Here is a 115,343-nt window from a genome sequence, read left to right on the forward strand (position 1 = left end):
GCCTCTCCTGAGCGGGAGAGGCATTCAGACGATTGAAAAACTCAAATCAGGGTGCATCGGACAGCGATGGATTAGCTCAACACGCAGGGAATACAGTCAGAGGAGGAAAGCGTCCCGCGCCATGGACAAAAACGCCGGGAGCGTTTTTGAACAACGCAAAGCTTTGGCCCATTTACGGGCGCACCTCAGGGATGAGGTGCGTAATCGCGCGGGCCGAGCGAGCCAGGGATTGGCGTAAGCGACTTTCCGATTTGACCGAATTTCCTGCGCTGGCTCGGTCTCACAGCTAACCGGGACAGACTTTTAAGTACATCTCTCCCGGGCGGGAAAGATATACTGAATTACTGATAATTCACGGTCAGCGAGGCGCTCGCCAGGGCGTGGAAATGCACATTAAAGCCGACCATTGCGCCACTGGCGCCTTCATCCACCTCAATCGTCTCCACATCCAGCGCATGCACGGTGAAAATGTAGCGATGGGTTTCGCCCTGTGGCGGTGCCGCGCCACCGTAGCCCGCCTGACCGAAATCGGTGCGGGTCTGGATTGCGCCTGCTGGCAGTGACGCTTTGCCGGAACCGGCACCCTGCGGCAGTGACGTGGTGCTGGCCGGAATATTCGCCACGACCCAGTGCCACCAGCCGGAACCCGTCGGCGCATCAGGATCGTAGCAGGTCACCACAAAACTTTTGGTGCCTTCCGGTGCCGCTTCCCAGGCAAGATGGGGAGAAATATTCTCGCCCTGATAACCCATGCCGTTGAAAACATGCTTTTCTGGCATCTTCTCGCCGTCATTAAAATCCTGACTAAAAACGCGCATCACATCTCCTTAACTGTCGATGAATAGCCTTTCATCATAACCAAAAGCGCCACCAGTGCCAGTGGTCAGCCCGCTTCAGGCGGCAAAATGTTGCAAATGTTCCAGCGCACTGCCAATCGCCTGCACCAGCTGACTCAGTGCCTGGGGCGTGATGATGTAGGGCGGCATCAGGTAGATCAGACGGCCAAAAGGCCGGATCCAGACGCCCTGTTCAACAAAGAACTGCTGCAGCGCCGCCATGTTAACTGGCTGATGGGTTTCCACCACGCCAATCGCCCCCAGCACGCGCACATCGGCCACCTGCGGTGAACGGCGCAGCGGCAGCAGCTCAGCCCGCAGCTGCTGTTCGATTGCGGCCACCTGACGCTGCCAGTGACCGTCCGCCAGCATGCACAGGCTCTCCGCCGCCACCGCGCAGGCCAGCGGGTTGCCCATAAAGGTCGGGCCATGCATAAAACAGCCTGCCGCGCTGCGGCTGATGGTGTCGGCGACGTCGCGGGTGGTCAGGGTCGCTGCCAGCGTCATCATGCCGCCGGTCAGTGCCTTGCCGACGCAGAGAATATCCGGGGTAATACCCGCATGTTCACAGGCAAAGAGCTTACCGGTGCGGCCAAATCCGGTGGCGATCTCATCCGCTATCAGCAGTACGCCATAACGGTCGCACGCTTCCCGCACCTGCTGCAGATAGCGCGGATGATAGAAACGCATGCCGCCCGCACCCTGCACAATCGGCTCAAGGATCACCGCTGCCAGCTGCCGGTGATGCTGTTCGATCAGCCGGGCAAAATCATCGAAATCGCGCGCGTCCCATTCATCATCAAAGCCGCAGGCCGGGGCCGCCGCAAAGTGGTGCTCAGGCAGATAACCGCGCCACAGGCTGTGCATCGAGTTCTCGGGATCGCACACCGACATCGCGGCAAAGGTATCGCCATGATAGCCGCGCTTCAGTGTCAGGAACTGCTGGCGCGTCTCACCGCGGCCCAGCCAGTACTGCAGCGCCATTTTCATCGACACTTCCACGGCCACCGAGCCGGAATCGGCCAGGAAGACGCACTCCAGCGCCTCGGGCGTCATCGCCACCAGCTGACGGCAGAGCGCCACTGCTGCCGGATGGGTAATGCCACCAAACATCACGTGCGACATCTGCGTGACCTGCTCCGTTAGCGCCCGGTTCAGTCGCGGGTGGTTGTAACCATGAATCGCCGCCCACCACGATGACATTCCATCCACCAGCTCACGGCCATCGGCCAGCTGCAGCTGAAAACCCTGCGCGGCGACGACCGGGTAGCAGGGCAGCGGATCCTGCATGGAAGTGTAGGGATGCCAGATATGCTGGCGATCAAAACGGGCATCATCGGAGGAGAAAACGGGGGTAGTCATCGGAGTTGTAAACCAAAATAAAAAAATATAGTTTACAAGTATACCCCTGCTTTCTGTCGGGATGACACCCTTTTCTGGAGTACGTAATGGCTCAACGCTGGACAATTGCACAGGCGCAAGCGCTGTTTGATCAACCTTTTCTTGAACTGATGTTTAAAGCGCAGCAGGTGCATCGTCAGCACTTCGACCCGCGCCAGGTGCAGGTCAGTACCCTGCTGTCGATCAAAACTGGCGCCTGCCCGGAAGATTGCAAATATTGCCCGCAGAGCGCGCGCTACAAGACCGGCCTGGAGTCGGAACGTCTGATGGAAGTGGAGGAGGTACTGACCTCCGCGCGTCAGGCCAAAGCCGCCGGTTCGACCCGTTTCTGCATGGGTGCCGCGTGGAAAAACCCGCACGAGCGCGATATGCCCTACCTGGAAAAGATGGTCGAAGGCGTGAAGGCGATGGGAATGGAAACCTGCATGACGCTCGGCACGCTCAGCGATCAACAGGCGCAGCGGCTGGCTGGCGCGGGTCTCGATTATTACAACCATAACCTCGACACCTCACCGGAATTCTATGGCTCCATCATCACCACCCGCAGCTATCAGGAACGTCTGGATACGCTCGGCAAAGTGCGCGACGCCGGAATCAAAGTCTGTTCGGGCGGCATCGTCGGCCTGGGCGAAACCGTGAACGATCGCGCCGGTCTGCTGGTGCAGTTAGCCAATCTGCCGACCCCGCCGGAGAGCGTGCCGATCAACATGCTGGTCAAAGTCAAAGGCACGCCGCTGGCGGACAACGATGACGTAGAGCCGTTCGATTTTATCCGTACCATCGCGGTGGCGCGCATCATGATGCCGACCTCGCATGTGCGTCTCTCCGCGGGTCGTGAGCAGATGAGCGAGCAGACTCAGGCTATGTGCTTTATGGCCGGGGCGAACTCGATTTTCTACGGCTGCAAACTGCTGACCACGCCGAATCCGGAAGAGGATAAAGACCGCGTGCTGTTCCGCAAACTGGGGCTGAACCCGGAGCATACCCACACCCAACACGGCGATCAGCAGCAGGAAGAACACCTTAGCGAGCAGCTGTTCCATGCCGATACAGAACAGTTCTACAACGCGGCGCTGTAATGAGCTGGCAGCAACGACTTCAGCAGGGGCTGGCGCAGCGCCGTGCGGCCGATGGCTGGCGACAGCGTCGAATCATCGATCAGCAAGCCACCCGCACGTTAGAGAGCGGTGGCCGCCGCTATCTGCACTTCTCCAGCAATGACTATCTCGGTTTAACCCGCCATCCGGCGGTGATTGCGGGCTGGCAGCAGGGCGCGGCGCTGGCGGGCGCGGGGGCGGGTGCCTCAGGTCACGTCACCGGTTATCACCGTCAGCACGCCGAACTTGAGGCGCAGTTGGCCGACTGGCTCGGCTATGACCATGCGCTGCTGTTTATCTCCGGGTTCGCGGCCAATCAGGCGGTGATTCATCTGCTGGGCGAGAAAAACGATCGCATCCTGGCCGACAAACTCAGCCATGCCTCGCTGCTCGACGCCGCCAGCCACAGCCCGGCGCAGCTGCGACGTTTCAGTCACAACGACCCGGAGAGCCTGACGGCACGGCTCGCGTCACCCTGCGAGGGGGAAACGCTGGTGGTGACCGAGGGGATTTTCAGCATGGATGGCGACAGCGCACCGCTGGCTTCGCTGGCGCAACAGACGCGTCAGGCACAGGGCTGGCTGCTGGTGGATGATGCGCACGGCATCGGCGTGGCAGGTGAGCAGGGGCGGGGCAGCTGCTGGCAGCAGGGCGTTAAGCCGGAACTGCTGGTGGTCACTTTTGGCAAAGCCTTTGGCGTCAGCGGTGCCGCGCTGCTGTGCGACGCCGATACCGCCGACTATTTCCTGCAGTTCAGCCGGCATCTGATCTACTCCACCGCCATGCCCGCTGCGCAGGCTGTGGCGCTGCAGGCGGCACTGCGCGAAATTCAGCAGGGTGATGCGCTGCGCCAGCAGTTGCAGCAGAACATTGCGCATTTCCGGCGTGGCGCGGCCTCGCTGCCGTGGCAACTAATGGACTCAGCCAGCGCGATCCAGCCGCTGCTGATCGGTGAAAATGGCGATGCGATGGCGCTCTCGGCGCGGCTGGCGGAGGCGGGCTGCTGGGTCAGTGCGATTAGGCCACCTACCGTGCCGCCGGGAACGGCCCGGCTGCGCATTACCCTGACGGCGGCACATCACCCGGAAGATATTGATCGGTTACTGGAGGCGCTGCATGACGCTGCGGGTTGATAAGCAGGCGGTGGCACGTGCCTTTGGCCGGGCGGCCAGCCATTACGATGCCCATGCGGCACTGCAACGACTCAGCGGCGATGCGCTGCTGGCACGCGCACCGGCTCACAGCGGGCTGCAGCTGCTGGATGCCGGGTGTGGCACCGGCTGGTACAGCAGGCTGTGGCGCGAACGCGGCAAACAGGTCACGGCGCTGGATCTCTCACCACAGATGCTGCAACAGGCGCGGGACAACGACGCGGCGCAGCACTATCTGGCGGGTGACATCGACGCGCTGCCGCTGGCGGATAACAGCATCGACATGGTGTGGAGCAACCTGGCGGTGCAGTGGAGTGAGGATCTGCCCGGCGCGCTGCGCCAGTTCCGGCGGGTGCTGCGGCCCGAGGGCACGCTGCTGTTTTCCACGCTTGGCGAAGGTTCGTTGCAGGAGGTGCATGAAGCCTGGTCCCATCTGGATGCGTTACCCCATGCTAACCGCTTTCTCAGCGAGGCGGAGATTGCGGCGGCCTGCCACGCAGAGCAACTGATTTGCAGCGCGGAAAGGGTGACGCTGCATTTTCCCGATGCGCTCAGTGCCATGCGTTCGCTGAAAGGGATTGGCGCGACCCATCTGCATCAGGGTCGCGACGGGCAGATACTCACCCGACAACGGCTCAACCAGTTAGAGGCACACTGGCCGCGCGATCGGCACGGCTATCGCCTGAGTTACCATTTAATCTATGGAGTCACGCTTTCATGAAACGGCTTTTTATCACCGGCACCGACACCGAAGTCGGTAAAACGGTCGCCAGCGGCGCACTGTTGCAGGCAGCCGCCGCAGCGGGCTACCGCTGTGCGGGCTACAAGCCGGTTGCGTCAGGCTGTGAGATGACGCCTGAAGGCATTCGCAACAGTGATGCGCTGGCGCTGCAGCGCTTCAGCAGCGTGCCGTTGAGCTATCAGCAGGTCAATCCGCTGGCGTTTATGGAGCCGACCTCGCCGCACATCGTCAGCGCTGAAGAGGGCAGGCCGATCACCCATCTGGCACTGTCAGCGGGTCTGGCGGCGCTGGAGCCACTGGCGGACTGGATTCTGGTCGAGGGTGCAGGAGGCTGGTACACCCCGCTGTCAGAGACGCACACCTATGCGGACTGGGTGGTCAGCGAACAGCTGCCCGTGATTCTGGTGGTGGGAATTAAGCTCGGCTGCATCAACCACGCCATGCTCACCGCCGAGGCGGTGCGTGCGTGCGGCCTGCCACTGGTGGGCTGGATCGCCAACACCGTCGAGCCGCCCGGCAAACGCTATCAGGAATATCTCACCAGCCTGAAGCAGCGACTGCCTGCGCCCTGTCTGGGCACCATTCCGTATCTCACCGATGCGCAGCAGCAGGCCTCCTGTGGACAGTATCTGACGCTGCCAGAGTAAAAAACTGGCCCCACCCGCTTTTGCTCAATCAGTATGAGCCTGTGCAGTGCTCACCAGCCTGAACGTCAGGTTGTTGCGCGCTGCCTGCAATCCTGACGCCTGCCGTGACAGGGACTCAGCGTCAGGCCACCGTCAGCCACTTATCCACGGTATGGTCATCGAGCTGCTCCATGCTGCCCTGCGCCACATTACGGCCACGGTGCAGCAGCAGGAAATAGTCCGCCACCCGCCGGATCAGCGACAGGCGCTGCTCCAGCAGCAGGATGGTCAGCCCGTAGTCGAGGTTAAGCCGGCGGATCAGGTTGCCCATCTCCTCTTCCAGCCACGGTGACATCCCATCAGTCGGCTCATCCAGAATCAGCAGTTTGGGCTGCAGCACCAGCGCGCGCGCCAGGGCCAGCTGTTGCTGCTGATCGATGGGCAGATCGCCGCTGCGTTGCTGGCGCAGGGAGTAGAGTGCCGGGAATAAATCAAAGACCATTTCGGGAATGGCGCGATGACGATCGCGCTGGCTGGCACCCGCCAGCAGGGCAATCAGCAGGTTATCTTCCACGCTCATCTGGGTAAAAATATGGCGGCCCTGCGGCACATAGCCGATGCCCATCTGCGCCCGCTGTTCAGCCGGTTGCAGCAGCAAATCTTCCGGCGGCGAGCCATCCTCTTTCCAGGAAATGGTGCCGCTGTTAATCGGCAGTCTGCCCATGATGCAGTTGACCAGCGTGGTCTTGCCCATGCCAGGACGGCCCAGAATGCCGGTGCAGGTGCCAGGCGACAGCTCCAGGTCCACATCCCACAGGATATGGTTCTGACCGTAAAATTGATTTACCGAACGTAGACTCAGCATCTGACACTCTCCTTCCCGATCATTAGCCTGATTGCTTCCGCTCTTTGTCGTCTGGCAAACAAGTCATCAGCAACGGCAGCCTCACCATTGCAGCACAGTGCGCGTAAAGCGCGGTGACGTTATTGACTCCTGCAATTCCCAGGCCAGATCTTAAAACGGCCCTGTTTCCTGCTGCAGTGCGCTGTATCAGTGAGGAAAGGTGAGAAAAACTTATCAATTACCCATGGTCATCACGCGCCTGCACTTTTACAGTGCCTGCGGGCGCTGTTTGTGGTGCAGACGTGCTGCGGTAACGCAGAATGTCTGATTAAGAATCTTAGTGGAACGATGAAAATTTGCGTGCCACGCCAGGCGACAGATTAAAAATGCAGAATAATCCGTTAGCAACCGACGCGAAATTTAACGCAAAAAAAATTATTTTCAACGAGGCGGGAGGGCAGGGAAAAATTATACACAGCTGATGGCGGCGGGGCTGCCATCACTTATCCACCATTCCTGTGGATAACCTTGTGCATTAGGTAATGAAAACCGGTTAGAAGCGAGGAAATACGCGGCCTGGTAACATAATGACGAGATTCTGGCCTTATTAGCTTAAACCAGTAAAATCAGCTGGTTATCAAAAAACAAGCCTGCGAATTTTCTGTCAGGTAACTGAACTGTAATTTTGTGACGTTCTATTGACAAATGTTAAATCCGATCCCGGTCTGGGGATAACATTGCGCATCAGGCTTTGCGATATCACGTATCTGAAGCAGGCGGGCTAAGTCTTACCCTGATTGCATTAACCTTGCACGATTACTGTTTTTATATCCAGTATTATTTTCTGGCAAAATCACCATAGCAGAGTAAAATAAGTGCCTGCCCGCCGACTTCTCCAGCAGGAACTGCATTCATGACCAAAGCTTTTAAACTCAATTCCGCCTTTAAACCTTCGGGCGACCAGCCTGAGGCGATCCGTCGCCTGGAAGAGGGGCTGGAGGATGGACTGGCTCACCAGACCTTATTAGGCGTGACCGGCTCCGGTAAAACCTTTACCGTCGCCAACGTCATTGCCGACCTCAATCGCCCGACGATGGTGCTGGCACCGAACAAAACGCTGGCGGCGCAGCTCTATGGCGAGATGAAAGAGTTTTTCCCGGATAACGCCGTCGAGTTTTTCGTCTCTTACTACGACTACTATCAGCCTGAAGCCTATGTGCCGAGTTCCGACACCTTTATCGAAAAGGATGCGTCGGTGAATGAACACATTGAACAGATGCGTCTGTCGGCGACCAAGGCGCTGCTGGAGCGGCGCGACGTTATCGTGGTGGCGTCGGTTTCGGCGATCTACGGTCTGGGCGATCCCGATCTCTATCTGAAAATGATGCTGCACCTGACCCGCGGCATGATTATCGATCAGCGCAGCATCCTGCGCCGTCTGTCAGAGCTGCAGTACACCCGCAACGACCAGGCGTTTCAGCGCGGCACCTTCCGCGTGCGTGGCGAAGTGATCGATATCTTCCCGGCGGAGTCGGACGATATTGCGCTGCGCGTCGAACTGTTTGACGAAGAGGTTGAGCGTCTGTCGCTGTTTGACCCGCTGACCGGGCAGATCGATTCAGTGGTGCCTCGCTTTACCATCTATCCCAAGACGCACTACGTCACGCCGCGTGAGCGCATTCTGCAGGCGATGGAAGATATCAAAGTCGAGCTGGCGGATCGCCGCCGGGTGCTGCTGGAGAACAATAAACTGCTGGAAGAGCAGCGTATTACTCAGCGTACCCAGTTTGATCTGGAGATGATGAGTGAGCTGGGTTACTGCTCCGGCATCGAGAACTACTCGCGCTACCTCTCCGCACGCGGACCGGGCGAAGCGCCACCGACGCTGTTTGACTATCTCCCTGCCGATGGCCTGCTGGTGGTGGATGAGTCCCACGTCACCATCCCGCAGATTGGCGGCATGTATAAAGGCGACCGGGCGCGCAAAGAGACGCTGGTGGAGTATGGCTTCCGCCTGCCGTCGGCGCTGGATAACCGTCCGATGAAGTTTGAAGAGTTTGAGGCGCTGGCCCCGCAGACTATCTATGTTTCAGCAACGCCGGGTAAATATGAGCTGGAAAAATCGGGCGACGAAGTGGTTGATCAGGTGGTACGTCCTACCGGCCTGCTGGATCCGATCATCGAAGTGCGTCCGGTCGGCACCCAGGTTGACGATCTGCTGTCGGAAATCCATCAGCGCGTGGCGATCAACGAACGTGTACTGGTGACGGTGCTGACCAAACGCATGGCGGAAGATCTCACTGAGTATCTGACTGAGCATGGCGAAAAAGTGCGCTATCTGCACTCCGACATCGACACCGTAGAGCGTATGGAGATTATCCGCGACTTACGTCTGGGTGAGTTTGATGTGCTGGTGGGCATCAACTTACTGCGTGAGGGGCTGGATATGCCGGAAGTGTCGCTGGTGGCGATTCTGGATGCGGATAAAGAGGGCTTCCTGCGTTCCGAACGATCGCTGATTCAGACCATTGGTCGTGCGGCGCGTAACATCAACGGCAAGGCGATTCTCTATGGCGATAAAATCACGCCGTCGATGGCGCGTGCCATTGAAGAGACGGAGCGCCGCCGCGAGAAACAGCAGCTGCACAACGAAAAGAATGGCATTGTGCCGCAGGGCCTGAACAAGAAGATCACGGATATTCTGGAGCTGGGCAAAAATGTGGTGAAAACCCGCGGCAAAGCGAAACCAGCACGTCCTGGCGAGGCTCAGGCACTGGCCGATTTCCAGCTGTTAACGCCGCAGGCGCTGCAGAAGAAAATCCACGAGCTGGAAGGGCAGATGCAGCAGCACGCGCAGAACCTGGAGTTCGAACAGGCGGCCAGCGTGCGCGATCAGCTGCATGAGCTGCGAACGCTGTTTATCGCGGCCTCGTAGCGCCGTCAAAGCTCTGAATGGCGTGTTCCAGCGCCACCCGTAACAGCTGGCGGTCGTGACGATATTTAATGTCGGCGGCCTCCAGCGGTTCACGGACAATCAGACGGTTTTCAATGCCCTCTGTGGCGACCGACGGTCCGACCACTACTGCATCGATCACCCGCTTGCCGATATAACGTTCCATCATCTGAAGCTTGTCAGCCACTGAAAGACTGGCCGCGGCGGGGCTAAGCTCACGGCCCAGATTGCCGATAAACACCATAGTGGCAGGCGTGCGACGCAGGGCCTGCGCCATCTCTTCCATCAGCAGAATGGGCATCAGGCTGGTGTAGAAACTGCCTGGACCAATCAGGATCAGATCCGCTTCTGCAATGGCCTGCAGCGCTTCCCGCGTCGGCTGAACGTTGGGGTGCAGCATCAGCTCCTGCGGCGGCTGCTTCATCTCATCGATGGCGGTTTCGCCGTAAACCATATTGCCTTCGGCATCCATCGCCACCAGATCCACCGGCTGCTCCGACATCGGGATTAAAAAGGCGTCGACCTTCAGCAGGTTACGGATGATGTTGATCGCTTCCAGCGGGCGAACGCTCAGATGATCCAGCGCCCGCAGCATCAGATTACCGAGGTTGTGACCGGCCAGTTCGCCGTTACCGGCAAAACGGTACTCGAACATCGCGGAGGCGACGCTGGGTTCTGCAATCAGCTGGTTCAGGCAGTTGCGCATGTCGCCCCAGGCGATACCGCCTTCGGAGCGACGAATGCGGCCGGTCGATCCGCCGTTGTCGGTGGTGGTGACGATGCCGGTGAGACGTGAGCCCAGCGGGGAAAGGGCCGACATCACGCGGCCTAAACCGTGTCCGCCGCCCAGTGCCACAACGCGATCAAGATCGGCCAGTGTGCGATTCATACTTCTCCTTAACATCTCGTCGCGTAGCGTGGCTCTAAACGCTAATCCCGCGCGGATGACTTGCGTCAAAATCTGGATCGCATTTTAACGTATCCTGTCGCGAAAATGCGGTGAAAATTCGATATGTATAAGAATATATAGCGAAAAGAGCAAATGGAAGAGTGAGGAAATTCACGCTACCATCATGTTTACCGCGCTGATCAACGGGTCAGCGTACACTCAAGCCTGAATGCCTAAGTCTGCGGATAGGGGATTCAGGCCGTAGCCACTGAGCTGCCAGGGTGCAGGAAGAAATGACTGCATCTCCCAATCTGGAAAGGTGTTCTGGTGTCACAATTTACTGATGCATACGCGCGTAAGTTCTATTATCTGCGCCTGTCGGTCACGGATGTCTGTAATTTCCGCTGTACCTATTGTCTTCCTGACGGCTACAAACCGCAGGGAATTCGTAACAAAAGCTTTCTCTCTCTGGATGAAATCCGCCGCGTCACGCGGGCTTTCGCCGCAGCCGGAACCGAAAAAGTGCGGCTGACCGGTGGTGAGCCGTCGCTGCGCCGTGATTTCACCGACATCATTGCGGCAGTGCGTGAAAACGCCTCTATCCGCCAGATCGCGGTCACCACCAATGGCTACCGGCTGGCGCGCGACGTGAAACAGTGGCGCGACGCGGGTCTGACCGCACTCAACGTCAGCGTCGACAGCCTGGACGCCCGTCAGTTTCACGCCATCACCGGCCAGGATAAATTCCATCAGGTGATGAGCGGCATCGACGCGGCGCTGGACGCCGGTTTTCGTCAGGTCAAAGTCAACAGCGTGCTGATGCGCGATCTCAACAGCCGTAATCTGGCCACGTTCCTCGACTGGATCCGCACCCGTCCGATTCAGCTGCGCTTTATCGAACTGATGGAGACCGGCGACGGCGGCACGCTGTTCCGCGATCAGCACGTTTCCGGCATGGTGATCCGCGAACAGCTCATTGCCCAGGGCTGGCAGCGGCGCGAAAGCGGACGCAGCGACGGCCCGGCGCAGGTCTTTTATCATCCCGACTATGTCGGCGAGATTGGCCTGATCATGCCTTATGCCAAAGATTTCTGTGCCAGCTGCAACCGTCTGCGCGTCTCGGCGCAGGGAAACCTTCACCTGTGCCTGTTTGGTGACGGCGGCATACCGCTGCGTGACCTGCTGGCGTCCGATGAGCAGCAGGCCGAACTGCAGGCGCGCATCGCCAGCAGCCTGGGACAGAAGAAGCAGACGCACTTCCTGCATCAGGGCAACACCGGTATCACACAGAATCTCTCTTACATTGGCGGCTAATTTCAGGAGGAAGTATGGGTAAACCAGCCAGCGAATTTCAGGCCGTGCAGATTGCGGTGATGACGGTGTCAGACCGTCGCGATGCCAGCAACGATACCTCCGGCGACTATCTGCGCGAGGCAGCGGCGGAAGCGGGCCATGAAGTGGTCGATCACGCCATCGTGCCGGATAACCTTTATCGCATTCGCGCCACCGTATCGCGCTGGATCGCCAGTGACGATGTCCAGGTGGTGATCATCAATGGCGGCACCGGCTTTAACCTGAAAAACAGCACGCCGGAAGCGCTGCTGCCGCTGTTTGACCGCGAGATTGACGGGTTTGGCGAACTGTTCCGGATGATCTCCTATGAGGAGATTGGCGGCTCGACGCTGCAGTCGCGCGCCATTGCCGGTCTGGCAAACGGGACGCTGATTCTGGCCGTGCCGGGTTCCACCAGCGCCTGCCGCACCGCCTGGGAGCGGATTATCGCTGACCAGCTTGATGCGCGCACTGCGCCCTGTAATTTTGTCTCACATCTGAAGAAACGGTAAGTATGTCTCAACTCACACACATTAATGCCGCGGGCGAAGCACACATGGTGGATGTTTCCGCCAAGGCTGAAACCGTGCGCGAAGCGCGCGCCGAAGTGCTGGTGCTGATGCAGCCGGAAACGCTGCAGATGATTATGGAAGGCAGCCATCACAAAGGGGATGTCTTCGCCACGGCGCGCATCGCCGGGATCCAGGCAGCAAAACGCACCTGGGAGCTCATCCCGCTCTGTCATCCGCTGATGCTGAGCAAAGTGGAAGTGAATCTGGAAGCGGAACCAGACCATAGCCGGGTTCGCATCACCACGCTCTGTCGCCTGACCGGCAAAACCGGCGTCGAGATGGAAGCGCTGACGGCAGCGTCAGTAGCCGCGCTGACCATCTACGACATGTGCAAAGCCGTGCAGAAGGATATCGTCATCGATCAGCTGCGCTTAATCAGCAAGAGCGGTGGCAAAAGCGGCGATTTCCAGGCGGTCACGCATGATTAAGGTGCTGTTTTTCGCCCAGGTGCGCGAGCTGATCGGCACCGCTTCCCTTGAGGTTAACGCTGACTATCCGGATGTGGCGGCGCTGCGCGCTGCGCTGGCCGAACGCGACGATCGCTGGGCGCTGGCGCTGGAGTCGGGCAAACTGCTGGCGGCGGTTAATCAGACGCTGGTGCCGATGAGTCACCCGCTGCATGCTGGTGATGAAGTGGCCTTTTTCCCGCCCGTAACCGGAGGCTAAGATGGAAACGCAGATTCGCGTCGGCCCCGAACCCTTTGATATGGCGGAAGCGTATCGCTGGCTGGCGGCCTGTGACGAAGATGGTGCCGTAGTGACTTTTACCGGCAAAGTGCGTAACCACAATCTGGGTGATAACGTGGCGGCGCTGACGCTGGAGCACTATCCCGGCATGACCGAAAAAGCGCTGCAGGAGATTGTTGATGCGGCGCGCGAACGCTGGCCACTGCAGCGCGTCACGGTAATCCACCGCGTCGGCGAGCTGTTTCCCGGCGATGAGATCGTGCTGGTGGGCGTGACGAGCGCCCATCGCGGCAGCGCCTTTTCTGCCGCGGAGTTCATCATGGATTACCTGAAAACTCGTGCGCCGTTCTGGAAGCGCGAAGCGACAGAGCAGGACGATCGCTGGGTGGATGCCCGCGACAGCGACCATCAGGCTGCCCAGCGCTGGGACTGAGGCATTAATGGCGCAAGCGGGCAGAGGTTTCTCCGCCCGCTGCGTTACCGCTGATCCCTCCCGCGTCACAGCCCGCTAACACGCATACACAACGCCTACGGCTGTTTCAGCTGCTCCGCCGGACCAAACCCGGTCTGACCGTGGCTGTGCTCACCACCACCGCTGGTGCGCTTAAGCTGAATAACCTGGCCCTTTTCCCAGGCGTTAGCACCCGGCGCCGCCGGATTGGCTACGATATCCGCCCGATCGGCCCGGATCTGCTTGCTGTCCACGTCAAAACGGCGATCGCGATCCGCCAGCAGCCGTGAATCCATCTGACCATCCTGGGTAAAGCCCATCATCAGCGCCGGAATGCCGATCGGCAGCGTTTTGTCGCGATCGGTATGCCAGGTGTGCCAGGTTTTGCCATAAGTATTCACGATGCGGGTCATCAGCGCGTGGTCGGCAACTTTCGGTAAGCCTGGCGCAATCAGCGTGCCCGATTTCACCTCATACTGATGGCTGTGCCATAGCTTTTTCTCTTCGGGCGGCAGGGTCTTAAACAGCCGTTCGCTGATGATGTACTCCACGCCCATCAGCCGCGCGTCGCGCGTGTTGCCATCGTAAATCACCGCCTGCATCACATCGTCGTTCAGCACGGTGACATAGTGGTGCGCCTCCATCTGACCGTTTTTATCGCCGTTATAAAAATGGAAGCCATCGAGATAAGTATTGATGGCGTCGATAGGCGGACGGGACTGCATCACGCTGGCGCCGGTCTCCAGCACCTTAAGCGAGGAGGAGGTCGGCGCGCCCGGTGACTGCACCTGAGCAGGGGTATTACTGGCGCCGCAGCCGGTTAATAACAGGCTGAACGCCGCAACAGGCCAGAGTTTAAACATCGTAAGTTCCTTTAACGTTAAAAAAGGTAACCTTAGTTCAGTTCTCTCCTGCCTGTGAAACTCTGGCAATGGTAGAGTAGGGCTTTGGTTCATTCTGAGGACAGGCATGTCATCTACCCCGATTCTGCAACGTCTGACACTGGTCGCCGCCCTGGTGCTGGCGGGTTGTAGCAGCAAGAAAACGCCGGAGGCGCCGGTACGGCAGCCTGAAGATGTCAAAGCGCAAATCCAGCGGCTGCTGCCGTCGCACGTTAGCAATAAAGCGGCCTGGAGCGACGATATCTACACCACCTTCCGCACGCAGCAGATCGACCCAAGCGCCAGTAACCTGTGCGCGGTGATCGCCGTGGCGGATCAGGAGAGTAACTTCAGCGCCGAGGCCGCGGTGCCAGGCCTGCCGAAAATCGCCTGGGGCGAGATCAACCGCCGTGCAGCGCAGGTGCACGTCCCGGCCTTCCTGGTGCGCACCGCGCTGCTGATCAAATCGCCGACCGGAGAAAGCTACGCCGCCCGGCTGGACAAGGTGCGCAGTGAAAAAGACCTTAGCGCCATCTTCGATGATCTGATCGATATGGTGCCGATGGGCCAGACGCTGTTCGGCAATCTCAACCCAATTCACACCGGTGGGCCGATGCAGGTCAGCATCGCGTTTGCCGAAGCGCACGCCAAAGGCTATCCGTGGCCGATCGATGGCACCATCCGGCGTGAAGTCTTTACCCGTCACGGCGGTATCTACTTTGGGACGATGCACCTGCTCGGCTATCCGGCTGACTACAGCCAGCCGCTCTATCGCTTTGCCGACTACAATGCAGGCTGGTACGCCAGCCGCAATGCGGCGTTCCAGGCGGCAGTGTCAAAAGCCACCGGCATGAAGCTGGCGCTGGATGGCGATCTGATCCTCTATGGCTCAGACGCGGCGGGCGGCACCGAACTGGCGGTACGGACGCTCTCAAAGCAGATCAACATGAGCAACAGCGCCATTCGCCGCGATCTGGAGAAAGGGGAGAAAGAATCATTCAGCGACAGCGAACTCTGGAAACAGGTCTTTGCCCTGGCGGATAAAATGGCAGGCCGTAAGCTGCCGCGTGAAATGCTGCCGGGCATTAAGCTGGAAAGTCCGAAAATTACCCGTAATCTGACGACGGCGTGGTTTGCGCAGCGCGTCGACAGTCGTTATCAGCAGTGTCTGTCGCGGCGTTAACCGGCATGTTGTGGCACAGTTGAGCTGAGCTGTGCCACACTTAACTCTGGCATGGCTCCCGGCAGGGAGCTGTTCATCCGTTCAACAAGAGGTGCATCATGGACCGATATCCACGCAATGATTCCATCGTTCAACCCGCATCTCGCGGTTTACAAGCCTATATGGCGCAGGTCTATGGCTGGATGACCTGCGGTCTGTTACTGACCGCATTTGTCTCCTGGTTCGCGGCGCGTACGCCCGCAGTGATGGAGCTGGTGTTTGCCAATCGCATTACCTTCTTCGGGCTGATTATCGCGCAGCTGGCGCTGGTGTTCTTCCTGTCAGGCATGGTGCATCGTCTGAGCGGAGCCGTAGCCACCGGGCTGTTTATGCTCTATTCGGCGCTGACCGGCATTACCATGGCGAGTATCTTCCTGGTCTACACCTACTCTTCCATCGCCAGCACCTTCTTTGTCACGGCGGGGATGTTTGGTGCAATGAGCTTTTACGGCTATACCACCAAACGCGACTTGAGCCGTTTTGGCAGCCTGCTGTTTATGGCGCTGATTGGCATTGTGCTGGCGTCGCTGGTGAACTTCTGGCTGAAAAGCCCGGCGCTGATGTGGGCGATTACCTACATCGGTGTGGTGGTGTTTGTGGGATTAACCGCTTATGACACGCAGAAGCTGAAAAACATCGGTGAGCAGATTGATGCCCGCGACACGGAAAACCTGCGTCGCTATTCGATCATGGGCGCGCTGACGCTCTATCTCGACTTCATTAACCTGTTCCTGATGCTGCTGCGGATCCTCGGTAACCGCCGCTGATTTTCAGTGTAAAAGGGGAGGCGCGAAGGTTGCGCCTCCCTTTTTTATTACGATTTCTGTAACTTCTGCTCGTTCTTCTGACGCAGATGCTTCGCCCGACTCTCCAGGCCCAGATAGAGCACCAGCGCTAACAGCAGCGGCAGGATAAAGTAGAGCACACGATAGGCCAGCAGCGCCGCGATGATGGTGCCATGCGAAGCGTGCTGACCGCTGAGCAGCGCCAGGAAAACCGCTTCCAGAACGCCAATGCCCGCCGGAATGTGAATGATTACTCCGGCAATACTGCTGATCAGCAGGACGCCCAGCACCATCGGATAGCCCACGTCGCGTCCCAGCAGCAGCCAGATAATCGCGCCCATCACCATCCAGTTGGCACAGGAAACCGCAAACTGCAGCAGCGCCATGCGCAGTGAAGGCAGCTGCAGCGTCTGGCCTTTAATCGTCCAGCGACGCTGTTTTGAGAAGGCACAGGCCCAGAGGTAAATCGCCACCAGCACCAGCAGAACCACGCCAATCAGCCGCAGCGTAGTCTCACCAATAAACCAGCCGCCGGGGATCGAGACCATGCCCGCACTGAACACCACGCCCGCCAGCAGAATATAGCCCAGCCAGTTAGTCGCGATGCTCAGGGAGAAGATGCGGGTGATGGTGCCGCTGTCGAGGCCCAGCCGGGAATAGAGCCGGTATCGCATGGCGACGCCGCCCACCCAGGTACTCAGCGTCAGGTTAAAGGCGTAACAGATAAACGACACCAGCATGACCTGCCGCTTCGCCAGCTTATGGCCGCAGTAGGCGCGGCCAATCAGGTCATAGCAGCCATAGACCAGGTAACTCAGCACCACCAGTCCGGCGGCGGTCAGGACCACAAAGCGGTTGTAGTTAACGATGACCTCATAAACATCTTCCCAGTTCACTTTGCGGGCATAAACCACCAGCAGAACCACCACCGCGACGAAAAACAGCACGGTGAGGATTTTTTTTGCCAGCTGCCAGCGTGGATGTTTTTTTGCCATCAGGATTTTGCTCCCGGGTTGTCTGCTTCTACACGATCCTGCGTTTCCATTTCAGGCTGTACTGGCGCACTGACCTGAGCCAGTTGCGGCGTGTGTGCCGGAAGCCAGCCCGCGATGGCCGGGAAATGACGCAGGAAATGGAATACCACCACGCTTTTGCTCAGTTGCCACCAGTTGCGCGGCGGCAGGCGATCCTCCTGCACGCGCTGGCAGTCGTTGGCCAGCAGCGCTTCGAGGTTGTCACGCAGCGTCTGGTTGAACGGCCGGTCATGGATGATCAGGTTAGCTTCCAGGTTCAGAGAGAGGCTCAGCGGATCGAGGTTGCTGGAGCCGACGGTCGCCCAGTAATCATCTTTTACGGCGATCTTGCCGTGCAGCGGACGACGGATATATTCGTAGACTTCAACGCCACCATCGACCAGATAGTTGTAGAGCAGCTCTGCGCCCACTTTCACAATCGGCATATCCGGCTCGCCCTGCACAATCAGCCGCACCCGGACGCCACGCTGCGCGGCATTGCGCATCTCACGCAGCAGCCGGTAGCCCGGGAAGAAGTAGGCGTTGGCAATAATCACATCCTTTTTGGCCTCGCGCAGCATCTCCAGATAGTGCACTTCGATGTCGTCGCGGTGCTCGTCATTATCACGATAGACATAGAGCACCTGGGCATCGCCGGGTTTAGCATTCACCGCCGGACGATGAGAACGCGATCCCCACCAGCGGCGGGTATGCTGTTCGCTGCCAATCGCCTGTTGCAGATAGCGGGCGATGTCAGCCACGACCGGGCCTTTGACCTGTACCGCGTAATCCTGTTTCGCCTCCGGGCCATAATCGGTGTTATGTTCAGCCGAGAAGTTGATGCCGCCGACAAAGGCGACCACGTCATCCACCACCACCGTTTTACGGTGCAGGCGACGGAAGACGTTGGTGCGCATCCCCATCACCAGCGGGCGCGGATCGTAGTAGATGAAACGCACACCCGCGCTGGTCAGGCTGTTCACAAATTTGTCGGAGAGTTCAGCGGAGCCGTAGCCATCGACCATCACTTCGACCCGCACGCCGCGCTGGGCCGCTGCCAGCAATTCGCGGTGCAGGGCGTTGCCGACGTCATCCTCAAACAGAATAAAGGTTTCGATCAAAACTGAGCGTTCTGCCCGCTGAATCGCGCCAAAGACGCGCGGGAAAAACGCTTCACCATTTTCCAGCAACAGTAGCCGGTTGCCTTCCTGCCAGTTAAAATTCATAGATGAATCTCCACCGCCAGCGGCGCGTGATCGGAAAGATGGGACCAGGGCTTACGCGGCAGCGCCCACGGATGACTGACGGTGGCGTTGCGCACATAGATGCGGTCAAGCCGCAATAGCGGGAAGCGCGCCGGGAAGGTGCGCGCCGGGCGTCCGGTCTTCATACTGAATACCTCTTTCAGGCCTGCGCCCTGTTTTAATATGGCGTTAGCGCGTCGCTGCCAGTCGTTAAAATCGCCTGCTACGACGACCGGCGCGTCGGGCGGCAGCGAGTTGACCATTTCACAGATCTTCTTCATCTGCGCGTGACGATGTGTCTCTTTCAGACCCAGGTGAACACAGATGACATGCAGCGTGCCGTGCGACTCGGGCAGGGCGATCTGACAGTGCAGCATGCCGCGGTTTTCACTGCCTGCCACCGAGATATCCCGGTTCTCATAGTCAGTTATCGGGAAGCGTGAAAGCACGGCATTGCCGTGATGTCCCTCCGGATAGACCGCATTGCGGCCGTAGGCGAAATCGTTCCACATGGTGTCAGCCAGAAACTCATAATGAGGCGATTCAGGCCACTCTTCATGGTTAAGGGCGTGGATGGCATGGGTGCCCATTACCTCCTGGAGAAAGACCACATCCGCCGAGGTTGCGCGAACGGCTTCGCGCAATTCCGGCAGGATGAAGCGGCGATTAAACGGGGCAAACCCCTTGTGTGTATTGATCGTCAGGACTTTTATTGAAAATCCTTGCGCATTTTGTGGCATACTCGCGACGCACTCCTTTTCATCATCAATAGAATCAAAGTGTAGTCTTTGTCACAAATGGGTGGTGAGAGAGCGCGATATTTAGGGCGTTATCCGAAAATTGTTTTACATTGAGGAAACCGTTTCCGGCTTGTGCCGGTAGCACTTGGGCGACCTGTTGGGTCTGCCAGGAGAATTGAATGAAATGGTCTAATCGTATTCAAATCATCACGGGTCAGACGTTGTTGCATATCGCTATGCATCTGCTGGTGATCGCTGCGCTGATCTGGGGCTGGAAACACAAGGCGCTGGTTGATGTCTGCAGCACGCTGGTGGCGATGTACGCACTGGTTTTTGTTGCCATGCTGGTGACACAGCGCATCGCCCGTTTACGTACGCTCGGCGATTATCTTGAAGAAGCGACCACCACTTACTACTTTGGCGCCGCCATGATGACACTGTTCCTGGTGTCGCGGATTTACCACAACAATCTGCTGCTGGCCTGTCTCGGCGTAGTGATGTTGCTGGGTCCGGCGCTGGTTTCGCTACTGGCGAAAGAGCCACCGCGGCGCATCGAAAATAAACGTAGTTAAGTTGAAGGCCACCGCGAGGTGGCCTTCCTGTTTCTGCGCAGTTAAGTTATGTCAGTAAATGTGAGCTATCTCGCACACTTCATTTAAAGCTGCTACACTCGCCCGCTTACGCATCGTAGTTTGTGCCCTTTTCACGCGTCAGCCCCAGCTGCCGTCACTATCCCTCTGAAAACTACACCGTGAATCACGGCCAGAGCGGACCGGAGTAAACCACGTAATGTCATTTGACTCTCTCGGCCTGAGTGCCGATATTTTGCGCGCGGTTGCCGAACAAGGCTACAGCGAACCTACACCTATCCAGCGCCAGGCGATTCCTGTGGTGCTGGCAGGCCGCGATCTGCTGGCGAGTGCCCAGACCGGCACCGGCAAAACGGCCGGCTTTACCTTACCGTTGTTACAGAAACTCTCTGCCACCGCGACGCCCGTACGCGGTCGTCGCCCGGTGCGCGCCCTGATCCTGACCCCAACCCGTGAACTCGCGGCGCAGGTCGGCGAAAACGTCAGCGACTACAGCAAATATCTCTCGCTGCGTTCGCTGGTCGTGTTTGGTGGCGTCAGCATCAATCCACAGATGGTTAAGCTGCGTGGCGGCGTCGATGTGCTGGTGGCCACGCCAGGTCGCCTGCTGGATCTGGCGCAGCAGAATGCCGTTGACCTGTCTCAGGTCGAAATTCTGGTGCTGGATGAAGCGGACCGTATGCTGGATATGGGCTTTATCCACGACATTCGTCGCGTACTGGCACGTCTGCCGGCCAAACGTCAGAACCTGCTGTTCTCAGCCACCTTCTCGGATGAGATCAAAGGCCTGGCGGAAAAACTGCTGACCAACCCGGAAATGATTGAAGTGGCTCGCCGCAACACCGCTTCTGAGCAGGTGGCACAGCAGGTGCATTTCGTTGATAAGAAGCGTAAGCGGGAACTGCTGTCGCAGCTGATCGGCGAAGGTAACTGGCAGCAGGTGCTGGTCTTTACCCGTACCAAACACGGCGCTAACCACCTTGCCGAGCAGCTGGGCAAAGATGGCATCACCGCTGCCGCAATCCACGGCAACAAGAGCCAGGGTGCCCGTACCCGTGCGCTGGCCGACTTTAAGTCAGGCGGCATTCGCGTGCTGGTTGCGACCGATATCGCGGCCCGTGGCCTGGATATCGAAGAGCTGCCACACGTCGTGAACTACGAGCTGCCCAACGTCGCCGAAGATTACGTTCACCGTATTGGCCGTACCGGCCGTGCGGCTGCAACCGGTGTCGCACTGTCGCTGGTCTGCGTCGATGAGCACAAACTGCTGCGTGATATCGAACGTCTGCTGAAGCGTGAAATCCCGCGTCTGGCGATTGAAGGCTATGAGCCGGATCCAAGCATCAAGGCCGAGCCGATCATCAACGGTCGTCAGCAGCAGTCTCGTGGCGGTGCAGGTGGTGGCGGTCGTGGGCGTGGTCAGGGCGGACAGGGTGCAGGCGCATCGCGTTCATCTTCATCCGGCGACAAACGTCCTCAGGCGCGTCGTCAGAGCCAGGCGGCACCTCAGGGCGATAAGCCCGCAGCCCGTCCACGTCGTCCGGCTCCGAAGCGCACCGGAAACGTCTGAGTATGAGGGTTTTACTGGCTCCGATGGAAGGCGTGCTGGACTCACTGGTGCGCCAGCTGCTATCGGAAGTGAACGACTACGATCTCTGCATCACTGAGTTTTTGCGCGTAGTCGATCAACTGCTGCCGGTAAAATCCTTCACCCGTCTCTGCCCCGAACTGCATCACGCCAGCCGTACGCCATCCGGCACGCGGGTGCGGATGCAGCTGCTGGGGCAGCATCCCGAATGGTTAGCCGAGAACGCCGCACGCGCGGTGGAGCTGGGTTCCTGGGGTGTTGATCTCAACTGTGGTTGTCCCTCTAAACTGGTCAACGGCAGCGGAGGCGGCGCAACCCTTCTGAAAGATCCCGATCTGATTTATCGCGGCGCGAAAGCGATGCGTGAAGCGGTGCCTGCCGATTTGCCGGTAACGGTAAAAGTGCGGCTCGGCTGGGATTCCAGTGCCCGCAGCCTGGAGATTGCCGACGCGGTCCAGCAGGCCGGTGCCAGCGAACTAACAGTGCATGGACGGACCAAAGAAGAGGGCTATCGCGCAGAAGCGATCAACTGGCAGGCGATTGGCGACATTCGTCAGCGGCTGCGCATTCCGGTGATTGCTAATGGCGAGATATGGGACTGGCAAAGCGCGCAAAACTGTATGGCGGTCACCGGCTGCGATGCGGTAATGATTGGCCGTGGTGCACTGAACATCCCCAACCTGAGCCGGGTGGTGAAATACAACGAACCGCCGATGGCCTGGCCCGATGTGGTGCGGTTATTGCAGAAATACAGCCGGCTGGAAAAGCAGGGCGATACCGGCCTCTATCACGTGGCGCGGATCAAACAGTGGCTCGGTTATCTGCGCAAAGCGTATGGCGAAGCCGATGGCTTATTCAGTGAAATCCGTGCGTTAAAAAACTCGGGCGACATCGCGCAGGCGATTGACCGTCATGCACATGTTCATGGTTTGTGATAAAAAATCAGGCGACCCCTTAACCGCCTGACGGTATAGTGGGCAAAATTTCCCACACCACAAGCCTGCTATGTCTGACACCGCTGTGTTGAGCAACAGTCAGCTCAACAAACGAATCCTCTCGGTTATCATTTTCACTTTCTTCTGCTATCTCTCCGTCGGACTGCCGCTGGCCGTGCTGCCGGGCTTCGTCAAAAATCAGCTTGGCTTCAGCTCCTTTATTGCCGGTCTGATTATCAGCATCCAGTATTTTGCGACGCTGCTCAGCCGTCCGCAGTCGGGCCGTCTCGCCGATCGCCTGGGGCCGAAACGGGTGGTGATGCTGGGACTGCTCTGCTGCGGCATGAGCGGAGTGCTGACTATTGTGGCGGCTCTGCTGAGCAGCTGGCCGTGGCTGAGTCTGGCGCTGCTGGCTATCGGGCGACTGTTTCTTGGCGTGGGCGAAAGCTTCAGCAGCACCGGTTCCACGCTGTGGGGCATGAATATCGTCGGGCCGTTGCAGACCGCGCGCGTCATCTCCTGGAACGGTGTCGCCACCTATCTGGCGATGGCTGTTGGTGCGCCGCTGGGCGTGCTGCTGAACAGTCAATTTGGTATGAGCGGATTTGCCGGACTGATTGCGCTGATGGGCGTCGTTGGGTATCTGATGGCCAGCCGCAAACCGGCGGTCACCGTCAGCGTTGGCGAGCGCATTCCGTTTCATCGCGTCTTCTCCCGCGTCTGGCTTTATGGCCTGGCGCTGGGCTTCGGCACCATCGGCTTTGGCGTCATCGCCACCTTTATCACCCTCTATTTTGCCAGCCGCGACTGGCAGGGCGCGGCCTATGCACTGACGCTGTTCAGCCTGGGGTTTGTGCTGGTGCGGCTGGGTTTTGGTCGCTTTATTACCCGCTTTGGCGGACTGCGTGTGTCGCTGTTCTCTTTCCTGCTGGAGTGTCTGGGACTGCTGATTATCTGGCAGGCGGACAGCGCCTGGCTGGTGGGCGCGGGCGCGTTCCTCACCGGCAGCGGTTTCTCGCTGGTCTTCCCGGCGCTGGGCGTTGAGGCGGTAAAAAGGGTTGAGCGCCAGGATCAGGGCTCGGCGCTGGGCACCTATTCCGCCTTTCTCGATCTGGGACTCGGTTTAACCGGCCCGGTGGCGGGCTTGTTTATCGGGCACTGGGGGATGCAGTCGGTCTATCTGGCTGCCGCCGTGATGGTGCTGGGCGCGCTGCTGATTACGCTGCGGCTCTATACGCAGCAACGGCTCACCACCTGACCGGTGGTGAGCACTGACTATCAGAAATGGGTAAACACCCAGTAGAGCAGGGCAGAAAGCAGAATGGAGACTGGCAGCGTCAATACCCAGGCGACAGCCAGATTTCGCAGAGTCGAAAACTGCAGACCAGAGCGGTTGGCCGCCATGGTGCCCGCCACGCCGGATGATAGCACATGGGTGGTCGACACCGGCAGGCCAAAGCCATCGGCTGCGCCAATAGTCATCATCGCCACCAGCTCGGCGCTGGCACCCTGGGCATAGCTCAGATGGGTTTTGCCGATTCGTTCTCCCACCGTTACCACAATTCTGCGCCAGCCGACCATGGTGCCAAGCCCCAGCGCTATCGCCACCACCACTTTCACCCACATCGGAATAAAGCGGGTGGCGCTGTCGAGTTCGGTTTTCACCGCCTTAAGATTGCGTTCGGTCTCCTGCGGCAGCGTCACCTTCGCGGTCTGCAGATGCTTGATCGACTCCGAAGCCAGATACATCTGGTTGCGGGTATTGGTCACCGCCTGGACAGGGATATTATCCATCGAGCCGTAACGGCGAATCTGATCGCCCACTTCGTTAAGCGTCCGCGCCAGCGCCGGTAACACCTCGGCGTTCATCTGGTTGCTGCCGACAAAGCCGGTCAGCACGTCGCGGGCCGCCGGGGGATGCGCCGTCGCCGGTTGCAGTTGCAGTAGCTGATGGGCGGTCACTTCAGTCAGTGCGGCCACACGTGGGATCTGATCGGCCGGCAGCGATCGGTTCAGGGCGTAGGCGATCGGCATGGTGCCCACCAGGATCAGCATAATCAGCCCCATTCCTTTCTGGCCGTCGTTGGAGCCGTGCGCAAAGGAGACGCCGGTACAGGTCAGGATCAGCAGACCACGGATCCAGACCGGCGGTGGCTGGTCACTTTTCGGGGCCTGATAAAGCTGGCGATTACGGATAAACATCTTCATCACCCAGAGCAGCAGCCCGGCGCAGACAAAACCCACCACCGGCGACAGCAGCAGGGCATAGCCGACCTTGAGTGCCTGATCCCAGTCCACGCCGCTCAGTCCGCTGCGCCCATGCAGCATGGCGTTAGCCACCCCGACGCCGATAATCGAACCAATCAGCGTATGCGACGACGATGAGGGCAGGCCGAAATACCAGGTGCCGAGATTCCAGATAATGGCGGAGAAGAGCAGCGCATAGACCATGGCGAAGCCGTTGCCGCTGCTGGCCTGCAGGATCAACTCGACCGGCAGCAGTGAGATAATGCCAAACGCCACCACGCCGCTGGAGAGCAGCACGCCCATAAAGTTACAGAAACCGGACCAGACTACTGCCACGCCAGGCGTCAGCGAATGGGTGTAGATCACCGTGGCGACCGCATTGGCGGTATCGTGAAAGCCATTGACGAATTCAAAACCGAGCGCAATCAGCAGCGCCAGTCCCAGCAGAAAGAACGGCAGATAGCTGGTGACCGGGGTGTTGGTTTCTTCAACATCATTGACCAGGTTGAGGCCGGCGAAGGCCAGCCCGGCGATCAGCAGAATGAAAAAAATCGGTTTGCTGAAGCGACTGCCCTTGCCGTTGAAATCGGGGCGCCCCCGGGCTGATGAGGAGGAGAGACTGTTTTCGCTCATGGTGTACCTCACGTGGCTGATGCCGGATGCTGATTTGCATCGGGTTAACGGAGTGTGATACGCGCTTTATATGACAGATTAATGATGGTCACCCGGGGAAGGAGGGCGGAAATGTTCGGTAATTTGCCTTAATCCAGGCAATAAAAAAAGCCAGCGACAGGCGCTGGCTTCTTAGAGCAGGACGGCGATTACGAGTTGGTATTGGCCGCTGCTGCAGGTGCTGCTGGTGTGATCGGTGCGGCCTGCTCAGTGGCGGGCTGCTGTGGCTGTGCAGCATCACTGTTTGCACCCTGTGGGGTCACTGGCGTCATCGGCTGTTCCTGTGGTGCAGCCTGCGGGTTTTCCGGCATTGGTACAGGTGCAGTCTGGATGTTGTTTTCCACACCGTTCACTTTTACCGGCATACCGGTACGGCCCTGAATGGCACCGTTAACCTGATCCTGATTGACGCTGGCATCAACCAGCACTTTGCTTACTGCCTGCGTCAGCGTAATCGGCACCAGCTCGCGCGAGTTGAACTGCTCTTCGGTAGTCGACAGCGGGTTATGCACTTCAACATAACGTGAACCGTCTGGCTCTACGGTCGCTTTTACCGGCTGATCGACGAACTGGACGCGGGTTCCGACCGGCACGTTCTGATACAGCCATTTAATATCGTCAGCGCGCAGACGCACACAGCCGTGGCTCACGCGCAGGCCGATACCGAAGTTGGCGTTGGTGCCGTGAATCGCATAGAGACGACCGATATAGAGCGCGTAAAGACCCATCGGGTTATCCGGGCCTGCCGGAAACACGGCTGGCAGCGTTTCACCGCGTGCCGCATAGTCCGCATGCATACCTTTGGTTGGCGTCCAGGTCGGGCCATCTTTCTTACGTTCTACCGCTGTGGTCCAGTTAATCGGGGTATCTTTACCCAATTCACCGATACCAATTGGCAGCACCACGACGGTTTTGCTGCCTTTCGGGTAGTAGTAAAGACGCATCTCTGCGCTGTTAATCACAATACCTTCACGCGGTGCGTCAGGCAGAATCAGCTGCTGTGGGATGATCATTTTGCTGCCAGCTTTAGGCAGATAAACGTCAACACCCGGATTGGCTTCCAGCATATTGCTGAGGCCCATCTGGTACTGCGCCGCAAAAGCTTCCAGCGGCAGCTTACTGTCTTCAGGAACCGTAATTTCAATATTTTCCCCGATCAGACGGCTGTTGGCCGGCGGTAACGGGTAAACCACAGCAAAGGCTGACTGGCTGAATGCCGCCAGAGCCAGAGCGATTGAAGCGAAAGCGCGAATGATTTTCATATTTTACAAGTCTTTATCGCCATATTTCAGGCTGGTCTATGTGTCGAATTCATGCTGGCCAATGTGACCTGCTGCGCATTATATGTTCATTAATCTGACGTTGTGAATCGGGAATTTAACCTGCCTGTAATACTTTACGTAAATTCACCGCGGATGTTAGCGCATTTCCGGAAAGCAGGGCGTGTAAAATGCGGCTTTCCGGGGGAGTCCTGATTAAGGTTGCCACTGCGTCTGTTCACCGCTGAGTTTGCGATTCAGGAAAAAGGCGGCACTGATTAACGCCAGATGCGTCAGCGCCTGCGGCGTATTGCCCAGCGCATGACCGTGACTGTCAAACTCCTCGGCGTACAGGCCCAGCGGATTGGCGTAGCTCAGCAGCTTCTCAAATTCAAAATGCGCTTCCTGAATCCGGCCCGCGCGCGCCAGACACTCGACATACCAGAATGAGCAGGCACCAAAGGAGCCTTCCGATCCCTTGAGGCCATCGGCCGGTGTTTCATGCGTATTGTAACGCCGTACCATACCGTCGCTGACCAGATTGGTTTTGATCGCATCCAGCGTGGCAATCCAGTCCGGGTCGGTGGCACCGACGAAGCGCACCAGCGGCATCAGCAGCATGGAAGCGTCAAGATGTTCACCATGACGGGTGGCAGAGAAATGGCCGCGTTCACTGTTCCAGAAGTTTGTCCAGATATCTTCGCGGATCTCGCGACGCGCCCGATCCCAGCGTTCATAAGGCATCGGCAGGGATCGCTTCATGCCGAGACGCAATGCACGGTCCAGCGCCACCCAGCACATCAGACGCGAATGCAGGAAGTGTTCCGGCTCGCCGCGCATCTCCCATATACCGGCATCGGGTTGATCCCAGTGATCACACAGCCAGTCGATCATTTTGACCACATGCTCCCAGCCGCGCTGCGAGATCGCCTCACCATACTTATTGGCCAGATAGACCGCATCCATCAGCTCGCCATAGATATCGAGCTGGGTCTGCTGCCAGGCGTCATTGCCGATGCGAACCGGACGGGAGTCGGCATAGCCGGAAAGATTGAGTAACTCCATCTCATGCAACTCGGTGCCGCTGTCCAGCCGGTACATTACCTGCAGGCGCATCTCATCGTGATGGCTGTTTTCAACACAGCGGCCGACCCAGTGGGTAAAGTGTTTGGCTTCATCCACGTAGCCCAGCCGCATCAGTGCATACATGCTGAACGAGGCGTCGCGGATCCAGGAGGCGCGATAGTCCCAGTTGCGTTCGCCGCCCAACTCTTCCGGCAGGCCAAAGGTTGCCGCCGCCGCAATCGAGCCGTGCTGATGTGAAGTCAGCAGCTTCAGGACCAGCGCCGAGCGCTGCACCATCTCTCGCCAGCGTCCCTGATAGGTGCTCCGGGCGCTCCAGCGTCGCCAGTAGTTCAGCGTTTCTTCAAAGCAGTGTTCGGTGGCCAGCGCTTCGATATGTGCATCATCCACGCTGCCAAACTCGAACTGCGCATGTTCGCCAGGCTGTAACCTGAAGTGGGCAGTGGCGCTGTCGTCTTCAAGCGTCATCACCACGGAGGCTGCCAGGCGCAGCGACGGCTGACCTTCAGCATGAAAGTCGATGCAGCCGTTGTGCGCTTCGGCCCGGGTCTGCGCCCGGGCGTAGTCATGACGCGGTGAACAGCGCAGCTGAAAGGTTGCGCTGCCGCGAACCATCTTGACCCGGCGGATCAGGCGCGGCAGTTTGTTCTTATCATCACAAATCGGCATGTAGTCGGTGATTTCCGCCACGCCTTCATCATCCAGCCAGCGCGTCTGCAGGATATTCGTGTCGGGCAGGTAAAGCTGCTGACGCCGCGCATTGGGCCAGTCAGGTGCGAGGGAGAAAAGGCCGGCATCATCGCTGTCGAGCAGGGCGGCAAACACCGACGGGCTGTCGAGTTCAGGCCAGCAGAGATAATCAATAGTGCCGTCGTTAGCGACCAGCGCACAGGTGCGCAAATCGCCGATGACGCCGTGGTCTTCAATCTTACGTTTTACCTTACTCATTCTTATCTCCCTGTCAGTGTCCATCCTAACTATAGCTGAGCCATCCGATGCGGCTTCGTTTGGGCACAGATGGTTAACGCGCGATTGAATAAGGAAGGAGAGGGGAAGGTGGGCGGATGAGACTCACATCATCGTCAGCAGGTCGCCAGACGCTTTTCAGCGTCTGGCGACCTGTGCATCAACGGGCGAATACGCCGTTCACTTATTGCTGATCGGCCCGGCGGTTGTGCCAGCGACGGATCACCCAGCGCAGCACAAAGGCGAAGACGACCGCCCCGACCAGCCACAGCAGATGTTTCAGATGCTGGTCGAGTTTATGTAGCCACGGTGCAATGATGCCGCCCGCGAAATAGCCCAGCGTCACGAATATCAGCGACCAGATAGTCGCCCCGATAACGTTAAGAATAAAAAACTTCATCGGGTTAAGGCGGCTGGCACCGATGATGATGGGACCAATCAGCCGGAAGCCATACATAAAGCGCACGCCAATCACGAACAGGCTGGGACGGCGTTTAATCAGGCGGTTTGCCTTCACCACTTTGTCCTGATGCTTTTTAAAGCGGCGCAGGATCCGCGTGCCCCAGCGGCGACCGACCCAGTAGAGCAGCTGGTCGCCAACAATGCCGCCACCCATTGCCGCCAGCACGACCCCCACATAATGCAGCAGCCCCTCATGCGCGGCCACGCCGCCCAGCAGCGTAAATGTCTCCCCCTCGGCAATACAGCCAATAAAAAGTGCCAGATAACCGTACTGCGTAATTAATGCGTTGATATCCAGATGCAAAATGACTCTCCCTGTTCGGTGATGATTTCTTTCAGTCTATACGCGATTTGGCTTCGCTTCCGCCCGGCCACCACATCTGTTTATTTATGCTGTTTTTTTGTCCGGTCACCACGAAAATTTCACTGCCGTTTATACTTGAGGAGACGCTGCCCCTAAAGACGCATGCATCACCGGGCGGCCCATCGCATCAGAGGAGTGACTGTATGAACCATGTCTGGGGACTTCTGGCGCATCCGAACCAGGAAATGCGTCATATCAAGCAGGAAAATGAGAGCGTCTCGCACCATTATACCCACCATGTTCTGCTGATGGCGGCGATCCCGGTGATCTGCGCCTTTATCGGTACAACTCAGCTGGGCTGGAATCTGGGCGAGGGGCAATATGTGCAACTTAACCTGGCAACCGGCATCGGGCTGGGGATTCTGTTCTACCTGATTATTCTGGGCGGTGTCGCGGTTATGGGGCGCGTGATCCACTGGATGGCGCGTGATTATCCGCAGCGTCCCGGCGTCCAGCGCTGCACCGTGTTTGCGGGATACGTGGCGACGCCGCTGTTTCTCAGCGGGCTGGTGGCACTCTATCCGCTGGTCTGGCTCTGCGTACTGGCAGGGGCGCTGGCGCTGCTCTACACCGGCTATCTGCTCTATATTGGCATTCCGCTGTTTCTGAATATCGACCGCGAAGAGAGCCTGCGTTTTTCCGGCTCTACGCTTGCCATCGGCGTGCTGGTTTTTGAAGTGTTACTGGCATTGACCGTGGTGCTGTGGGGATATGGACCGCATCTGTTCTGACTGACTGCTGCCGCCGCTCTGGCGGCAGTTCTCTTTTTACGCCCGGAAACAATCTCACCAGGAAATTTCTTAACCTAAAGCGTATGATGCTGCTGCCAGCCCGCGCGCCGACGTGACTGAAGCGGGCGGCCTGTGTCGGTATGACACAGTACACAATCATAACCGGGTTTTTTCTACGATGCCTGCAAAAATTCGTTCCACCCTGCTTTCGCTGGCGCTGCTCGTTTCCGGGCAGGTTGTTTCACTTCCGGCGCAGGCGACGACTTCATTGTCGCAACTTACGCCTATTGCTCAGCCGCAGATCGCTTCTGGCAGTGCGATGATTGTCGACCTCACCACCAATAAAGTGCTTTTCTCCAGCCACCCGGATCGGGTCAGGCCCATTGCGTCCATCACCAAGCTGATGACCGCGATGGTGGTGCTGGATGCGCATCTGCCGATGAATGAGATGATTAACGTCGATATCAGTCAGACGCCGGAAATGCGTGGCGTTTTCTCGCGCGTTAAGCTCAACAGCCAGATCAGCCGCCGCAATATGATGTTACTGGCGCTGATGTCTTCAGAAAACCGTGCCGCCGCCAGCCTGGCTCACGCCTATCCGGGCGGTTATCGCGCCTTTATCCAGGCAATGAATGCCAAAGCGCGGTCACTCGGCATGAAACAGACCCGCTATGTGGAGCCAACCGGCCTCTCAACGCAGAACGTCTCCAGCGCGCAGGACCTGGTGAAGTTACTCAAAGCGACGCGGGAATATCCGATGCTTGGGGCGCTCAGCACCACAAAAGAAGAGACGGCCGTGTTTGCCCATCCGAGCTACGCGCTGCCGTTCCGCAATACCAACCATCTGGTCTATAAAAATGACTGGCATATTCAACTGACCAAAACCGGTTATACCGACGAGGCGGGCCACTGCCTGGTGATGCGCACGATGATTAACAATCGTCCGGTGGCGCTGGTGGTGCTGGATGCCTTTGGCAAATATACCCACTTCGCCGACGCTAACCGACTGCGCAGCTGGATTGAGACCGGCAAAGCCGCGCCAGTGCCTGCCGCTGCGCTGGCGTATAAAAAGCAGAAGTCGGGCCAGGTTGCCAGCAATGGTGCCGGCAGTGCCGACGTTGAGTAGAAAATAGCTGGTGTTGCGCACGGCGCGCACCGGCATTGCCTGCAGGCTGAGCAGGTAGCCGGGAAGAAACAGGCAGAGGCATACAGCGATGTTCATGCCGCTGCCTGTCCCGAATCAGCCCGAAAAATGCCCGTTATTCCTATATTGCCATCCCTTGTAAAGCCCTAAACTTACGCGCGACTGGCGAGGGAAGATCGCCTGATTTAAGCTGCCGGAATCTTACACATATGTTTATACGAACCCTTTTTGCATTGTTAATGCTGGCGCTGGCAGGGTTTGCCCCGGCGCTGGCGCTGGCCGCGGATGATACGGCCACGTCTGCTCAGGAACAGGATGCGCCGCCGAAGCTGAATGCCGCGGTTGAACTGCCGAAAATGCAGAAGATCCTCGACAAAATTAAAAGTCAGGTTTCTGTCGATGCTGGCGAAAACAAGCTGACGCAGCTGAATGAAATGGCGCTGGAGCTCTCCGGTAATGCCGATACGCTGGGTCAGGCGCTGGTTCCCGATCGCCAGCAACTGGAAGCCCAGTTGCAGGTGCTGGGTCCGGCCCCGAAAGCGGACAGCGGCGTCAAAGAGACGCCGGAAGTGACGCGCAAGCGTAACACGCTGGAGAGTCAGAAAAGCAAACTCGACGACCAGATTAAGCAGGCTGAAGGCATTAAAAATGGCGCACTGATGCTCTCCTCGCAGATTGTTAACCTGCGTCGCGATCAGCTGAAAAGCCAGCTGGCGCTGAACTCCGGCAGCATCCTCGGGGCGCGCTTCTGGTCACCGTTGCTCAGCACACAGGATCTGGATGGCGAGAAAATTGGTGAGTTCCTGCAGGAGTTGCAGGACACTGCTGCGCTCTCCTGGGAGCCGGGCTGGCGCGTGGGCAGTGTCTTCTGGCTGCTGGCGGCGCTGCTGGTGATGACGGTGGGCCGTCGTTACAGTGAAGAGTTTCTGGCCTGGGTCAGCATTAATAAACTGCCGGAAGGGAAGCTGCGTCGCAGTTTCCTGGCGGCAGCGATAGCGCTCACCACGCTGGTGGCGGTTGTCCTCACCTTTAACTTTATCTCCCTGGCTTTCACCCGCCGTGATGAGGTCTCTGAAAACGTTCAGGACTTTGTGGATCAACTGGTTCGGCTCAGCGTCTTTTGTGGCCTGATTGCCGGACTGGGACGCGCGTTCCTTTCTACCCGTCGGCCCAGTTGGCGATTACCAACCATCTCTAATGAAGTGGCGATGGCGTTAAAACCGTTTCCACCGATTACTGCGGTGCTGGTCTTTATCTTCCAGACGATCGAGGCGTTCAACTACAGCGTCGGCACCAGCCTGAATACCACCATTTTTGCCAACGGGCTGACAGCTCTGCTGATTGGCTGTACTGCGCTGGCGATCAGCATGCGCACCAACCGTGTGCGTCGTCGCATGACGCTGGCGGGCACCCCGCCTGAAGCGCGCTCAACGCTGGTCGGTCTGATTCAGATGGGCCTGACGCTGACCGCAATTGCGATCCTGGTCTCGCTGCTGATTGGCTACGTTACGCTGGCGCGCTTCCTGAGTTATGAGTTGATCTGGTGCGGCTTGCTGTTTGGCTCGTTCTACTTCCTCAGTCACCTGCTGAAAGATGGCTGTGAGAGCCTGTTTTCGACCAGTAACCCGACCGGTCGCCGCATCCAGAGTTCGCTTAACATTAATGAGCGTCACCTGCAGCAGACGGCCACGCTGCTGACGGCCATCGGTAAAACCTTCCTGGTGCTGGTTGTGGCACTGGCGCTGATCAACGGCACCTTTGCCTCCTCAACGCCGCTTGAGCTGCTGCAGAAAGCGATTGAATTCTGGGGCGGTAAAGGCCTTGAATCCCTGAACATCGTACCGGCACACATGGTGAATGCGATAATCTGCCTGATTGTCGGAATCTATGTGCTGCGCTCGGTGCGCCGCTGGCTCGACACCGATTTCCTGCCAAAAACCACCATGGATGCGGGGATGCGCGTGTCGCTGGTGACGCTGTTCAGCAACATCGGTTACGTGCTGATTATCCTGCTGACCCTGTCGATCATGGGTCTGCAATGGAACAAACTGGCGTGGATTGTCAGTGCGCTGTCGGTTGGTATCGGTTTTGGCTTACAGGAGATCGTGAAGAACTTTATCTCGGGGCTGATTTTGTTAACCGAGCGTCCGGTGAAAGTCGGCGATCTGGTGAGCATCAGCGGCATTGAAGGGGACATCCGCCGCATTAACGTGCGCGCCACCGAGATTCAGCTGGGCGACAAGTCCACGGTGATTGTGCCGAACTCGCAGTTTATCTCGCAGAACGTGCGCAATGCGACCATGGGCAATGCGCAGGGGGTGGTCACGATTACGCTGACTTTCCCGCTGGATATCGATCCGGTGAAGGTGCGCGATATTCTGCTGGAAGTTTACAACGAGAACGAACGTATTCTGGAAACGCCGGAGCCGTCTGTTTCGTTTAAAGATCTGACTCAGCAGGGCATTATTCTGAGCGTCACGGGTAACGTAGCGGGTCAGCGCCAGATCTCAGGGGCGAAGAGCGACCTGCTGTTCGATATTCTGACGCGTCTGCGTAAAGAGGGCATTCTGCTCTCCACACCGCAAACCATGATTATCGAGCGCCGTCAGATGCCGGGTGTGGAGCCGGTACCCGAAGAGAAGCTGGTTTAGGTGTTAAAGGGGCCGACTTCTGTCGGCCTTTTTTATGTTCACAACGCTGGTTTCCCGGCCTGTTCTCTCACTCTCGCTTACTACAAAGTTTCCACGCGGCTGGTGCGCTGCCCGTCGCGGCTCACTGAGCGGATTGCCACGGCACCGCTGACCTGCGGCGGTCTGTTGGCATCATAGCGCTGCCAGTTCGCCCCCTTGTCCAGACTGTACTCCAGCGTTACCCCAGGCAAGGCCACGTTCATCGACAGGATGCCATCAACGATTTTTGCTCCCGGCACTGGCAGGCGATAATCGATACCCGCTTTATCCAGCTTCGCCAGTTCCCGCTGTCCCAGCAGGTTGGCAAATCGCTGCCAGTCATGCAGGCGTGCCTGCTGATCGACGAGATGGGTTTTGCCTCCCGTGTATTCCTGACCTGGCTGGTAATCCCGCTCCCAGCTGGCGCGGTGCCAGCTTCGTTCCGCGACCGCAAACAGGCGCGGATAGATCATGTGCTCCATCTGGGCATCTGTTCGCACGGTTTCGCTCCACAGCTGGGCCGACATGCCATAAGCACCGCGCCACGGCTTCTCTGATTTAGCGCTGAAAACGTTGCCGTCGCGATCCAACGAGGTTTCCGCATTCTGCGGCAGATTGTCCGGTGCGAAGCCGAAGATTTTACGCTCGTCGTTGAAACGCGTGCCCCAGTAGTAGCCGCGCTCCAGCGGGTTCACCTCATACGGAAAGTCCAGGTAGAGGTAGTCAGGACTGGAGATCACCACGTCGTAACCTTTCTGTGACCAGTCGGCAGCACTGTCAAAACCGCCCCAGTAGAGCGTGTCCCAGAAGTTGACCGCAACCCGCGGGGTGGCGAAGGCTGCGGCATTTCTGGCATCTTTTAAACCATCCTGCCACGCCTGCATTTTGCCAATGCCGTGCCGGTTAACAATCTTACTGACGGTCAGGGCAAAATAGCTCGGCAGGTGTGCCAGATCTTCAACTTTGCCGCTCTTCACCAGCGCCTGACAGACCTGCGATTTTGCCCACGGCAGATCTTCGTTACGCCAGTCGCGCAGTCCGGTGCCCGGTTTAGGATTATTTTTGTCAGAGTAACCTGCACCCAGCCGGATGTTTTTCGCCTCGTCGCCGCCAAAATGCCAGACATCGAGCGGCTGTCCCGCCTCCTGGTGCATCGCCTGAACTTCACTAATCACCTTGTCAACAAAGCGCTGTGAGCCGTCAATGCAGGGATTAAGATAGCTGGTGCGGTCATAGAGCTGCACGGAGGTGGTATTGGAGTCGTCAGTGGGATCAATCAGGCGATACGCGCTGGCCTGTTCAGATTCTCCCTCCTTCATCAGCCGCTGATAGCGTGCTTCCATGGCGATAACCGCCGCGCGGGCATGGGCGGGCATATCGATTTCCGGGATCACCTGAATGTGGCGCGCCTGCGCATATTTCACAATGTCGATGTAATCGGCACGACTGAAAAAGCCACTGCCGCTGTTATCGCTGAACGGACCGGAACCGAGCTGCGGCAGCAGACAACGCTGTTCAGTCAGGTCATGACAGCGTTTAGCGCCCACGTCAGTCAGCTCCGGTAAGCCAGGAATTTCAAGCCGCCAGCCCTCATCGTCACTCAGGTGAAAGTGAAAGCGGTTCATCTTCCACGCCGCCATCTGATCAAGCAGCCGCATCACCGCCTGCTTACTGTGAAAGTTACGGGCAACGTCAAGAAACGCGCCGCGATAAGCAAAGCGCGGCGCATCATGGGCTTCCAGCGCGGCGATACGCGCCGCACCCTCGCCAGGGACCAGTGAGAGAATCGACATCAGACCGTAGAAAGCCCCGGCAGCATCGTAGGCCACCACAACGGCGCGGCGAGGCGTGATATCCAGATTGTATGCACCCGATTTCGCCGTTTTGCCGCTGAAGTGGCCTGGCTTGATCTGTGTCGTGATGGCGAATCCATCGGGTGCTTCTTTCAGGCCGAGCAGGGTGAGGCGCTGTTTTACCGCCTCACCAGTTTCAGGTGTCAGCCCGGTAAGCATCAGCCTGACGCCGCGGCTGAGATCGGCATCCTGCGGGCGGAGCTTCACCTCAAGCGGCGTGGGGGTGATTTGACCGCGCAGCGCAGAGACGGGCAGGGCAGCAACACCGCTGTTCTTATCAAACCGGCTGGCGGGCTGCATCAGGACATTGTGGTCAACGGCACTGCGTCGCCAGTGGTCACCCAGCGGTGATACAAACTGGCTGGGGTCTTCATGATCGGTGCTGGCAATAATTTTGGGCGCTGCCTGCCCGGACGTAACATACCAGCGCGGCATCACATCAGTGACAAACAGCTGCCAGTATTCGTTAACGATGGGAATCTGCACCGACTCACCTGCACCAATGCCGGTAAACTTCTCCGTCGGCTCCAGCCGGGTTAAGTCGCCTACCAGATGCGTCATTTTAAACTGATCGTTTTCGACCCGCAGCGTCTGGTGAACGTTGCTCATGTAGATGGCCCAGTGTTTGTCGGTCAGAGCCGGGCCGTTATTGGTCAGGGTAATGGTGGCGCGATTGCAGGCGGCATAATCGGCTCCCAGCGCGGCGCAGTCGGTGCCATTCAGAGCGGCCTGGTTATCATTTACTTCATAAGTAATGCCAAACTGGCTGATTTGATTCACCACCTGCTGCTCTGACGGGCTGGCGCGGCCTGTGACTGCAACGCCCAACAGAGTGAGCGCGATAAGACTTAATTTTAACATGTTGATTTTTATCCTTGCTGGTGAAGAGATATCCGTAAGTCCGCAGGGCATCAGAACAGCGTAAACGGCACGATAACCATAAATTTGATGTCCTTCTCGTCCTGGAAAATGTTGCCGTAACCGCCGCTGTAACTGGGCAGTTCGCTGTGATTGTCGTAGCGGGTGTAGTGCAGTTTAAACAGGGTATCTTTGGCGCGGCCCTGCTGGATTTGATAGATCAGATCGAGGTTCCAGGCGGACTCTTTCAACCGCTGACTCTGGTCAACGGTGGGCAGGGTGGCGGGTCTGGCATCCCAGCCCCAGACGTACGATGCGCCCACTTTCCATCCCGCCAGCTGCCACGGTGTTAAGTCGAGCATCGCACCGGCAAAGATCGCTTTTTCGCCATTTGCATTCCAGTCGGAACGGGCATCCCACCAGATATCCAGTCGGCCATTGGAGCTGGCATAGCCCGGCGTCATGCGCTGCAGGAAGAAGCCCTGATTGCCCTCTGCTTTGACCCAGCTGCCTTCGAGGCGCAGATCCACCGGGCCGACGTTGTAACCGATCGTGATTGCCTGTAGCCAGGCGAGGCCGTCATAAACATCCCGGGAATTAGCCGCACCGCCCTGCACGTTGTCGTGTGCACCGTAAAACTGATAGCTGGTGGAGAGTGCATTGCCGTTAGGCGTGGCCGACCAGGAGGCTTTGGCAAAATATTGATCCATATAATCTGCCGCCTGACCAAATGCACCTTCCAGCACCAGTTTATTTTTGAAGTCATATTTCATGCCGAATGAGTGCAGATATCTGATATGCGTTTTGCCATCAGCCTGCCGGAAATCATATAAATCACGATACCAGGGTGCCTTATATTTATCACTCCACATCCACGAGAATGATAATGCTCCGGCTTCCTGAAAATCATATAGCGCACCCACTTCGACACCGCGATAGGTGCCGGGTAAGAAACTCCAGTGCGGTGCAATCAGCGTCTGGCCGGTTGGCTGAATATATCCGGCGCGTAACCAGTAATCGTTATATTTAAGCTTTAGCGCGGCTTTATAAACCGAAGCACCGCCGCTGTCGCCATTCCATTTTTCATCCCAGCGGGTATGTGCCTTACTGAAGCCAATTTCGTTGGGCGCGGCGGGGCCACTGTTGGCAAATTCGGCAGCGCCAAAAACGGCGAGGTCCAGACCTATCCACTCTCCGGCGTAGCCTGACTGGAAGTCGAGATTACTGTTGAGCGAGGCGTGATGTAAATTAGCCCGATACTGTCCCTGATAGTCACTGGCGGGGTCGGTGTCTCTGCGATCCCGCTGCCGCTGCCAGTAAAAAACATTGCCTTTTAGCGATGCGTCGTCAATAAATCCGGCCGCATGAGTGGGTGATGAATTTATTGCTGACAGGGCTATTACCACAGTGGCTATTACTGTTAACGCTAACGCGAAATTATTTTTCCGCATGGTCATTCCTCCCTGAATGAAATAAAGGCAATTACACGGCTTTTAGTTTTAGTGGCGACAATCTATTTTTCGCGACGCGAATTATCAATTAGCAGGATGATGATTTGTGAGATGTTGCGCAGAACCCAATGAGAGAAAATAAAGAAGGTGCAATCTGGGAAGAGGAATTAATTTTTTGATGAAGTTGTTAGTAATAAATATGGGCCGTAAAGGGGAGTGAGCGGGTCAAAAAGAAGTGTGACGATCAGCCTGCTCTGACCGGCAGGCTGACCGATAACGCGATTAAACCTGCTTCACCGCCCAGCCTTTTTGCTTGCTGGTTTTGCCAATGCCAGGATTGAAACTATTGGTCGGATCGAGCTGGCGATAGAACGCCGCCAGCTGCGGTTTCGCCTGATAAAGATGGCCGACATTATGCTCCGCGGGATATTCCGCCCCGCGCGCCTGCAGGATCTCCAGCATCTGTGCTTTAAGTGCATGCACATCCACCCCTTTTCTGACGATGTAATCCTGATGGAAAACATGACAGAAGAAGTGACCATAGTAGAGGCGATGGCTTAAGGATGCGCGGATCGCATCGGGCAGGGTTTCGAACCAGTCCGCATCGTTGCGACGCAGCGCGATGTCCAGCGCCAGAATATCCTCGACCTCATCTGCATGGACTGCGTGGTAGCGCACAGCCGCACCCGCTGCCGCAAAGCGATGCAGAAACGCGTGCGCACCTTCTTTGCCTTCACACTCGAAGAACTCGCCACCGCCTTCACGGAAGTAGTCGCGCAGATAGTTACGCGCTTCTGCCACGCCGTCGCCCGACATCTTCAGCATCAGATGATGTTCATATTTGTCGCGATACTGCTTCATGCGTTTGGGCAGATGCGCCGGGAACAGTTTGCTCAGGCGCTGCAACAGCCGGTCGCTGAAGTGCGGTTTAACGAAGGAGAGCTTGCTCAGCCAGGCGTCAACCCGTCCTTTCAGCGTGAAAAACAGCGGCATCTTGTCGGTGCCCAGCTTGTCGATCATCAGGAAGGTGTCTTTGCCGTAGACTTCCGCAATGTCATAAATGTCGCGGTGCATATATTCGCCCGCCACCGGCAGATGGGTGAAATGCGCCAGGATGTGACGGCGGATATCGTTAAGCACACCGGGTTCGTTAGTGCCGATGTAAAACACCTGCTGCTGCGGTTCGCTGGCGAACGTATCGAGTCGCACCGCGAAGACCGCCAGTTTCCCGGCACAGCCGGACGCTTCAAACAGGCGACGCGCATCGGCATTGTAACGGGCGGGCGTATCCGCATCGACTTCACGGACCCGGTCGGCATATTCATGATCGGAGGCGTGACGGCCATCGTGCTGCACGTCGCCGGGCTGCCAGCGGTCGTCATCCAGTCGTCCCAGAATCTCTTCCGGCGAGGTCCCCAGATCGATACCCAGATGGTTCACCAGCTTCAGTCTTCCCTGTGCATCAATCTGCGCATACAGGGCCATCTCACTGTAGGCCGGGCCGCGCTTAATCAGCGATCCGCCGGAGTTATTACAGATGCCACCCAGCACCGAGGCCCCAATGCATGAGGAGCCAATCACCGAGTGGGGTTCACGTCCCAGCGGCTTCAGCGCTTTTTCCAGCTGATAGAGTGTGCTGCCGGGGAACGCCAGCACCTGCTGACCTTCGTCGATCAGCTGAAGCTTATCCAGTCGCAGGGTACTGACAATCACCAGCGGACGGTCGTAATCATTGCCTTGTGGCGTTGAGCCTTCGGTCAGGCCGGTATTCGCCGCCTGCATCAGGATGATGACATCCGCTTTCACCAGCGTCTGCAATACCCGCCAGAGCTCCAGCAGCGTACCGGGAAACGCCACGGCCAGCGCCTCACCTTCGCCGGAGCGAAAGCCTTTGCGATAGCGGGCAGTCTGTTCAGGTTCTGTCAGCAGATGGGCAGGGCCGACCAGGCGGCGAAGGTCAGAAAGCAGGGCAGAGGTTTGTATCATGAGCAATTCCCTTGTCTTATCAGTGCGTCCTAACTGTAGCACGTCAACTGACCTCAACGCAGTGTGACAGCGGCAGCTACCTGCTATTCTCATCTTGTGGCACACTGCCGCCTGTTTATTCGATATTGCGCAGTTACTTAAGAGAACCCAACCTGATGAAATGGATTTACTCTGTTAGTCTCGCTGTCTCCCTCGCGATGCAACCCGCACTGGCTGAGACAGTGCCAGGTAACCACCCGATGACCGAACAGGCGCGTGATGCCTTCGTTAACCAGCTGCTTAAAAAAATGACGCTGGATGAGAAGATCGGTCAGCTGCGTTTAATTAGTGTCGGACCTGATAATCCGAAAGAAGCCATTCGCGACATGATTCAGAAGAGTCAGGTTGGCGCGATTTTTAACACTGTCACGCGTCAGGATATCCGCGCGATGCAGGATCAGGCGATGCAGCTCAGCCGCCTTAAGATCCCCCTGTTTTTCGCCTTCGACGTGATTCACGGTCAGCGCACTATTTTCCCGATCCCTCTGGCTCTTGCGGCCAGCTGGGATCTGGATGCCGTTAAAGAAGTAGGGCGCGTCTCTGCCTATGAAGCGGCTGACGATGGCCTGAATATGACCTGGGCGCCAATGGTGGATGTCAGCCGTGAACCGCGCTGGGGTCGTGGTTCCGAAGGCTTCGGTGAAGATACCTATCTCACCAGCGAAATGGGTCGCAGCATGGTGCAGGCGATGCAGGGCAAAAGTGCCGCCGATCGCTACAGCGTGATGACCAGCGTGAAACACTTCGCGCTCTATGGCGCCGTTGAAGGTGGACGCGATTACAACACCGTGGACATGAGCCCGCAGCGCATGTTCCAGGACTATCTGCCACCGTATAAAGCCTCACTGGATGCGGGGAGCGGCGGCGTGATGGTGGCGCTGAACTCCATCAATGGCGTCCCCGCCACGGCGGACAGCTGGCTGCTGAAAGATCTGCTGCGCGATAAGTGGAAATTCAAAGGCATCACCATCAGCGATCACGGTGCGATTAAAGAGCTGATCAAACATGGCGTCGCCAGCGATCCGCAGGAAGCGGTACGCATCGCCCTGAAGTCGGGCGTTGATATGAGCATGAGCGACGAATATTACAGCAAGTATCTGCCGGACCTGGTGAAGAGCGGCGATGTCACGATGGCCGAAATTGATGATGCGGCGCGTCATGTGCTTAACGTCAAATATGACATGGGCCTGTTTAACGATCCCTACAGCCATTTAGGTCCGAAAGAGAGCGACCCGCAGGACACCAATGCGGAAAGCCGTCTGCATCGCGCTGAAGCACGCGATGTGGCGCGTAAAAGCATCGTACTGCTGAAAAACCGGCTGGAAACCCTGCCGCTGAAAAAATCGGGCACCATTGCGCTGATTGGTCCGCTGGCAGACAGCCAGCGCGACATCATGGGCAGCTGGTCCGCCGCAGGCGTGGCGAAGCAATCCGTTTCGCTGCTACAGGGCATGCGCAATGCCACCGAAGGCAAAGCGACGCTGCTTTATGAGAAGGGCGCTAACGTCAGCGACAACAAAGGGATTCAGGACTTCCTCAACCTCTATGAGCAGGCGGTTTCCGTGGATACGCGTTCAGCTGAGCAGATGATCGATGACGCGGTTGCCAAAGCGAAGCAGGCCGATGTGGTGGTTGCCGCCGTGGGCGAAGCGCAGGGGATGGCGCATGAAGCCTCCAGCCGCAGCGACCTGGTGATCCCACCAAGTCAGCAGAAGCTGTTAGCGGCACTGAAAGCCACCGGTAAGCCGCTGGTGATTGTCCTGATGAACGGACGTCCGCTGTCGATAGTGAATGAAGATCGCATGGCTGATGCGGTGCTGGAAACCTGGTTCAGCGGCACCGAGGGCGGCAACGCTATCGCCGATGTGCTGTTCGGTGACTACAACCCGTCGGGCAAACTGCCAGTCTCCTTCCCGCGTTCAGTGGGTCAGATTCCGATCTACTACAACCATCTGCCAACAGGCCGTCCTTACAACTTTGCGAAGCCGAACAAGTACACCTCGCATTACTATGATGCGGTTAACGGCCCGCTCTATCCGTTTGGTTACGGTCTGAGCTACACCAGCTTCACCGTGTCGCCGGTAAAAATGTCCTCACCGACCATGCCGCGCGACGGCAGCGTTGAGGCCAGCGTGACAGTGACCAACAGCGGTAAGCGCGATGGTGCGACGGTAGTGCAGATGTATCTGAACGACCCGGTCGCGTCCATCAGCCGTCCGGTGCAGGAGCTGCGTGGCTTTAAGCGCATCATGCTGAAAGCAGGTGAGTCGCAAACCGTGACCTTTAAAATTGACGTGGATGCGCTGAAGTTCTGGAACCAGCAGATGCAGCACGTTGCAGAGCCCGGCAAATTCAACGTGATGATTGGACTCGATTCCGTTCGTACCGAGAATGCGCAGTTCAGCTATCAATAACCGTCAGCCTTTTCCCTGAACTCAGGGGAAGGTGATGCGGCGCGTCGGGAGCGTCCTGTTACCGCGCGCCGCATCATATCCACTATCAGAGCCGCCATGATTAATCTGCGTGACCGCATTCAGCAGCAGGTCTTCCGCCTTAACGGCCTGTCGATGAATGAATTTGACCTCTCTCAACCGCCTGGCGATCCCGGCCTTTTTGGCCCGGACAGCGTAATCTGGCGCGTCCATGGTGACTTCACCTCCATGATGTGCGGCGGGATCAGTGCGCTGCTGTTGCAGATGCTGCATCCGGCGGCGCTGGCGGGCGTCTGGGATCACTCCAATTTCCGCGAAGATATGATGGGTCGCCTGCGCCGCACCAGTCAGTTTATCGCTGTCACCACCTATGGTAATTCACAGGATGCGCAGACGCTGATTGACCGGGTGAAACGCATTCATCTGAAAGTCAGCGGCGTCGACAGCGCGGGCAAACCTTATGCCGCCAGCGATCCGCATCTGCTCACCTGGGTGCATGTGGCGGAGACCAGCCGTTTTCTGGCGGCTCATCTGCGCTACAAAAATCCGCAGCTCACCCGCGCGGAACAGGATCAGTACTATCAGGAAGCGGCGCTGATTGCCGAAGCGCTGGGTGCAGTGAAGGTGCCGAAAAGCGTCGTTGATGTGGCGGATTATCTGCAACAGATGCGTTCAGAGCTGCGCTTTGACGAGCGCACCGCCGAAGTGACGCGATTGCTGATGAATGCCCCTGCTCCGAGCTGGCAGGCGAAACCGGTGATGAAAATCATGCTGAAGTCGGGATTCGGGCTGATGCCCGCGTGGGCGCAGGCGATGTCCGGCCGTGAAGTCGGCCGCTTTGAGCAGGCGATGATTGACCGGAAGATTAATGCGATTGCGGTGGGGTTGAGGTGGTCAATTCAGCGCGGGGCCTGGTATCGGGCGATGCTGAGGATGGGCAGGCTGGGGTAAGGGGCTATGAATGTCCGCTTTGTGCCAGAAGCGGACGTTTACAGTTAGCCCAGAGCTATCTCGTGCTCATAGCAAGTTTAGCCGCGAAGCATAAAAATAAGCCCCCTGTTGCTCTATCCATCATCCGAACAAAGCGACTTTTCTTCAATACGGCTGACGCATAATGTGTGGATAAAATGAGTGTGACTGACCATACAGTCCCGATCGCAATGTGGATGCTGACCAGTATAAAAGTCCATATCAAAGGTGAGTGACCGGCAGGTATGAACTGCGGCAAAAAGGAGACATAGAAAATTCCCATTTTGGGATTGAGCACATTCCCCAGCATTCCTCTGATAAACCAGTTCCTCTGAGAACCATTGCCATCATAGCCATTACTGAAAGATGATCGGGGACTTATCAGAAGTTGTAAGCCCAGCCAGCTCAGGTAGACCGCGCCACAAACTTTGAGCACAGTGTAAGCCATCTCTGAAACCGCCAGAAGAGCACCAAGACCTAACGCAACCAGCGTGCCCCATACAAAACAGCCAGCATCAATGCCAAGCGCCGCGTGAAAAGCCTTTTTGCCGCCTTCAGCACAAGCTGTGCGCAGAATAAGTGCCGTATCAAGGCCGGGAGTTAGGGTAAGTAACAGAGCTGCAAGAGAGAAGGCGAAGAGGGAATCGTTAACAGTCATTTTCTTTGTCCGAAAGAGCAGATGCTAATCATTTAGTTCCCTGCAATCAATCTATCAAATATGACTTTTTTATAAGTCCGCTCCTCGCTCATAGAGGACATTGATCTATGCATCAGTCCGCTTTGTGCCAGAAGCGGACGTTGTTATAGCCGTTTGTCTTAGTCAACGGGGAGCGTATCGTCAGCATGTCGGAAGATCTATAAAAGTGAATGGGCCGTTTTGATGAAATACTTACAGGTTTACCAGATCTATCACCTTAACGGCCTGAGTGTAAAACGCAGACTGTGTCGTTAAGGGCTGGGGACTGAGCGGCTTCCACTTCTGCGCCCGGATGCGCCAAACCTGACCTGGTCGATGGATTTTTTCATGGATACACTCGCCCGCAGCCGGGTTGAGTGACTGACGTATGTGGATTCTGTCACGAAGGAGTGTCTGACGATCACTGCCGTATTCGGAATCACAGGCGTTCAGCTGACACGCATTCTGGAGCTCAGGTCAACAATACTGGCTGGAATGGTCATCCCAGCATAGAAAAAGCGACTGATAGTATCTTCTTAACCGTTTCAGGGGCCACACCACGAGCAAGCTGTGACGAGGCATTGCTTAGCTGCGTATCGATATAAGTAGCAGCAAATTCCGATGACATGTCCACAGAAAACTCCCCCCTGACCTTTGAACGCTCAACCCATTTTGTGAAAGCAACTAATCCCTGCTCCTCAAGAAAATCTACTTGCGCTCGTGTTTTTTCACCCAAATGAATTCGTGATTCACGCATTTTTATGAAAAGACAGCCATTTGGGGACTCATGGTTACAACTAACTGAAGTGGCAAATGACACAAGATTATCAAGAGCCTCTCGAAATGGAGTTTCACTATTTAGCATCTGCTGGACTGGATCTAAAACTTGCTCCTGATACCTCATAAGAACCGCTTTCATCAACCCATCTTCGTTACAGAATTCACGGTAAAGACCTGGTTTAGATACACCAGATCTTCTGCAAATTTCATTGAGGGATAAATTTCCTATGTCATCTTTCCAATAAGAATCCATTGCCACGTCTAAAACATGATCACGGTCTAAGGTCCTGGGACGCCCTCTTAAAGGCTTAGTTGCATTTGGATTCATTTGATACCACCCGGTATTTTAATTTGACAAGCTGTTCCTTCCTGCTTATTGTACCACCTGGTATTTAATTAACAAACTGAATAGGAAATAAGAATGAGCGATGCAAAAAAAAGCATAGTCATCACTGGAAGCAGCAGTGGCTTTGGCCAAAAATCAGTTAAAGATTTTGCAGATAAAGGCTATCGAGTATTTGCGACAATGCGTGCTCCAGAAGGCAAGAACGCTGTAGTTAAAGCAGAGCTGGAAGCATATAGTGATTTTATACATGTCGTTGATATGGATGTTACCAACGACGAATCTGTCAAAACTGCCATTGCAAACGTGCTAAATAAAGCGGGAAAAATCGATGTTTTGCTAAACAATGCTGGCGTAATGTACCTTGGGATTACAGAAGCATTTAGCATTGCTCAGGCTCGCGAGCAGATGGAAACAAACTACTATGGCGCTGTACGTACTATTCAGGCTGTTTTACCTGCGATGCGTGAAGCCAGGTCAGGCCTGATCATCAATACCTCATCCATGGTTGGCCAAATTTCAGCACCCTATTTCTCCACTTACGCCGCAACCAAACACGCTTTGGAAGGCTATCTTCAGGGTTTACGTTACGAAGTGGCGCCATTCGGCATCGATATCGCCATAGTACAACCAGGCCCATTCCCTACAGGCCTAAGTGCAGCAGGACAGCAACCGACACGCACAGACATATTGGATAGTTACGGTGAACTGGCAAATATTCCTGTCACGATGTTTGAGGAATTCGGTAAATTTATGCAGAGCGATCAGGCCCCTAATCCACAAATGGTCGTAGATGCCTATTTAGCACTAGCAGACATGCCTAAAGGCAAACGTCCAACACGCACAGCAGTCGGCTTAGTTTGGGGTGTTGATGAAATTAACGCTGTTAAACAACCTATTCAAGACCGAGTTTTGACAGAAATGCAACTGGATAAGGTTCTGGGTGGCGCTGACGTATAATCATAATTTTCTGGGTAAGTTATTTTCGTCCCTTTTTCCTTTAAATTACAATCAAACTTGTATAGAAGGCATCCTCCAATTCTTGAGCTTCTGTAAGGAGGAATGGGCTTTGTTGAATAAAATTAACTTTTTGCCACAATCAGGATCAGATCATCCTATTTCTGGCCCTGAAGCGGTATATACGTGGCAAAACAAAAGCTCAAAATCACCAGCTGGGCTACCTGCAACAAGGCGTTCGTCAACCGGGGCTCACTGACATTATGACCTGATGTGTCGGCTATTCTGGCCTGGAATGAATAGCCCAACACGTCTTCATGTGGCAGCCCGCAACGTTATTCTGAACGGGTCATTTCCACCGTACTGATGCTTCACCTTATACTGTACGCTGCGCAGAGATACATTGACTCCATCATTATCCTGATGCAGTACCCGACTCACTCCTGCGTTAGCAGGCGGACCAGGCCCGTCAGCATCCCGTTCAAAAATACTACGCGCGGCGAAATTGCCCATCAGGTTATCGACTCCACCGGCTTAAAAGTCTTCGGTGAGGGGAATGGAAGGTAAAAAACACGGTCAGGAAAAGCGTCGCATATCGCGTAAACGGCATCTGGCCGTAGACGATTGCACTCATGAGGTTATCTGTGCATCCCTCTCTCTGGGATGACACTAAACGAAGCCACTACGGGCTAAGGTACAAGAAGATGAAAGCTCTTATCTCGCCGCGAACGCGTGCCGGTTACTGGCCGGCGGAGTCTTCTGACAGAATCAGGCAGAGGCCAGGCAACGACTGACAGGGAGCAATGCTTACTGGAGGTGGCACACGGCTTATAACGGGCGTTGGGTTGCTGAAACGACGATGTCACGCGTAAAAACACCTGTTTAATGGGCATCTTACTTTGCAGGATTATGATACGTAGTTTGCAGAAATTATGGCTATTATCCGTGCCATAAACAAAATGAAGGGTGCGATGATGCCAGAAAGTGTGCGGATTGGCTGAGGAAGTCAGTGACTGGAGGAGCTTTTATCTAAATCCGATTTATTCAATAAAGCATGCCGGACTGTATTATCAGGGACAGCGAGAAAAGTTGAAACCGCATCAATCAGTCATCCGGGCTCTAACGTTTAAATGGATAAGGACCATTTACCACTACTGGAAGACCAGAACCCGTTATGATTAAGCGAAATATTTGCTGGTACTTGAAGCGCGAAGATCGCCCTTACTGATGCTGTAAAACGCTTGTCGAATGTCAGAGGGCGAGAAGCAGACGTTGCAAAATCAGGTATCGGCCAACAGGTTAAGAAATGCAGTTTTACTGTCTGCCATGGAAAGTCGCATCACTTTTCTTTCATTAACCAGCAGATCTGCAATGCCAGAAAGCATAGCAATATGGTCACCATCTTTGGCCGCGACCACGACGACCAAAAAAGCCACGTGGCTTTTGTCCCATGAAACTCCCTCCGGATACTGAAGGAAATGGAATCCGCTCCTGATAATCTGCCCGGCATCACGCCGGTTTATGTGTGGCATTGCCAGTCCAGCGCCAATCCATGTAGAGACATCATTTTCGCGATCGAGCAATGCTTTGCTGAAACCAATATCTACGCAGCCCCGGGCGGCCAGCTCAAAAGCAGCCTGCCGGAGTACCTCATTTCGATTCTTCGCCCGGCAGCCAAGCGTCAATTCGTCAGCGGTAATTTTCATCATGTCCTGCCCTCAGTAGAAATTAATGATGGAATCAAACGGCCGGCGTTTACTGCCTGAATTTTTTTTCAATTTCTTCAAGCGTAAGCCCGCGTGTTTCAGGCAGATACCTGAACAGCAAAGCCAGCATTACGAGGTTTGCCAGGGCAAACACGCCAAACGTGGCTCCTCCTCCCCATGCATGCAGCATCACAGGAAAGAGCGACTGTATGACAAAATCGAAGCCAAAAAGGCCGAATACCGCTATGCCCATTCCAAGGCCGCGTATGCGAAGAGGGTATATTTCGGAAAGCATCAGCCAGAATACCGGCGCTATCCAGCCCTGCATAAAGACAAGGAACAGCGACATAAGGGCGAGAATGATATAGCTGGCACCGGCAAAGTTGCCTTTAAGCACTTCCGTACCGTTAATTGTCTCCGCATGGAAAAACATTCTGAAGGACAGTCCTATCAACACCAGTACCAGGGTGACGCCTATCTGCCCGGTCAGGAACATTTTACGGCGCGGCAGATTACCAATAATCATCATGCCAAGCACAGTTGCCAGAATAGAAATCAGGCCGTTCGCTACTGCTGCTGTCACTGCGGCAGCATCGCCCAGTCCCGTTGACTTTAATACTGTTGGTGCGTAGTACATGATGGTATTAACACCCGTCACCCTCGTAGCCAGAACAATCATAAGTCCTATCAGGATGAGTTTTAAAACCCATTTTTTACTCAGTTCTTTACGCAGGCTTACCTGCTGCGTATCCAGAGAAATGATATTACGGATATCCCTGATTTCCTTCTCGATGACCTGCGGCTCGCGAATGCTGCTCAGCACTTTTCTTGCCTCGTTCTCCTGACCACGCTGCAGGAAAAATCTTGGCGATTCAGGCATCATCATCATGCCTATCCACAGGATGACGCCAGGTATGGCGGGTATTGCCAGCATAATACGCCAGCTATGGCTCAGTTCCGGATAGGCATTTACGATACCGGCATTAATCGAGTAAGCAAGAAACTGTCCGATAACGATCATAAGCTCGTTAACGGTTACGAGCTTCTCTCTCTGGTTTGCCGGGGCCATTTCAGCGATATAAACCGGAACCGTGACCGACGCACAGCCAACCGCAAGTCCAAGGACGAAACGGGCAACCAGCATTGAATTAACATCCCAGGCCAGAGAGGTAGCAAGCGCTCCCAGGACAAAGAACACAGCTACCCATAGAAGATTTTTACGTCTTCCCTGTTTATCAGAAAGCATCCCGCCCAGAAGAGAGCCAAAAGCTGCGCCAAATAACAGAGAGGACGTAATAAATCCTTCAGCTGAGGGTGAAAGATTCAGGTCATCGTTCATAAAGAGTAGTGCGCCCGAAATAACCCCGGTGTCGTATCCAAAACAGAGGCCACCTATGGTGGAAACGATGGTGATTTTTTTCATGTCCGGACCCGGTGAGGAAACCTTTTCCGGAGTTGAATTCCTGATCAGTTTGTCTTCACTCATTAATTTTTTTCCTGGTAGGGTTATTTATTATCAATAAAAGGGAAAGCGCTTGTGCGTTTTAGTGAAATAAAGCCGGGGTTTCTTCGCCTTTTTTGGGGAAAGGTTTATTAATCATTACTGGAATGTCTATTCCAATGCTAAAAGTTGCTGCGCAGGCATGAATGTTACGGTTTTGTGAGGTCTTTCACATCGTGTCGCTAGGCTGTAAATTGCAGAAGAGCCTTGAGCCCAAACAACTATATGAAATTATTAGGTAAATCATGATACTGGCTTTCAATACATCAAAGCCTTCATTATGAATAATTTGTTATATCCAGTGAGGGCGCCTGCATCAGCAGGCTAACCGCACTGCTGTTAGCTATAAAAAATGCAGAAACAGTAAGAATAATCAGCATTATCATGAGGTTGAAAGTGGCAACTTTTAGGATGTTGCGCTCATTTTTTATCTACATCACAAAATTAATCTTTCATTTTTTATTTAATTGAAATTAATTTTCACTGCGTTTAACGTCATTCCATCATGTTTTTCAAGCGTAGTGTTATGGGTGGTGAACAGTCAGCTCCCCGAAATAATGCTGTTATTTCTGTCCAGTTTCCGTGGGATTTATTTGTTCAGGGGTCAGTCATGTTGAAAGTTGCGTTGTTAGGTGCCGGAAGAATTGCACAGGTTCATGCCCGTCATATTTATGACCATCCGGATACCGAATTATTTTCGGTGTCCGATATTTTCCCTGAGGCTGCAAAAAACCTGGCTGACAGGTTTTCAGCGCGTGTGCTCAGTACTGAGGAGGCGATCACGCATCCGGAAGTGGATATTGTTCTGGTTGCCACATCCACGGATACCCACGCTGATTTCTCACTGCACGCCGCCCGGGCAGGCAAAGCAATTTTCTGTGAAAAACCCATCGACTTAAACATTGAGCGGGTACAGGCCTGCGTCGCTGAGGTTAAAGAGCGTGGTGTGCCTTTCATGATCGGATTTAACCGCCGTTTCGACCCGAACCATGCCCACCTGAATCGGGCGCTGAGGTCTGGTGAGATCGGAGAACTGGAGCATCTGCAAATCAACTCACGCGATCCGTCCCCCCTTCCGGATGACTACCTGCTGGTCTCTGGCGGCATGTTTCGTGACATGACCATTCATGATTTCGATATGGCGCGTTTTCAGCTGGGCGAAGAGCCGGTATCTGTCTCTGTTACAGCGGCAGCCCTGGTCAGCCCGACTGTCAAAGCGGCAGGCGACGTGGACACTGCAGTTATTACACTTCAGACCGCGTCAGGCAAAATTGCGGTCATCAATAACAGCCGGCGATCGGGTTATGGATATGACCAGCGCATTGAAGCTCACGGCCAGAAAGGGTGTCTGTATGTGCAGAATGTTCCTACGACAACCCTTGTTAAAGTAACTGAGGAACAGGGGACTCAGGCGCAAAAGCCGCTGCACTTCTTCCTGGAACGCTATCAGGAGGCCTTTCGTGAACAGTGGAAAGCTTTCGTTGCTGCGATTAAGGAAGGACGGCCTGTTCCAACAACCGCTGATGATGGACTGAAGGCTCTGTTACTTGCTGAGGCAGCCGTAGAATCCTTCAGAACCCGTAAAGTCGTTACTGTTTCGCTTTAAGAGGACAAACAATGAAACTTGGATTAGTGTCTGACAGCCTCAGCCATCTGGCAGTCGGTGACGTTATCAAAACGGCTGCGGTATTAAAGCTGGACTGCCTGGAGTTTGCTACCGGCAACTGGTCAACGGCTCCTCATCTCGATCTGGATAAGCTGCTCAGTAATCCGGCAGCACGCCAGGAGTTCACCAGCAGACTGAGCGACAATGGTCTGACAATTTCTGCACTCAACGCAAACGGAAACCCGCTGCATCCGGGTGAAACCGGGAGAGTGCATTCTGCTTGTCTGCATAAAACAATTGAGCTTGCTGCCCTGCTGGGGGTGGAGAACGTTATTACCATGTCAGGTTTACCTGGTGCACCCGGTGATAGTTATCCGAACTGGATTGTGACCGCCTGGCCGCCCGAAACACAGCATATCCTGGCCCATCAGTGGGAAGTGGCTGAGTTATACTGGCGCAGTCTGGCTGATGTCGCGCGTAACAGCGGCACGCGGATCTGCATTGAGCTTCATGGACAGCAGCTGGCTTATAACCTGCCCACTTTCAGGCAATTGCGTGAAATCACGGGAGAGGTCGTGGGACTTAACTTCGATCCCAGCCACATCATATGGATGGGAGGCGATCCTCTTGAGTTCATTCGCTCAGCCGGCAGTATGATCTATCACGTACATGCCAAGGATACCTTCACCGACAGCGTTAACCGGGCGACTGCTACTGCTCTTGATAACCGCCCAATGACGATGAGCCGTGAGCGCAGCTGGTCTTATGTTACGCTGGGTTATGGTCAGCCGGAATCCTGGTGGAACCAGTTCTGTTATGCACTGGCGCACTTTGCCAATCCTGAACTGACGCTGAGCATCGAGCACGAAGACATGAACCTGTCCCGCATGGAAGGCGTCATCAAATCGGTAGACCTGCTCAGACGTGCAGCCATGATTGAAAAGTCGGATTACGTACTGCCAGCCATCTGATACTTACCGCACACTGGCTCCGCAGCCAGTGTGCATCATTTACTGAGCTTCATACCGTCCATCCAGCGCACTTTATATTGCGAGGGCGGAATGCCTACGATCATCTTAAATACGCGGTGAAAATTGTTAACGCTGTCGTAGCCCACCCTTGCCGCGATTTCTGATACACCCAGATCCGTATTTAACAGCAGCGACTGCGCTTCGCCTACGCGCCGGCGGATAATGTATTGTTTAGGTGGATAGCCTGAAAACTGCTTAAAGACGTGAATGAGGTAAAAGCGGTTTATCCGGAGTTTCTGCGTTATGGCGTCAAGTGTTATAGGCGTCGCGTAATTTTCATCAATAAAATCCTTAATCTGTTCACCCAGTGAAAGCGTCCTCTCATCATTCTTTGCCTGCTGCTCTTCACAGAGGTTCCTGACCAGTATCAGAAGCGCATTCATGGCATGATGCGTTATAACGCCGTAGTGGTTATTTTGCCTGAAGCACTGAGAGCAGAGCGTTTCGAACAGGCCATGTACCGAGCTAAAGTGTGAGCCACTTTTTACCAGTGCACGATATTCGCGGGGCTGGAGATGATTGTCCTGCAACCCGCTGATGCGCAGCCCACTGAGTCCACAGCTGTAAATGACTGAGTCTCTGCTGCTGTGAGGCCGTTCATCGTGTACAACTCCAGAATTAAAAATGAGGATATCACCTTCCTGAGCCGGGTAATTTTTCCCGCCGATAACGTAGTCTCCACTCCCGCGGGCAATAAACATTATTTCCAGACGGTCATCATGTTTGTGCATTACACGAGGGATGGCCGACTCCTCTCCTTCAGTTTTACAGACAAACAGAAGCTTTGGTGCAGAGTGTTCAGCAAAATCGGGATAGATCCGATTATCGTCCTGGCAATGCGTAAGCATCATCGTCCTCTCTTCAAACGTCCCTGTCGGGAATGGCACCGGCCCACCTTTCAGCGGGCAGGAGGCTTACCGGGACTGTCCGGCATGTTGAAACTGTCGAAAGTTTTCCGGGGTAATCGTCTGGTAAGGGATCCAGTTATAGGTTTCTACCGGCTTTTTATCGAGCAGGGCACGGGTAACTTTTACAGCACCTGTAGCCTGACCCCGCGCATCCTGGAAAATGGTGAGCGTCAGGCGACCGGACTGAACGAATTTAACGCCATCGGGCGTGCCATCAATGCCCGCGACAAGGATCTCTTTATTACCTGCCTGATTAAGCGCCATAATCGCGCCTATTGCCATCTCATCATTGTTGGCGGCAATTGCATTGACCGGGGTGCCGTTCAGAAGCCAGCTGGAAACTACGTCTACAGCCTCATTACGCTGCCATTTAGCTGTCTGTTTTTCCACAACCTTCATATCTTTATATTTTGCGATCACGGCCTCGGTTGCGCGCGTCCGCTCACGCGCCTCCTCGTTAGACAGGGCACCCATCAGAATGGCCACGTTACCTTTATAATTCATCTTTTTGGCGAGAGCCTCCATTTCCATCTCCCCGCCCAGTGCGGAATCAGAACCGACATAGGCCATACCGGCTGGCAGTTTAACTTCAGGTTTCCTGTTAACAAATATGAGCGGTATACCGGCACGGCTGGCCGCACTCATCATAGGCTGAACGCCCTGCGTATCAACGGGATTCAGAATGATGGCGTCCACGCCCTGATTGATAAAATCATCGACCTGCTGAACCTGGAGGGCAACGTCACCTTTGGCATCGACAAGCTGCCCGGTCAGATTCTCTTCTTTGAGTTCTGTTGCCATCTGACTGCGAAGTATGGAAATAAAGTTGAGGTCAAAGTTAGCCAGGGCAACACCCACCTTCATGTCTTTCGCCTGCGCTGAAAATATCATCAGAGCGGTAAGACTGCTGGCAAGGAATTTATAGGTTTTCATATCGTAGTCACTTGTAGGGAGACGGAGGGCCGGCACGATCAGGAACGACATAATTGCCTGAAAGGCCGGGATGAATTGTGAGGAGGCATTAACATTATCCTCACAATATCCCCCACATGGGCAATGACTGAAGTTGGTAATGAGAAGTAAACTTAGCATTGATAATTAAGGATTTTTAAAGAAAAAACCCTCTTAACTATCAAAAGTTGCTATTAGTTGATGAGGGTCACAGATGAAAATCAGAGCTTCATCACATTTATTTAAGGATGAAATCATTCACTTCTCCCTTATCCGGTTTTTCCTCATTATGAATCCTGCGGTGCGCAGGTCTGATTTGTGCCAGAAGCGGACGTTGCTTGCACTACGGTATATTAATCTGCGGGAGGCAGGTCATTAGTTTAAGCCTCAGCCTGAAACCCGAGCTCTTTAGCCATCATAGTTTGTGAAGGTATCAGTTCAACGATACGGCCACAGTTACCTTTCTCGCACCTAATACAATGCTATATTTACAACTGGTTCTCTTAGCGGAGGGTTTATGGGTTCAAGCGAGGATCGCAATGAACAAGCACTGGAACTTATTGGTCGGATTACCAGAAGGCTGCTCAGTCAGAAAACCAAAGCAGGGAAAGATGAGCTGATAAATGAACTGGAACTGCTTAGCAAAAGCACCGCTGACCGTCGTGTGCAGGAATGCAGCATAAGGGCGATTCAAATGCTGAGCCACCGGATACACTGACTTTTAGAGGCAGAACGTAACCAATGCAGTAAAGATGCCGCATAATTACCAGTGTCTGGTGCTCTGCCGACAAGAAATTCGAGCGAGCCCACCCTTTGTGTCAGCATAGCTATTACCTGAACAAAGGGCTATGGCGAGCAGTTTACTAGTCTGCCTGATTGCCTCTCTGATGATTTCACAACGGACGGCGTCTATCTCTACATTAAGCATCTTTGTCAACTGGGTAGAAAGGGTGTGTGTACTAAAGACGCCGCTGTCCTCAAGCAGCGTTAAGATGGCTTCGCCAATAACGATGTTGATCTTTTCTTCTTCACTTCTAAACATATTAAACTTCCTGTTGCCGGGCGGTAACGGTCCGTCGCGGCGGACAAGCAGTATTGCTCTTGAACGGTCATGGGCTTTGTTTGATTTCAGTATCAGCACTGACCTGGCTAAAACTCTGAAATCATACGTGCACTGAGTGTAACAGAGTTAGATCAGCCTGCCCGAATTTTCACCAGTTCGGCCACAACTTTTATTCCAGCCCCATCGTGATGATGATTCTGAAAGATCAAGTAATGAGCGTATGAGTCTCAATAAGGATCTATTGTGCCAGAAGCAGACTGACCCACTCCCCGTTGATTTACTCAGTACGCCATTAGTAACGTCCGCTCCTCGCTCATAGCAGACATCGATACATCAACGAATCAAATCATTCAGTGTTATTTCGCTTTTCATTTTTTATCTCTTCTCTCAGCACCTCGATCAGTTCTCTCAGACCCTGTGGAACCTGCCGGTGTCCGGGATAATAAAGATACATAGGTTCTTCAACCGGTGCCCATTCCGGGAGCACGATCCTAAGACTGCCGTCACGTATGTGGCCACGAACCCTTTCTTCAAGGCAGTAGGCGATGCCGGCACCGGACAGGGCCAGCTCGATTGCCAGTGCCGTTTCGCTCACACAAAGCTGGCCCCTGACGTCAATCACGCGGTAGTCCTCTCCTTTACGAAATTCCCATTTGTAGATGACGCCCTGCCCGGTACGTAACTGAATACAGGCATGAAGGCGCAGGTCTTCAGGCACGGCAGGAAGTGTATGTTGATAAAGATAGCGTGGTGATGCTACTGCTACCCACCGGAGCTCTCCCCCCAGCCGGACTGCAACCAAATCTTCAGGAACGGTACCGCCAAAGCGGATCCCGGCATCAAATCCTTCCTGCACTATGTCGACCATCCTGTCATCAACGCTGATTTCGAGCTCCACTTCCGGGTACTTGCTGATAAAACGTGGAAGATGTCGTGCCATAATGAGGCGGGCACCGTCACTAAGCACGTTAAGCCTGAGTCTTCCGGCGGGCCGATCGCGCATGCGGTAAATTTCCTCAAGGGCATCGCCAATTTCTTTAAATCCTATTTCAAGGCGTAGTGCCAGGCTCGCGCCCGCTTCGGTCGGAGAGACCGTGCGGCTTGTTCTGTTTAGCAACCTGACGCCCAGGCGCGTCTCGAGATTGCGTATGGTATGACTCAGCGCAGAAGTGGTGATCCCCAGTTCTATGGCGGCTTTGGTAAAACTGCGCAGTTTCTCGGTGATAAGAAATGCGTTGAGTTCAGCAAGATCGCTTCGGGTGAGTGAGGTAGGAAGTCTGGTAGGCATGAAACTGGACCGTTGATTAAAATTCAATGCAATGTTTAAAGCATTGCACGGAATTTTGCCTGAAAGATAGGCAGTTTAGATTTATTCAATAAAACGCTGCAACCCGACACCATAGCAAATGCAAAGTTTCAGCATTTCCCCGGGATACCTTCGCTTTTTTCATCTCTGGTCATTATTCCAGTACTTCACCTGCTGTATTTACGTTTTTGAAAGAGGCACCGGGCTTATGCCCGGCACCATGCGGATTTATTTTTACAGGGCTGAGTTGGGTTCAGAAATGATGCGGTGACGCTGAGCCTTGTGTGATTCACTCATGGTTCTGTTCATCACCTCGCCCTCATACTCGGCATACTCACTGCCGTAGACAAATTCATGTCCTGTCATCAGGGCATAAAAGGCGCGTTTTGCCACCTCTTTCGGGTCGTCCTTTTTCATGGATCCTACCGCCGTGCTTGCCTGTCCGGCATTTTTGAAGAAATTGGTTTCCGTTGCCCCGGGCATCAGAAGCGTCATAGATAACCCACTTCCCATCAACTCATTACGTATGGCATAAAAGAAGGAGTTAACGAAAGCCTTTGACGCCCCGTAAACCGCTTCGAAAGGTATCGGTGCCGAGCCAGATAGCGAAGAGGTGATAAGAACCTGCCCGCTGCCCTTTTCAACGAGCCGCGGAATAAATATTTTAGAAAGATGGACTACAGATTCAACATTAAGCCGTATTAATCTCAGCTCCTTTTCAAGATCGGTACCACCAATAAAGGCACCACCGAGGCCCTGGCCTGCGTTGATGACCAGAGCACTGAGGTTTAAACCGGCCGCATCAATTCTGGCCTGCAGGTCGGTTATCTGGTCATACTCACTCAGGTCAGCACTGAATGCGTGTACGTTAACTGTAAAGCGCTTTTTCAGATGTTCTTGTGTAGCTGATAGCTTTTTTTCATCCCGGGCCACGATGGCAAGATCGTACCCGTTAGCTGCAAATTCTTCCGCAAGTGCCAGGCCGATACCGTTACTCGCGCCCGTTATAAGAGCCAGTTTTTTCTCTTTCATATGATTCTCCAGTTAAAACGGTTACCTGCCTCCTAAAGGCCGGTAGCAAAGTAAATTATTATCAGACGCCATCGGTCCAGCGGTGCGCCGGACGATAACCCAGGACGCGCATTGCCTTTTCGCTGCTCAGCACTGATTCATTACCTGCGAATTTTTTACGCTGTTCGACATTGGGATAGTAACGGTCGATAAGTTCCTGTGTAGGGGTTCGCATGCAGGTAACATCGCTGGTAATAAAGAACTCATCTTTACCCCTGACGTCATATTCGAGCGCTTTCTCAATCGATTGGGCAACGTCCCGGACGTCAACGTAGGCCCACATGTTCCATAGCCTGACAGCCGGATCATCCTGCCAATTTTCAAACTGTGCATATTCTTCCGGTGCTATAACATTTGAAAGTCGCAGGCAGGTAATGCGCATATCATCGTTGTTAAGGCAGAACTGGCGGGCCATTTCTTCCCCCAGTACCTTAGTCAGTGCATAAATGCTGATACCTCGTGCCGGGTAGTGTTCATCTACCGGAACGTATGGGCAGTCCCACTGGTCGTAAGGCACGCCGGTTGGAACCTCGCTCGATGACCAGATGACATTTTTTATTCCCAGTCGTCTTGATGCCTCAAAAACGTTGAAGGTGGCCAGCATATTGTTTCTGAACTCGTCAGCATCGGGGAGTATTCGGGGGTGGGGAATACTGGCGAGGTGAACAACGGCATCAAAGGCTGCTGGCTCGGGTCTCGAATAAATGTCTTCCCCAACGGAAGAAAGAGCGTCGAGCGCTGCACCAAAATCCTCTAAATCGGCAATTATCGCAGGATGGGCATCAGTTACCGGGTCTTTTTTATCGATGAGGAACAGGTCATAGCCCGCTTTATCAAGCCACTCTACTGTAACCCTGCCAATTTTCCCTGAAGCACCGGTTATGGCTATGCGTTTTTTGTCTGACATACTTCGTCCTAATGGTTGTGGTGCAAATCAACCCTAAGTTTTATCGACAAAAAGCAATATGCGATGAGCCAGGCTAATAGCCCCGATTAATTTAATTCATCAATTTAAGCTTGATAGCAGAACGGACTGATTCCGTGAACTAATAACAGTGCTTCTGCTGACGTCTCCATATTTAAATGTCCGCTTTTCGCTCATAGCGGACTTTAATGTCTAACAGCTTAACCACTGCTTTTACCAGGCTGGACGAAGTTACCTGAACTCATTTCGGGTAACGTCGTCAGTATAATTTAATAGTTACAACATTTTAATGTATTTTAATCACAGAACATGGAAAATAGCAGGCAGGATTAGGCCGGCGAACCGGCCTGAGGCATTATCAGATGGCGCAATAAACGCGCGCTTCACGTGGCGTGTAGATACCAAACGTCACCACGCTCAGTAAGCCATTAACAAACGTCTGCTGCACTTCAACCCGGCTAACTTTTTCCGGGCTGCCGCACACCTGTGCCGCATCAATGCTCTTACGCTGACCGATACCTGAAACAAAGAACGGCTGGCTGGTCGTTTTCGTCGCCGCGCCAACCTGGTTCTGTTTCATCACGAAAGTCTGCTGCGCACAGCCGGTTAAACTCAGAGCCAACAACGCCGCAACACAAAGCTTGTTCATAAATATCCTTATCGCCAGAAATGAAAAAAAAGCTGAGTGTAATCATCACTCAGCCAGCAATCAGGTTATCGACAACGAAAGCGGAAGCTTGAGAAAAATTTCTGAGTACGCCTTAACGGATACGTTGTGCTGAATAGTACAGCAATTAAAAAAGCCCCTGCACTGCAGGGGCTTTTTATGTTTACCGTTGCGTTTCCGCTTAGCGAGTCAAATTGTCGAAAAACTTTTTGACGCCATTGGGAAAGCTTTTTGAACGCCGACTGTTCTTCTTTCCCACCACACCACCAAAGCCCTCTTCCAGCTTACGTAGCAGCGCCTTTTGTTTCTCGTTAAGGCTAACCGGCGTTTAAACCACGACAAATGCAGTTCGATGGCGTGCGCATGAAAGGGCCATCTGACTCAAACGTTTTCGTGACGGAGTTTTACGATTTCTTTTCGGGCTGAAATGTCCGCTATGTAACACAAGCAAAAATCCAATGTGGTCCGTTTGCCCACTAAGAACACTTCACCTGATCGTTTCAGCAATGTTCAACAGGGGTGTCTGCTCATTTCATCATCACTGCTTAGTGACCCTTAGTATCAGGCAACCTCTCGGCTGTGCGCCGCTACTTTACGCCTGATAAATCAGATAAAAGGGCGTTAAATCGACTCTATGCCCAGCATAATTAAAAACAGAAGAAAACACTGCCTGAAGCGCATGGGACTAATACGTGCCCGCACCTTCTGGCCGAGCCACATTCCGGCCAGAGCAGGGAGTATGGATATAAATGAAAGTGAAAATTGCTCTATCCGGAACGCGTCATGAAGATAAAGTCCTGCCGCCAGCGCAATCATAGACACGGTAAATGACAGGCCAGGGGCCTGGACGTGCTCTTCTTTACTGAAGCGAAGTGACTGAAGATAGGGAACGGCTGGCATAACGAACAGACCTGTCGCACCGGTTAGCAGGCCTGTTATGAAGCCAGTAACGGGTGACAACCATTTCTCCCGGGCCTGAGTAACGGTAAGCGATGGAGAAACTATCGCTAAAACAGCATATACGATTAAAGCCACACCCAGGCCCAACGGTGACCAGGCGGGATTAGTGCTAATCAGAAGCAAAGATGCTGCCACCGTACCAGCCAGTATAAGCAGCATCATCAGCCAGAAGCGGCTAACAATCAGAATGACGAAGCAGGCGTTGCGTTATAAGTTAATGCTGATATAAGCCGCAGCTTACCTTTTATAGCTATTAGCGTTGAGTTCCTGAAAATGGTATTGTGAGAGGATGAAAAGTTAACAAAGTCGTTATTGAAAATGAAAGTCGATTCCTTCAAAGATATTATAAAGAAAGCCGCTTTAAAACTTTTCAAAGAGAAGGGGCTGAACAATGTCTCAACGCGAGACCTGAATGCCCGGCTTAATATTTCCAGAAGCCATACGTATCATTACTATAGTAACTGGGATGAGCTTAAGCTCGACGCCATAAAAAAGATGCTGGATGATGATGTTAATGACTATCTCCTGAAATTAAAAGAGCGCAAAACTGGCACAATATCAGAGGAGCTATTGTTTTTTTTAGATTATCTGCTGCCAGATGCTCCCTCTTCGCACTGGATTCTCTATCTTGAAATATGGCCTCTTTCAGCAAGAGATCAGCGTTATGCTGACCTTATTCACGCCAATTTAATGCAGTGGAATGACATCGTCGAAGATATCATTACGCGTGGTATCGAAGTGGGGGAATTTACCTCTGCCAATAGTCAGGTTTCAGCCCGACAAATTGCGGCTGTTCTTGATGGTTATTCAAGCATGATCATACTTGATTATTCTGCTGAAAAACGCGCTCTCTTTCTTGAAGAAATTTTTAAGTTTTCTCTTCAGATGGTGAGATAAAGATGAGCGCAGACGTTCCGGCTTTACCCGTGCTCATTGATGACTGATGTCCAGATATTTCAGTAGTTTTATCATTTTGCGTTCAGCGGGGATGTATCCTGGTTGGCTGGCATCGATCCAGCTTTCGTCAGCTTCAGGGTGAGGTCCGGTCAGTACCACTTTCCCTTTTCCATAGGTATAGGCCGCCATGGCAACATCGCCATTACTGTACCAGGCGATGGGAGTAAACCCTCTGCTGGTGGAACTGTTATTCAGATAAGGACCATCCTGATAATAAGCTGACTCTTTCTTTCCTCCCCACAGTATTGTTAGCGTGTAATCGTCCTCATCCGTAGCTTCTGCGCCTGGTCTTCCTGCTTCGGTATCCAGAGGTGCATCGATCAGACCTATCCAGTCTTTATCAGCAAGATAAGCGCCCATGCAAAGGCCAAGAAATCCCTTACCAGAGCGAACAAAATTCCGGATGGCTTCTGCACCCTCATCGCGTATAGCATTATAAGCTGCGGGAATATCCTGTCCGCCCCCTGGCTGAATATAGATGTCAAATTTTTTGAGATTACTGCTGTTTAGTTTTAAATTCTCATTTTCTCCAATATAGCTGACAGAGAGATTCAATCCTGTTTTTACAAGCGATTTCACCACCATTTCTGAGCAACCTTCACAGCCAGCTTTCCCCCGGTAAACAGCGATGTTAACGGGTTTTGTGCCAGCAGCATAGGCTGCTGGCGCATAGCCTGCTGAGGCTGCCATCAATGCTGAGGTAAAGACAAAAGCGCCCAGGTAGCGTCTGCAACGGAATTTATCGGACTTCATTACATATCCCTTAGAGTTTGACAGCAAAAATAAACAGACAGTGAAAAGAGACTGATAGTAAAAACTGTAAATTAGAGCAGTCGCCCTAATTTACAATTGAGGTAATGGTTGTCAAGATTTAATTTATTCACAGGAAAGTTATTTATCTTTCATTCAGATTGGTTGTGTTGATTAAGCAAGGTAAATACTGCCGGATATCATAAAAAAAGAGTCATGTATCGGGAATAGTACCGATCCTGTTCAACATGAGCTTTTCTTATGACCTGAAAGTAAGGATAAAAGTTAAGAGGATGCCAGTCAGGATGATTATCAGTAAGTTATGAAATCAGGCGCGTCTTCCGTATCCGACTCAATAGCACCGCAGAATGGACAAACTTTTATTGGCGGGAGACCTTGCGCAAGGGACTCATGTGCGTGCGGATTAGCCTTTTTATTCTTAGTGAGGAGTGGGCAGAAACCTGCAGGCTCTGTTTTTGTTTGCTCCAATAGCCCCAAAGCCGCTATCTCGCATAACGTTGAAATCAGGCCTCGCTTCTTCTTACAGCCTTTACCCTGCTTTATCCAACCCCCAACTCCCCACACTTTGAGACTATTACCCTTGTCTCAAATGGCGGCAGCCAGGATCCTGCTCTATTCTCGGGGAAAATGGATTCCTCCAGGCTTTGTCGAGGCACTATGACGTACAAATCCCTGATTGCCGAAGTCCACAATCAGCAGCGCACCCTGACCGCCATTGTCGAACAGGATGAGCGCACCGCCTATTTTTACATCTGGCCAACCGACCTGTTCCGCAGTCAGTATGCGGTGCGCGGCTGCTGGCTACGTAACCTGCTGCCTGCACCGGCACAGGAAGATCGTGAGGCAATGGAGCAGGGCATCGCGCCGCTGCTCAGCGCCGAGTATTGCCGTAATCTGGAAGCGGAGCCCGCGCTGGAACCGGCGGGTCTGCAGGTGCTGTGGGAGCCTTCTGATGATGGCGCGGCGCTGTGGTATTACGGCCAGCTGCTGGCGGTGATCCCCGGCTGGAGCCTCTATCAGGAGAAGCAGGTGAGCTTCTCTGCGGGCTGCATCAAAAAGAACCGGCTGACGGCCCCGCTGGGTTCGGCATCGACCAACGACTACTACGCCCGTGCGGAGCATCAGCGTCAGTTCTGGCGCGAATGGCACGACGGCAGCGAGTGGGACAGGGTCCAGCAGGATCTTATGGCCTGCTATCAGGCGCGCTTTGGCGAGTCAGTGAAATATTACGCGATCGATCAGGGCAGCTGGCCGCCGATGGCGATCTCGCAGCACTGGCATCAGGGCGTATGGTATTTCCTGACGCTCGGCATGAGCATCCGGCCCATGCCGCAGGTCGATTACCTGTTTGATGAGCTGGCACCGCAGTATCGCCGTATCGAACTGGGCATGGCGGTCGACGGTGAAATCATGACCGAAGGCAACGCGGTGCAGATGGCGAGTGCACTGGCGGAGTTCGTGCATCTGCCGTGGGCGCGGCTCACCTGGCTGGGCGAGGGCCACACGCTGGCGTCGGAAGTGGCACCGGTCGGCTTTGAAAGCTTCCTGCTGGCGAATGAACTGGCAACCGAACACGCGCAGTTCAAGCTGCCCAAGCGCGATGGCGATCGGCCGACGCTACTCTGGACCACGCCTGTCACCGAAGTGGAGCGTCAGTTCGCGCAGGCCGATGAACATGGCGGCCAGAAGTTACGGGAATTGTTAACAGCGGAGGGCAACGATCATGTCTTCCGTCCGCGCCAGCAGGTGATAAATCCTGAGGAATAGGCCAGCAACAACGCGCCTGTTCATGCGATCCCCGGCAACAGTCGGGGATGTGATAGTCCCGCCATGAAATTAAATTTTTACAAAAATCAAACATTTCTCAAATATGTGATCCCGCTCATCTCAAGTTCCTGTTTAGCGAGCCGTTAACCCGGATCAGGCAATCGCGCCGCACCAGGTTCAGGGGAACAAAGATGTTTAAAACAACACAATCCCGCTTCACCGCAACAATGATCGCGTTCTTTGTTGCGCTTTTACTCGTTACAGTTTGGGTCATCAATCAGTTCGTCGCGCCACAGCTGGTCGACAGCGAAAGTCGTCTGGTCCGCTATCAGGTCGATTCACTCGCCTCCGGCATCGTTGAACAGATGAACCGCGTGCAGGCACAGCAGCGTGCGATTACCGAAGCCGCCTCTGTCATGGACAGCGCCACTATCGACACCCTGTTACCGACGCTGGTGAACCAGTATCAGGACAGCAATGTGTTTGGTGGCGGTATCTGGCCACTGCCAAACCGTCGCGATCCGGCCAAAGAGAAAGACAGCAGCTTCTTTGCCCGTAATGCCAGCAATGAATTACAGGTCAACACCTACTGGAACTCCGACGCCGCCGATAAATACTGGGAGCAACCCTGGTACAAAGATGGTCTGGCTGCCGCGAAAGGGCAGTGCGCCTGGGCAAAAGCCTATCAGGATGCCGCCAGCCCGCAGCCGCGTACCAACTGCGCCATGGCTATCTACCGCAACGGCTCAGCCTGGGGTGTTGCCACTATCGACGTGACCCTGGGGTTCTTTAACCAGCTGGCGAAGCAGATGGGTGAAACTATTCACGGCAACGTGCTGATCGTCGAAGCCGACGGCAAAGTCGTGGGCAATGGCGCGCTGGTGAATGCCGCGCCGAAGCTGGAGAACCTGGCTGACGTGCAGATGTCGATGGCCGCACCGCTGAAAACGCTGCTGAACGGCGTGGGCAATCAGCCGCTGGAAACCACCTATGACAGCAGCGAAGGCGAGCAGACCCTGTTCGTGCAGGCCATTCCTGGCAGCCCGTGGTATCTCGCCAGCAGCCTGCCAACCAGCCTGCTGAAAGCGCAGTCGCACAACATGCTGACTCGCCTGGGTCTGGTGCAGATCCCACTGGCGGTCATTCTGCTGCTGGTGTCGCTGGGCTTTGTCCGCGCCATGATGAAACGCCTCAACGTGCTGAACAGCAACATCGAAGCGCTGTCGACCGGTGGTGCCGATCTGACGCAGCGTCTGCCAGCCAGCAACAGCCCGGAGTTCAACGCTGTCGCGCAGAGCTTTAACCAGTTCATCAGCTATCTGCAGGGACTGTTGCAGCAGGTGGGCGACAGCGCACTGGCGATTACCGCTGCCTCGCGCGAAATTGCCAGCGGCAACGCCAATCTCTCCTCCCGTACCGAAGATCAGGCCAGCTCGATTGTTGAAACGGCCGCGTCGATGGAGCAGCTGACCGGCACCGTGCGTCAGAACGCCGACAACGCCACTCACGCTAACCAGCTGGCGGGCGATGCCTCGCAGGTGGCCGCGCGTGGCACCGAAGTAGTCCGTCAGGTGGTCACCACGATGGGTGAGATTCATCACTCGTCCCGTAAAGTGGTCGACATCATCAGTGTGATCGACAGCATCGCCTTCCAGACCAACATCCTGGCACTCAACGCTGCGGTAGAAGCTGCCCGGGCCGGCGAACAGGGCCGTGGTTTTGCGGTAGTTGCATCGGAAGTACGTAACCTGGCGCAGCGTTCAGCTAACTCGGCGCGTGAGATTAAAAAGCTAATCGAAGAATCCGTGGCAAACATCGATACCGGCAGCGCGCTGGTTGAGCAGGCGGGTCAGACCATGGATGAGCTGATGAAGGGGGTAAGCAGCGTAACGACCCTGATGAGCGAAATCATGTCCGCCAGCCGCGAGCAGAGCCTGGGTATCGAACAGGTTAACGTGGCGATTACTCAGCTTGATGGCACCACACAGCAGAACGCCGTGCTGGTAGAGCAGGTTTCTGCTGCCGCGCAGGCGATGGAGTCGCAGAGCACCCAGCTTGAGCAGGTGGTTCAGAGCTTCCGACTGTAGTCCTCTTTCAGGCCAGCCTTGCTGGCCTGATTTTCTCTCTGCTTCATCTGCTTATCTCCGCCTGAGACGCGCAAAAATTCCGCGATGTTCCCCCCAGACTGCTTATTCTGTGCCAGAATAGTTGGGAATAATCTCAAGGAAAAGCCATGTCTGCTATTGAAGTTATCCTCGTTGACCACCTCGATCGTCCCACCGGCAAAATGGAAAAGCTGGAAGTGCATGAAAAAGGATTACTGCACCGCGCGGTGACGGTCTACGTCTTCAATTCCCGGCAGGAGCTGTTACTGCAGCGGCGTGCCAGCGATAAATATCACTGTGGTGGCTTGTGGAGTAATACCTGCTGTGGTCATCCTTATCCGCATGAATCGACCCGCGACGCCGCCGAGCGCCGTCTGCGTGAAGAGATGGGGATGATCGTGACGCTGACGCCGGTATTTGAGCTGAGCTATAACCTGAAGCTGAGCAACGGCCTGACCGAGCATGAATATGGTCACGTCTTCTTTGCCGTCTGCGACAGCCTGCCGCAGCTGAATCCGCAGGAAGCCGATGCCTTCGATTATCGTCCGATGACGATGATTGAGCAGCAGATGCAGCAGCAGCCGCAGCAGTTTACGCCGTGGTTTTTGCATACCTTCCCGCGTATCCCGGACTATCTGGAGCAGTTTCCTTTCCCGGCCGTAACGGCATAAAAAAACCGCACCGAGGTGCGGTTTTCCTGCGCTCTATTTACGCCCTGACCGCTGTTTAACGCGGCAGCTCAAAATCCTCTGCATCCACATCATAGCCTGATGGTTCCCAGCGGATCGCCAGCAGCGCCAGCAGTCCGGCCAGCGGGGCCAGGAAGATCACCCAGAACACGCCAGTGCCCAGCGCGGCAACCAGCACCGGGAACAGAAACAGCGACACAGTCGAACTGCCGCGCATCAGCGTCTGGTTGAAGCCGACGCCCACGCCGCGCAGCGAAGTCGGGTAGCTCAGCGACGCAAAGGTCATGGTATGAGACCCCGGCCCGAAGCCCTGACCAAACAGGAACAGCGCCAGCATGCCGATCGCCAGCGCGGCTTCCTGACCGCCTTCCGGACGACCAATCAGCGCCAGACCCAGCAGCGCCGCGCACTGACAGCCATAACCCGCCACCGACATCTTCCACGCACCCAGACGCGGCACCAGTCGCACCGCCAGAATCCCGCCGACAAAGGCGAACAGCAGATTCAGCGCCAGTGACACCAGAATGGTGGTGAGCATCGACTGAGCAAAGAAGCTGGAGATAATCACCGGCAGACCAAACGCCACCGCATTATAGGCAAACGACGAGGCGATAGAGGTGATGGTCGCCAGCAGCGTGCGGCGGCGATAAACGCCCTGCAGCAGCGCGCCATAGTTGCGCCAGCTCGCCTTGCGCACGGGGGTGGCAGCGGTCAGCCCGGCGTCGGGTGCCACCTGCGCGTTGATGTTCCAGGCACTGCGCAAAATCGCGGCGGCCCCTTTCAGATCGCCCTGATTAGCCGCCCATACCGGCGATTCACTCATGTAACGGCTGCGGATGGCGATGATAACAATCGCCGGAACGGCCCCAAAACCGAGGATCAGCCGCCAGAGCCAGTCGGTGTGGCTTTCAGGCAACACCGCATAAAGCAGCAGCACCAGCAGATACGAGATACTGATTGCCGCGTACCAGGTCGGACACCACATCGCGACGCTGGCGGCTTTATTCCCCTTGCCGCGCAGCTTAGAAAACTCCGCCAGGAATGCCATCGCCACCGGCAGATCGATCCCGACGCCCAGCCCCATCACAAAGCGCGCGCCAGCCAGCACAGACTCATTCGGGGCAAACGCACAGGCGATAGCGGCCACCACGAAAAAGAACATATCGGCCATAAAGACCCGATAACGGCCAATTTTGTCGGTGAGATAGCCGCCAATCAGCGCGCCGATGATCGCGCCGAAGGTGATGGCCGAGGCGACCATGCCGGTGCCGGTCGGAGTGAGACTAAACTCGCGCGTGATGTCTTTAATGCCAAACGCCAGCGCGCCCAGGTCGTAGGCGTCAAGGAACACGCCGCCCAGTGCAATCGCCACCACAATACGGGCATTGTTACGGGCGCTGTCGCCGCTGTTCACTAAACGGGAGACGTCAGCTGCGCTGCGAATCCACTGTGTTTCGCCACCGGGCGAACTCCCTGCTGTTGCCACATGGGCGGAAGAGGTCAGGTCGGACATGATGTTGTACGTCTTTTATTATAAAAACAGATTTTCGAGAATAGCCGTTTAGACGCCCAGACGTAAATTCATTTCGGTTATAGATAATAATTTTTTAATCCCAAATCGTTATCAATTTGCGATAAAGTCAGCTGCATCGCCGCCGCGCCAGGCTACGCTTTTAAGGCAGATTATTTCCGCTGCACGCCTTGTCAGTCTCCCTCTCAGCGGCAGGCGAGCAGCCTCAACGCTAAGGCGTCTCATGCCTTGCGAGTCATCACGCGAAAACATCATGCAAAACGATAAGGAAAAGACCATGGTCAGAATTCGGGGTTGGGTGGGAGTCAGCGCGTTGCTGCTCAGTATGGGGATGGCACAGGCAGCGGATCCGGTGCGGGTCGGCTCCAAAATTGATACTGAAGGATCACTGCTGGGCAACGTAATCCTTCAGGTGCTGGAAAAGCACGGCGTAAAAACCGTCAATAAAATCCAGCTCGGCACAACGCAGGTGGTACGCGGTGCCATCACGGCGGGCGAGCTTGATATCTACCCCGAATATACCGGCAACGGCGCGTTTTTCTTCAATGATGAAAAAGACAGCGCCTGGAAGAATGCCGCCGCTGGCTACGAAAAGGTGAAGAAGCTGGATGCGGAGAAAAACCATCTGGTGTGGCTGACACCGGCTCCGGCCAACAACACCTGGACCATTGCCGTGCGTAAAGACCTGGTGGAGAAAAACCAGCTCACCTCGCTGGCCGATCTCAGCGCCTTTCTGAAAAAGGGCGGCACCTTCAAACTGGCCGCCTCAGCCGAATTTATCGAACGCAGCGATGCTTTACCGGCCTTTGAAAAAGCCTACGGCTTTGACCTCAAGCAGGATCAGCTGCTGTCGCTGGCGGGCGGCGATACTGCTGTGACCATCAGCGCGGCGGCGCAGCAGACTTCCGGCGTCAACGCGGCGATGGCCTACGGCACCGACGGTCCGGTGGCGGCACTGGGTCTGCAGACGCTCAGCGATCCCAAAGGTGTTCAGCCGATTTACGCGCCGACGCCGGTGATCCGCGAATCAGTACTTAAAGCCTATCCGCAGATTGCCGACTGGCTGAAGCCAGTCTTCAGCGCGCTTGATGAAAAAACGCTGCAACAGCTCAACGCCAAAATTGCGGTCGACGGCCAGGACGCCAGCAGCGTAGCGACCGAGTGGCTGCAGCAGAAAAAGCTGCTGTAACCGATGCAGATATCGCGGGACGCGATACGCCGTCCGGCTCAGCAGCCGGTGGCATTGCTGCTGCTGACGCTGCTGAGCCTGGCGCTGGTGACCTTGCCGTTTCTTAACTTCGCCCCGAATCGTCTGGTGGCGGGTGAACCTCTGATGGGCTGGCAGATAAACCGCTTCGGGCTGTTGCTGCTGCCGCTGGTGATGCTGTGGCTGCTGCTGTGGCGTCAGCCCGGGCGCGTCACGCTGATGGTGGCGCTGCTGGCGGCGGAGCTGATGCTGGCGGCGCTCATCTGGCTCAGCGGTCATCAGGCGACGTTGCTGAGTCAGCAGGGCAGCCGTCTGGCGCGCACCAGCTTTGCCAGCGGCCTGTGGTGCAGCGGTGCGCTGATCCTGCTGCTGATCACCGATCAGGTGCGACAGCTGACCCCGCATCGGCTGGCACAGCTGCTGCTTAATCTGCAGGTCTGGCTCCTGCCGCTGTTGCTGCTGTTCAGTGGCCAGCTCGCCGATCTCTCCCTGCTGAAAGAGTATGCCAACCGTCATGCGGTGTTTGATGCGGCGCTGAGCCGTCATCTTACGCTACTGGCCGGTACGGTCTTGCCTGCGTTAATGATTGCGCTGCCGCTGGGCGTCATGCTGTTCCGGCGGCCCGGCTGGCAGGGAAGCGTCTTCGGTGTACTGAATGTGATTCAGACGGTGCCGTCAGTGGCGCTGTTTGGTCTGCTGATTGCGCCGCTGGCCGGTCTGGCTCAGCATTTTCCGTGGCTCGGTGACTGGGGTATCAGCGGCATTGGTATGGCCCCGGCGCTGATCGCCCTGGTGCTTTATGCACTGTTGCCGCTGGTGCGCAGCGTGGTAGTGGGGCTGCAACAGGTGCCGCAGGAGGTGCGCGAAAGTGCGCGCGGCACGGGCATGAGCAGCTGGCAGCAGTTTATCGCGGTGGATGTGCCGCTGGCGCTGCCGGTCTGGCTCGCGGGCCTGCGTGTCGTCGTGGTGCAGACGCTGGGCATGGCGGTAGTGGCGGCGCTGATTGGCGCGGGCGGCTTTGGTGCGATTATTTTCCAGGGGTTGTTAAGCAGTGCGCTGGATTTGGTGTTGCTGGGCGTTATCCCGGTGATTGCGCTGGCGGTCGTCATTGATGCGCTGTTCCGCCTGCTGATCTCACTGCTGGAGAGAAAAGATGATTGAACTTGATGGCGTTTCCCGCGCCTTTAACGGCAAAGCGGCGGTAAAAGATCTGTCGCTGCAGGTGGCAAAAGGGGAATTCTGCGTACTGCTCGGCACCTCTGGCTCCGGCAAATCGACCACGCTGAAGATGATCAACCGGCTGGTGGAGTTTGATAGCGGTGAGATCCGCTTCGCCGGTGAGTCGATTCGTCAGCTTGATGCCCGCACACTACGCCGACGCATGGGCTATGCCATTCAGTCGATTGGCCTGTTTCCGCACTGGACGGTGCGGAAGAATATCGCCACGGTGCCGGTCCTGCTGAGCTGGTCCAGAGCGCAGATCGATGAACGCATCGCGGCGCTGCTGGCGCTGCTGAACCTTGACGCGCAACTGCTGAATCGCTATCCGCATCAGCTCTCCGGTGGGCAGCAGCAGCGGGTGGGCGTGGCGCGGGCGCTGGCGGCTGACCCGGAAGTGCTGCTGATGGATGAGCCGTTCGGCGCACTCGATCCGGTGACGCGCGGCGTGCTGCAGCAGGAGATGCTGCGTATTCATCGGCTGTCGGGCCGCACCATCGTGCTGGTGACGCATGACATCGACGAAGCGCTGACGCTGGCAGATCGCATCGTGCTGATGGATAACGGTGAAATTGTCCAGCAGGGCAGGCCGGCAGAGCTGCTGACCCAGCCAAAAAATGACTTTGTGCGCGACTTCTTTGGCCGCAGCGAGATGGGCGTCCGGCTGCTGTCGCTGGAACAGGTCGGAAATGCGGTACGGCGTGGAGAATGGTTTGCAGGCGAACCGATCGCTGCCGCACTGACGCTGCGGGATGCGCTATCGCAGTTTATCGCCCGGCGCACTGATAAACTGCCGGTCGTTGACGATCGGCAGCAGCCGCTGGGCGTGCTCCACTTTGGCGACCTGCTGCAATTGCGCGAGGGGGTAACATGCGCAGGCTAAGGGATCCGCTGCTGTGGCTGGTGCTGTTCTATGGCGCGCTGCTGACCCTGATGCCTTACAGCGGGCCGCTGTTTCACCGCTGGTTTCCCGAACTGGCGCGGCCACTCTATCAGCAGGAGAGCTTCTGGCAGCTGACGCTGGCGCATCTGTTTCTGGTGACCACCGCCAGCCTGCTGGCTATCGTTATCGGCATTGGCAGCGGTGTGCTGGTGACCCGGCGAGCGGGGCGCGCTTTCCGGCCGCTGATGGAAACTATCGTGGCAGCGGGGCAGACTATTCCGCCGGTGGCGGTACTGGCGATTGCGGTGCCGGTGATGGGCTTTGGCGCGTGGCCGGCGGTGGTGGCGCTGCTGCTGTACGGATTACTGCCGATTTTACAGGGTACGCTGGCGGGCATTGATAGCGTACCCGCCAGCAGCCGGGAGATTGCCATCGGGGTCGGCATGAGTAGCTGGCAGCGGTTGTGGCAGATTGAACTGGCGCTGGCTGCACCGGTGATCATCGCCGGGATACGCACGTCGGTAATCATTAACATCGGCACCGCGGCTATCGCCTCGACGGTGGGCGCGAAAAGTCTGGGATCGCCGGTGATTATAGGCCTGAGCGGGTTTAATACAGCTTATGTAATTCAGGGAGCACTACTGGTGGCGCTGCTGGCAATAGTGAGCGATCGCCTGTTTGAACGCCTGCAGCGCTGGCTTAACGTGAGTGAACAATAAGAGAGTATCCCACCAGCATCAGACCGCTGGTGCCGCCGAGAGCCATAATGAAAAACAGCGTGGCGAAAAAGGCTTTTTTGACATTCATAGGTGAAACCTGAGCTTGTTAACAGTGAGGCGGGGATAATAGCGCGCGCAAGGCAGGAGGCAAAGTGCCCGGCGTGCGTTTTTGTTATCAGGCGGGTTCGTGTAACCGCACGCCATAGCCCTGTTCCTGCCAGTGTGTCAGCTGCTCCTGCTGACGACGGGTCAGTTTTTTACCGGTAAAGACAAACATATTCATGCCGGGAAAGAGTTCAGGACGAGGAACATCCAGCGGTTCTGCCAGTACATCAATCCGCCAGCCATGCTGCGACAGACGCCAGCCTTCCAGCCAGATACGTGTCCGATCGTCGATGCCCCAGCCAATAATCAGCGCATCTTTACCCGATTTTTTGCGACTGGCGGTCAGGCAGAATGCAACATAGTCGATCAGCAGACCATCAAGCAGACTGCACATGGTGCGAGCCGTGTTCTGATCCAGACTCAGCTTCTGGCGCACCGGCATGAAAACGTGATCAATCAGCGCATCAATCGGATGTTCGCGACCAATCGCGGCAATTTTATTACGAAGTTTAGCAGGTCTGACGTGGCGCAGTACGCTAATCAGCTCATCCTGCAGGGTAGTCCAGCCATCGTGTGCATCAACATCGCCACCTTCCAGCAGTGCCTTCACTTTACCGACCGGCACGCCACTTTCAATCCAGCGCATAATCTCTTCGATGCGCTGCACATCCTCTTCGTCAAACTGACGATGTCCGCCTTCGGTACGTTGCGGCTTCAGTAAGCCATAACGACGCTGCCAGGCGCGCAGGGTGACTGGGTTTATGCCACAGCGCTCGGCGACGTCACCGATACTGTATAAGGTCATAAATTCCTCTTTCGATTGGTCTGAGTGCGATTACCATAACGAAGCAAACTAAGTTGTACAATACATTTCTCAATGTACAACTTGACTGATACGGCTTTTCCAGGCTATATCTCAATAAAGAGAATTATTCCCAAAAATGAGAAAAAACCATGACGGAGCTGAATACGGAGCAACGACTGGCGGTGCGGCTGGCGGAATTACGCCTGCAACGCGGCTGGTCTCTTGATGAATTGTCTGTCGCTACCGGCATCAGCCGCGCGACATTATCGCGCATTGAGCGAAGCGAGACCAGTCCCACGGCTGCATTGCTTAATCGTCTGTGTGTCGCATACGGCTTAACGATGTCGCGTCTGCTCAGTGAAGTAGAAGAAGAGTCCAGGCTGCTGGTCAGAAATGAGCAACAGCCGGTGTGGCAGGATGACGCCAGCGGCTTTGTCCGCCGGAATATTTCACCACCTGCCCTTCATTTTAGATGCGAACTCGTAGAGGGCAAGTTACGGCCTGGTGCGCGTATCGATTATGATGCGCCACCCATTCAGGGGCTGGAGCAGCATATCTGGCTGCGCGAGGGTGGTCTCACCGTCACGATGGGGTCTCAGGCGTGGACGCTACAGCCCGGCGACTGCCTGCGGTTTCATCTGATCGGAAAATCGGCTTTTGAGGCGCACCTGACTGACGGCGCGCGTTACTTACTGGTGGTGGCGAAACCATGACGGATTACGCAACGCTCAGCGCGACCCAGGCGCAACAGCTGCTGGGCGAACTGACCGACGTTTTGCAGGGCTGCGTGGCAGACGGTGCCAGCGTCGGCTTTATTGATCCCGAAGATAGTGAGGTGATGGTGCGATTCTGGCAGCAGCGGATCGCCAGCATCACCAGTGGCGACAGCGAACTTATCGTCGCGCGTCAGCACGGTCGCATCGTGGCCACGGTCATCCTCAGCCGTAGCGGCATGCCTAATGGCCGCCACCGCGCAGAGATCAGTAAACTGCTGGTGCATCCGCAGGCGCGCCGTCAGGGTATCGCCCGTGAACTGATGCAGCGTGCGGAGCGGCGAGCACGCGCGCAGGGCAAAACCCTGCTGGTGCTGGATACACGCAGCGGCGATATCGCGAGCGACCTCTATCGCTCGCTGGGCTGGCAGGTAGCGGGGTCGATTCCCTGTTATGCCGAATCCATCGCAGGCGTGCTGGATGCCACCACCTATATGTACAAAGTTCTGGCGTAAAACACCGCCGTCGGACAATCGCTGAAATTTACGACACGGCACGAAAAATTCGGCGCGAAAGCTGACGTCGCCAGGATACTGTGTAAAAATACAGGCCATTTTTTCGGTGTGGTAACGCAAATAATGGCCCTGACAGCCGCAGTAAAAAGCCAGATAGCGCAGTGGTATAAAGCGCTTCAGCAGCAGGTGCCTGATTTTATTCCGCGTGCGCCGCAGCGCCAGATGATCGCTGAAGTAGCGAAATGCCTGGCGGGTGACGACGCGCGTCATCTGGCGGTCGAAGCGCCGACCGGCGTGGGAAAAACCCTCTCTTATCTGATTCCGGGCATCGCAGCCAGCCGCGCTCAGGAAAAGCAGCTGGTGATCAGCACCGCCAACGTGGCGCTGCAGGATCAAATCTTCACCAAAGATCTGCCGCTGCTGAAGAAAATCATCCCCGATCTCACTTTTACCGCCGCCTTTGGTCGCGGGCGCTATGTCTGTCCGCGCAATCTGGCGGCGATGGCGGCCGATGACGATCAGCAGGGCGATCTGCTGCTTTATCTGGACGATGACGCCGTCAGCAGCACCAAAGAAGAACAGACGCAGTGTGGCCGCTTACAGAAATCGCTGGATCGCTACCAGTGGGATGGTCTGCGCGATCACAGCGAGGAGAACGTCAGCGACAGCCTGTGGCAGCGACTCTCTACTGATAAAGCGAGTTGTCTGGGTTCGCACTGCCACTGGTATCGTGAATGTCCGTTCTTTGTGGCGCGGCGCGAAATCGAGCAGGTGGATGTGGTGGTGGCGAACCATGCGCTGGTGATGGCGGCGATGGAGAATGAGTCGGTGCTGCCACCCGCTAAAAACCTGATGCTGGTACTGGATGAAGGACATCATCTGCCGGAAGTGGCCCGCGATGCGCTGGAGATGAGCGCCGACATCACGCCGGGCTGGAGCAGCCTGCAGCTCGACCTGTTTATCAAGCTGGTCGAGAGCATCATGACGCAGACGCGGCCAAAATCGCCGCCGCCGCTGGCGAATCCGGAACGGCTGAAGGCGCACTGCGATGAGCTGCGCGAACTGCTGACTATTACCGCGCAGGCGCTGAATCCGTTGCTGCCGCCCAATAACCAGCCGGGCGAATTTCGCTTTGTGCTGGGCGCGCTGCCACAGGAGCTGCTGGATCTCTGCGCCCGGCTGTTTAAACTTAGCGATGCCCTGCGGGGACTGAGCGAAGGCCTGATTAATGCGCTCAGTGAGCAGACCGGCAAGGTCGATATGGTGCGGCTGCATCGCAACCTGCTGCAGCTCAACCGGCAGTTTGGCTGGTTCGAATCGGTAAGCAAGCTCTGGCGGCTGGCGGCGATGGAAAAAGCCTCTGGCGCGCCGGTATCGAAGTGGATTACCCGCGAGCTGCGCGAAGGCCAGGCGCATCTGCTGTTTCACTGCGCCGGCATCCGCGTCAGCGACCAGCTGGAGAAGATGCTGTGGCGCAAAATTCCGCATGTCGTAGTCACCTCCGCCACGCTGCGATCGCTCAACAGCTTCAATCGCCTGCAGGAGATGTCGGGGCTTAGCGAAAAAGCGGGCGACCGCTTTGTGGCGCTCGACTCACCGTTTAACCATGTGGAGCAGGGCAAGCTGGTGATCCCGCAGATGCGCTTTGAGCCGCTGATGACGCACGAAGCGGAGCACATCGCTGAGATGGCCGGTTTCTTCCGTCAGCAGATGGCGGAGAAGAAGCATAAGGGCGTACTGGTGCTGTTTGCCAGCAACCGGGCGATGCAGCAGTTTGTCGCCTGTCTGCCCGATCTGCGGCTCTCAATGCTGGTGCAGGGCGATCAGCCGCGCAGCCGCCTGGTGGATCTGCACCGTCAGCGCGTTACCCAAGGTAACACCAGCATTCTGATTGGCCTGCAGTCCTTTGCTGAGGGGCTGGATCTCAAAGGTGATTTGCTGAGTCAGGTGCATATCCACAAAATCGCTTTTCCCCCGGTGGACAGTCCGGTAATTTTGACCGAAGGCGAATGGCTGAAAAGCCTGAAGCGCTATCCGTTTGAGGTGCAGAGTTTGCCCAGCGCCTCATTTACCCTGATTCAACAGGTCGGACGCCTGATTCGCAGCCATCAGTGTTATGGCGAAATCGTGATTTACGACCGCCGTCTGCTGAGCAAAGCCTATGGCAGCCGGTTGTTAGCCGCACTGCCGATCTTCCCGATTGAGCAGCCGGAAACGCCAGAGCCGGCAGCGATACCGGCCACCGTGGTGCCAAAGCACACCGTGCGTAAACGCCGTCCCACGCGGCGCTGAGCCGCGCACTTAACCGGAAGCGAGTGATGGAACTGAATAAAATCATTAAAGAGGTGGGTCGCGGTAAAAATCATGCCCGCGATATCGACTTTGACACTGCCGTGGCGCTCTATGGCGCGATGCTGGCGGGCGAAGTGCCGGATCTGGAGCTGGGCGCTATTCTCATTGCGCTGCGTATTAAAGGCGAAGGTGAAGCCGAAATGCGCGGCTTTTATCAGGCGATGCAGGCGCAGATGATGCAGCTGCGTGCGCCGGAAAACCGCCCGATGCCGGTGGTGATCCCCAGCTACAACGGCGCACGCCGGCAGGGCAATCTGACGCCGTTGCTGGCGCTGCTGCTGGTGAAACTTGGCTTCCCGGTGCTGGTACACGGCGTCAGCGACGACGCAACACGCATCACCAGTGAAGCGGTGTTTGCCGCGCTGGGTATTGCCCCCGTCACCACCGCAGAGGCGGCGCAGGCAAAACTCGATCAGGGCCTGGCATTTATCACCATCGATCATCTCTGCCCGCCAATGGCGAAACAGCTGTCGCTGCGCTGGCGGATGGGCGTGCGTAACAGCGCCCACACGCTGGCAAAACTGGCTACGCCGTTTGCGGAGCGGGCAGCGCTGCGGCTGTCGAGCGTCTCGCATCCTGAATATGTACCGCGTGTGGCGAAATTCTTCAGCGACATCGATGCGCCTGCGATACTGCTCAATGGCACCGAGGGGGAGGTCTATGCCAATCCCCAGCGCTGCCCGGCGATCAGTATGATTCAGGGTGCAGGCGCGGAAGCGGAAGTGTGGATTGAGCGTCAGCCGGAAGTGGCGGTAGAACTGCCAGCAGACAAGACGGCAGAAGTCACAGCGCGCTGGATTGAAGAGGTACTGAATCAGCAGCGCCCGGTGCCTGCGTCACTTCGACTGCAGCTTGCCTGCTGTCTGCGCGCCAGCGGCCAGTGCGACTCGCTGGCAGCGGCAGAGCAGCAGATCCTCGCCGCCGGGTACTGACTCAGGCTACCGGCAGCGCCTTTTCAACCAGGTTCTGCCAGAAACGGATGCCAATCGGCAGCAGCGCGTCGTTGAAGTCATAGCGGGCGTTGTGCAGCGGCGCAGAGGGCGCTTCGCCGTCTACGCCCAGCCAGAAGTAAGCGCCGGGACAGGCTTCCATCATGCAGGCAAAATCTTCTGACGCCATTGACGGATTAACCTGCCAGTGAACCTGTTCAGCACCCAGTGTTGAGAGCGCCACCTCGCGCACCTGCTCAGCCGGTGCCACATGGTTGGCGGTGACCGGATAGCCCGGCAGCCACTCAATCTCACCGCTCACGCCAAACGGACGCGGCAGGGTTCCGACAAACTCATCAATCAGCCCGCGCACTTTTTCGCGCACGCTGGTCTGCAGGCAGCGCACCGTGCCGCGTAAGACAATCTGCTCCGGGATGACGTTAATCGCTTCACCACCGTGAATCTGCGTCACGCTGACCACGGCTGACGCCAGCGGCGAGAGCCGGCGGGACGGAATGGTCTGCAGCGCCAGAATCAGCTCGGCCGCCACCACCATCGGGTCGGCACCGCTTTCCGGCATCGCCGCGTGGCAGCTTTTGCCGTGCAGCGTAATTTCAAACGAATCCAGCGACGCCATCATCGCGCCAGGGTTGACCGCCAGTGAGCCAAGCGGCAGTCCCGGCCAGTTGTGCATGGCGTAGATCGCATCCATCGGAAAACGCTGGAACAGCCCCTCTTCCACCATTTTACGTGCCCCGCCCAGATTCTCTTCGGCAGGCTGAAAGATGAAATGCACCGTGCCGCTGAACTGACGTGTGGCGGCCAGCTGGCGGGCGGCAGCCAGCAGAATAGCGCTGTGGCCGTCGTGTCCACAGGCATGCATCACGCCTGGCGTCGCAGAACGCCACTCGGCATCACCTTTTTCCGTAATCGGCAGCGCATCCATATCTGCACGCAGCCCGATAACCGGGCCGGGACCATTTTCCAGTGTGCCGATGACGCCGGTGCCCGCCAGGCCACGGAACACCTGCAATCCCGCCCGCGCTAACTCTTCCGCAATAAACTGGCTGGTTTGCTGTTCCTGGTAACCTAATTCGGGGTGGCGATGAAACTCACGACGCCAGCGCAGGGCATCTTCAAGCAGGGCAGGGGAAAGGGTCATGCAGAGTCGCGCTCCATACAGAATGAGAAGATTTCACTTTAGTGGTCGGGTGATGCGGCGTCTATCGCCGTCAGGACTAAATCTGGCTATAGGCTAAATCAAAATGGAATAAGTAATAAGGAAGTGATGTTTATGCCAGAGGGTAAGAATGGAATAGCGGGGGAAAACGGGGCAAGCTGCTGCTCGCCCCGGTCAAAGGATTACTTCTGCATAGGCAGGTTCAGGCCATGTTCAGCCGCGCACTGCTGTGCCAGCTCATAACCAGCGTCGGCATGACGCATCACACCGGTGGCCGGGTCGTTCCACAATACGCGACCCAGACGCGCATCAGCTTCTTTGCTGCCGTCACAGACAATCACCACACCGGAGTGCTGTGAGAAGCCCATGCCGACACCGCCGCCATGATGCAGGCTGACCCAGGTTGCGCCGCCAGCGGTATTCAGCAGGGCGTTGAGCAGCGGCCAGTCAGAGACCGCATCCGAGCCATCTTTCATCGCTTCGGTCTCACGGTTAGGAGAGGCGACCGAGCCGCAGTCGAGATGGTCGCGGCCAATCACGACCGGCGCTTTCAGCTCGCCGTTGCGGACCATTTCGTTGAACGCCAGACCGGCAAGATGCCGTTCACCCAGTCCCAGCCAGCAGATACGGGCAGGCAGGCCCTGGAAGGCGATGCGTTCCTGCGCCATATCCAGCCAGCGATGCAGCGTTTTGTGGTGCGGGAACAGCTCTTTGAGTTTGGCGTCGGTCTTGTAGATATCTTCCGGATCGCCGGAAAGCGCGACCCAGCGGAACGGGCCTTTGCCTTCGCAGAACAGCGGACGGATATAGGCTGGCACAAAGCCAGGGAAATCGAACGCGTTGCTGACACCCTCGTCCAGCGCCACCTGACGAATGTTGTTGCCGTAATCTACGGTCGGGATGCCCATATGACAGAAGTCGAGCATCGCCTGGACATGAACCGCCATTGAGGCGCGCGCCGCTTTTTCTACCGCCTTCGGCTGTGAGACGCGCTCCTGCTGCCAGCGCGCCAGATCCCAGCCAATCGGCAGATAGCCATTAATCGGGTCGTGCGCCGATGTCTGGTCGGTCACGATGTCCGGCTTCGGCCCGCCCGCCTGGGCGCGTTTCACCAGCTCCGGCAGGATCTCAGCGGCATTGCCCAGAAGGCCGACCGAAATCGCTTTTTTGGCGGCGGTGGCTTCGCTGATTAACGCCAGCGCTTCGTCCAGCGTGGTGGCTTTGTAGTCGACGTAGCGGGTACGCAGACGGAAATCGATGCGTGACTCCTGGCACTCAATCGCCAGCACACAGGCCCCGGCCAGTACACCCGCCAGCGGTTGTGCGCCGCCCATGCCGCCCAGCCCGGCGGTGAGGATCCAGCGGCCGCTGAGGTCATTGTTATAATGCTGACGGCCCGCTTCCACGAAGGTTTCATAGGTGCCCTGCACGATGCCCTGCGCACCAATATAAATCCAGGAACCGGCGGTCATCTGGCCGTACATCATCAGGCCCGCTTTATCCAGCTCATGGAAGTGATCCCAGGTCGCCCAGTGCGGCACCAGGTTGGAGTTTGCCAGCAGCACGCGCGGCGCATCTGCGTGGGTGCGGAAGATGCCGACCGGCTTGCCGCTCTGAATCAGCAGCGTCTCATCCGGCTGCAGCGCCCGCAGCGAACGCAGGATCTGCTCGAAGCATTCCCAGTTGCGTGCTGCCTTACCGATGCCGCCGTATACCACCAGATCTTCCGGACGTTCGGCGACATCGGGATCGAGGTTGTTCTGAATCATGCGGTAAGCCGCTTCAATCAGCCAGTTGGCGCAGTGCAGCGTAGTACCGTGTGGTGCACGAATCTCACGTGCCACAGCCTGAGAAAGAGTTTCGCTCATGAAGGATTCCTTAATTCAAGAAGTTGGGCGCATGCTCGGCAGCAGCGCGGTCAATGCCTGAGGCCAGTCAGTGCGACTTGCCCACTGACGCATTGCCTCGATATCGGGTGCCAGCAGACGATCTTCCTCAAGGAAGGCGACCTGCTCGCGAATGGTGTCGATGGCCTGCTCAATCAGCGTGGAGCTTTTGAGTGGCCGGTTAAATTCGATGCCCTGCGCCGCAGCCATCGCCTCGATGCCCACTACGGCGGCGCTGTTAAAGCACATGCTGCCGAGACGGCGGGCGGCGTAAGTCGCCATGGAGACGTGGTCTTCCTGATTCGCTGAGGTCGGCAGACTGTCGACGCTGCCCGGATGGGCCAGCGATTTGTTCTCAGAAGCCAGCGCGGCGGCGGTGACCTGGGCGATCATAAAGCCGGAGTTTACGCCGCCGTCACGCACCAGGAAGGGCGGCAGACCGGATAATCCGCTGTCCAGCAGCAGCGCCAGTCGCCGTTCCGAGATGGCACCCACTTCGGCAATTGCCAGTGCCAGGATGTCAGCGGCAAAAGCCACCGGCTCAGCGTGGAAGTTGCCGCCGGAGATCACATCGCCGCTGTCGCTGAACACCAGCGGGTTGTCCGAGGCGGCGTTCGCTTCGATTTCCAGAATTCGCGCCGCGTGGCTGACGTTATCCAGGCAGGCGCCCATTACCTGGGGCACGCAGCGGATGGAGTAGGGGTCCTGAACGCGGCCGCAATGGGTATGCGACTGCAGAATTTCACTGCCCTCAATCAGGGTGCTGACGGCTGCCGCGACGGCAATCTGGCCCTGCTGGCCGCGCGCCTTGTGGATGCGGGCATCGAACGGTTTCAGCGAGCCTTTGATCGCTTCCAGCGACAGCGCACCGGCCATCAGACCGGCGGCAAACAGGTTCTCACCTTCAAACAGGCCGCGCAGCGCCAGCGCAGTCGAAACCTGAGTGCCGTTGAGCAGCGCCAGGCCCTCTTTCGGACCGAGCACAAACGGCGACAGGCCAACGCTTGCCAGTCCCTCGGTTGCCGGGATTAGCGTGCCATTGACCCGTACCTGACCTTCGCCCAGTAGCATCAGCGACATGTGCGCCAGCGGTGCCAGATCGCCAGAGGCGCCGACCGAACCTTTTTCCGGAATGCAGGGCATTACGCCCGCGTTGAACAGCGCCAGCAGCGCCTCAACCAGTTCGATACGCACGCCAGAGTGACCGCGCGCCAGGCTGATGATTTTGGTGGCGACCACCAGGCGGGTGACATTGTCGGGCAGCAGATCGCCCAGCCCGACGCTGTGTGACAGCACCAGATTGCGCTGCAGATCCGCCAGCCGGCTGGCCGGGATTTGCGTCTGTGCCAGCTTGCCAAAGCCGGTATTAATGCCATACACCACGTTGCCGGAGGCGACAATCGTCTCCACGGTCTGCTGCGCCGCCGCAATCGCCTGACGCGCACTGTTGTCAAGACTCAGCGTGACGTTACCCTGATAGATAGCGCGTAATGTGGCGAGGTCCACCTCGCCGGGCACCAGGCGCAATGCCTGAAACGAACCTGACATAGTCTACTCCTGTCTATACAAGTGTGCTGGCAAGGCTAAGCTGCTTTCCATGCCCTGAACCAGCGGAATAATGCGAGTGAAACATAAGCGTTAATTCTTGTCTATGCTTGTCTATACAATCAAACAGACTAAGCAAGTGCCGTGCCAGACCGATCACAAAAATCGAATGTCCACCTGGCGCGGGTCGCGGGTTAAACGCGACGGAGCGAGTGCACCATCAGGATGCGCAGACTGCACCAGTGGGGCACGGCGCGCGCTACTGGATGTATATACATTCACGCAGTGAGACAGTAAACTTAAGGGACTTTCAGCATAAGGAACAGCAAATGGTCGAGCATACGGCACTGGCACAACTGGCGGCGGCAATGAGCGATGAACCCGCCCCGATTTATCAGCGGGTGAAGCAGGCCATCGTCAGCCAGATCCGTGAAGGGTTGTGGAAAGCGAATCAGCGTGTGCCATCAGAAAGTGAACTGGTGAATGAGCTGGGCGTCAGCCGCATGACCATTAACCGGGCGCTGCGCGAACTGACCAGCGAAGGTTTTCTGGTGCGGATGCAGGGCGTCGGCACCTTCGTGGCGGAGATGAAAGGCTATACCGCTATGCTGGAGGTGCATAACATCGCCGATGAGATCGCTCAGCGCGGTCATCAGCACAGCTGTAAAATTCTCGCCATCGGTCAGGACAAAGCCGATCCTGAGCAGGCCGCCGTGCTGGGGCTTACCACCGGACAGACGCTCTATCATTCGCTGATTGTGCATTACGAAAATGATCTGCCGGTGCAGCTTGAGGATCGTCTGGTCAATCCGCTGGTCGCGCCCGACTACCTGACGCAGGATTATCAGCAGATGACGCCCTATACCTATCTGATGCGGGTCGCGCCGCTGACGGCAGGCGAGCACATTGTTGAAGCGGTGCTGCCCGATGCGCGTCAGCGTAAACATCTGTCGCTGGATGAACACGAACCCTGCCTGCTGATTCGCCGTCAGACCTGGAGCGACACAAAAATCGTCACCTATGCGCGACTGCTCTATCCCGGCTCACGTTACAAACTGCTGGGCCGCTTCAGGGGACACGGTTAAGCCGGGTAAACAGCAGCCGGGCATCCGACCCGCACGGGCTGAGTTGTGTTTCCTCATCGACCCACCACGCGCCCTGTTGCGCGGTCAGCCTTTCCCCGTCAGCGGTCTGCCACGCCCCCGCCAGCACCCAGGCGACGCCGTGCAGACTACTGACCGGCGCGGTAGCCACCTCCACCGTAGCCTGCCATTCACCGCGTCGGGTCATGATATTAAAATCTCCGCTGACGCTACCCTGCAGTTGCGCTGTTAAGGCAAGTTCTCCGGCAAACGCCCACGGCTTGTGCGGGGTTAAAAGGTGCTGCACGCCGGGCGCGGTTAACAACACCGGATCGCCATGCAGCAGGGTAATCACCCGATCGATGTCCGGAAAGGCGGAAAAGGGACCATCCTGCGCCAGGGTCGCAATGCTGGCGCGCCAGCCGAAATGCTCCGCGCCGGGCGGGAAGCTGATGATTTCGCGGGTTTCGCCGCCGCCGTTGCGCCAGCGGCTGACCGCCAGATCGTCGTACCTGAACCGGGCGATCATCGCAGCGCCGCCATCGCCTGAGCAAAGCGTGCAGCACACGCCGCCTGCTGCGGATGCACCCCATCTTCAACCACGGCCTTACCCGCCACATAAACGTCCCGAATCTGATCGCGCTGTCCGGCAAACAGCCAGCGGTTCAGCACCGCATGTGAATCCACGCTGCCGAGCCATGCATCATCGCGCAGCACCAGCCAGTCGGCACGTTGTCCCACCGCCAGCGCGCCCTGCTGAATGCCGCACGCCTGGGCGCCACCCGCCGCGGCCTGCTGCCACAGCAAATCGCCTACCGAGGGCTGGCCGGGCAGGGTAATCCGGTTGCGACGCTGGTCACGCAGCCGCTGCGCATACTCCAGCCAGCGCAGCTCCTCCTGGGCGCTCAGCGAGACGTGACTGTCGGTGCCGATGCCCCAGCGTCCGCCCTGCGCGATATACTCCACTGCCGGAAAGATGCCGTCGCCGAGGTTGGCTTCGGTGGTCGGACAGAGACCCGCTACCGCGCCACTTCGCGCGAGACGCGACAGTTCATCTTCATCCAGATGGGTGGCGTGGATCAGGCACCAGCGTGCATCCACCGCAAAGCGGTTCAGCAGCCAGGCTACCGGACGCTCGCCGCTCCACGCCAGCGAGTCATTGACCTCTTTCTGCTGTTCAGCCACATGAATATGCACCGGCAGCGCCGGATCGCTGGCCGCCAGCACCTCGTGCATCTGGCTTTCGCTTACTGCCCGCAGCGAATGGAAACAGAGGCCACGGTTCAGCAGGGGCCGCCGCTGCTGCCACGCATCCAGCCGCGCCTGCTGTTGCAGGTAGTGTTCGGTCTGCTGGATAAAACGTTTCTGACCCGCCGCCGCAGGCTGGCTGCCAAAGCCACTGTAGCTGTAGAGCACCGGCAACATTGTCTGGCCGATGCCGGCAATCTCCGCTGCTTCAATCAGCTGTTGCAGCATCGCGTCATCGCTGTAGGGCGCGCCGCTGAGATCGTGATGGAGATAGTGAAACTCTGCTACCTGGGTGTAGCCGCCTTTCAGCATCTCGATGTAGAGCAGGGCGGCAATATCACCCACCTGCTCTGGCGTCAGGCGCTGCACCATGCGGTACATCAGGTCCCGCCAGGTCCAGAAGCTGTCCTGTGGATCGCCCGCCACTTCCGCCAGACCCGCCATCGCACGCTGGAAGGCGTGCGAGTGCAGGTTGGCGATGGCCGGGATCACCTCGCCGTTGAGGCGGATAGCCTGATCGGCGAGGCTGTCCGGGGAAATGGAGTCGATAAAACCGGCCTGATTGACCGTAATACGTACCTGCTGCTGCCAGCCCTCCGCCAGCAGTGCGCGCGGGGCAAAAAAAGTCGCCATGGTTGATCCTCATCGGATGTGGTTGTATATACATATACATACTTTGAGGCACAGTGTAAACGGTGGAGGCATGAGGCAGCGATGACAGAAGAGATGCGCGTAGAGGCGGTGTGGACGGGGGCCGACCTGGTCACCATGCGTGACGGAAAGTACCATCTGATCCCACAGGGCGCACTGGTGGTGCGGGCGGGCAGGCTGGTGTGGGTCGGGCCTGAAGCGGAGATGCCCGCCTTCGTCGCCGATCGGCATCATCGTCTGCCAGGCGGTATCGTGACGCCGGGGCTGGTGGATTGTCATACGCATCTGGTATTTGGCGGCGACCGCAGCCAGGAGTTTGAACAGCGTCTGAATGGCGTCAGCTACGCAGAGATTGCCGCGCAGGGCGGAGGCATTCTCTCCACCGTGCGCGCCACCCGCGCGGCGACGGAAGAGGAGCTGGTGGCTTCGGCCCGCTGGCGACTCAATCGCCTGCTGGCCGAGGGTGTGACCACCGTGGAGATTAAGTCCGGCTATGGTCTGGATGAAGAGAGCGAACTGCGAATGCTACGGGCGATTCGTCAGCTGGGCGAGAGCGTAGCCGCCGATGTCCACGCCACCTGCCTGGCAGCGCATGCCTTTCCGCCGGAGTTTAAGCACGATCCGGATGGCTGGGTCGACATCATCTGCGACCGTCTGCTGCCGCAGGTTCAGGCGCTGGGGCTGGCGGATGCGGTGGATGCCTTCTGTGAGCATCTCGCCTTTTCCCCGGAGCAGGTGGCGCGGGTGTTTGACCGGGCGGTGGCGCTGGGCATGCCGGTGAAGCTGCATGCAGAACAGCTTTCCGCGCTGGGCGGTGCTGCACTGGCGGCCCGCTATGGTGCGCTTTCAGCTGATCATCTTGAATATGCCACCGAAGAGGATGCCAGGGCGATGGCGCAGCATGGCACCGTGGCGGTGCTGCTGCCCGGTGCGTTTTATCTGCTGCGCGAAACCCAGCGTCCGCCGGTGGATCTCTTCCGCCGCCACGGCGTGCCGATGGCGCTGGCCAGCGATGCCAATCCCGGCACCTCGCCCGCGCTGTCGCTGCGACTGATGCTCAATATGGGCTGTACGCTGTTTGGCATGACGCCGGAAGAGGCGCTGGCGGGCGTCACCCTGTGGGGGGCAAAAGCGCTGGGGCTGGCGGAGAGTCACGGCTCGCTGGAGGCGGGTAAAGTGGCAAACTTCGTCCACTGGCCGCTGGCCCGTCCGGCAGAACTGGTTTACTGGCTGGGTGGTGAACTGCCCTGTACCGTTATCTATCGTGGAGAACCGCAATGAACCCTTTCTATTTTTCCCAGGGCAGCCTGCCGCTGCTGGTCAGCATTCCCCACGCCGGTACTGAACTGACGCCTGAGGTAGACGCCGGATTGAGCGAGGCCGCGCGCGGCCTGCCTGACACCGACTGGCACATCCCGCTGCTGTATGATTTTGTGCGTGACCTCGGGGCCAGTGTGTTAATCGGCCGCTATTCCCGTTTTGTAGTCGATCTTAATCGTCCGCCCGATAATCAGCCGCTCTACACCACCGCCACCACCGGCCTGTTCCCGGAAACCCTGTTCGACGGCACGCCGACCTTTGCACCAGGCAAAACGCCCGATGCCACTGCGCGTCAGGGCTACATCGAGCAGATCTGGCAACCTTACCATCAGCAGATTCAGCAGGAGCTGGCGCGGCTCAAAGCGCAGCACGGCTATGCGCTGCTGTTTGACGCGCATTCCATCGCCAGTGAAATCCCCCGCCTGTTTGAGGGGCAGCTGCCCGATATCAACATTGGCACCAACGACGGCGCGAGCTGCACGCCTGAAATGAGCGTGGCGATTGAGTCGGTGTGTGCGGCCCAGACCGACTACAGCTGGGTGCTCAACGGCCGCTTTAAAGGCGGTTACATCACCCGCGCCTATGGCCAGCCACAGCAGCAGATTGAGGCAGTTCAGCTGGAGCTGGCGCAGCTGAACTACATGGATGAAACCCCGCCTTATGCCTGGCAGCAGGCGCGTGCCGCGGGGTTACAAAAAGTGTTAAAGGCGATGATCCACGCCATGCTGGCGCAGGCCAGACCGCAATAAATCTGCGATGCGCCGCCCTGGTGCAGCGCTGCGCTAATCGGGTGCAGGTGAGAGCAGTCTGTCTGGCTGCTCCCTTGCTTCCGCCTCCATTCGTCGCTTTTGCAGAGCTGGCATAACCTTTGCTTGGTTGTATGTACAAGCGCTGCAGCGCGTGCTCAATCTGAATAAATCCCGTCTGGCTCACAAAATCATAAAGCCGGCAATGAACTGCACTGCGTTAACTTGTATATACATGACATATCATCCTGTGAAATTTATGTTAAATCTTGCAGGGCGATCACCAGGCCGCTACTTTCAGGAGAACCGTATGACGCACCCTCTGACCCTTCGTCGTTTATGTCTCACTACGCTGGTTTCCAGTCTGCTGCTCTGTGGCGTCAGCGCCCAGGCTAAAGAGTGGAAATCGATCACCATTGCCACTGAAGGCAGTTATGAACCCTGGAACCTCACCCTGCCGGGCGGCAAGCTGGGCGGCTTCGAACCGGAGCTGATGGCGGATCTCTGTCAGCGCATGGCGATTCAGTGCAAGCTGGTGGTACAGAACTGGGATGGCATGATCGCCGGACTGAATGCCGGAAAATATGACGTGATCATGGATGCGATTGTGATTACGCCCGACCGCAAAAAAGTGGTGAATTTCACCGTCCCTTACGCCTCCACGCCCGCCACCTTTATCACGGTAAAAGGGTCACTGCTGCCCGCCGACAGTAAGATCGTCAAACTTACCGACGATGAAAAAACCATAGCGCCTGCCATTGCACCCCTGAAAGCCGCGCTGAAGGGCAAAACGATCGGTATCGCCTCCGGCACGGTCTACACGCCGTTTATCGACAAATACTTCAAAGATGTGGCGGATGTGCGTGAATACACCAGCTCAGCCGATGCGATCCTCGATTTGCAGGCCGGACGCATTGATGCGGTGTTTGATGATGTGACCTTTGCACAGTCGATGCTGGCACGACCGGATAACCGTAACCTCAGCTTCAGCGGTCCGCAGCTGGGCGGTCCGATCTGGGGTGAGGGCGAGGCGTTGGGCGTGCGCATGGCAGACAACGATCTGAAAGGCCGGCTGGATCAGGCGATAAAAGCCGCGCTGGCCGACGGCACAGTGAAAAAGCTGAGCGAGAAGTGGTTCAAAACTGACGTCACACCCTGAGAGAGGTAACGGATGATAAGCCTGCTGAGTTTTGGCCCGGACGGCTGGGGACGGTTGATTCTGAGTGCCACGCTGACCACGCTGCTGCTGTCGTTTGCCGCACTGCTGGTTGGCGCGGTGGTGGGGTCGGGCGTTGCTGCCGCGAAGTTATCGCCGCACCGGGCGGTGCGCTGGCTGGGGGAAGGTTACTCGGTGATCTTCCGTGGCATTCCTGAGCTGCTGGTGATCTACCTGTTCTACTTCGGCGGATCGGGGTTGATCACGCAGATCGGACAGCTGTTTGGCGCGGACGGTTTTATCGAAGCGCCGCCATTTCTGATCGGGGCGCTGGCTATCGGGCTTATCTCCGGCTCTTACCAGGCGGAAGTCTACCGCGCCGCACGACTGGCACTGGCGAAAGGGGAGATTGAAGCCGCTGTCGCGATTGGCATGCCGCGCTGGCGCATCCGGCAACGCATTCTGCTGCCGCAGGTGGCGCGCTATGCGCTGCCCGGCCTGTCAAACGTCTGGCAGATGAGCCTGAAAGATTCGGCGCTGGTGTCGGTGACCGGCATTGTCGAGCTGATGCGGGCCAGCCAGGTTGCGGCCGGTTCGACCCGTGACTACTTCTCCTTTTACCTGGTGGGCGGAGCCTGTTACCTGCTGCTGACGCTGCTGTCGAACCGCGCCTTTCTGCGCGCCGAATCCCGTCTTGGCCGCGCCTGGCAAAGCCGCACCGCTGCGCAGCATTAAGGAGACTTATGATCGATTTTGCGTTCCTCACTGACACCTTCCTTAAACTCAGCGCTGCACTGCCGGTCACGCTGGGCCTGTTTATCAGTGCGTTTCTCTGCGGAGGCGTGCTGGCAGTAGGTATTCTGGCACTGCGCATGAGCCGCTGGCGGGTGCTGAGCGCGTTTGCCCGTGGTTACATTCTGGTATTTCGCGGCTCGCCGCTGATGATTCAGCTGTTCCTGATCTACTACGGTCTGGGGCAGTTTGGCGTGATCCGTCACAGCATCTTCTGGCCGTTCCTGCGAGAGCCCTTTACCTGTGCGGTGCTGGCACTGTCGCTCTGTACCGCTGCCTACACCGCGGAGATTCTGCGTGGTGCGCTGCTGGCGGTGCCGCCCGGTCAGGTGGAAGCGGGCATGGCCTGCGGTATGTCGCGCGGGCTGCTGCTGCGACGGATTATCGCGCCGGTGATGCTGCGTTACGCGCTGCCCGCGTACTCTACCGAAGCGATCCTGCTGGTGAAATCGACCGCGCTGGCCAGTCTGGTGACGGTCTGGGATGTCACCGGGGTAGCGCAGCAGATCATTCAGCGCACCTACCGCACCATGGAGGTGTTTCTCTGTGCGGCGGCGATCTACCTGATCCTCAACTTCATTATTGTTCAACTCTATGCCCTGCTGGAGCGGCGTCTGACGCCGGTACATAAACCGGAAAAAAAGCCGTTACTGACCGCTAAGCCGATTACCGGAGGAGAGAAAAATGTCTGAACTGCAACCCGTCACGCTGTCGGCCAGCGATATCCATAAATCTTTTGGTGCCATGGAGGTGCTGAAAGGCATCTCGCTGCAGGCGCACAAGGGCGATGTCATCTCCATTCTTGGTGCCAGCGGATCGGGCAAAAGTACGCTGCTGCGCTGCATTAACCTGCTGGAGACGCCCGATTCCGGCGTGGTCAGCGTCGGCGGTGAAACCATCGAGATGAAGCGCCATGCACGCGGGCATCAGCTGGCAGCCAATCCGCGGCAGATTGAACGGCTGCGTTCCCGACTGGGGATGGTGTTTCAGAGCTTTAACCTCTGGTCGCATCTCACCGTGCTGCAGAATGTCATTGAAGGGCCGCACTACGTGCTGAAGCGCGATAAAAAAGCCTGCATCGCCCAGGCGGAACAGCTGCTGGATCGGGTTGGTCTGCTGAATCGCAAAGACTTCTATCCCGCCCAGCTTTCGGGGGGGCAGCAGCAGCGGGTGGCAATCGCCCGTGCGCTGGCAATGGACCCGGAGGTGATGCTGTTTGATGAGCCGACGTCAGCCCTGGACCCGGAACTGGTGGGCGAGGTGCTGAAGGTCATGCGCAGCCTGGCGGAAGAGGGGCGCACCATGCTGGTGGTTACACATGAGATGGGTTTTGCCCGCAACGTCTCTAACCGGGTGGTGCTTATGCATCAGGGCACGATTGACTGTCAGGGCACGCCAGAAGCGATGTTCGGCGAGGCGGGATCGACGCGCTTTAAGCAGTTTATCTCCAGTCATCATCAGGTGGAGCCGGTGGTATGAGTGACGTGACGAAGCAGACGCGGGTCTGGGGCGATGGTCCGCTCAGGTGGCAGGAACTGGTGCAGGTTGCCCGGCACGGTGCCACCCTGACGCTGAGCGACAGCGCCTGGCAGCGCATCGCCCAGAGCCGTGAAATCGTCGGCAACATCGTGGCGGCGGGGCAGGTGGCGTACGGTATCAATACCGGGCTGGGGGCGCTCTGTAACATCACGCTGTCTGAAGATGAGCTGGGCCAGCTGTCGCGCAATACTCTGATGAGCCATGCCTGCGGCGTCGGGCCGGTGCTGAAAAAAGCGGAGGTGCGCGCCATTCTGTGCGCCGCGATTGCTAACTACAGCCACGGCAAATCGGGTGTCTCAGTGGCGCTGGTGCAGCAGCTGCTGGCGCTGCTGAATCTGCAGATTACGCCACAGGTGCCGTCGCAGGGATCGGTGGGCTATCTGACCCATATGGCGCATATCGGCCTGGCGCTGATTGGTATTGGCGAGGTGGAGTGGCGTGGCGAAATCATCCCGGCGCAGCAGGCGCTGGAACAGGCGGGGTTAGCCCCTTACCGGCCTGGCGCAAAAGAGGGGCTGAGCCTGGTTAACGGCACACCCTGCATGACCGGCTTAGCCTGTCTGGCACTGGACGATGCTGAACGTCTGCTGGACTGGGCGGATGTGACGGGCGCAATGAGCTTTGAGGCGCTGCGCGGACAGCTGGTGGCCTTTGACCCTGAGGTGCTGGCGCTCAAGGCCAGTCCGGGGATTCAGCGCAGCGGCGAACGTCTGCGCCAGTTGTTACGTGACAGCCCGCTGCTGAACGCGAGCGTGGGCATCCGGACTCAGGATGCGCTGAGCCTGCGGTCGATGCCGCAGGTGCACGGTGCCTGCCGCGATCAGTTCGACCATGCCGCCCGTCAGGTGGAGACCGAACTCAATGCCTGTACCGACAATCCGCTGATTCTGGGCACGCCACAGGCCTGGCGCGTGGTGTCGCAGTCACATCCGCACGGTGAGTCGGTGGCGATGGCCTGCGACCTGCTGGCGATTGCGCTGGCGGAGCTGGGCAGTATTGCTGAGCGACGGCTGGATCGGCTGGTTAATCCGCTGGTCAGCGGCCTGCCGCCGTTTCTGGTGGCGGAGCCTGGCGTCAATTCCGGCATGATGATTGCGCAATATGTGGCGGCCTCGCTTTGCGCGGAAAACCGTCAGCTGGCGCAGCCTGCGGTGCTCGACAACTATGTGACGTCGGGATTACAGGAGGATCATCTGAGTCTCGGTACCGGGTCGGCGCTGAAACTGCTGAAGCTGGTCAGCAATGTCGATCACATTATCGCGATTGAGTATCTGCTGGCGGCGCAGGCGCTGGAGTTTCATGGTGAATCAGAGCTGGCAGCGGGCACGCGGCGCGCCTGGCAGCTGTTGCGGCAGGTGGTTGATCGCTGGCAGCAGGATCGCTGGCTGGCCCCCGACATTGCCCGCGCGGTGGCGCAGATAAAAGCGCACCGGGCCGATGCGCTTGTGGAGTGAGATTACCTGCGGCGGGCGTCCGGGCGGACTAAATCAAAGCGCTGCGCTTCACTGATCCCGTAATAGGCACTGGGTCCGCCCGCGCGCAGAATCGGCTCGGCTTTGGCGGTCTGATAAATGCCCTCTTCAAGCAGCGATTCATCGATGTGGATCGCCACCGCTTCGCCCATCACCAGCCAGCTGTCGAGCAGGTTACCGCTGGCATCCTGCAGCTGAATCAGTTGCGTCAGGCGGCACTCGAAGTTGACCGGGCTTTCCGCCACCAGGCTGGCGCTGACCTGTGACGCGGCCAGCGGCGTTAGCCCGGCAAAGGCGAACTCATCCTGATCGGCAGGCAGCGAGGCAGAACTTTCATTCATCGCTTCGGCCAGCGGACGGGTCGCCAGGTTCCAGACAAACTCTTTGGTCTCTGCAATATTCCGCACGCTGTCTTTCCAGCCGCTGCTGGCGAAACCGATAATCGGCGGATGATAGTTGAAGCAGTTAAAGAAGCTGTAAGGGGCCAGATTGTGCTGACCGCTGGCGCTGACAGAGCTAATCCAGCCAATCGGGCGCGGCCCGATGATGGCGTTCAGCGGATCGTGCGGCAGTCCGTGACCAGCACGGGGTTGATAGGAATAGCGTTTCCGGGTCATAACGTCTCCAGCAGATGATTTTATTTATCTTAGCCCGACAGCATCACCCGACGGAATCGGAAAGAGGTAAGCGGATGGTGCGGGTTTATTTTCCGCCGCCTACAGCGTATTGTACGCGCGCCTGAATAATTGAGAGAACGTATGAAAAAGTCAGCCAGCACGTCGCCCTTCCACGCCCGCAATCGCCATCAGGGCGAATACGATTTTGCCGCGCTAACCGCTGCCCATCCGCCGCTGGCGGCGAAAGTCCGGCCTAACGGTTATGGCGTGCAGTCCGTGGATTTCGCGGACCCGGAGGCGGTAATGCTGCTGAACCAGGCGCTCATCAAACTGTTTTATGACATCGACTGGCAGCTGGCCCCCGGCTCACTCTGCCCGCCTGTGCCAGGACGCGCCGATTATCTTCACTACCTGGCCGATCTGCTGGCGCTGGACAACAACAGCGCGATCCCGGCGGCGGACGTGCTCGATATCGGCTGCGGCGCAAACTGTATCTATCCGCTGATTGGTGCGGCGGAATATGGCTGGCGCTTTACCGGCACCGAAATTGATGAAGCCGCCATCAAAGCCGCTAACCGCATCGTCGCGGCTAACCCACGCCTGACGCGCCAGATCCGTCTGCGTCGTCAGAAAAACAGCGATGCGGTGCTGGCGGGCGTGGTCAGCAAAAATGAATTTTTCAGCGCGGTGATGTGTAACCCGCCGTTCCACGCGTCGGCTGAAGAGGCGTCCTCGGGATCGCAGCGTAAAGTGCGCAATCTCGGGCTGGATAAAAGTGCGCCACTTAACTTTGGCGGGCAGCACAATGAGCTGTGGTATCCCGGTGGCGAAAAGGCGTTTATCGGCAAGATGATCGCCGAGAGCGTGGCGTTTGGTCGCCAGATTGGCTGGTTTACTTCATTAGTTTCGCGCAAAGAGAATTTACCGGCGCTGGAAAAACAGCTGCAGGCGCTCGAGGTCGAAGAGGTGCGGGTGGTGAATATGGCGCAGGGTCAGAAGCAGAGCCGCTTCCTGGCGTGGAGTTTTATGCCTGCCGCACAGCGCAGCAAGCTGCTGAGTCGCCTGGGGAACTGAGGCATCTCATTACGCAGGTAACAGGAATCTCTCTGCTGAGAAAAAAGGACGGGCTGCGATGCGGCCGTTTCAGACTGCTGACAAACCCAATCAGGGTTGCTCTGGCAGCAACACATTAGCTAATAGCGCAGGGAACACGGACAGAGGAGGAAAGCGTCCCGCGCCATGGACGGCGCGGGCCGAGCGACCAGGGATGGTTTAAGCGACTTTCCGATCTGCCCGTGTTCCCTTCGCAGGGTCGGTCTCACAGCTGGGCAGGGCAGACTTTGCCAACAATCAAAACGGGCCGCTAAGCGGCCCGTTTTGATCAGGATACGTGCTGCAGGAATTCGCGCAGACGTTCGCTGGGGGGATTGCTGATCAGACTATCGGGATCGCCATCTTCCGCAATCCGGCCTTTGTCGATAAAGATCAGACGCGAGGCGACCTTCTGCGCGAAGCCCACTTCGTGCGTCACAATCACCATCGTCATGCCTTCTTCCGCCAGATCCTGCATCACTTTCAATACTTCGTGACGTAACTCCGGGTCCAGCGCAGAGGTTGGCTCATCAAACAGCATCATCTTCGGCTTGACCGCCAGCGCACGGGCAATCGCCACACGCTGCTGTTGGCCGCCGGACAGCTCGGACGGGAAGTGATGCGCACGCTCTGCCAGACCGACTTTGCCCAGAAGCTCTCGTGCCAGCTGGCGTGCTGCCTCTTTGCTGGCACCGCGCACCCGGATAGGACCGAAAGCGACGTTGTCCAGCGCACTCATCTGTGGGAACAGATGAAACTGCTGAAACACCATACCCGCTTCCTGACGGATCAGACGGTCGTCGACTTTCGGGTCGTTAACGCGCAGGCCATCAACAATCAGCTCGCCGCTGGTGATCTCTTCCAGCTTGTTAATGCAGCGCAGCAGCGTCGACTTACCGGAACCGGATGGGCCGATAATCACCACCACTTCACCCTGGTTAATCTTCAGATCGATATTGTGCAGCACCTGGGTCTGGCCAAAATGCTTGGAGACATCTTTAAATTCAATCACAGGATTTTCACCCTTTTTTCAATGCGGCGCAGCACAAAGCTCAACACCAGCGTAATCACCAGATAGATGATCGCGACGGCGCTCCAGATTTCCAGAGCGCGGAAGTTACCGGCAATAATCTCCTGACCCTGACGTGTCAGTTCGGCCACGCCGATAACGATAAACAGTGAGGTATCTTTGATGCTGACAATCCACTGGTTGCCCAGCGGCGGCAGCATACGACGCAGTGCCAGCGGCATAATCACGTAGCGCAGTGTCTCGCGGCTCGACAGGCCAAGCGCCAGTCCGGCTTCACGAAATCCCTTGTTGATCGACAGCACGGCACCACGGGTGATCTCGGCAATATACGCGCCGGAGTTAATCATGATGGTCACCACGGCGGCGGTGAAAGGATCAATACGCAGGTCAGGGAATGCCATCGGCAGCGCAAAATAAATAAACATCACCTGCACCACGATAGGGGTGCCACGGATGATTTCGATAAACACCAGGGCGATGTTATTGGTGATCCAGCCACCGTAAGCGCGGGCAAAACCGGCCACCAGCCCGATAAACAGGCCGCCAACCAGGCCAATGATTGAGATAATTAAGGTCAGTTTGGCGCCTTCGAGCAGCGCTGGCATGGCGGGCCAGATGACGCTCCAGTCAAACTCCATGGTGTCACTCCAGATATGTTGCGATGGAAAAAAGCAGGGAAAAAGTTTCCCTGCTGAAATCAGATAACGGGCAAATTATTATTTAGGTTCAGTGCCGAACCATTTTTTATAAAGCGTGTTGTAGGTGCCGTTCTCTTTCAGGGTTTTCAGTGCGCCGTTTACCTTCTCACGTAAATCGTCGCTGCCTTTCGGGAAGGCGATGCCATACTGCTGCGCTTCAATCGAATCGCCTACCGCTTTAAAGCGGCCTTTACCCGCGGTGTGGATGAAGTACAGGATGTTTGGCGTGTCATGCAGCACCGCGTCTGCACGGTTGGTGCCCAGCTCCATGTAGGCGCTGTCGATGTTCGGGAACTGACGCAGATCTTTCGATTTGATGTTGGCTTTGGCGTACTCCACAGAGCCGGTGCCGCTTTTCACTGCGACGACTTTGCCGTTCAGATCGCTGATGCCTTTGATGTTGTTTTCATTGTTACGCACCATCACCTGCAGACCGCTTTTGTAATAGCCATCAGAGAACTCGATCGCTTTTTTACGTTCTTCGGTAATGGTGATACCCGCCAGTGCCAGATCGACATTGCGCGTTTGCAGTGCAGGGATAATGCCGCTGAAGTCCATTGGCTTCAGGGTGTAATCGAGCTTCAGCTCTTTCGCAATGGCATCCCACAGATCCACGTCAAAACCGACATATTTGTCACCCTGTTTGAATTCAAACGGAACAAAGGCGGTATCGGTAGCGACGACCAGCTTCTTTTCTGCTGCAGTGGAAGAGAGGGAGAAGGCCAGCGCCAGCGCGGCCACAGAAACTTTTAACAGTGACTTCATCATTTTTCCTTTTTTTACTACCAGGCGGCGGGGCCTGCGTTTGCGGCTTGTCATATGAAAGAATTATGCCAACTTTGCAAAATCCGCGAAATCAGAGAGTTAAATAACACAGCTGACACGATTTTGCAGTTAATTCTGCCATTGCACCTTATTGGTGCTCAACTTTGGTGCAGATAACTGTTTTGGTGCAAGGGGTAGTTTGCCTCAGATGTTAAGGCTGTGAAGCGGGGGAGGGAAGAACTGTTAACAGGGTCATAAAATTGCGGTAACACAGACGTAAAAAAGGCGGGTTTCCCCGCCTGATTGAGTGCAATACGTGTTATTCAATGTTGGCTTCGATGAACCACAGGAATTTGTCCAGATCGCGCGATGCCGCAGTAAAGATGTCAGCGGTATCTTCGTCTTTTACTTCTGAAATCGCTTTACGGGTATCGTTCGCCACAACGCTGTAACGGTCTGCCAGCGCTTTCAGATGATCCTGCACACTGTGGATATTCAGCGGATAGCTTTTCAGCGGAGTCTTGTCATTCACAACCTGCGTGGTGCCCAGCGCCACGCCACCCAGCTGAACCACACGCTCGGCAATGGTGTCCTGATGGTCAGTAATCGTAGTGCGGAAGCCATCCAGCATCTCATGCACACCGATAAAATTAGCACCGCGCATGTTCCAGTGCGCCTGCTTAGTGATCAATGACAGGTCAATAAACTCGACTACTAGACGGTTTAACACCGCGATGGTGGCTTTCTTCTCATCTTCGGCCACGTCGTTGCGGGTATAAATCAGGTCAGAAGATTTCGTTTTTACCAATTTAGCGGTACTCATCGTTTCAGTCCTCTCTTTGATGGTTGTCCTAATCAAGTACCGGATAAGTATAGCAGCGCTTTTGAGCTTTGCAGAAACGACTTTGACGATGGATGAAATAGCGTGTGTCTTTATTAAAGGCCGGGCTGGACGGGTAAGGTTAAAGCTATGTTAAAATATAACTATTATTAAATAGTCATTTAAATCATAACATTATAAGCAGTTGTAAATAACAGGTAAGTGACTGTTTCAAAATAGGATGAGCCGTAAAGCGCAGCGGTTAAGAATAATTCTCATGCTGAGCATGATTGTTATTTCGCCCGCCAGCGTGGCGGGCTGAAATCGATTATTTATGCCTGTCGTCTGATAATTCAACGCTGCTTAACTGATTCTTTTTCGGACGCATAGTCAGTGTTGAACCAGCTGAGGCGATGATGATGGCCAGCAGCGCCAGCCACTGAAGTCCGGTCAGCGTTTCCCCCAGAAACAGCATGCCGGAAAAGGCGGCCATGGCGGGTTCAAGACTCATCAGCGTGCCGAAAATGCGCGCCGGTAAGCGGGTGAGGGCGATCATCTCCAGTGAATAGGGAATGGCGCTGGAAAGCAGCGCGACCAGCAACGCGATCGGCATCACCGCCCATGTCCAGATGCCGCTTTCGGCGAACGTCAGCCCAAGCGGCACAAAAATGACCGAGGCGATCAGCGAACCGATGGCTACCGTTGCGGGGCCATGCTCTGCACCTGCCCGTTGTCCCGCCAGTATATAGATCGCCCAGCAGGCACCTGCACCCACTGCCAGCGCTGCGCCCAGCGGGTCAATCGCGGTCATGTCTGTACCAAACGGCAGAAGGAACCACAGGCCAATTACCGCCAGCAACACCCAGACAAAATCCAGTGGCCGGCGCGATCCAAACAGCGCCAGCGCCAGCGGGCCGGTAAATTCCAGTCCCACCGCCACGCCCAGTGGCACGGTACGAATCGCCAGATAAAACGTGAAATTCATGGTGCCCAGAGCCAGTCCATACATCAGCAGGGGCAGACGCTGCTCCCGGCTGAAGCGTAAACGCCAGGGCTTGAAAATGACGCAGAGTATCAGGGTACCAAAGCCTAAGCGCAGTGCGGTAATCCCGGTGGCACCTACAGAAGGAAACAGGCTTTTTGCCAGCGAAGCGCCGCCCTGCAGCGACAGCATCGCAATCAGTAGCACGGCAATCGGCATGACTATCGGGGCAAGATTTTTGGAAGCGGGAGAGGCAGACATCCTGTGTACTTTTCCTGGTCAAAAACGTAATGAGTCAGCCAGTGTAAAGGAAATAGCGGGCAAAGAATCACGGAATCGCGTTTTAAATCTGACTTAACTGAGCAAATTTTGGCCAGAATCAGGGCCATTTAGGTAAAGAAATGTCAGGATTTTTTAGGATTTAACTTAAAGCACGAAATGAGCACAAAATGATTATTGCAGAAAGATGACGGATTTTATAAGAAAAATGAATGACATAGGATGTCGCATTAACTTCCTGTTACACCAAACTTTCTGTTAGACAACAAAATCCGGGCAGAGTTTCTCGCTATTTTTTGTTATATTTTCAGCGTTGTCAGGAGAGAAGTATTTTCACATTTGAGGTGGTTATGAAAAAAATTGCATGTCTTTCAGCATTAGCCTGTGTACTGGCAGTATCTGCAGGTTCAGCAATGGCACAGAGCACCGTAACTGGTGGCTATGCTCAGAGCGACTATCAGGGCGTGGCTAACAAAGCTAACGGCTTCAACCTGAAATACCGCTACGAAGACGGTTCTAACCCACTGGGTTGGATCGGTTCATTCACCTACACTGAAAAAGATCGTACCGACGCTGGCATCTACAATAAAGGCCAGTACTACGGTGTGACCGGTGGTCCAGCTTTCCGTCTGAACGACTGGGCTAGCATCTACGGTGTTGTGGGTATCGGCTACGGTAAATTCCAGCAGAACGATACTGCATCACGCGCTAAAACTGATTCAAGCGACGTAGGCTTCTCCTACGGTGCAGGTCTGCAGTTTAACCCAATTCAGGACGTTGCGCTGGACGTTGGTTACGAGCAGAGCCGTATCCGTAACGTTGACGTTGGCACCTGGATTGCTGGCGTAGGTTACAGCTTCTAAGTTTAGCTTAGCTGACCTGCAAAAAAACGGCCCCTTGTGGGCCGTTTTTTATTGTGCTGATTTTACCCCGCTCGCCTTTCACCCCAAACCGATATCCGATGGCTCCTGCTATCCGCAGCCGATAACCAGCCGTAGCTGTTAATGCCGTAAGGCATACAGATTTCGTAGGCAAATAAGATAAGGGGTGAAGAAAGAGGGAAGTGAGCCTCTCAGTCGCTGGCTGAAAGGCGCTGAAGCAGGATTAGCCGCGCCAGATCAGATTCTGGCAGCGACGATCGGCAGGCTTATGGCCCAGCAGTTTCTCAATTAACATCAGACGCAGTGTGAACGGGGAACGCGTCAGCAGGCACAGCCAGGATTTCATCTCCGTGGTTGTTTTTTTCTCAGCCTGGAAGCATTTGCTGCAATCTAAGCAACATTTCAGGGTGCTCATAGAATCACCTCCCAATCATTGTCGACGCGGTAGTCAGCAGCCTGCGGTGAGAAACGTCATCACACCGGCGCAACAGAGGATCAACCGGGATCCCGCCTTTTGCTGCTTACATTATCAACAAATATAGCACTGGCTATATTGTTTAGCCAAGCCTAATGACGAAAAATTTGAGCTTCTTTGCGGCTGGTTTACAATGAGCGCAGCTAAATCCGTATAGCAGTGTCAATACGGGAAATAATAATGAGGAAGCTGAATGAGTCGTCGTGCTAAAAGCGTGGTTTCTGCGCCGAAAGGGCCACTGAAAGATATTGAAGAGCATGTCGAAGGTTTTCGGCAGGTGCGTGAAGCGCATCGTCGGGAATTAATTGATGACTACGTTGAGTTAATCTCTGATTTGATTGGTGAATTTGGCGAAGCGCGTCAGGTCGATATGGCGGCCCGTCTGGGCGTTTCGCAACCGACCGTGGCAAAAATGCTGAAGCGCCTTGGCAGTGCCGGGCTGGTTGAGCAGGTGCCTTACCGCGGTGTTTTCCTGACCGGTGAAGGCGAGAAGCTGGCAGAGGAGAGCCGCGCCCGTCATCATATTGTTGAAAGTTTTCTGCTGGCGTTAGGCATCAGCCCCGAAACGGCCCGACGCGATTCAGAAGGTATTGAGCATCACGTCAGTGATGAAACGCTGGCTGTATTTAAGAAGTTCTCCGAAACCCGTTAACGCTAAGGCGTACCCTCACCATGCCTCAACTGCTTCGATCTTTTTTGCATGACTCTATTTTGCATTTATTAATCGTGATTGGTGTAGTTCTGGCATTTCTGGCGGATTTCCGCTGGGCCGATCTGCCCGGTGCCGTAGACTGGCATACCATCATCACGCTCGCCGGGTTGTTGATTCTGACCAAAGGGCTGGAAACCAGCGGCTACTTTGACGTGCTGGGGGGACGGCTGATTGCGCGTTTCCGGCATGAACGCGCGCTGGCACTCTTTATGGTGCTGGCTGCGGCGTTGCTCTCGACGTTTTTAACCAACGATGTGGCGCTGTTCATTCTGGTGCCGCTGACGCTGACGCTGCGTAAGTTTTCCCGTTTACCGATCTCGCGACTGATTATTTTTGAGGCGCTGGCGGTTAATGCCGGATCGCTGCTGACGCCGGTTGGCAATCCGCAGAACATTCTGTTGTGGAGCCACGGCAAGCTGAGTGTGGTGGCATTTATCGTGCAGATGCTGCCGCTGGCCGCCTGGCTGCTGCTGAGTCTGGTGGTGTTAACCTGGTTCAGCTTTTCAAAGCGGTCGATTGATAAGCATGACAACCCGGAACAGCCGCAGTGGCAGAAGCCGCTGTTTATCGTCAGCGTCGTGTTGTACCTGCTGTTTATTGTCGGTCTGGAGCTGGAGATCACCGGCTGGATACTGCTGCTGATCCTTGCCACTTTCCTGGTGATGGCACGTCCGGTGCTGCTGCGTATCGACTGGAGCCTGCTGGCGGTGTTTATCGCCATGTTTATTGACGTCTTCCTGCTGACGCGTCTGCCGGTGATGCAGGCGCACTTTGATGCGGTGGCGCATTTCGGCCAGGGACAGCTCTATCTGCTGGCGATTGGGCTGTCTCAGGTGATCAGCAACGTCCCGGCAACGATTCTGCTGCTGCAAAAAGTACCGCCGACGGATGTGCTCGCCTGGGCCGTTAACATTGGCGGATTCGGTCTGCTGCCGGGATCGCTTGCTAACCTGATTGCCCTGCGCATGGCGAAAGACAAAGCTGTCTGGTGGCAATTCCATCTCTTTTCCCTTCCTCTGCTGGCCTGGTCAATGGCCAGCGGCTGGCTGCTGTTGCAGTTACTCCATTAGCCCGGATGCATCCTGCTACGCCCATCAAGTGGCAGGATGTGCGCCATTCCTCAAGTTTCGTAAAGTTGCACTGGATTTTGTCAATTTCCGAGATAAGGTTAACAGGACCTTTATGCCCGGAATCAGGGCCTTAGCCAGTGATGGGAACTATGAGCGAGAATAACCAACGCGATCAACACCAGCAGGACGCAGATAACGCGACGGATAAAAGCCGTCAGTCAGAGGAAAATCAGGACAACGACCAGCAGCCTGAGCGTAAACGCCCCGGTAAAAAGCCGCTGATTATTCTGGCGGTGGTGGTGGTGGTTATGCTGATTGTCGGCTTCTGGTTCTGGTTCTCTACCCGTAATATTGAAACCACCGATGACGCCTTTACTGAAGGCGATGCCGTTACCATTGCGCCTAAAGCGTCCGGCTATGTTGTGAAACTGCTGGTAAAAGATAACCAGCGGGTGAAGAAGGGCGATCTGCTGGTGGAAATCGATCCCAGTGATAACCGTGCTCAGCGTGAACAGGCTAATGCGCAGCTTGGCTTAGCGGTCGCACAACTGCATCAGGCGCAGGCACAGCTGGCGCTGTCAAAAGTACAGTATCCGGCACAGCGCGATCAGGCGCTGGCGGACCAGGCGAAAGCAGAAGCGAACCTGCTGAACGCGCAGGCGGATTATCGTCGCCAGCGTGGCGTCGACCCGCGTGCGACCAGTCAGCGTAATATCGACAGCGCGTCCGCGCAGTTACGTTCGGCGCAGGCGCAGTTACAAAGCGCGAAAGCGCAGGTTGAAGTCGCGTCACAGGTTGCCCTGCAGATTCGTCAGCAGGAGACCAATGTTGAAGCGCGTCAGCAACAGGTTGAGCAGGCGAAAGCGCAGTTAAGTACAGCCGATCTGAATCTCTCCTATACCCAGGTTCGTGCGCCTTATGACGGGTTTATCACTAAACGTAACGTTCAGCTGGGCACCCTGGTACAGGCCGGTTCCTCTCTGTTCTCGCTGGTCTCACCTGAGATCTGGGTCACGGCGAACTTCAAAGAGTCTCAGCTGCAACGGATGAATCCGGGCGACAAAGTGGACATCAGCGTTGATGCCTGGCCGGATATGAAGCTGGAAGGGCATGTCGACAGTATTCAGATGGGTTCCGGTTCGCGCTTCTCAACCTTCCCGTCAGAGAACGCCACCGGCAACTATGTGAAAATCGTTCAGCGCGTGCCGGTGAAAATCGTTATCGATAAGGGCCTTGATCCGAACCATCCGCTGCCGCTGGGTCTCTCGGTTGAACCGAAGGTAACCGTGGAATGAGTACGGCGCAGAGCTGGAAACCCGCCAGTAATCCGTGGTTAGTGGCGATCACGGTGACGCTGGCGGTGTTTATGGAGATCCTCGACACCACCATCGTTAACGTGGCGCTGCCGCATATCGCCGGTTCGCTCTCTTCCAGTTACGATGAGTCAACCTGGGTGCTGACCTCCTATCTGGTGGCAAACGGCATCGTGCTGCCTATCTCTGCGTTCTTCAGCCGGCTGTTTGGGCGTAAACAGTTTTTCCTGATCTGCATCGTGATGTTCACCATCTGCTCGTTCCTGTGCGGCATTGCCACGGAACTCTGGCAGATCATTCTATTCCGCGTGCTGCAGGGCTTTTTTGGCGGCGGGTTGCAGCCGGTTCAGCAGTCCGTGCTGCTGGACTACTTCAAGCCGGAAGATCGCGGCAAGGCTTTTGGTCTCTCCTCTATCGCCATTATTGTCGCGCCGGTTATTGGTCCGACATTGGGTGGCTGGATCACCGACAACTACAGCTGGCGCTGGGTCTTCTTTATCAACATTCCGGTCGGCGTGCTGACCGTGCTGGCCATTTATCAACTGCTGGAAGATCCACCGTGGGAGCGTAAATGGGCCAAAGGCAAACTGAAGATCGATTACATCGGTATCAGTCTGATTACGCTGGGGCTGGGTTGCCTGCAGGTGATGCTGGATCGTGGAGAAGATGAGGACTGGTTCGCTTCACACTTTATCGTGCTGTTCGCGGTGCTGGCGCTGGTCGGTATCGTCGGGGCCATCTACTGGCTGATGTATGCCCGTAAGCCGGTGGTCGATATTCTGGTGATGAAAGACCGCAACTTCTGGGTGGCTGGCCTGCTGATGGCTGGGATGGCGATGATTCTCTATGGCAGCTCCGTGGTGTTGCCACAGCTGGCGCAGCAGGATCTCGGGTACACCGCCACCTGGTCAGGGCTGGTGCTGTCGCCTGGCGCGGTGCTGATTGTATTGACGATTCCGCTGGTGCTGAAACTGATGCCGATTGTGCAGACGCGATACATCATCGCGTTTGGCTTCAGCTGTCTGGCCGTGGCGTTTCTCTACTCCTCCACCTTAACACCCAATGTCGATTTTAAAACGCTGGTGTTGATGCGCAGCGCGCAGTCGATCGGGCTGGGTTTCCTGTTTGTTCCGCTCACGACTATCGCCTTTGTCACCATTCCACAGCGGCTTAATGCTGATGCCTCGGCGCTGTTTACCATGTTCCGTAACGTGGCCGGATCGATTGGGATCTCGCTGTCGACCGCGGCCATCACCGAACGCGAGCAGGTACGCTCGGCGCATATGGTGCATAACATGACGCCGCTGAACGAGCCGTTCAACATTACGCTTCAGCACTGGGCGCAGGCGATTCGTGATTTTACCTCGGCGGTGGGTGATCCCGTTACGCTGGCAACCGGACAGCTTTATCAGGAGATGATTGCGCAGTCGCGCATCCTCGCTTACATCGATGTCTTCTCAGGCCTGAGTATTGTCGCCCTGATTCTGATTCCATTTTGCTGGCTGCTGTCGCCGATTAAGAGCGAAGGCAGTGCAGGAGCACACTAACATGAAGGTTTATTTCACTCATCGCCTGAAACCCCTGAGTTTACTGCTGGCCCTGGGGCTGGCAGGCTGCGCCGTCGGACCTGACTATCAGGCACCGAAACCCGTCGTGCCGGGCAGCTACAACACGCTGGATTCGCAGGAGGCGTCAAAACCGCAAACTGCCGCCATTAATTCACGCTGGTGGCGTAGCTTCAACGATCCACAGCTCGACAGCCTGATTGAGCGGGCGATCGCCGGTAACCTGAGCCTGCAGCAGACGGTGCTGCGCATTGCCGGGGCGCGTGAACAGCTGACACAGGCGCAGGGGAGTCTGTTCCCGAGTCTGAGCGGTTCGGCCAAAGTGACGCGACAGCAGCTTGGACTTAAAGGCTTGCTGGAATCCAATGGTGCGACCGATCAGCTCGACAGCAACGTGGCCAGCCAGCTCAATGGCCTGACCCAGCCGGTTAACCTTTATCAGGGTAGCTTTGATGCCAGTTGGGAACTTGATCTGTGGGGCAAAGTGCGCCGTCAGGTTGAGGCCGCTAATGCACAGCAGCAGGCGGCGATAGAGCAGCGCAATGATGCGCTGGTCTCACTGGAAGCCGAAGTAGCGCGAGCCTGGCTGCAGCTGCGAGGCGCGCAGAGCACCATTCAGACGCTGCAGCAGCAGATTGAAGTAGCGCAGCAGACCACCGAGCTTACGCAGAGTCAGCAGCAGAATGGACTGGCACCGCTGACCGATGTGGAAAATGCCCGAGCCCAGCTCAGCACGCTGCAGGCGCAACTGCCGCAGTATCAGTCACAGGCACGACAGGCGATGAACGGGCTGGCGGTGCTGCTTGGTAAAACGCCGGGTGCGCTGGATGCTGAACTCAGTACGCCAAAAGCGTTACCACCGCTACCGCAGTTTGTCCCGGTGGGTATTCCCTCCACGCTGGCACGTCGTCGTCCCGATATTCGTCAGGCTGAAGCGACGCTGCATGCTCAAACCGCTGAGATTGGCGTGTCTGTGGCGCAGCTTTTCCCGAGCCTGTCACTGACGGGTCAGCTGGGCGTGCGCAATACCGACGTCAGCTATCTGGATAACTGGAGCAGCCATTTCTACAGTTACGGTCCGTCGCTGTCAATTCCGATTTTCCAGGGTGGGCAACTGGTGTCGAGCGTTAAACTCGCCCGGGCACAGCAGGCCAGCGCCGCACTGGATTACCGTCAGACGGTGCTGACGGCATTGCAGGATGTAGAGAATGCGCTGGTCAGCTATCGCGCCGATCAGCAGCGTGTCACTGCGCTGGATGAGACGACCGGTGCCCTTCAGCGCGCCTTTGATCTCGCCAGCGACAGTTACCGGCAGGGGCTTTCAACCTTCCTCGAGGTGCTGGATGCACAGCGTCAGCTGGCGCAGGCACAGGAGCAGGCGACACAGGCGCGGATGCAGAGCGCGCTTGATTTAGTTGCGCTCTATAAAGCGCTGGGCGGCGGTTGGGAAACGTACCAGAACGTTGAAATGCCGCAATATCCGGTATTTGGCCCGGCCAGCCAGGCAAATTAGTCCTCTGGCGGTCGCTGCCTCTGTGCAGTAACCGCCCTTAATCTTTCTTCCTGTCAGCATTACGTCAGAGGCTGACAGCCTCTCCCGGCGATTGATAATTATCTAACCTGTTGAATAACCAGGTGTCTCACCGACGCTCTGCCCGACACAGGCAGCAGAAAATAAACGCGTGATAAGCACAGGGTTATTTTCAGCAACCGAGAAGCGACGTTATTTTTATGTTGCTGGTCTATTCTGATTCAGCTTTTTGAACTCTGTCACCTTTCTGAATTTATTTCCTGAACGGATTTTTTAAGTCGCCTCATGAGCAGGCAGGTAACCCGGGCGCAACTATTCCTCCGCCTGCGTCAGGCAGAACTGTTATTGCACAGCTGAGGGAACTGCGAATAATCTGACTCTGCTGCTAAACGCAGCGGCAAAAAAAAGTTAACAGATAGCAGCGGGCATTATTAAAAATTCATCAGGGCGTTAATTATTTTGGGCTATTTAACGGCCTGGAGGGCGATTTTTAAGCATAATCTGTAAGCTGGTGTGACTGAGATCGCGATCAGAGCACGTTTTTAATCTGCTATCAGCAGGTGCGCATCCGTAAATAATGATGCTGTAAAAACCCACTTTAGTAGATAAGGTAAACGGTCAGCTTTCGGTATAAAGCCTCTGAAATCGTTTTCAACAATGGAACCGGAGCACGATTTGTTGTTAATTCAGCGTTAATAAAACGTCAGGCACTGCCGATTTTAATAGTGCTGTTTTGTCTGAATTAATACTTAAGAATTATCTGTAGCGTAAAAATAATTTATTTTTTTATTTGAATTAGGTAATCTTGGCGCTACAGTTTTATTAACCCCCCTTAATCAAGGACATTGTGATGAGTGACGCATTTAAAGTACTGAACAATATTCGCACATTACGTGCCCAGGCTCGTGAACTGCCACTGACCGATCTTGAAGAGATCCTGGAAAAATTAACCGTTGTTGTTACCGAGCGCCGCGAAGAAGCAGAAGCGGAAGAGACGCAGAATCGCGAAAAAGAAGAAAAGTTGTCTAAATATCGCGAAATGCTGCTGGCTGACGGCATCGATCCTAATGAATTATTAGGTGCGCTGGAAAGCGGAAAAAAACGCACCAAGCGTGCGCCGCGTCCGGCTAAATATTCTTACACCGATGAAAACGGTGAGCAGAAATCATGGACAGGTCAGGGGCGCACCCCGGCAGCGATTAAAAAAGCGCTGGATTCCGGTAAAAGCCTGGACAGTTTCCTGATCGATTGATCAACACAATCCTTGTAAGTGGGAGCCGGGGGGCCATTAGGGTCCTCCGGCTTTTTTATTTCTGTCGGGATATCAATCACCCCGCTAGGAATCCACGCCTGACGCTGGCGTGCGCTGCGTCACATCTGGCATAATAGCCGCCGTTTTTTCATCCATTCTCTTCACAAAGGTCAATGCCGTGTTAGTTAGCAGCAATATCACCATGCAGTTTGGCAGCAAGCCACTGTTCGAAAATATCTCCGTTAAATTTGGCGGCGGTAATCGTTACGGTTTAATCGGTGCGAACGGCAGCGGAAAATCCACCTTCATGAAGATTTTGGGTGGCGATCTGGTGCCTTCAGGCGGCAACGTCTCTTACGATCCCAACGAGCGCATCGGTAAGTTGCGTCAGGATCAGTTCGCCTTTGAACAATTCAGCGTGCTGGACACCGTTATCATGGGTCACCATGAATTATGGGAAGTAAAGCAGGAGCGCGACCGCATTTATTCTTTGCCAGAAATGAGCGAAGAAGAGGGGTATAAAGTCGGCGATCTTGAAGCGCTTTACGGTGAGATGGATGGCTATAGCGCCGAGTCGCGTGCCGGTGAATTATTACTCGGCGTCGGCATTCCGGTTGAACAGCATTATGGCCCGATGAGCGAAATCGCTCCGGGCTTTAAATTGCGTGTGCTGCTGGCGCAGGCACTGTTTTCTAATCCGGATATTTTGTTACTTGACGAACCGACGAACAACCTGGACATCGATACGATTCGCTGGCTGGAGCAGGTGCTGAACGAGCGTGACAGCACCATGATTATCATTTCGCATGACCGTCACTTCCTTAATATGGTCTGCACCCACATGGCCGATTTGGATTATGGCGAGCTGCGGGTTTATTCCGGTAATTATGACGAATATATGACCGCAGCAACGCAGGCACGTGAACGTCTGTTATCTGATAATGCCAAAAAGAAAGCGCAGATTGCTGACTTACAATCGTTCGTCAGTCGTTTTAGCGCCAACGCCTCTAAATCACGTCAGGCGACTTCACGTGCTAAGCAGATGGATAAAATTAAACTGGATGAAGTGAAAGCCTCCAGTCGTCAGAACCCGTTTATCCGTTTTGAGCAGGACAAGAAACTGTTCCGTAATGCGCTGGAAGTGGAAGGATTAACCAAAGGATTTGATAACGGTCCGCTGTTTAAGAATTTAAATCTGCTGCTGGAAGTGGGCGAGAAGCTGGCGGTAATCGGTGCCAACGGTATTGGTAAGTCAACACTGTTGAAATCGCTGGTGGGTCAGCTTACGCCAGATAATGGCACGGTGAAATGGTCAGAGAATGCGCGTATTGGTTATTACGCTCAGGATCACGCCGATGATTTTGCCAATGATCTGACGGTATTTGACTGGATGAGTCAGTGGAAACAGCCGGGCGATGATGAGCAGACCATTCGCGGTATTCTCGGTCGTCTGCTGTTTTCGCAGGATGATATTAAGAAGCCGGCAAAAGTGCTTTCCGGTGGTGAGAAGGGTCGTATGCTGTTCGGTAAGCTGATGATGGAAAAACCGAACATCCTGATTATGGATGAGCCGACCAATCACCTCGATATGGAGTCGATTGAATCGCTCAATATGGCGCTGGAGATGTATGAAGGCACGCTGGTGTTTGTTTCGCATGACCGCGAATTTGTCAGCTCGCTGGCAACCCGCGTGATTGAGCTGAAAGCAGACAAGGTGGTGGACTTCACCGGTAATTACGAAGATTACCTGCGCAGTCAGGGTATCGTCTGATAAAAACGGGGTGGCGCAGGCCACCCCGTTTTTTTTGGCCTGTGGTGCTGAGAATTTCATTGCTTATGACCCAGCAGTTAAGGGTTATAAGCGGGTTCACGGGAAGTTCAGCATAGGCTCAGGGAGCATACGCCTTTCGCAAAGACGCAAAGGACGCCATCCATGGCATGCTCAGCGCGGGCGACTACGCACCTCAGGGATGAGGTGCGTAATCTCGCGGGCAGAGCGCCCAGGGATGGTTTAAGCGACTTTCCGATCTGACCGTGTTTCCGAAGCAGGCCAGGCATCACAGCTGTGCGAGCTTCAGGAAGCTGATGTTTTGCTAGCCCCACCGCCACACACTTCACAATGCGCGTCCTGCGCCACTTTCATGCTGCGGAACTCCGCGCTCATCGCATCGTACATCAGCAACCGGCTGGTGGCGGGCGCGCCAAAGGATGTCAGCACTTTAATGGCTTCCATCGCCTGCATCGCACCAATCACACCCACCAGCGGGGCCATGACGCCCGCCTCCACGCAGCTCAGGGTCTGTTCGCCAAACAGGCGGCTGATGCAGCGATAACAGGGGGTGCCAGGCTGCCAGTTGAATACGCTGATCTGACCTTCCATCCGAATTGCGGCGCCTGAAACCAGTGGTACCCGCTGCTGTCGGCAGAGCCGGTTAAGCTGCTCGCGAACCGCAACATTGTCAGTGCAGTCCAGCACCACCTGCTGTTGGGCAATCAGCGCCAGCAGCGCCGCATCGTCCAGCTGTCCATTAACCGGATGCAGCTGGCAGTGCGGATTGATGGCGGCCAGGCTTTGTGCGGCCGAGTCCACTTTAGCGCGGCCGATATCCGCGTCATGATGCAGGATCTGCCGTTGCAGGTTCGAGTGCGACACGGTATCGAAGTCCAGCAGCGTCAGATTGCCGACGCCGGCAGAAGCAAGGTAGGGCGCAGCCGCGCAGCCCAGCCCGCCCAGCCCGACGACCAGCGCGTGACTGGCTTTCAGCCGCTCCTGCCCCTCAAAATCAAAGCCGCGCAGAACAATCTGTCGGTTGTAGCGCAGCATCTCCTCATCACTTAATTCAGGCAGCATTTACGCCTCCAGCAGGGCGTTGAACGGTTCCACCTCAACCCATTCACCCGGTTCCACGTTGCCGCGATCCCGCTCCAGCACAATAAAGCAGTTCGCCTGGGCGAAAGAGCTGAAGACGTGCGAACCCTGCATTCCGGTGGTCTCCACCTCCAGTTCACCCTGTGCGTTCTGGCGCAGGATGCCGCGCTGGAAGTCGAGCCGGCCCGGTGACTTTTTCAGGCGCGAGGCGCAGCGCACTTTCTGACGGGGTGGCAAGGCGGATTTCTGCTGGCCCGTGAGGGTGGCAAGCAGCGGCTGCACCAGTTGATAGAAAGTGACGGCGGCGGAGACCGGGTTACCCGGCAGGCCACAGAACCAGCTGCTGTTAAGGCGGCCAAAGGCAAACGGCTTGCCGGGCTTGATCGCCAGCTTCCAGAAACTGATGGCACCGAGCTCTTCCAGCATGCTTTTGGTGAAATCCGCTTCACCCACAGAAACGCCGCCGGTGCTGATCACCACATCGGCCTGCCGATCGGCTTCCTCAAATGCGGCGCGCAGAGCAGCGGGATCGTCTTTGATAATGCCAAGGTCGATGACTTCGCAGCCCAGCTTATGCAGCATCAGCGAGACGGCAAAACGGTTGGTGTCATATATCTGACCGTCTGCCAGCGGCTCACCGACCGGCTGAAGTTCATCACCGGTGGAGAAGATAGCCACCCGCAGTTTTCGAAGCACGCTGACCTGGGCGATACCCAGCGAGGCGAGCAGCGGCAGCTCGGCGGCACCCAGACGCGTACCCGCTGCCAGCACCACATGGCCCGGCTGAATATCATCACCGGTCAGGCGAATATTCTGTCCCTGACGCACCGGCGCGGTAATGACAATCGCATCGCCCTGAGCCTCGGTCTGCTCCTGCATTACTACCGCTTCACAGCCTGCGGGCACCGGCGCACCGGTCATGATGCGAATCACGCTGCCCTGCGGCCACTCACCGCTGAACGGTGCGCCAGCAAAGGCCTTGCCTGCCACGGGAAGCGGTTGTCCGCTGCTGACATCGGCCAGCCTGACGGCGTAACCGTCCATCGCGGAGTTATCAAAGGGCGGCACGGCAATCGGTGAGGTGACTGCGGTTGCGGTGATGCGCCCGACCGCCTCGGCCAGCGGCACACTCAGTGAGTCGGTGACGGGCGTCAGCTGTGACAACATTTTTTGTTGCGCCTCCTCAAGGGAGATCAAACCTGCAGTAAAACTTTCCATGAACAGTCCAGCCTGGTTATTTCAGATGCTGCCTATTATGGTGGGAATTGGTCGCTGAGTCACATCGGCGTCGGCCGGGCCTGCCGGTCATTGCGACCAAAGTGAAATATGGCGGTAAGAAAAGGTTATAACCACAGGAACAGTTTCCGCTTTACAACACTTAGCAGGCTTTCTATAGTCAAAAATCACCAAAAATGGGTGAAAACCATTTTAAATCAGTGTTTTTCGTCCTGATGCAATCACAGGGTAGAGCGTTATGGTCAATGCAGTGATCGCCATTCACGGCGGCGCAGGTGCGATTTCGCGCGCAGCAATGAGCGCTGAAAAGGAACAACGCTACCGTCAGGCGCTCCACGATATTGTCACTCAGGGTCAGCAGATACTGGCTCAGGGCGGCAGTGCACTCGATGCGGTAACCGAGGCCGTACGACTGTTGGAAGAGTGTCCGCTGTTTAACGCGGGCAAAGGCGCGGTCTTCACCCATCAGGGTACCCATGAACTTGATGCCTGCATTATGGATGGCCGCACGCTGGAAGCGGGCGCGGTCGCAGGCGTAACGCGATTACGCAATCCGGTCCTGGCGGCACGTGCCGTGCTGGAAAAAAGCGAGCATGTGCTGTTTATCGGGGAAGGCGCGGAGCAGTTTGCCGTGGCGCAGGGGCTGGAAACGGTCGAACCTGATTACTTTTCGACGCCGGAACGCTGGGAGCAGCTGCAGCGCGCGCTCAACAGCGCTACCGCGGTGCTGGACCATGATGGTGCCGCACATAGCGACGACCCGCTCGACCCGGACCGTAAGTTCGGCACTGTCGGGGCGGTCGCGCTGGATCTGGCGGGCAACCTCGCTGCAGCCACGTCAACGGGCGGGATGACTAACAAGCAGGCCGGACGCGTCGGCGACTCGCCGCTGCCGGGCGCGGGCTGCTACGCCAGCAACGACAGCGTGGCGGTCTCCTGTACCGGCACCGGTGAAGTCTTTATGCGGACGCTGGCGGCTTACGATGTGGCCGCGCAGATGCGCTACGCCGGACGCTCGTTGCAGCAGGCAAGTGTTAACGTTATTCATGACAGCGTGCTGGAACTGGGCGGCAGTGGCGGCTTAATCGCCGTCGATCGCGCAGGCAACGTGGCGCTGCCGTTCAACAGCGAAGGCATGTACCGGGGCGTTGCGCGGGTCGGCGAGGCGGCTGAGGTCGCTATCTATCGCGAAAGTTAAGGATGCAGAAATGAGCGACAGGCAAACGCTACCGCCGCTGGCCCCTGATCAGGTGCTGGCGGTGCGCGATCTCAGTGTGCGTTTTCAGCACGAAGCCACCGTCACAGACGCAGTACGTCATTTGTCACTCGATCTGTTTCGCGGCGAAACGCTGGCGCTGGTAGGCGAGTCAGGTTCAGGAAAATCGGTCACCTCGCTGGCGCTGATGCGACTGATTGAGCAGGCTGGCGGCAGGGTGAGCGGTGAGGCGCAATTACGTCGTCGCAACGACGAGGTGCTGGATCTGATGCGCGCCTCAAAAAGTCAGATGCGTCGGGTGCGCGGCGCGGATATGGCAATGATCTTTCAGGAGCCAATGACCTCGCTGAATCCGGTCTTCTCCGTGGGCGAGCAGATTGCTGAATCCATCCGTCTTCATCAGGGGCTGAGCCACGCCGGGGCACTGGCAGAGGCGCGCCGGATGCTCGATCTGGTGCGCATTCCCGATGCGCACAATGTCCTGTCTCGTTTTCCGCATCAGCTCTCAGGCGGAATGCGTCAGCGCGTGATGATTGCGATGGCGCTCTGCTGCAAACCGGCGCTGCTGATTGCCGATGAGCCGACTACCGCACTTGACGTCACTATTCAGGCGCAGATTCTGCAACTCATCCGTGTGCTGCAAAAAGAGATGCAGATGGGGGTGATTTTTATCACGCACGATATGGGGGTGGTCGCTGAAATGGCCGATCGCGTTCAGGTCATGTATCGCGGCGATGTGGTGGAGAATGCGCTCGTCGCCGAACTGTTCAGCGCACCGCAGCAGCCCTACACTCAGGCGCTGCTGGCCGCGGTGCCCAGGCTCGGCTCGATGCAGGGCCAGCCGCTGCCGGCCAAATTTCCGCTGCTGCATAGCGACGCGGTTGATGACGTGCCGCAGGATACGGTTCGCCGCCTGCAGCCCCCCATTCTGCAGGTACGCGATCTGGTCACCCGCTTCGATATTCGCGGCGGCCTGCTGAATCGCGTCAAAAGCCGGGTTCATGCCGTCGAAAAAGTCAGTTTTGATCTCTATGCCGGAGAGACGCTGGCGCTGGTGGGGGAGTCGGGCTGCGGTAAATCGACCACCGGACGCTCGCTACTGAAGCTGGTTGCCAGCCAGGGCGGCACGCTGACATTTGACGGACAGCGCATCGACCATCTCTCAGGTGCTGCACTCGCCCATCTGCGGCGCGATATTCAGTTTATTTTCCAGGATCCCTACGCCTCGCTTGATCCCCGTCTGACGGTTGGCTTCTCAATTATGGAGCCGCTGCTGGTTCACAAGGCGATGCCGCGTCGCGAGGCGGAGCAGCGCGTCGCCTGGTTACTGGATAAAGTTGGTCTGCTGCCGGAACATGCTCAGCGCTATCCGCATGAGTTTTCCGGCGGGCAGCGCCAGCGTATCTGTATTGCCCGCGCGCTGGCGCTGAATCCGAAGGTGGTCATCGCCGATGAGTCCGTCTCGGCGCTGGATGTGTCGATTCAGGCGCAGATTATTAATCTGATGCTCGACCTGCAGCGCGAGTTTGGCATCGCCTTTCTGTTTATTTCTCACGATATGGCGGTGGTGGAGCGTGTCAGCCACCGTGTGGCGGTAATGTATCTCGGTCAGATTGTTGAGATAGGGCCGCGTCAGGCGGTGTTTGAACAGCCTCAGCACCCCTATACCCGAAAACTCATGGCCGCGGTGCCGGTAGCCGATCCGGCGCACCGGCGTCGTGAACGCGCCTTACTGGTCGATGAGATCCCCAGCCCGATTCATGCGTTAGGGGATGAACCTGAAGTGGCGCCGCTGATGGAGGTGGCTCCGGGTCATTTCGTCGCCCGCCACGTTATCAGCGCGACCTGAACAGTGAAGATGTCGCCCCGGCGACCAACCCGACAGGGATTACAGGAGAACAAGATGCAGATTACGATGCGTAAAGGGTTACTGGCGGCTGGCGTGTTAAGCAGCGCAATGACATTGCCCGCCTGGGCAGCACAGGATGCGGTGATTGCCGTCGCGTCCAACTTCACCACGCTCGATCCCTATGATGCTAACGACACGCTGTCGCAGGCGGTGGCGAAATCGTTTTATCAGGGGCTGTTTGGCTTCGATAAGGATATGAAACTCACCAATGTGCTGGCGGAGAGCTATCAGGCCAGCGCCGACGGCCTGACGTACACGATTAAGCTGCGCTCCGGGGTTAAATTCCAGGATGGCACGGACTTCAATGCGGACGCGGTGAAGGTCAACCTCGATCGCGCCAGCAATCCGGATAACCATCTTAAGCGCTACAACCTGTTTAAACGCATTGCCAGCACCGAAGTCGTCGATCCGGCCACGGTGAAAGTGACGCTGAAAGAGCCGTTCTCAGCCTTTATCAACAATCTGGCCCATCCGGCGGCAGCAATGATTTCGCCTGCCGCGCTGAAAAAATATGGCAAAGAGATCGGCTTCCATCCGGTGGGCACCGGTCCGTTTGTGTTTGAAACCTGGAATCAGACCGACTTTGTGAAGGTGAAAAAGTGGGATGGCTACTGGAAACCGGGCTATCCGAAGCTGGACAGCATTACCTGGCGACCGGTGGTGGATAACAACACCCGCGCGGCCATGCTGCAGACCGGTGAAGCGAACCTTGCGTTCCCGGTGCCTTATGAGCAGGCAAAACTGCTGGAGAAGAACAGTAAGCTCAATGTGGTGACCACGCCTTCGATTATGCAGCGTTACATCAGCCTTAACGTGACGCAGAAGCCGTTCGACAATCCGAAGGTACGTGAAGCGCTCGAGTATGCCATCAACCGTCAGGCGCTGGCGAAAGTGGCCTTCGCCGGTTACGCCACGCCTGCGACCGGCATCGTG

Annotated in this window: 101 protein-coding genes, 3 pseudogenes and 1 riboswitch (1 of these 105 running past the window's edge); of the genes and pseudogenes, 59 read left to right on the plus strand and 45 right to left on the minus strand. The window is 56.2% G+C overall.

Annotated elements, in window-relative coordinates; genetic code table 11:
- Positions 1–341: 341 nt before the first annotated feature.
- Positions 342–818 (minus strand): kinase inhibitor, encoded by a 477-nt coding sequence (locus BY447_RS16285; RefSeq protein WP_013357177.1) that lies wholly within the window; start codon positions 816–818, stop codon positions 342–344.
- A gap of 75 nt (positions 819–893) precedes the next feature.
- A complete protein-coding gene (gene bioA / locus BY447_RS16290; RefSeq protein WP_110331533.1) occupies positions 894–2,198 on the minus strand; it encodes an adenosylmethionine--8-amino-7-oxononanoate transaminase in 1,305 nt (434 codons plus the stop codon).
- An 86-nt stretch (positions 2,199–2,284) separates the two neighbouring features.
- On the opposite strand from bioA, the gene bioB reads away from it, so the two are divergent.
- Genes bioB through bioD form a run of 4 tightly spaced genes read left to right on the plus strand, consistent with a single transcriptional unit; the run spans position 2,285 to position 5,874 of the window.
- The gene (gene bioB, locus BY447_RS16295; protein ID WP_033782361.1) at positions 2,285–3,316 is read left to right on the plus strand and encodes a biotin synthase BioB; all 1,032 of its coding nucleotides are present in this window, start codon (positions 2,285–2,287) and stop codon (positions 3,314–3,316) included.
- The gene (gene bioF / locus BY447_RS16300; protein WP_110331534.1) at positions 3,316–4,467 is read left to right on the plus strand and encodes an 8-amino-7-oxononanoate synthase; all 1,152 of its coding nucleotides are present in this window, start codon (positions 3,316–3,318) and stop codon (positions 4,465–4,467) included. The genes bioB and bioF overlap by 1 nt, the downstream gene beginning before the upstream one ends.
- Positions 4,451–5,206 (plus strand): malonyl-ACP O-methyltransferase BioC, encoded by a 756-nt coding sequence (gene bioC / locus BY447_RS16305; protein WP_110331535.1) that lies wholly within the window; start codon positions 4,451–4,453, stop codon positions 5,204–5,206. Before bioF ends, bioC begins: the two co-directional genes overlap by 17 nt.
- Entirely contained in the window at positions 5,203–5,874 is a 672-nt protein-coding gene (bioD, locus tag BY447_RS16310; protein ID WP_110331536.1) for a dethiobiotin synthase, read from the plus strand. Before bioC ends, bioD begins: the two co-directional genes overlap by 4 nt.
- 121 nt (positions 5,875–5,995) lie before the next feature.
- On the opposite strand, the gene BY447_RS16315 is transcribed toward bioD, so the two are convergent.
- Positions 5,996–6,718 (minus strand): ABC transporter ATP-binding protein, encoded by a 723-nt coding sequence (locus tag BY447_RS16315; RefSeq protein WP_110331537.1) that lies wholly within the window; start codon positions 6,716–6,718, stop codon positions 5,996–5,998.
- Between the two features lie 892 nt (positions 6,719–7,610).
- Between BY447_RS16315 and uvrB the strand changes: the two genes are divergently transcribed.
- Positions 7,611–9,632 (plus strand): excinuclease ABC subunit UvrB, encoded by a 2,022-nt coding sequence (gene uvrB / locus BY447_RS16325; protein ID WP_033731912.1) that lies wholly within the window; start codon positions 7,611–7,613, stop codon positions 9,630–9,632.
- Here uvrB and BY447_RS16330 read toward each other — a convergent pair.
- Complete coding sequence (locus BY447_RS16330) at positions 9,616–10,539, minus strand: gluconeogenesis factor YvcK family protein (RefSeq protein WP_110331538.1); 924 nt, start codon at positions 10,537–10,539, stop codon at positions 9,616–9,618. The two genes, uvrB and BY447_RS16330, sit on opposite strands and share 17 nt — an antisense overlap.
- 204 nt (positions 10,540–10,743) lie before the next feature.
- Positions 10,744–10,877: riboswitch (molybdenum cofactor riboswitch) on the plus strand.
- Between BY447_RS16330 and moaA the strand changes: the two genes are divergently transcribed.
- The 5 genes from moaA (at position 10,867) to moaE (ending at position 13,563) form a co-directional block, all read left to right on the plus strand.
- On the plus strand, positions 10,867–11,853 hold the full coding sequence (gene moaA, locus BY447_RS16335) for a GTP 3',8-cyclase MoaA (RefSeq protein ID WP_033782369.1): 987 nt from the start codon (positions 10,867–10,869) through the stop codon (positions 11,851–11,853). (Overlaps the previous riboswitch by 11 nt.)
- 14 nt (positions 11,854–11,867) lie before the next feature.
- Positions 11,868–12,383: a molybdenum cofactor biosynthesis protein B gene (moaB, locus tag BY447_RS16340; RefSeq protein WP_013357188.1), complete on the plus strand. Its 516-nt coding sequence runs from the start codon at positions 11,868–11,870 to the stop codon at positions 12,381–12,383.
- Positions 12,384–12,385: 2 nt separating this feature from the next.
- Positions 12,386–12,871, plus strand: coding sequence for a cyclic pyranopterin monophosphate synthase MoaC (moaC, locus tag BY447_RS16345; protein ID WP_095707527.1), 486 nt, complete (start codon positions 12,386–12,388; stop codon positions 12,869–12,871).
- The gene (moaD, locus tag BY447_RS16350; protein WP_013357190.1) at positions 12,864–13,109 is read left to right on the plus strand and encodes a molybdopterin synthase sulfur carrier subunit; all 246 of its coding nucleotides are present in this window, start codon (positions 12,864–12,866) and stop codon (positions 13,107–13,109) included. The genes moaC and moaD overlap by 8 nt, the downstream gene beginning before the upstream one ends.
- Before the next feature lies 1 nt (position 13,110).
- On the plus strand, positions 13,111–13,563 hold the full coding sequence (gene moaE, locus BY447_RS16355; RefSeq protein ID WP_110331539.1) for a molybdopterin synthase catalytic subunit MoaE: 453 nt from the start codon (positions 13,111–13,113) through the stop codon (positions 13,561–13,563).
- A 95-nt stretch (positions 13,564–13,658) separates the two neighbouring features.
- Here the strand turns inward: moaE and BY447_RS16360 are convergent, their stop codons facing one another.
- Positions 13,659–14,444, minus strand: a complete 786-nt coding sequence (locus BY447_RS16360; RefSeq protein ID WP_107319433.1) for an OBAP family protein — start codon at positions 14,442–14,444, stop codon at positions 13,659–13,661.
- A gap of 106 nt (positions 14,445–14,550) precedes the next feature.
- Between BY447_RS16360 and BY447_RS16365 the strand changes: the two genes are divergently transcribed.
- Both BY447_RS16365 and BY447_RS16370 read left to right on the plus strand, forming a co-directional pair.
- The gene (locus tag BY447_RS16365; RefSeq protein ID WP_110331540.1) at positions 14,551–15,645 is read left to right on the plus strand and encodes a DUF1615 domain-containing protein; all 1,095 of its coding nucleotides are present in this window, start codon (positions 14,551–14,553) and stop codon (positions 15,643–15,645) included.
- A gap of 98 nt (positions 15,646–15,743) precedes the next feature.
- Complete coding sequence (locus BY447_RS16370; protein WP_013357194.1) at positions 15,744–16,451, plus strand: Bax inhibitor-1 family protein; 708 nt, start codon at positions 15,744–15,746, stop codon at positions 16,449–16,451.
- A 47-nt stretch (positions 16,452–16,498) separates the two neighbouring features.
- Here BY447_RS16370 and BY447_RS16375 read toward each other — a convergent pair whose 3' ends face one another.
- From BY447_RS16375 to BY447_RS16385, 3 genes are read right to left on the minus strand one after another with little or no spacing between them, the layout of a single operon-like run.
- Positions 16,499–17,464, minus strand: coding sequence for a lysylphosphatidylglycerol synthase transmembrane domain-containing protein (locus tag BY447_RS16375; RefSeq protein WP_013357195.1), 966 nt, complete (start codon positions 17,462–17,464; stop codon positions 16,499–16,501).
- Entirely contained in the window at positions 17,464–18,708 is a 1,245-nt protein-coding gene (gene clsB, locus BY447_RS16380; RefSeq protein ID WP_110331541.1) for a cardiolipin synthase ClsB, read from the minus strand. The genes BY447_RS16375 and clsB overlap by 1 nt, the downstream gene beginning before the upstream one ends.
- Positions 18,705–19,466, minus strand: a complete 762-nt coding sequence (locus BY447_RS16385; protein ID WP_110331542.1) for an endonuclease/exonuclease/phosphatase family protein — start codon at positions 19,464–19,466, stop codon at positions 18,705–18,707. The genes clsB and BY447_RS16385 overlap by 4 nt, the downstream gene beginning before the upstream one ends.
- A 179-nt stretch (positions 19,467–19,645) precedes the next feature.
- On the opposite strand from BY447_RS16385, the gene BY447_RS16390 reads away from it, so the two are divergent.
- The 4 genes from BY447_RS16390 (at position 19,646) to BY447_RS16405 (ending at position 23,837) form a co-directional block, all read left to right on the plus strand.
- Positions 19,646–20,038 carry a YbhQ family protein gene (locus BY447_RS16390; RefSeq protein ID WP_031594396.1) on the plus strand — a complete coding sequence of 131 codons (393 nt, stop codon included), beginning with the start codon at positions 19,646–19,648 and terminating at the stop codon, positions 20,036–20,038.
- A 217-nt stretch (positions 20,039–20,255) separates the two neighbouring features.
- The gene (gene rhlE / locus BY447_RS16395) at positions 20,256–21,626 is read left to right on the plus strand and encodes an ATP-dependent RNA helicase RhlE (protein ID WP_110331543.1); all 1,371 of its coding nucleotides are present in this window, start codon (positions 20,256–20,258) and stop codon (positions 21,624–21,626) included.
- A 2-nt stretch (positions 21,627–21,628) separates the two neighbouring features.
- The gene (dusC, locus tag BY447_RS16400; RefSeq protein WP_095707520.1) at positions 21,629–22,579 is read left to right on the plus strand and encodes a tRNA dihydrouridine(16) synthase DusC; all 951 of its coding nucleotides are present in this window, start codon (positions 21,629–21,631) and stop codon (positions 22,577–22,579) included.
- A 70-nt stretch (positions 22,580–22,649) separates the two neighbouring features.
- Positions 22,650–23,837 carry an MFS transporter gene (locus BY447_RS16405; RefSeq protein WP_033782378.1) on the plus strand — a complete coding sequence of 396 codons (1,188 nt, stop codon included), beginning with the start codon at positions 22,650–22,652 and terminating at the stop codon, positions 23,835–23,837.
- A gap of 20 nt (positions 23,838–23,857) precedes the next feature.
- On the opposite strand, the gene BY447_RS16410 is transcribed toward BY447_RS16405, so the two are convergent.
- From BY447_RS16410 to BY447_RS16425, 4 genes are all read right to left on the minus strand, one after another.
- Complete coding sequence (locus BY447_RS16410; protein ID WP_110331544.1) at positions 23,858–25,459, minus strand: inorganic phosphate transporter; 1,602 nt, start codon at positions 25,457–25,459, stop codon at positions 23,858–23,860.
- Between the two features lie 188 nt (positions 25,460–25,647).
- Positions 25,648–26,760, minus strand: coding sequence for a L,D-transpeptidase family protein (locus tag BY447_RS16415; protein WP_110331545.1), 1,113 nt, complete (start codon positions 26,758–26,760; stop codon positions 25,648–25,650).
- Positions 26,761–26,973: 213 nt separating this feature from the next.
- Positions 26,974–28,788: a glycoside hydrolase family 15 protein gene (locus tag BY447_RS16420; RefSeq protein ID WP_110331546.1), complete on the minus strand. Its 1,815-nt coding sequence runs from the start codon at positions 28,786–28,788 to the stop codon at positions 26,974–26,976.
- A 202-nt stretch (positions 28,789–28,990) separates the two neighbouring features.
- Complete coding sequence (locus tag BY447_RS16425) at positions 28,991–29,572, minus strand: DedA family protein (RefSeq protein WP_061061975.1); 582 nt, start codon at positions 29,570–29,572, stop codon at positions 28,991–28,993.
- Positions 29,573–29,775: 203 nt separating this feature from the next.
- Between BY447_RS16425 and BY447_RS16430 the strand changes: the two genes are divergently transcribed.
- The 3 genes from BY447_RS16430 (at position 29,776) to BY447_RS16440 (ending at position 34,158) form a co-directional block, all read left to right on the plus strand.
- Positions 29,776–30,363: a Yip1 family protein gene (locus BY447_RS16430; RefSeq protein ID WP_033782385.1), complete on the plus strand. Its 588-nt coding sequence runs from the start codon at positions 29,776–29,778 to the stop codon at positions 30,361–30,363.
- Between the two features lie 178 nt (positions 30,364–30,541).
- Positions 30,542–31,489, plus strand: coding sequence for a D-alanyl-D-alanine endopeptidase (pbpG, locus tag BY447_RS16435; RefSeq protein ID WP_110331547.1), 948 nt, complete (start codon positions 30,542–30,544; stop codon positions 31,487–31,489).
- Between the two features lie 227 nt (positions 31,490–31,716).
- Positions 31,717–34,158 (plus strand): DUF3772 domain-containing protein, encoded by a 2,442-nt coding sequence (locus BY447_RS16440; RefSeq protein WP_110331548.1) that lies wholly within the window; start codon positions 31,717–31,719, stop codon positions 34,156–34,158.
- An 80-nt stretch (positions 34,159–34,238) separates the two neighbouring features.
- Here BY447_RS16440 and BY447_RS16445 read toward each other — a convergent pair whose 3' ends face one another.
- From BY447_RS16445 to dld, 3 genes are all read right to left on the minus strand, one after another.
- Positions 34,239–36,890, minus strand: coding sequence for a beta-N-acetylhexosaminidase (locus tag BY447_RS16445; protein WP_110331549.1), 2,652 nt, complete (start codon positions 36,888–36,890; stop codon positions 34,239–34,241).
- Between the two features lie 50 nt (positions 36,891–36,940).
- Entirely contained in the window at positions 36,941–38,338 is a 1,398-nt protein-coding gene (gene chiP / locus BY447_RS16450) for a chitoporin ChiP (RefSeq protein WP_110331550.1), read from the minus strand.
- Between the two features lie 282 nt (positions 38,339–38,620).
- The gene (gene dld, locus BY447_RS16455) at positions 38,621–40,324 is read right to left on the minus strand and encodes a D-lactate dehydrogenase (protein WP_110331551.1); all 1,704 of its coding nucleotides are present in this window, start codon (positions 40,322–40,324) and stop codon (positions 38,621–38,623) included.
- 155 nt (positions 40,325–40,479) lie between these two features.
- Between dld and bglX the strand changes: the two genes are divergently transcribed.
- Together bglX and BY447_RS16465 are read left to right on the plus strand one after the other, a co-directional pair.
- On the plus strand, positions 40,480–42,777 hold the full coding sequence (bglX, locus tag BY447_RS16460; protein ID WP_110331552.1) for a beta-glucosidase BglX: 2,298 nt from the start codon (positions 40,480–40,482) through the stop codon (positions 42,775–42,777).
- Positions 42,778–42,873: 96 nt separating this feature from the next.
- Positions 42,874–43,746, plus strand: coding sequence for an oxygenase MpaB family protein (locus BY447_RS16465; RefSeq protein WP_110331553.1), 873 nt, complete (start codon positions 42,874–42,876; stop codon positions 43,744–43,746).
- A 55-nt stretch (positions 43,747–43,801) separates the two neighbouring features.
- Here the strand turns inward: BY447_RS16465 and BY447_RS16470 are convergent, their stop codons facing one another.
- On the minus strand, positions 43,802–44,422 hold the full coding sequence (locus BY447_RS16470; RefSeq protein WP_110331554.1) for a LysE family translocator: 621 nt from the start codon (positions 44,420–44,422) through the stop codon (positions 43,802–43,804).
- A 237-nt stretch (positions 44,423–44,659) separates the two neighbouring features.
- Between BY447_RS16470 and BY447_RS16475 the strand changes: the two are divergent.
- Positions 44,660–44,911 (plus strand): annotated as a pseudogene (locus tag BY447_RS16475) (IS3 family transposase); the annotation flags it as partial.
- 28 nt (positions 44,912–44,939) lie between these two features.
- On the opposite strand, the gene BY447_RS16480 reads toward BY447_RS16475, so the two are convergent.
- Entirely contained in the window at positions 44,940–45,548 is a 609-nt protein-coding gene (locus tag BY447_RS16480; protein WP_110331555.1) for a TetR/AcrR family transcriptional regulator, read from the minus strand.
- Positions 45,549–45,641: 93 nt separating this feature from the next.
- Between BY447_RS16480 and BY447_RS16485 the strand changes: the two genes are divergently transcribed.
- Together BY447_RS16485 and BY447_RS16490 are read left to right on the plus strand one after the other, a co-directional pair.
- Positions 45,642–46,523, plus strand: a complete 882-nt coding sequence (locus tag BY447_RS16485) for an SDR family oxidoreductase (RefSeq protein ID WP_110331556.1) — start codon at positions 45,642–45,644, stop codon at positions 46,521–46,523.
- Between the two features lie 183 nt (positions 46,524–46,706).
- Positions 46,707–47,521 (plus strand): annotated as a pseudogene (locus tag BY447_RS16490) (transposase).
- A gap of 279 nt (positions 47,522–47,800) precedes the next feature.
- Here BY447_RS16490 and BY447_RS16500 read toward each other — a convergent pair.
- Positions 47,801–48,229, minus strand: a complete 429-nt coding sequence (locus BY447_RS16500; protein ID WP_110331558.1) for a PTS sugar transporter subunit IIA — start codon at positions 48,227–48,229, stop codon at positions 47,801–47,803.
- Between the two features lie 46 nt (positions 48,230–48,275).
- Positions 48,276–49,712: a sugar porter family MFS transporter gene (locus BY447_RS16505; protein WP_110331559.1), complete on the minus strand. Its 1,437-nt coding sequence runs from the start codon at positions 49,710–49,712 to the stop codon at positions 48,276–48,278.
- A 625-nt stretch (positions 49,713–50,337) separates the two neighbouring features.
- Between BY447_RS16505 and iolG the strand changes: the two genes are divergently transcribed.
- Together iolG and BY447_RS16515 are read left to right on the plus strand one after the other, a co-directional pair.
- On the plus strand, positions 50,338–51,333 hold the full coding sequence (iolG, locus tag BY447_RS16510) for an inositol 2-dehydrogenase (protein ID WP_110331560.1): 996 nt from the start codon (positions 50,338–50,340) through the stop codon (positions 51,331–51,333).
- 11 nt (positions 51,334–51,344) lie between these two features.
- Positions 51,345–52,304, plus strand: a complete 960-nt coding sequence (locus tag BY447_RS16515) for a sugar phosphate isomerase/epimerase family protein (protein WP_110331561.1) — start codon at positions 51,345–51,347, stop codon at positions 52,302–52,304.
- 35 nt (positions 52,305–52,339) lie between these two features.
- Here the strand turns inward: BY447_RS16515 and BY447_RS16520 are convergent, their stop codons facing one another.
- The gene (locus BY447_RS16520; protein ID WP_110331562.1) at positions 52,340–53,215 is read right to left on the minus strand and encodes a helix-turn-helix transcriptional regulator; all 876 of its coding nucleotides are present in this window, start codon (positions 53,213–53,215) and stop codon (positions 52,340–52,342) included.
- A 63-nt stretch (positions 53,216–53,278) separates the two neighbouring features.
- Positions 53,279–54,205, minus strand: a complete 927-nt coding sequence (locus tag BY447_RS16525; protein WP_110331958.1) for a substrate-binding domain-containing protein — start codon at positions 54,203–54,205, stop codon at positions 53,279–53,281.
- Positions 54,206–54,740: 535 nt separating this feature from the next.
- Between BY447_RS16525 and BY447_RS16530 the strand changes: the two genes are divergently transcribed.
- On the plus strand, positions 54,741–54,941 hold the full coding sequence (locus BY447_RS16530) for a hypothetical protein (protein WP_110331563.1): 201 nt from the start codon (positions 54,741–54,743) through the stop codon (positions 54,939–54,941).
- Positions 54,942–54,986: 45 nt separating this feature from the next.
- On the opposite strand, the gene BY447_RS16535 is transcribed toward BY447_RS16530, so the two are convergent.
- From BY447_RS16535 to BY447_RS16565, 7 genes and pseudogenes are all read right to left on the minus strand, one after another.
- Positions 54,987–55,265, minus strand: a complete 279-nt coding sequence (locus tag BY447_RS16535; protein ID WP_110331564.1) for a hypothetical protein — start codon at positions 55,263–55,265, stop codon at positions 54,987–54,989.
- Between the two features lie 367 nt (positions 55,266–55,632).
- Positions 55,633–56,574, minus strand: coding sequence for a LysR family transcriptional regulator (locus BY447_RS16540; RefSeq protein WP_110331565.1), 942 nt, complete (start codon positions 56,572–56,574; stop codon positions 55,633–55,635).
- A gap of 252 nt (positions 56,575–56,826) precedes the next feature.
- Positions 56,827–57,624 (minus strand): SDR family NAD(P)-dependent oxidoreductase, encoded by a 798-nt coding sequence (locus BY447_RS16545; RefSeq protein WP_110331566.1) that lies wholly within the window; start codon positions 57,622–57,624, stop codon positions 56,827–56,829.
- Positions 57,625–57,685: 61 nt separating this feature from the next.
- Positions 57,686–58,570, minus strand: coding sequence for an NAD-dependent epimerase/dehydratase family protein (locus BY447_RS16550; protein ID WP_110331567.1), 885 nt, complete (start codon positions 58,568–58,570; stop codon positions 57,686–57,688).
- A gap of 376 nt (positions 58,571–58,946) precedes the next feature.
- A complete protein-coding gene (locus tag BY447_RS16555; protein WP_110331568.1) occupies positions 58,947–59,237 on the minus strand; it encodes a Bor family protein in 291 nt (96 codons plus the stop codon).
- A 199-nt stretch (positions 59,238–59,436) separates the two neighbouring features.
- Positions 59,437–59,583, minus strand: a pseudogene (locus BY447_RS16560) (molecular chaperone DnaJ); the annotation flags it as partial.
- A gap of 293 nt (positions 59,584–59,876) precedes the next feature.
- Entirely contained in the window at positions 59,877–60,404 is a 528-nt protein-coding gene (locus tag BY447_RS16565) for a sulfite exporter TauE/SafE family protein (RefSeq protein ID WP_323859509.1), read from the minus strand.
- A 129-nt stretch (positions 60,405–60,533) separates the two neighbouring features.
- Here BY447_RS16565 and BY447_RS16570 point away from each other — a divergent pair, with 129 nt between their 5' ends.
- Positions 60,534–61,112 (plus strand): TetR/AcrR family transcriptional regulator, encoded by a 579-nt coding sequence (locus BY447_RS16570; protein WP_323859494.1) that lies wholly within the window; start codon positions 60,534–60,536, stop codon positions 61,110–61,112.
- 33 nt (positions 61,113–61,145) lie between these two features.
- Here BY447_RS16570 and BY447_RS16575 read toward each other — a convergent pair whose 3' ends face one another.
- A complete protein-coding gene (locus BY447_RS16575; protein ID WP_110331571.1) occupies positions 61,146–61,925 on the minus strand; it encodes a BPL-N domain-containing protein in 780 nt (259 codons plus the stop codon).
- 675 nt (positions 61,926–62,600) lie between these two features.
- Between BY447_RS16575 and BY447_RS16580 the strand changes: the two genes are divergently transcribed.
- The 3 genes from BY447_RS16580 (at position 62,601) to idi (ending at position 66,486) form a co-directional block, all read left to right on the plus strand.
- Positions 62,601–63,710, plus strand: a complete 1,110-nt coding sequence (locus BY447_RS16580; RefSeq protein WP_110331572.1) for a suppressor of fused domain protein — start codon at positions 62,601–62,603, stop codon at positions 63,708–63,710.
- 191 nt (positions 63,711–63,901) lie between these two features.
- Positions 63,902–65,797: a methyl-accepting chemotaxis protein gene (locus BY447_RS16585; RefSeq protein WP_110331573.1), complete on the plus strand. Its 1,896-nt coding sequence runs from the start codon at positions 63,902–63,904 to the stop codon at positions 65,795–65,797.
- A 146-nt stretch (positions 65,798–65,943) separates the two neighbouring features.
- On the plus strand, positions 65,944–66,486 hold the full coding sequence (gene idi, locus BY447_RS16590; RefSeq protein ID WP_110331574.1) for an isopentenyl-diphosphate Delta-isomerase: 543 nt from the start codon (positions 65,944–65,946) through the stop codon (positions 66,484–66,486).
- 55 nt (positions 66,487–66,541) lie between these two features.
- Here the strand turns inward: idi and BY447_RS16595 are convergent, their stop codons facing one another.
- The gene (locus tag BY447_RS16595; protein ID WP_110331575.1) at positions 66,542–68,017 is read right to left on the minus strand and encodes an MFS transporter; all 1,476 of its coding nucleotides are present in this window, start codon (positions 68,015–68,017) and stop codon (positions 66,542–66,544) included.
- A 295-nt stretch (positions 68,018–68,312) separates the two neighbouring features.
- On the opposite strand from BY447_RS16595, the gene BY447_RS16600 reads away from it, so the two are divergent.
- Genes BY447_RS16600 through BY447_RS16615 form a run of 4 tightly spaced genes read left to right on the plus strand, consistent with a single transcriptional unit; the run spans position 68,313 to position 72,062 of the window.
- Positions 68,313–69,224 (plus strand): ABC transporter substrate-binding protein, encoded by a 912-nt coding sequence (locus tag BY447_RS16600; RefSeq protein WP_095707491.1) that lies wholly within the window; start codon positions 68,313–68,315, stop codon positions 69,222–69,224.
- A 3-nt stretch (positions 69,225–69,227) separates the two neighbouring features.
- Entirely contained in the window at positions 69,228–70,403 is a 1,176-nt protein-coding gene (locus BY447_RS16605; protein ID WP_110331576.1) for an ABC transporter permease, read from the plus strand.
- Entirely contained in the window at positions 70,396–71,343 is a 948-nt protein-coding gene (locus tag BY447_RS16610) for an ABC transporter ATP-binding protein (protein ID WP_110331577.1), read from the plus strand. The genes BY447_RS16605 and BY447_RS16610 overlap by 8 nt, the downstream gene beginning before the upstream one ends.
- Positions 71,331–72,062, plus strand: coding sequence for an ABC transporter permease (locus BY447_RS16615; protein WP_110331578.1), 732 nt, complete (start codon positions 71,331–71,333; stop codon positions 72,060–72,062). Before BY447_RS16610 ends, BY447_RS16615 begins: the two co-directional genes overlap by 13 nt.
- A 175-nt stretch (positions 72,063–72,237) precedes the next feature.
- Here BY447_RS16615 and BY447_RS16620 read toward each other — a convergent pair whose 3' ends face one another.
- Positions 72,238–72,972 carry a MerR family transcriptional regulator gene (locus tag BY447_RS16620; RefSeq protein WP_110331579.1) on the minus strand — a complete coding sequence of 245 codons (735 nt, stop codon included), beginning with the start codon at positions 72,970–72,972 and terminating at the stop codon, positions 72,238–72,240.
- A 149-nt stretch (positions 72,973–73,121) separates the two neighbouring features.
- Here BY447_RS16620 and BY447_RS16625 point away from each other — a divergent pair, with 149 nt between their 5' ends.
- From BY447_RS16625 to ybiB, 4 genes are all read left to right on the plus strand, one after another.
- Positions 73,122–73,685: a helix-turn-helix domain-containing protein gene (locus BY447_RS16625; protein ID WP_110331580.1), complete on the plus strand. Its 564-nt coding sequence runs from the start codon at positions 73,122–73,124 to the stop codon at positions 73,683–73,685.
- Positions 73,682–74,200 carry a GNAT family N-acetyltransferase gene (locus BY447_RS16630; protein WP_110331581.1) on the plus strand — a complete coding sequence of 173 codons (519 nt, stop codon included), beginning with the start codon at positions 73,682–73,684 and terminating at the stop codon, positions 74,198–74,200. The genes BY447_RS16625 and BY447_RS16630 overlap by 4 nt, the downstream gene beginning before the upstream one ends.
- Before the next feature lie 123 nt (positions 74,201–74,323).
- Positions 74,324–76,492, plus strand: a complete 2,169-nt coding sequence (gene dinG, locus BY447_RS16635) for an ATP-dependent DNA helicase DinG (protein WP_110331582.1) — start codon at positions 74,324–74,326, stop codon at positions 76,490–76,492.
- Between the two features lie 26 nt (positions 76,493–76,518).
- Entirely contained in the window at positions 76,519–77,484 is a 966-nt protein-coding gene (gene ybiB / locus BY447_RS16640; RefSeq protein WP_110331583.1) for a DNA-binding protein YbiB, read from the plus strand.
- A gap of 1 nt (position 77,485) precedes the next feature.
- Here ybiB and BY447_RS16645 read toward each other — a convergent pair whose 3' ends face one another.
- From BY447_RS16645 to hutH, 3 genes are all read right to left on the minus strand, one after another.
- Positions 77,486–78,643: a M20 aminoacylase family protein gene (locus BY447_RS16645; RefSeq protein ID WP_110331584.1), complete on the minus strand. Its 1,158-nt coding sequence runs from the start codon at positions 78,641–78,643 to the stop codon at positions 77,486–77,488.
- 200 nt (positions 78,644–78,843) lie between these two features.
- The gene (gene hutU / locus BY447_RS16650) at positions 78,844–80,529 is read right to left on the minus strand and encodes a urocanate hydratase (RefSeq protein WP_013357234.1); all 1,686 of its coding nucleotides are present in this window, start codon (positions 80,527–80,529) and stop codon (positions 78,844–78,846) included.
- Positions 80,530–80,544: 15 nt separating this feature from the next.
- On the minus strand, positions 80,545–82,095 hold the full coding sequence (gene hutH, locus BY447_RS16655) for a histidine ammonia-lyase (protein ID WP_110331585.1): 1,551 nt from the start codon (positions 82,093–82,095) through the stop codon (positions 80,545–80,547).
- A gap of 326 nt (positions 82,096–82,421) precedes the next feature.
- On the opposite strand from hutH, the gene hutC reads away from it, so the two are divergent.
- Positions 82,422–83,177, plus strand: a complete 756-nt coding sequence (gene hutC / locus BY447_RS16660) for a histidine utilization repressor (RefSeq protein ID WP_013357236.1) — start codon at positions 82,422–82,424, stop codon at positions 83,175–83,177.
- On the opposite strand, the gene BY447_RS16665 is transcribed toward hutC, so the two are convergent.
- Together BY447_RS16665 and BY447_RS16670 are read right to left on the minus strand one after the other, a co-directional pair.
- Positions 83,161–83,703 (minus strand): HutD family protein, encoded by a 543-nt coding sequence (locus tag BY447_RS16665; protein ID WP_110331586.1) that lies wholly within the window; start codon positions 83,701–83,703, stop codon positions 83,161–83,163. The genes hutC and BY447_RS16665 overlap by 17 nt on opposite strands.
- Entirely contained in the window at positions 83,700–85,055 is a 1,356-nt protein-coding gene (locus BY447_RS16670; protein WP_110331587.1) for a formimidoylglutamate deiminase, read from the minus strand. Before BY447_RS16670 ends, BY447_RS16665 begins: the two co-directional genes overlap by 4 nt.
- Before the next feature lie 81 nt (positions 85,056–85,136).
- Between BY447_RS16670 and hutI the strand changes: the two genes are divergently transcribed.
- From hutI to BY447_RS16705, 7 genes are all read left to right on the plus strand, one after another.
- Positions 85,137–86,354, plus strand: coding sequence for an imidazolonepropionase (gene hutI, locus BY447_RS16675; protein ID WP_110331588.1), 1,218 nt, complete (start codon positions 85,137–85,139; stop codon positions 86,352–86,354).
- Positions 86,351–87,142, plus strand: coding sequence for an N-formylglutamate deformylase (gene hutG, locus BY447_RS16680; RefSeq protein WP_110331589.1), 792 nt, complete (start codon positions 86,351–86,353; stop codon positions 87,140–87,142). Before hutI ends, hutG begins: the two co-directional genes overlap by 4 nt.
- A 307-nt stretch (positions 87,143–87,449) precedes the next feature.
- Positions 87,450–88,298: a transporter substrate-binding domain-containing protein gene (locus BY447_RS16685; RefSeq protein ID WP_110331590.1), complete on the plus strand. Its 849-nt coding sequence runs from the start codon at positions 87,450–87,452 to the stop codon at positions 88,296–88,298.
- A 12-nt stretch (positions 88,299–88,310) separates the two neighbouring features.
- Positions 88,311–89,030, plus strand: coding sequence for an ABC transporter permease (locus BY447_RS16690; RefSeq protein ID WP_110331591.1), 720 nt, complete (start codon positions 88,311–88,313; stop codon positions 89,028–89,030).
- Positions 89,031–89,038: 8 nt separating this feature from the next.
- The gene (locus BY447_RS16695; RefSeq protein WP_095707478.1) at positions 89,039–89,779 is read left to right on the plus strand and encodes an ABC transporter permease; all 741 of its coding nucleotides are present in this window, start codon (positions 89,039–89,041) and stop codon (positions 89,777–89,779) included.
- Positions 89,772–90,566 (plus strand): ABC transporter ATP-binding protein, encoded by a 795-nt coding sequence (locus tag BY447_RS16700; RefSeq protein ID WP_110331592.1) that lies wholly within the window; start codon positions 89,772–89,774, stop codon positions 90,564–90,566. Before BY447_RS16695 ends, BY447_RS16700 begins: the two co-directional genes overlap by 8 nt.
- Complete coding sequence (locus BY447_RS16705; RefSeq protein ID WP_110331593.1) at positions 90,563–92,080, plus strand: HAL/PAL/TAL family ammonia-lyase; 1,518 nt, start codon at positions 90,563–90,565, stop codon at positions 92,078–92,080. The genes BY447_RS16700 and BY447_RS16705 overlap by 4 nt, the downstream gene beginning before the upstream one ends.
- Positions 92,081–92,082: 2 nt before the next feature.
- Here the strand turns inward: BY447_RS16705 and BY447_RS16710 are convergent, their stop codons facing one another.
- Complete coding sequence (locus BY447_RS16710) at positions 92,083–92,715, minus strand: flavin reductase family protein (protein WP_110331594.1); 633 nt, start codon at positions 92,713–92,715, stop codon at positions 92,083–92,085.
- A 141-nt stretch (positions 92,716–92,856) separates the two neighbouring features.
- On the opposite strand from BY447_RS16710, the gene rlmF reads away from it, so the two are divergent.
- Positions 92,857–93,789: a 23S rRNA (adenine(1618)-N(6))-methyltransferase RlmF gene (gene rlmF, locus BY447_RS16715; protein WP_110331595.1), complete on the plus strand. Its 933-nt coding sequence runs from the start codon at positions 92,857–92,859 to the stop codon at positions 93,787–93,789.
- Between the two features lie 307 nt (positions 93,790–94,096).
- Here the strand turns inward: rlmF and glnQ are convergent, their stop codons facing one another.
- The 5 genes from glnQ to rhtA all read right to left on the minus strand — a co-directional run bounded on the left by glnQ (position 94,097) and on the right by rhtA (position 98,363).
- Complete coding sequence (glnQ, locus tag BY447_RS16720; protein ID WP_010254327.1) at positions 94,097–94,819, minus strand: glutamine ABC transporter ATP-binding protein GlnQ; 723 nt, start codon at positions 94,817–94,819, stop codon at positions 94,097–94,099.
- Positions 94,816–95,475, minus strand: coding sequence for a glutamine ABC transporter permease GlnP (glnP, locus tag BY447_RS16725; RefSeq protein ID WP_013357248.1), 660 nt, complete (start codon positions 95,473–95,475; stop codon positions 94,816–94,818). The genes glnQ and glnP overlap by 4 nt, the downstream gene beginning before the upstream one ends.
- Before the next feature lie 78 nt (positions 95,476–95,553).
- Positions 95,554–96,300, minus strand: coding sequence for a glutamine ABC transporter substrate-binding protein GlnH (gene glnH, locus BY447_RS16730; protein WP_013357249.1), 747 nt, complete (start codon positions 96,298–96,300; stop codon positions 95,554–95,556).
- A 319-nt stretch (positions 96,301–96,619) separates the two neighbouring features.
- Positions 96,620–97,123 (minus strand): DNA starvation/stationary phase protection protein Dps, encoded by a 504-nt coding sequence (gene dps / locus BY447_RS16735; protein ID WP_013357250.1) that lies wholly within the window; start codon positions 97,121–97,123, stop codon positions 96,620–96,622.
- 325 nt (positions 97,124–97,448) lie between these two features.
- The gene (rhtA, locus tag BY447_RS16740; RefSeq protein WP_013357251.1) at positions 97,449–98,363 is read right to left on the minus strand and encodes a threonine/homoserine exporter RhtA; all 915 of its coding nucleotides are present in this window, start codon (positions 98,361–98,363) and stop codon (positions 97,449–97,451) included.
- Positions 98,364–98,731: 368 nt separating this feature from the next.
- On the opposite strand from rhtA, the gene ompX reads away from it, so the two are divergent.
- Complete coding sequence (ompX, locus tag BY447_RS16745) at positions 98,732–99,244, plus strand: outer membrane protein OmpX (protein ID WP_110331596.1); 513 nt, start codon at positions 98,732–98,734, stop codon at positions 99,242–99,244.
- A gap of 241 nt (positions 99,245–99,485) precedes the next feature.
- Here the strand turns inward: ompX and BY447_RS16750 are convergent, their stop codons facing one another.
- Positions 99,486–99,677: a hypothetical protein gene (locus BY447_RS16750; protein ID WP_033782439.1), complete on the minus strand. Its 192-nt coding sequence runs from the start codon at positions 99,675–99,677 to the stop codon at positions 99,486–99,488.
- A 253-nt stretch (positions 99,678–99,930) separates the two neighbouring features.
- Here BY447_RS16750 and mntR point away from each other — a divergent pair, with 253 nt between their 5' ends.
- From mntR to BY447_RS16785, 7 genes are all read left to right on the plus strand, one after another.
- Positions 99,931–100,389 carry a manganese-binding transcriptional regulator MntR gene (gene mntR, locus BY447_RS16755; RefSeq protein ID WP_010254350.1) on the plus strand — a complete coding sequence of 153 codons (459 nt, stop codon included), beginning with the start codon at positions 99,931–99,933 and terminating at the stop codon, positions 100,387–100,389.
- Between the two features lie 20 nt (positions 100,390–100,409).
- Positions 100,410–101,519: an SLC13 family permease gene (locus BY447_RS16760; protein WP_110331597.1), complete on the plus strand. Its 1,110-nt coding sequence runs from the start codon at positions 100,410–100,412 to the stop codon at positions 101,517–101,519.
- 149 nt (positions 101,520–101,668) lie between these two features.
- On the plus strand, positions 101,669–102,814 hold the full coding sequence (locus BY447_RS16765) for an HlyD family secretion protein (protein WP_033782445.1): 1,146 nt from the start codon (positions 101,669–101,671) through the stop codon (positions 102,812–102,814).
- Positions 102,811–104,379: a DHA2 family efflux MFS transporter permease subunit gene (locus BY447_RS16770; protein ID WP_013357256.1), complete on the plus strand. Its 1,569-nt coding sequence runs from the start codon at positions 102,811–102,813 to the stop codon at positions 104,377–104,379. The genes BY447_RS16765 and BY447_RS16770 overlap by 4 nt, the downstream gene beginning before the upstream one ends.
- Before the next feature lies 1 nt (position 104,380).
- Entirely contained in the window at positions 104,381–105,910 is a 1,530-nt protein-coding gene (locus BY447_RS16775; RefSeq protein WP_110331598.1) for an efflux transporter outer membrane subunit, read from the plus strand.
- An 868-nt stretch (positions 105,911–106,778) separates the two neighbouring features.
- Positions 106,779–107,180, plus strand: coding sequence for an H-NS family nucleoid-associated regulatory protein (locus BY447_RS16780; protein WP_003850507.1), 402 nt, complete (start codon positions 106,779–106,781; stop codon positions 107,178–107,180).
- A gap of 178 nt (positions 107,181–107,358) precedes the next feature.
- Positions 107,359–108,951: an ABC-F family ATPase gene (locus BY447_RS16785; RefSeq protein WP_033782451.1), complete on the plus strand. Its 1,593-nt coding sequence runs from the start codon at positions 107,359–107,361 to the stop codon at positions 108,949–108,951.
- A gap of 303 nt (positions 108,952–109,254) precedes the next feature.
- Here the strand turns inward: BY447_RS16785 and moeB are convergent, their stop codons facing one another.
- Both moeB and moeA read right to left on the minus strand, forming a co-directional pair.
- Positions 109,255–110,031, minus strand: coding sequence for a molybdopterin-synthase adenylyltransferase MoeB (moeB, locus tag BY447_RS16790; protein ID WP_110331599.1), 777 nt, complete (start codon positions 110,029–110,031; stop codon positions 109,255–109,257).
- Positions 110,032–111,267 carry a molybdopterin molybdotransferase MoeA gene (gene moeA / locus BY447_RS16795; RefSeq protein ID WP_110331600.1) on the minus strand — a complete coding sequence of 412 codons (1,236 nt, stop codon included), beginning with the start codon at positions 111,265–111,267 and terminating at the stop codon, positions 110,032–110,034.
- Positions 111,268–111,523: 256 nt separating this feature from the next.
- Here moeA and BY447_RS16800 point away from each other — a divergent pair, with 256 nt between their 5' ends.
- The 3 genes in view from BY447_RS16800 to gsiB are tightly spaced (at most 54 nt apart) and all read left to right on the plus strand, a layout consistent with a single transcriptional unit that may run on beyond the window.
- Entirely contained in the window at positions 111,524–112,483 is a 960-nt protein-coding gene (locus tag BY447_RS16800; RefSeq protein ID WP_110331601.1) for an isoaspartyl peptidase/L-asparaginase family protein, read from the plus strand.
- A gap of 10 nt (positions 112,484–112,493) precedes the next feature.
- Positions 112,494–114,350, plus strand: a complete 1,857-nt coding sequence (locus BY447_RS16805) for a dipeptide ABC transporter ATP-binding protein (protein WP_110331602.1) — start codon at positions 112,494–112,496, stop codon at positions 114,348–114,350.
- Positions 114,351–114,404: 54 nt separating this feature from the next.
- On the plus strand, positions 114,405–115,343 hold the 5' portion of the coding sequence (gsiB, locus tag BY447_RS16810; protein WP_110331603.1) for a glutathione ABC transporter substrate-binding protein GsiB. The gene runs 597 nt beyond the window's last position; only the first 939 of its 1,536 coding nucleotides appear in the window; its start codon is at positions 114,405–114,407; its stop codon lies off the right edge, out of view.

Origin of the sequence: Pantoea sp. JKS000250 (assembly GCF_003201065.1) — a bacterium.
GTDB classification, from domain to species: Bacteria; Pseudomonadota; Gammaproteobacteria; order Enterobacterales; family Enterobacteriaceae; genus Pantoea; species Pantoea vagans.

Excerpts from the sequence above, each read along its gene's own strand:
- BY447_RS16285 (WP_013357177.1), bottom strand. The coding sequence starts at position 818 with ATGCGCGTTTTTAGTCAGGATTTTAATGACGGCGAGAAGATGCCAGAA.
- bioA (WP_110331533.1), bottom strand. The coding sequence starts at position 2,198 with ATGACTACCCCCGTTTTCTCCTCCGATGATGCCCGTTTTGATCGCCAG.
- bioB (WP_033782361.1), top strand. The coding sequence starts at position 2,285 with ATGGCTCAACGCTGGACAATTGCACAGGCGCAAGCGCTGTTTGATCAA.
- bioF (WP_110331534.1), top strand. The coding sequence starts at position 3,316 with ATGAGCTGGCAGCAACGACTTCAGCAGGGGCTGGCGCAGCGCCGTGCG.
- bioC (WP_110331535.1), top strand. The coding sequence starts at position 4,451 with ATGACGCTGCGGGTTGATAAGCAGGCGGTGGCACGTGCCTTTGGCCGG.
- bioD (WP_110331536.1), top strand. The coding sequence starts at position 5,203 with ATGAAACGGCTTTTTATCACCGGCACCGACACCGAAGTCGGTAAAACG.
- BY447_RS16315 (WP_110331537.1), bottom strand. The coding sequence starts at position 6,718 with ATGCTGAGTCTACGTTCGGTAAATCAATTTTACGGTCAGAACCATATC.
- uvrB (WP_033731912.1), top strand. The coding sequence starts at position 7,611 with ATGACCAAAGCTTTTAAACTCAATTCCGCCTTTAAACCTTCGGGCGAC.
- BY447_RS16330 (WP_110331538.1), bottom strand. The coding sequence starts at position 10,539 with ATGAATCGCACACTGGCCGATCTTGATCGCGTTGTGGCACTGGGCGGC.
- moaB (WP_013357188.1), top strand. The coding sequence starts at position 11,868 with ATGGGTAAACCAGCCAGCGAATTTCAGGCCGTGCAGATTGCGGTGATG.
- moaC (WP_095707527.1), top strand. The coding sequence starts at position 12,386 with ATGTCTCAACTCACACACATTAATGCCGCGGGCGAAGCACACATGGTG.
- moaD (WP_013357190.1), top strand. The coding sequence starts at position 12,864 with ATGATTAAGGTGCTGTTTTTCGCCCAGGTGCGCGAGCTGATCGGCACC.
- moaE (WP_110331539.1), top strand. The coding sequence starts at position 13,111 with ATGGAAACGCAGATTCGCGTCGGCCCCGAACCCTTTGATATGGCGGAA.
- BY447_RS16360 (WP_107319433.1), bottom strand. The coding sequence starts at position 14,444 with ATGTTTAAACTCTGGCCTGTTGCGGCGTTCAGCCTGTTATTAACCGGC.
- BY447_RS16365 (WP_110331540.1), top strand. The coding sequence starts at position 14,551 with ATGTCATCTACCCCGATTCTGCAACGTCTGACACTGGTCGCCGCCCTG.
- BY447_RS16370 (WP_013357194.1), top strand. The coding sequence starts at position 15,744 with ATGGACCGATATCCACGCAATGATTCCATCGTTCAACCCGCATCTCGC.
- BY447_RS16375 (WP_013357195.1), bottom strand. The coding sequence starts at position 17,464 with ATGGCAAAAAAACATCCACGCTGGCAGCTGGCAAAAAAAATCCTCACC.
- clsB (WP_110331541.1), bottom strand. The coding sequence starts at position 18,708 with ATGAATTTTAACTGGCAGGAAGGCAACCGGCTACTGTTGCTGGAAAAT.
- BY447_RS16385 (WP_110331542.1), bottom strand. The coding sequence starts at position 19,466 with ATGCCACAAAATGCGCAAGGATTTTCAATAAAAGTCCTGACGATCAAT.
- BY447_RS16390 (WP_031594396.1), top strand. The coding sequence starts at position 19,646 with ATGAAATGGTCTAATCGTATTCAAATCATCACGGGTCAGACGTTGTTG.
- rhlE (WP_110331543.1), top strand. The coding sequence starts at position 20,256 with ATGTCATTTGACTCTCTCGGCCTGAGTGCCGATATTTTGCGCGCGGTT.
- dusC (WP_095707520.1), top strand. The coding sequence starts at position 21,629 with ATGAGGGTTTTACTGGCTCCGATGGAAGGCGTGCTGGACTCACTGGTG.
- BY447_RS16405 (WP_033782378.1), top strand. The coding sequence starts at position 22,650 with ATGTCTGACACCGCTGTGTTGAGCAACAGTCAGCTCAACAAACGAATC.
- BY447_RS16410 (WP_110331544.1), bottom strand. The coding sequence starts at position 25,459 with ATGAGCGAAAACAGTCTCTCCTCCTCATCAGCCCGGGGGCGCCCCGAT.
- BY447_RS16415 (WP_110331545.1), bottom strand. The coding sequence starts at position 26,760 with ATGAAAATCATTCGCGCTTTCGCTTCAATCGCTCTGGCTCTGGCGGCA.
- BY447_RS16420 (WP_110331546.1), bottom strand. The coding sequence starts at position 28,788 with ATGAGTAAGGTAAAACGTAAGATTGAAGACCACGGCGTCATCGGCGAT.
- BY447_RS16430 (WP_033782385.1), top strand. The coding sequence starts at position 29,776 with ATGAACCATGTCTGGGGACTTCTGGCGCATCCGAACCAGGAAATGCGT.
- pbpG (WP_110331547.1), top strand. The coding sequence starts at position 30,542 with ATGCCTGCAAAAATTCGTTCCACCCTGCTTTCGCTGGCGCTGCTCGTT.
- BY447_RS16440 (WP_110331548.1), top strand. The coding sequence starts at position 31,717 with ATGTTTATACGAACCCTTTTTGCATTGTTAATGCTGGCGCTGGCAGGG.
- BY447_RS16445 (WP_110331549.1), bottom strand. The coding sequence starts at position 36,890 with ATGTTAAAATTAAGTCTTATCGCGCTCACTCTGTTGGGCGTTGCAGTC.
- chiP (WP_110331550.1), bottom strand. The coding sequence starts at position 38,338 with ATGCGGAAAAATAATTTCGCGTTAGCGTTAACAGTAATAGCCACTGTG.
- dld (WP_110331551.1), bottom strand. The coding sequence starts at position 40,324 with ATGATACAAACCTCTGCCCTGCTTTCTGACCTTCGCCGCCTGGTCGGC.
- bglX (WP_110331552.1), top strand. The coding sequence starts at position 40,480 with ATGAAATGGATTTACTCTGTTAGTCTCGCTGTCTCCCTCGCGATGCAA.
- BY447_RS16465 (WP_110331553.1), top strand. The coding sequence starts at position 42,874 with ATGATTAATCTGCGTGACCGCATTCAGCAGCAGGTCTTCCGCCTTAAC.
- BY447_RS16470 (WP_110331554.1), bottom strand. The coding sequence starts at position 44,422 with ATGACTGTTAACGATTCCCTCTTCGCCTTCTCTCTTGCAGCTCTGTTA.
- BY447_RS16480 (WP_110331555.1), bottom strand. The coding sequence starts at position 45,548 with ATGAATCCAAATGCAACTAAGCCTTTAAGAGGGCGTCCCAGGACCTTA.
- BY447_RS16485 (WP_110331556.1), top strand. The coding sequence starts at position 45,642 with ATGAGCGATGCAAAAAAAAGCATAGTCATCACTGGAAGCAGCAGTGGC.
- BY447_RS16500 (WP_110331558.1), bottom strand. The coding sequence starts at position 48,229 with ATGATGAAAATTACCGCTGACGAATTGACGCTTGGCTGCCGGGCGAAG.
- BY447_RS16505 (WP_110331559.1), bottom strand. The coding sequence starts at position 49,712 with ATGAGTGAAGACAAACTGATCAGGAATTCAACTCCGGAAAAGGTTTCC.
- iolG (WP_110331560.1), top strand. The coding sequence starts at position 50,338 with ATGTTGAAAGTTGCGTTGTTAGGTGCCGGAAGAATTGCACAGGTTCAT.
- BY447_RS16515 (WP_110331561.1), top strand. The coding sequence starts at position 51,345 with ATGAAACTTGGATTAGTGTCTGACAGCCTCAGCCATCTGGCAGTCGGT.
- BY447_RS16520 (WP_110331562.1), bottom strand. The coding sequence starts at position 53,215 with ATGATGCTTACGCATTGCCAGGACGATAATCGGATCTATCCCGATTTT.
- BY447_RS16525 (WP_110331958.1), bottom strand. The coding sequence starts at position 54,205 with ATGAAAACCTATAAATTCCTTGCCAGCAGTCTTACCGCTCTGATGATA.
- BY447_RS16530 (WP_110331563.1), top strand. The coding sequence starts at position 54,741 with ATGGGTTCAAGCGAGGATCGCAATGAACAAGCACTGGAACTTATTGGT.
- BY447_RS16535 (WP_110331564.1), bottom strand. The coding sequence starts at position 55,265 with ATGTTTAGAAGTGAAGAAGAAAAGATCAACATCGTTATTGGCGAAGCC.
- BY447_RS16540 (WP_110331565.1), bottom strand. The coding sequence starts at position 56,574 with ATGCCTACCAGACTTCCTACCTCACTCACCCGAAGCGATCTTGCTGAA.
- BY447_RS16545 (WP_110331566.1), bottom strand. The coding sequence starts at position 57,624 with ATGAAAGAGAAAAAACTGGCTCTTATAACGGGCGCGAGTAACGGTATC.
- BY447_RS16550 (WP_110331567.1), bottom strand. The coding sequence starts at position 58,570 with ATGTCAGACAAAAAACGCATAGCCATAACCGGTGCTTCAGGGAAAATT.
- BY447_RS16555 (WP_110331568.1), bottom strand. The coding sequence starts at position 59,237 with ATGAACAAGCTTTGTGTTGCGGCGTTGTTGGCTCTGAGTTTAACCGGC.
- BY447_RS16570 (WP_323859494.1), top strand. The coding sequence starts at position 60,534 with ATGAAAGTCGATTCCTTCAAAGATATTATAAAGAAAGCCGCTTTAAAA.
- BY447_RS16575 (WP_110331571.1), bottom strand. The coding sequence starts at position 61,925 with ATGAAGTCCGATAAATTCCGTTGCAGACGCTACCTGGGCGCTTTTGTC.
- BY447_RS16580 (WP_110331572.1), top strand. The coding sequence starts at position 62,601 with ATGACGTACAAATCCCTGATTGCCGAAGTCCACAATCAGCAGCGCACC.
- BY447_RS16585 (WP_110331573.1), top strand. The coding sequence starts at position 63,902 with ATGTTTAAAACAACACAATCCCGCTTCACCGCAACAATGATCGCGTTC.
- idi (WP_110331574.1), top strand. The coding sequence starts at position 65,944 with ATGTCTGCTATTGAAGTTATCCTCGTTGACCACCTCGATCGTCCCACC.
- BY447_RS16595 (WP_110331575.1), bottom strand. The coding sequence starts at position 68,017 with ATGTCCGACCTGACCTCTTCCGCCCATGTGGCAACAGCAGGGAGTTCG.
- BY447_RS16600 (WP_095707491.1), top strand. The coding sequence starts at position 68,313 with ATGGTCAGAATTCGGGGTTGGGTGGGAGTCAGCGCGTTGCTGCTCAGT.
- BY447_RS16605 (WP_110331576.1), top strand. The coding sequence starts at position 69,228 with ATGCAGATATCGCGGGACGCGATACGCCGTCCGGCTCAGCAGCCGGTG.
- BY447_RS16610 (WP_110331577.1), top strand. The coding sequence starts at position 70,396 with ATGATTGAACTTGATGGCGTTTCCCGCGCCTTTAACGGCAAAGCGGCG.
- BY447_RS16615 (WP_110331578.1), top strand. The coding sequence starts at position 71,331 with ATGCGCAGGCTAAGGGATCCGCTGCTGTGGCTGGTGCTGTTCTATGGC.
- BY447_RS16620 (WP_110331579.1), bottom strand. The coding sequence starts at position 72,972 with ATGACCTTATACAGTATCGGTGACGTCGCCGAGCGCTGTGGCATAAAC.
- BY447_RS16625 (WP_110331580.1), top strand. The coding sequence starts at position 73,122 with ATGACGGAGCTGAATACGGAGCAACGACTGGCGGTGCGGCTGGCGGAA.
- BY447_RS16630 (WP_110331581.1), top strand. The coding sequence starts at position 73,682 with ATGACGGATTACGCAACGCTCAGCGCGACCCAGGCGCAACAGCTGCTG.
- dinG (WP_110331582.1), top strand. The coding sequence starts at position 74,324 with ATGGCCCTGACAGCCGCAGTAAAAAGCCAGATAGCGCAGTGGTATAAA.
- ybiB (WP_110331583.1), top strand. The coding sequence starts at position 76,519 with ATGGAACTGAATAAAATCATTAAAGAGGTGGGTCGCGGTAAAAATCAT.
- BY447_RS16645 (WP_110331584.1), bottom strand. The coding sequence starts at position 78,643 with ATGACCCTTTCCCCTGCCCTGCTTGAAGATGCCCTGCGCTGGCGTCGT.
- hutU (WP_013357234.1), bottom strand. The coding sequence starts at position 80,529 with ATGAGCGAAACTCTTTCTCAGGCTGTGGCACGTGAGATTCGTGCACCA.
- hutH (WP_110331585.1), bottom strand. The coding sequence starts at position 82,095 with ATGTCAGGTTCGTTTCAGGCATTGCGCCTGGTGCCCGGCGAGGTGGAC.
- hutC (WP_013357236.1), top strand. The coding sequence starts at position 82,422 with ATGGTCGAGCATACGGCACTGGCACAACTGGCGGCGGCAATGAGCGAT.
- BY447_RS16665 (WP_110331586.1), bottom strand. The coding sequence starts at position 83,703 with ATGATCGCCCGGTTCAGGTACGACGATCTGGCGGTCAGCCGCTGGCGC.
- BY447_RS16670 (WP_110331587.1), bottom strand. The coding sequence starts at position 85,055 with ATGGCGACTTTTTTTGCCCCGCGCGCACTGCTGGCGGAGGGCTGGCAG.
- hutI (WP_110331588.1), top strand. The coding sequence starts at position 85,137 with ATGACAGAAGAGATGCGCGTAGAGGCGGTGTGGACGGGGGCCGACCTG.
- hutG (WP_110331589.1), top strand. The coding sequence starts at position 86,351 with ATGAACCCTTTCTATTTTTCCCAGGGCAGCCTGCCGCTGCTGGTCAGC.
- BY447_RS16685 (WP_110331590.1), top strand. The coding sequence starts at position 87,450 with ATGACGCACCCTCTGACCCTTCGTCGTTTATGTCTCACTACGCTGGTT.
- BY447_RS16690 (WP_110331591.1), top strand. The coding sequence starts at position 88,311 with ATGATAAGCCTGCTGAGTTTTGGCCCGGACGGCTGGGGACGGTTGATT.
- BY447_RS16695 (WP_095707478.1), top strand. The coding sequence starts at position 89,039 with ATGATCGATTTTGCGTTCCTCACTGACACCTTCCTTAAACTCAGCGCT.
- BY447_RS16700 (WP_110331592.1), top strand. The coding sequence starts at position 89,772 with ATGTCTGAACTGCAACCCGTCACGCTGTCGGCCAGCGATATCCATAAA.
- BY447_RS16705 (WP_110331593.1), top strand. The coding sequence starts at position 90,563 with ATGAGTGACGTGACGAAGCAGACGCGGGTCTGGGGCGATGGTCCGCTC.
- BY447_RS16710 (WP_110331594.1), bottom strand. The coding sequence starts at position 92,715 with ATGACCCGGAAACGCTATTCCTATCAACCCCGTGCTGGTCACGGACTG.
- rlmF (WP_110331595.1), top strand. The coding sequence starts at position 92,857 with ATGAAAAAGTCAGCCAGCACGTCGCCCTTCCACGCCCGCAATCGCCAT.
- glnP (WP_013357248.1), bottom strand. The coding sequence starts at position 95,475 with ATGGAGTTTGACTGGAGCGTCATCTGGCCCGCCATGCCAGCGCTGCTC.
- glnH (WP_013357249.1), bottom strand. The coding sequence starts at position 96,300 with ATGAAGTCACTGTTAAAAGTTTCTGTGGCCGCGCTGGCGCTGGCCTTC.
- dps (WP_013357250.1), bottom strand. The coding sequence starts at position 97,123 with ATGAGTACCGCTAAATTGGTAAAAACGAAATCTTCTGACCTGATTTAT.
- rhtA (WP_013357251.1), bottom strand. The coding sequence starts at position 98,363 with ATGTCTGCCTCTCCCGCTTCCAAAAATCTTGCCCCGATAGTCATGCCG.
- ompX (WP_110331596.1), top strand. The coding sequence starts at position 98,732 with ATGAAAAAAATTGCATGTCTTTCAGCATTAGCCTGTGTACTGGCAGTA.
- BY447_RS16750 (WP_033782439.1), bottom strand. The coding sequence starts at position 99,677 with ATGAGCACCCTGAAATGTTGCTTAGATTGCAGCAAATGCTTCCAGGCT.
- mntR (WP_010254350.1), top strand. The coding sequence starts at position 99,931 with ATGAGTCGTCGTGCTAAAAGCGTGGTTTCTGCGCCGAAAGGGCCACTG.
- BY447_RS16760 (WP_110331597.1), top strand. The coding sequence starts at position 100,410 with ATGCCTCAACTGCTTCGATCTTTTTTGCATGACTCTATTTTGCATTTA.
- BY447_RS16765 (WP_033782445.1), top strand. The coding sequence starts at position 101,669 with ATGAGCGAGAATAACCAACGCGATCAACACCAGCAGGACGCAGATAAC.
- BY447_RS16770 (WP_013357256.1), top strand. The coding sequence starts at position 102,811 with ATGAGTACGGCGCAGAGCTGGAAACCCGCCAGTAATCCGTGGTTAGTG.
- BY447_RS16775 (WP_110331598.1), top strand. The coding sequence starts at position 104,381 with ATGAAGGTTTATTTCACTCATCGCCTGAAACCCCTGAGTTTACTGCTG.
- BY447_RS16780 (WP_003850507.1), top strand. The coding sequence starts at position 106,779 with ATGAGTGACGCATTTAAAGTACTGAACAATATTCGCACATTACGTGCC.
- moeB (WP_110331599.1), bottom strand. The coding sequence starts at position 110,031 with ATGCTGCCTGAATTAAGTGATGAGGAGATGCTGCGCTACAACCGACAG.
- moeA (WP_110331600.1), bottom strand. The coding sequence starts at position 111,267 with ATGGAAAGTTTTACTGCAGGTTTGATCTCCCTTGAGGAGGCGCAACAA.
- BY447_RS16800 (WP_110331601.1), top strand. The coding sequence starts at position 111,524 with ATGGTCAATGCAGTGATCGCCATTCACGGCGGCGCAGGTGCGATTTCG.
- BY447_RS16805 (WP_110331602.1), top strand. The coding sequence starts at position 112,494 with ATGAGCGACAGGCAAACGCTACCGCCGCTGGCCCCTGATCAGGTGCTG.